Origin of the sequence: Pedobacter zeaxanthinifaciens, from assembly GCF_003313335.1 — a bacterium.
Taxonomy (GTDB): Bacteria; Bacteroidota; Bacteroidia; order Sphingobacteriales; family Sphingobacteriaceae; genus Pedobacter; species Pedobacter zeaxanthinifaciens.
Genome location: NZ_QMHP01000014.1, coordinates 1 through 97,414 on the forward strand (window position 1 = coordinate 1; position 97,414 = coordinate 97,414).

The 97,414-nt window shown below is 38.4% G+C and carries 93 protein-coding genes and 3 tRNA genes; 61 read left to right on the forward strand and 35 right to left on the reverse strand.

Annotation, left to right across the window (positions count from 1 at the left end):
• Nucleotides 1–85: 85 nt before the first annotated feature.
• Nucleotides 86–2,590, reverse strand: a complete 2,505-nt coding sequence (locus DUT68_RS16825) for a S9 family peptidase (protein WP_113639399.1) — start codon at nucleotides 2,588–2,590, stop codon at nucleotides 86–88.
• 197 nt (nucleotides 2,591–2,787) lie between these two features.
• Between DUT68_RS16825 and DUT68_RS16830 the strand changes: the two genes are divergently transcribed.
• A complete protein-coding gene (locus DUT68_RS16830; protein ID WP_113639400.1) occupies nucleotides 2,788–3,675 on the forward strand; it encodes a polysaccharide deacetylase family protein in 888 nt (295 codons plus the stop codon).
• A 7-nt stretch (nucleotides 3,676–3,682) separates the two neighbouring features.
• Nucleotides 3,683–4,540 (forward strand): polysaccharide deacetylase family protein, encoded by an 858-nt coding sequence (locus tag DUT68_RS16835; RefSeq protein WP_113639401.1) that lies wholly within the window; start codon nucleotides 3,683–3,685, stop codon nucleotides 4,538–4,540.
• Between the two features lie 43 nt (nucleotides 4,541–4,583).
• On the opposite strand, the gene DUT68_RS16840 is transcribed toward DUT68_RS16835, so the two are convergent.
• The 3 genes from DUT68_RS16840 to DUT68_RS16850 form a co-directional block, all read right to left on the reverse strand.
• Nucleotides 4,584–5,027 (reverse strand): 3-oxoacyl-ACP synthase, encoded by a 444-nt coding sequence (locus tag DUT68_RS16840; RefSeq protein ID WP_113639402.1) that lies wholly within the window; start codon nucleotides 5,025–5,027, stop codon nucleotides 4,584–4,586.
• Nucleotides 5,024–5,683, reverse strand: a complete 660-nt coding sequence (locus DUT68_RS16845; RefSeq protein WP_113639403.1) for a nitroreductase family protein — start codon at nucleotides 5,681–5,683, stop codon at nucleotides 5,024–5,026. The genes DUT68_RS16840 and DUT68_RS16845 overlap by 4 nt, the downstream gene beginning before the upstream one ends.
• Nucleotides 5,684–5,767: 84 nt before the next feature.
• Nucleotides 5,768–6,322 carry a hypothetical protein gene (locus DUT68_RS16850; protein ID WP_113639404.1) on the reverse strand — a complete coding sequence of 185 codons (555 nt, stop codon included), beginning with the start codon at nucleotides 6,320–6,322 and terminating at the stop codon, nucleotides 5,768–5,770.
• A gap of 256 nt (nucleotides 6,323–6,578) precedes the next feature.
• Between DUT68_RS16850 and DUT68_RS16855 the strand changes: the two genes are divergently transcribed.
• The 3 genes from DUT68_RS16855 (at nucleotide 6,579) to DUT68_RS16865 (ending at nucleotide 8,566) form a co-directional block, all read left to right on the forward strand.
• A complete protein-coding gene (locus DUT68_RS16855) occupies nucleotides 6,579–7,424 on the forward strand; it encodes a bifunctional helix-turn-helix domain-containing protein/methylated-DNA--[protein]-cysteine S-methyltransferase (protein WP_113639405.1) in 846 nt (281 codons plus the stop codon).
• A 115-nt stretch (nucleotides 7,425–7,539) separates the two neighbouring features.
• Nucleotides 7,540–7,887: a four helix bundle protein gene (locus DUT68_RS16860; RefSeq protein ID WP_113639406.1), complete on the forward strand. Its 348-nt coding sequence runs from the start codon at nucleotides 7,540–7,542 to the stop codon at nucleotides 7,885–7,887.
• A 67-nt stretch (nucleotides 7,888–7,954) separates the two neighbouring features.
• The gene (locus DUT68_RS16865; protein ID WP_113639407.1) at nucleotides 7,955–8,566 is read left to right on the forward strand and encodes an alpha-ketoglutarate-dependent dioxygenase AlkB family protein; all 612 of its coding nucleotides are present in this window, start codon (nucleotides 7,955–7,957) and stop codon (nucleotides 8,564–8,566) included.
• A gap of 83 nt (nucleotides 8,567–8,649) precedes the next feature.
• Here DUT68_RS16865 and DUT68_RS16870 read toward each other — a convergent pair whose 3' ends face one another.
• The gene (locus DUT68_RS16870) at nucleotides 8,650–9,960 is read right to left on the reverse strand and encodes a DEAD/DEAH box helicase (RefSeq protein WP_113639408.1); all 1,311 of its coding nucleotides are present in this window, start codon (nucleotides 9,958–9,960) and stop codon (nucleotides 8,650–8,652) included.
• Between the two features lie 164 nt (nucleotides 9,961–10,124).
• Here DUT68_RS16870 and DUT68_RS16875 point away from each other — a divergent pair, with 164 nt between their 5' ends.
• The 9 genes from DUT68_RS16875 (at nucleotide 10,125) to DUT68_RS16915 (ending at nucleotide 17,909) form a co-directional block, all read left to right on the forward strand.
• The gene (locus tag DUT68_RS16875; protein ID WP_113639409.1) at nucleotides 10,125–10,673 is read left to right on the forward strand and encodes an RNA polymerase sigma factor; all 549 of its coding nucleotides are present in this window, start codon (nucleotides 10,125–10,127) and stop codon (nucleotides 10,671–10,673) included.
• Between the two features lie 2 nt (nucleotides 10,674–10,675).
• Nucleotides 10,676–12,040: a hypothetical protein gene (locus DUT68_RS16880; protein ID WP_113639410.1), complete on the forward strand. Its 1,365-nt coding sequence runs from the start codon at nucleotides 10,676–10,678 to the stop codon at nucleotides 12,038–12,040.
• Nucleotides 12,037–12,450, forward strand: coding sequence for a hypothetical protein (locus DUT68_RS16885; protein WP_113639411.1), 414 nt, complete (start codon nucleotides 12,037–12,039; stop codon nucleotides 12,448–12,450). The genes DUT68_RS16880 and DUT68_RS16885 overlap by 4 nt, the downstream gene beginning before the upstream one ends.
• Nucleotides 12,451–12,627: 177 nt before the next feature.
• A complete protein-coding gene (locus DUT68_RS16890) occupies nucleotides 12,628–12,921 on the forward strand; it encodes a hypothetical protein (protein WP_113639412.1) in 294 nt (97 codons plus the stop codon).
• A gap of 104 nt (nucleotides 12,922–13,025) precedes the next feature.
• Complete coding sequence (locus DUT68_RS16895) at nucleotides 13,026–15,449, forward strand: S9 family peptidase (protein ID WP_113639413.1); 2,424 nt, start codon at nucleotides 13,026–13,028, stop codon at nucleotides 15,447–15,449.
• Between the two features lie 61 nt (nucleotides 15,450–15,510).
• Nucleotides 15,511–16,335, forward strand: coding sequence for a ThuA domain-containing protein (locus DUT68_RS16900; RefSeq protein WP_113639414.1), 825 nt, complete (start codon nucleotides 15,511–15,513; stop codon nucleotides 16,333–16,335).
• A gap of 38 nt (nucleotides 16,336–16,373) precedes the next feature.
• Nucleotides 16,374–16,835, forward strand: a complete 462-nt coding sequence (locus DUT68_RS16905) for a DinB family protein (protein WP_113639415.1) — start codon at nucleotides 16,374–16,376, stop codon at nucleotides 16,833–16,835.
• A gap of 3 nt (nucleotides 16,836–16,838) precedes the next feature.
• Nucleotides 16,839–17,636, forward strand: coding sequence for a tRNA pseudouridine synthase A (locus tag DUT68_RS16910; protein WP_113639416.1), 798 nt, complete (start codon nucleotides 16,839–16,841; stop codon nucleotides 17,634–17,636).
• 84 nt (nucleotides 17,637–17,720) lie between these two features.
• Nucleotides 17,721–17,909 carry a hypothetical protein gene (locus tag DUT68_RS16915; RefSeq protein ID WP_113639417.1) on the forward strand — a complete coding sequence of 63 codons (189 nt, stop codon included), beginning with the start codon at nucleotides 17,721–17,723 and terminating at the stop codon, nucleotides 17,907–17,909.
• A gap of 38 nt (nucleotides 17,910–17,947) precedes the next feature.
• Here DUT68_RS16915 and DUT68_RS16920 read toward each other — a convergent pair.
• Nucleotides 17,948–18,019 (reverse strand) — tRNA-Arg (locus tag DUT68_RS16920).
• Between the two features lie 201 nt (nucleotides 18,020–18,220).
• On the opposite strand from DUT68_RS16920, the gene mgtE reads away from it, so the two are divergent.
• Nucleotides 18,221–19,594, forward strand: coding sequence for a magnesium transporter (gene mgtE / locus DUT68_RS16925; RefSeq protein ID WP_113639418.1), 1,374 nt, complete (start codon nucleotides 18,221–18,223; stop codon nucleotides 19,592–19,594).
• Nucleotides 19,595–19,827: 233 nt separating this feature from the next.
• Entirely contained in the window at nucleotides 19,828–20,655 is an 828-nt protein-coding gene (locus tag DUT68_RS16930; RefSeq protein WP_113639419.1) for a CvfB family protein, read from the forward strand.
• Nucleotides 20,656–21,117: 462 nt separating this feature from the next.
• On the opposite strand, the gene DUT68_RS16935 is transcribed toward DUT68_RS16930, so the two are convergent.
• The 4 genes from DUT68_RS16935 to DUT68_RS16950 form a co-directional block, all read right to left on the reverse strand.
• Entirely contained in the window at nucleotides 21,118–22,284 is a 1,167-nt protein-coding gene (locus tag DUT68_RS16935; RefSeq protein WP_113639420.1) for an O-succinylhomoserine sulfhydrylase, read from the reverse strand.
• A 96-nt stretch (nucleotides 22,285–22,380) separates the two neighbouring features.
• Nucleotides 22,381–22,794, reverse strand: a complete 414-nt coding sequence (locus DUT68_RS16940) for an OsmC family protein (protein ID WP_113639421.1) — start codon at nucleotides 22,792–22,794, stop codon at nucleotides 22,381–22,383.
• A 67-nt stretch (nucleotides 22,795–22,861) separates the two neighbouring features.
• Nucleotides 22,862–23,665, reverse strand: coding sequence for a 4-(cytidine 5'-diphospho)-2-C-methyl-D-erythritol kinase (ispE, locus tag DUT68_RS16945; RefSeq protein WP_113639422.1), 804 nt, complete (start codon nucleotides 23,663–23,665; stop codon nucleotides 22,862–22,864).
• A gap of 276 nt (nucleotides 23,666–23,941) precedes the next feature.
• The gene (locus DUT68_RS16950) at nucleotides 23,942–24,532 is read right to left on the reverse strand and encodes a DUF1287 domain-containing protein (RefSeq protein ID WP_198659622.1); all 591 of its coding nucleotides are present in this window, start codon (nucleotides 24,530–24,532) and stop codon (nucleotides 23,942–23,944) included.
• A 229-nt stretch (nucleotides 24,533–24,761) separates the two neighbouring features.
• On the opposite strand from DUT68_RS16950, the gene DUT68_RS16955 reads away from it, so the two are divergent.
• The 6 genes from DUT68_RS16955 (at nucleotide 24,762) to DUT68_RS16980 (ending at nucleotide 32,035) form a co-directional block, all read left to right on the forward strand.
• Nucleotides 24,762–25,556 (forward strand): thymidylate synthase, encoded by a 795-nt coding sequence (locus tag DUT68_RS16955; protein ID WP_113639423.1) that lies wholly within the window; start codon nucleotides 24,762–24,764, stop codon nucleotides 25,554–25,556.
• An 83-nt stretch (nucleotides 25,557–25,639) separates the two neighbouring features.
• On the forward strand, nucleotides 25,640–26,128 hold the full coding sequence (locus DUT68_RS16960) for a dihydrofolate reductase (RefSeq protein WP_113639424.1): 489 nt from the start codon (nucleotides 25,640–25,642) through the stop codon (nucleotides 26,126–26,128).
• A gap of 183 nt (nucleotides 26,129–26,311) precedes the next feature.
• On the forward strand, nucleotides 26,312–29,269 hold the full coding sequence (gene secDF, locus DUT68_RS16965; RefSeq protein ID WP_113639425.1) for a protein translocase subunit SecDF: 2,958 nt from the start codon (nucleotides 26,312–26,314) through the stop codon (nucleotides 29,267–29,269).
• A 187-nt stretch (nucleotides 29,270–29,456) separates the two neighbouring features.
• Nucleotides 29,457–30,761 carry an NAD(P)/FAD-dependent oxidoreductase gene (locus DUT68_RS16970; protein ID WP_113639426.1) on the forward strand — a complete coding sequence of 435 codons (1,305 nt, stop codon included), beginning with the start codon at nucleotides 29,457–29,459 and terminating at the stop codon, nucleotides 30,759–30,761.
• Nucleotides 30,733–31,182 carry a methylglyoxal synthase gene (locus DUT68_RS16975; RefSeq protein ID WP_113639427.1) on the forward strand — a complete coding sequence of 150 codons (450 nt, stop codon included), beginning with the start codon at nucleotides 30,733–30,735 and terminating at the stop codon, nucleotides 31,180–31,182. The genes DUT68_RS16970 and DUT68_RS16975 overlap by 29 nt, the downstream gene beginning before the upstream one ends.
• A complete protein-coding gene (locus DUT68_RS16980) occupies nucleotides 31,157–32,035 on the forward strand; it encodes a hydroxymethylglutaryl-CoA lyase (protein ID WP_113639428.1) in 879 nt (292 codons plus the stop codon). Before DUT68_RS16975 ends, DUT68_RS16980 begins: the two co-directional genes overlap by 26 nt.
• On the opposite strand, the gene DUT68_RS16985 is transcribed toward DUT68_RS16980, so the two are convergent.
• Nucleotides 32,022–32,591: a Crp/Fnr family transcriptional regulator gene (locus DUT68_RS16985; protein ID WP_113639429.1), complete on the reverse strand. Its 570-nt coding sequence runs from the start codon at nucleotides 32,589–32,591 to the stop codon at nucleotides 32,022–32,024. The genes DUT68_RS16980 and DUT68_RS16985 overlap by 14 nt on opposite strands.
• A 71-nt stretch (nucleotides 32,592–32,662) precedes the next feature.
• On the opposite strand from DUT68_RS16985, the gene DUT68_RS16990 reads away from it, so the two are divergent.
• From DUT68_RS16990 to DUT68_RS17000, 3 genes are all read left to right on the forward strand, one after another.
• Nucleotides 32,663–33,349, forward strand: a complete 687-nt coding sequence (locus DUT68_RS16990) for an HAD family hydrolase (RefSeq protein WP_113639430.1) — start codon at nucleotides 32,663–32,665, stop codon at nucleotides 33,347–33,349.
• 54 nt (nucleotides 33,350–33,403) lie between these two features.
• Complete coding sequence (locus tag DUT68_RS16995) at nucleotides 33,404–34,024, forward strand: chloramphenicol acetyltransferase (RefSeq protein WP_113639431.1); 621 nt, start codon at nucleotides 33,404–33,406, stop codon at nucleotides 34,022–34,024.
• Nucleotides 34,025–34,120: 96 nt separating this feature from the next.
• A complete protein-coding gene (locus DUT68_RS17000) occupies nucleotides 34,121–35,044 on the forward strand; it encodes an NAD(P)/FAD-dependent oxidoreductase (protein WP_113639432.1) in 924 nt (307 codons plus the stop codon).
• 26 nt (nucleotides 35,045–35,070) lie between these two features.
• Here the strand turns inward: DUT68_RS17000 and DUT68_RS17005 are convergent, their stop codons facing one another.
• The 3 genes from DUT68_RS17005 to fbaA form a co-directional block, all read right to left on the reverse strand.
• A complete protein-coding gene (locus tag DUT68_RS17005) occupies nucleotides 35,071–35,553 on the reverse strand; it encodes a low affinity iron permease family protein (RefSeq protein WP_113639433.1) in 483 nt (160 codons plus the stop codon).
• A gap of 66 nt (nucleotides 35,554–35,619) precedes the next feature.
• A complete protein-coding gene (locus DUT68_RS17010) occupies nucleotides 35,620–36,513 on the reverse strand; it encodes a glucosamine inositolphosphorylceramide transferase family protein (protein ID WP_113639434.1) in 894 nt (297 codons plus the stop codon).
• Between the two features lie 201 nt (nucleotides 36,514–36,714).
• Nucleotides 36,715–37,794, reverse strand: coding sequence for a class II fructose-bisphosphate aldolase (gene fbaA / locus DUT68_RS17015; RefSeq protein ID WP_113639435.1), 1,080 nt, complete (start codon nucleotides 37,792–37,794; stop codon nucleotides 36,715–36,717).
• Between the two features lie 685 nt (nucleotides 37,795–38,479).
• Between fbaA and DUT68_RS17020 the strand changes: the two genes are divergently transcribed.
• The 5 genes from DUT68_RS17020 (at nucleotide 38,480) to DUT68_RS17045 (ending at nucleotide 43,342) form a co-directional block, all read left to right on the forward strand.
• The gene (locus DUT68_RS17020) at nucleotides 38,480–38,698 is read left to right on the forward strand and encodes a hypothetical protein (RefSeq protein ID WP_113639436.1); all 219 of its coding nucleotides are present in this window, start codon (nucleotides 38,480–38,482) and stop codon (nucleotides 38,696–38,698) included.
• A 164-nt stretch (nucleotides 38,699–38,862) separates the two neighbouring features.
• Nucleotides 38,863–39,708 (forward strand): acetyl-CoA carboxylase, carboxyltransferase subunit beta, encoded by an 846-nt coding sequence (gene accD / locus DUT68_RS17025; RefSeq protein ID WP_113639437.1) that lies wholly within the window; start codon nucleotides 38,863–38,865, stop codon nucleotides 39,706–39,708.
• 330 nt (nucleotides 39,709–40,038) lie between these two features.
• Nucleotides 40,039–41,229 (forward strand): ADP-forming succinate--CoA ligase subunit beta, encoded by a 1,191-nt coding sequence (gene sucC, locus DUT68_RS17030; RefSeq protein WP_113639438.1) that lies wholly within the window; start codon nucleotides 40,039–40,041, stop codon nucleotides 41,227–41,229.
• A gap of 125 nt (nucleotides 41,230–41,354) precedes the next feature.
• The gene (locus DUT68_RS17035) at nucleotides 41,355–41,984 is read left to right on the forward strand and encodes a class I SAM-dependent methyltransferase (RefSeq protein ID WP_113639439.1); all 630 of its coding nucleotides are present in this window, start codon (nucleotides 41,355–41,357) and stop codon (nucleotides 41,982–41,984) included.
• Between the two features lie 398 nt (nucleotides 41,985–42,382).
• Nucleotides 42,383–43,342 carry a sensor histidine kinase gene (locus DUT68_RS17045; protein ID WP_113639441.1) on the forward strand — a complete coding sequence of 320 codons (960 nt, stop codon included), beginning with the start codon at nucleotides 42,383–42,385 and terminating at the stop codon, nucleotides 43,340–43,342.
• Here DUT68_RS17045 and DUT68_RS17050 read toward each other — a convergent pair.
• Nucleotides 43,312–44,667 carry a sensor histidine kinase gene (locus DUT68_RS17050; protein ID WP_113639442.1) on the reverse strand — a complete coding sequence of 452 codons (1,356 nt, stop codon included), beginning with the start codon at nucleotides 44,665–44,667 and terminating at the stop codon, nucleotides 43,312–43,314. The genes DUT68_RS17045 and DUT68_RS17050 overlap by 31 nt on opposite strands.
• Nucleotides 44,668–44,800: 133 nt before the next feature.
• On the opposite strand from DUT68_RS17050, the gene asnS reads away from it, so the two are divergent.
• Entirely contained in the window at nucleotides 44,801–46,237 is a 1,437-nt protein-coding gene (asnS, locus tag DUT68_RS17055; RefSeq protein WP_113639443.1) for an asparagine--tRNA ligase, read from the forward strand.
• Nucleotides 46,238–46,411: 174 nt separating this feature from the next.
• Here the strand turns inward: asnS and DUT68_RS17060 are convergent, their stop codons facing one another.
• Nucleotides 46,412–48,052 carry an FMN-binding glutamate synthase family protein gene (locus tag DUT68_RS17060; protein WP_113639444.1) on the reverse strand — a complete coding sequence of 547 codons (1,641 nt, stop codon included), beginning with the start codon at nucleotides 48,050–48,052 and terminating at the stop codon, nucleotides 46,412–46,414.
• Between the two features lie 97 nt (nucleotides 48,053–48,149).
• On the opposite strand from DUT68_RS17060, the gene DUT68_RS17065 reads away from it, so the two are divergent.
• The 5 genes from DUT68_RS17065 to DUT68_RS17085 all read left to right on the forward strand — a co-directional run bounded on the left by DUT68_RS17065 (nucleotide 48,150) and on the right by DUT68_RS17085 (nucleotide 54,540).
• Nucleotides 48,150–48,770 (forward strand): L-threonylcarbamoyladenylate synthase, encoded by a 621-nt coding sequence (locus DUT68_RS17065; protein WP_113639445.1) that lies wholly within the window; start codon nucleotides 48,150–48,152, stop codon nucleotides 48,768–48,770.
• A gap of 120 nt (nucleotides 48,771–48,890) precedes the next feature.
• The gene (locus DUT68_RS17070) at nucleotides 48,891–52,238 is read left to right on the forward strand and encodes an endonuclease/exonuclease/phosphatase family protein (RefSeq protein WP_157960909.1); all 3,348 of its coding nucleotides are present in this window, start codon (nucleotides 48,891–48,893) and stop codon (nucleotides 52,236–52,238) included.
• A 61-nt stretch (nucleotides 52,239–52,299) separates the two neighbouring features.
• Complete coding sequence (gene nhaA / locus DUT68_RS17075; RefSeq protein ID WP_113639447.1) at nucleotides 52,300–53,490, forward strand: Na+/H+ antiporter NhaA; 1,191 nt, start codon at nucleotides 52,300–52,302, stop codon at nucleotides 53,488–53,490.
• Nucleotides 53,465–54,004, forward strand: a complete 540-nt coding sequence (locus tag DUT68_RS17080; protein WP_113639448.1) for a GNAT family N-acetyltransferase — start codon at nucleotides 53,465–53,467, stop codon at nucleotides 54,002–54,004. Before nhaA ends, DUT68_RS17080 begins: the two co-directional genes overlap by 26 nt.
• Nucleotides 54,005–54,015: 11 nt before the next feature.
• A complete protein-coding gene (locus DUT68_RS17085) occupies nucleotides 54,016–54,540 on the forward strand; it encodes a hypothetical protein (RefSeq protein WP_113639449.1) in 525 nt (174 codons plus the stop codon).
• Nucleotides 54,541–54,558: 18 nt separating this feature from the next.
• Here DUT68_RS17085 and trpA read toward each other — a convergent pair whose 3' ends face one another.
• The 7 genes from trpA to recR form a co-directional block, all read right to left on the reverse strand.
• Nucleotides 54,559–55,329, reverse strand: a complete 771-nt coding sequence (trpA, locus tag DUT68_RS17090) for a tryptophan synthase subunit alpha (RefSeq protein ID WP_113639450.1) — start codon at nucleotides 55,327–55,329, stop codon at nucleotides 54,559–54,561.
• Nucleotides 55,330–55,423: 94 nt separating this feature from the next.
• Complete coding sequence (gene trpB, locus DUT68_RS17095) at nucleotides 55,424–56,605, reverse strand: tryptophan synthase subunit beta (protein WP_113639451.1); 1,182 nt, start codon at nucleotides 56,603–56,605, stop codon at nucleotides 55,424–55,426.
• 14 nt (nucleotides 56,606–56,619) lie between these two features.
• Nucleotides 56,620–57,273, reverse strand: coding sequence for a phosphoribosylanthranilate isomerase (locus DUT68_RS17100; protein ID WP_113639452.1), 654 nt, complete (start codon nucleotides 57,271–57,273; stop codon nucleotides 56,620–56,622).
• Between the two features lie 299 nt (nucleotides 57,274–57,572).
• Nucleotides 57,573–58,562: an anthranilate phosphoribosyltransferase gene (trpD, locus tag DUT68_RS17105; protein ID WP_113639453.1), complete on the reverse strand. Its 990-nt coding sequence runs from the start codon at nucleotides 58,560–58,562 to the stop codon at nucleotides 57,573–57,575.
• A gap of 185 nt (nucleotides 58,563–58,747) precedes the next feature.
• Complete coding sequence (locus DUT68_RS17110; RefSeq protein WP_113639454.1) at nucleotides 58,748–60,727, reverse strand: ATP-binding protein; 1,980 nt, start codon at nucleotides 60,725–60,727, stop codon at nucleotides 58,748–58,750.
• Complete coding sequence (locus DUT68_RS17115; protein ID WP_113639455.1) at nucleotides 60,727–61,542, reverse strand: SDR family oxidoreductase; 816 nt, start codon at nucleotides 61,540–61,542, stop codon at nucleotides 60,727–60,729. The genes DUT68_RS17110 and DUT68_RS17115 overlap by 1 nt, the downstream gene beginning before the upstream one ends.
• A 57-nt stretch (nucleotides 61,543–61,599) precedes the next feature.
• Nucleotides 61,600–62,217, reverse strand: coding sequence for a recombination mediator RecR (gene recR, locus DUT68_RS17120; RefSeq protein WP_113639456.1), 618 nt, complete (start codon nucleotides 62,215–62,217; stop codon nucleotides 61,600–61,602).
• A gap of 223 nt (nucleotides 62,218–62,440) precedes the next feature.
• Here recR and DUT68_RS17125 point away from each other — a divergent pair, with 223 nt between their 5' ends.
• The 3 genes from DUT68_RS17125 (at nucleotide 62,441) to DUT68_RS17135 (ending at nucleotide 65,370) form a co-directional block, all read left to right on the forward strand.
• On the forward strand, nucleotides 62,441–63,949 hold the full coding sequence (locus DUT68_RS17125; protein WP_113639457.1) for a sodium:solute symporter: 1,509 nt from the start codon (nucleotides 62,441–62,443) through the stop codon (nucleotides 63,947–63,949).
• A 16-nt stretch (nucleotides 63,950–63,965) separates the two neighbouring features.
• The gene (locus DUT68_RS17130; protein ID WP_113639458.1) at nucleotides 63,966–64,673 is read left to right on the forward strand and encodes an LOG family protein; all 708 of its coding nucleotides are present in this window, start codon (nucleotides 63,966–63,968) and stop codon (nucleotides 64,671–64,673) included.
• A gap of 202 nt (nucleotides 64,674–64,875) precedes the next feature.
• The gene (locus DUT68_RS17135; RefSeq protein ID WP_157960910.1) at nucleotides 64,876–65,370 is read left to right on the forward strand and encodes a hypothetical protein; all 495 of its coding nucleotides are present in this window, start codon (nucleotides 64,876–64,878) and stop codon (nucleotides 65,368–65,370) included.
• 1 nt (nucleotide 65,371) lies between these two features.
• On the opposite strand, the gene DUT68_RS17140 is transcribed toward DUT68_RS17135, so the two are convergent.
• Nucleotides 65,372–65,962: a DUF502 domain-containing protein gene (locus tag DUT68_RS17140; protein WP_113639460.1), complete on the reverse strand. Its 591-nt coding sequence runs from the start codon at nucleotides 65,960–65,962 to the stop codon at nucleotides 65,372–65,374.
• Between the two features lie 59 nt (nucleotides 65,963–66,021).
• Nucleotides 66,022–68,475, reverse strand: a complete 2,454-nt coding sequence (locus DUT68_RS17145) for a bifunctional UDP-N-acetylmuramoyl-tripeptide:D-alanyl-D-alanine ligase/alanine racemase (protein ID WP_113639461.1) — start codon at nucleotides 68,473–68,475, stop codon at nucleotides 66,022–66,024.
• A gap of 46 nt (nucleotides 68,476–68,521) precedes the next feature.
• On the opposite strand from DUT68_RS17145, the gene DUT68_RS17150 reads away from it, so the two are divergent.
• From DUT68_RS17150 to DUT68_RS17165, 4 genes are all read left to right on the forward strand, one after another.
• A complete protein-coding gene (locus DUT68_RS17150) occupies nucleotides 68,522–68,998 on the forward strand; it encodes a regulatory protein RecX (protein WP_113639489.1) in 477 nt (158 codons plus the stop codon).
• A 211-nt stretch (nucleotides 68,999–69,209) separates the two neighbouring features.
• Nucleotides 69,210–69,282: transfer RNA gene (locus DUT68_RS17155), tRNA-Gly, on the forward strand.
• 53 nt (nucleotides 69,283–69,335) lie between these two features.
• Nucleotides 69,336–69,420, forward strand: a tRNA-Leu gene (locus tag DUT68_RS17160).
• Nucleotides 69,421–69,650: 230 nt separating this feature from the next.
• Nucleotides 69,651–70,559: a hypothetical protein gene (locus tag DUT68_RS17165; protein ID WP_113639462.1), complete on the forward strand. Its 909-nt coding sequence runs from the start codon at nucleotides 69,651–69,653 to the stop codon at nucleotides 70,557–70,559.
• A 244-nt stretch (nucleotides 70,560–70,803) separates the two neighbouring features.
• Here DUT68_RS17165 and DUT68_RS17170 read toward each other — a convergent pair whose 3' ends face one another.
• A complete protein-coding gene (locus DUT68_RS17170) occupies nucleotides 70,804–71,688 on the reverse strand; it encodes a winged helix-turn-helix domain-containing protein (RefSeq protein ID WP_113639463.1) in 885 nt (294 codons plus the stop codon).
• 110 nt (nucleotides 71,689–71,798) lie between these two features.
• Here DUT68_RS17170 and DUT68_RS17175 point away from each other — a divergent pair, with 110 nt between their 5' ends.
• The 12 genes from DUT68_RS17175 to DUT68_RS17230 all read left to right on the forward strand — a co-directional run bounded on the left by DUT68_RS17175 (nucleotide 71,799) and on the right by DUT68_RS17230 (nucleotide 80,944).
• A complete protein-coding gene (locus tag DUT68_RS17175) occupies nucleotides 71,799–72,365 on the forward strand; it encodes a hypothetical protein (RefSeq protein ID WP_113639490.1) in 567 nt (188 codons plus the stop codon).
• Nucleotides 72,366–72,525: 160 nt separating this feature from the next.
• Nucleotides 72,526–73,086: a lipocalin family protein gene (locus DUT68_RS17180; protein ID WP_113639491.1), complete on the forward strand. Its 561-nt coding sequence runs from the start codon at nucleotides 72,526–72,528 to the stop codon at nucleotides 73,084–73,086.
• A 90-nt stretch (nucleotides 73,087–73,176) separates the two neighbouring features.
• A complete protein-coding gene (locus DUT68_RS17185; protein WP_113639464.1) occupies nucleotides 73,177–74,598 on the forward strand; it encodes an SDR family oxidoreductase in 1,422 nt (473 codons plus the stop codon).
• 56 nt (nucleotides 74,599–74,654) lie between these two features.
• Complete coding sequence (locus DUT68_RS17190; protein ID WP_113639465.1) at nucleotides 74,655–75,116, forward strand: DoxX family protein; 462 nt, start codon at nucleotides 74,655–74,657, stop codon at nucleotides 75,114–75,116.
• A gap of 66 nt (nucleotides 75,117–75,182) precedes the next feature.
• Nucleotides 75,183–75,587, forward strand: a complete 405-nt coding sequence (locus DUT68_RS17195) for a hypothetical protein (protein WP_113639466.1) — start codon at nucleotides 75,183–75,185, stop codon at nucleotides 75,585–75,587.
• Between the two features lie 195 nt (nucleotides 75,588–75,782).
• Nucleotides 75,783–76,580, forward strand: coding sequence for a sulfite exporter TauE/SafE family protein (locus tag DUT68_RS17200; RefSeq protein WP_113639467.1), 798 nt, complete (start codon nucleotides 75,783–75,785; stop codon nucleotides 76,578–76,580).
• Between the two features lie 84 nt (nucleotides 76,581–76,664).
• Entirely contained in the window at nucleotides 76,665–78,053 is a 1,389-nt protein-coding gene (locus tag DUT68_RS17205; protein WP_113639468.1) for an MBL fold metallo-hydrolase, read from the forward strand.
• Nucleotides 78,054–78,128: 75 nt separating this feature from the next.
• A complete protein-coding gene (locus DUT68_RS17210; protein WP_113639469.1) occupies nucleotides 78,129–78,722 on the forward strand; it encodes a methyltransferase domain-containing protein in 594 nt (197 codons plus the stop codon).
• Between the two features lie 63 nt (nucleotides 78,723–78,785).
• Entirely contained in the window at nucleotides 78,786–79,079 is a 294-nt protein-coding gene (trxA, locus tag DUT68_RS17215; RefSeq protein ID WP_113639470.1) for a thioredoxin, read from the forward strand.
• A 3-nt stretch (nucleotides 79,080–79,082) separates the two neighbouring features.
• Entirely contained in the window at nucleotides 79,083–79,796 is a 714-nt protein-coding gene (locus DUT68_RS17220) for a thioredoxin domain-containing protein (protein WP_113639471.1), read from the forward strand.
• An 80-nt stretch (nucleotides 79,797–79,876) separates the two neighbouring features.
• Nucleotides 79,877–80,440, forward strand: a complete 564-nt coding sequence (locus DUT68_RS17225) for a YeeE/YedE family protein (RefSeq protein WP_113639472.1) — start codon at nucleotides 79,877–79,879, stop codon at nucleotides 80,438–80,440.
• 9 nt (nucleotides 80,441–80,449) lie between these two features.
• Nucleotides 80,450–80,944 (forward strand): DUF6691 family protein, encoded by a 495-nt coding sequence (locus DUT68_RS17230; protein ID WP_113639473.1) that lies wholly within the window; start codon nucleotides 80,450–80,452, stop codon nucleotides 80,942–80,944.
• Nucleotides 80,945–80,946: 2 nt separating this feature from the next.
• Here the strand turns inward: DUT68_RS17230 and DUT68_RS17235 are convergent, their stop codons facing one another.
• The 3 genes from DUT68_RS17235 to DUT68_RS17245 are packed head-to-tail and all read right to left on the reverse strand — an operon-like array spanning nucleotide 80,947 to nucleotide 83,546.
• Nucleotides 80,947–81,681: a LytR/AlgR family response regulator transcription factor gene (locus DUT68_RS17235; protein WP_113639474.1), complete on the reverse strand. Its 735-nt coding sequence runs from the start codon at nucleotides 81,679–81,681 to the stop codon at nucleotides 80,947–80,949.
• Complete coding sequence (locus tag DUT68_RS17240) at nucleotides 81,659–82,720, reverse strand: sensor histidine kinase (RefSeq protein WP_237088368.1); 1,062 nt, start codon at nucleotides 82,718–82,720, stop codon at nucleotides 81,659–81,661. Before DUT68_RS17240 ends, DUT68_RS17235 begins: the two co-directional genes overlap by 23 nt.
• A gap of 31 nt (nucleotides 82,721–82,751) precedes the next feature.
• The gene (locus tag DUT68_RS17245; protein WP_113639475.1) at nucleotides 82,752–83,546 is read right to left on the reverse strand and encodes a LiaF transmembrane domain-containing protein; all 795 of its coding nucleotides are present in this window, start codon (nucleotides 83,544–83,546) and stop codon (nucleotides 82,752–82,754) included.
• Nucleotides 83,547–83,691: 145 nt separating this feature from the next.
• On the opposite strand from DUT68_RS17245, the gene DUT68_RS17250 reads away from it, so the two are divergent.
• Nucleotides 83,692–84,564, forward strand: coding sequence for a ChaN family lipoprotein (locus DUT68_RS17250; RefSeq protein ID WP_113639476.1), 873 nt, complete (start codon nucleotides 83,692–83,694; stop codon nucleotides 84,562–84,564).
• Nucleotides 84,565–84,634: 70 nt separating this feature from the next.
• Here the strand turns inward: DUT68_RS17250 and DUT68_RS17255 are convergent, their stop codons facing one another.
• Entirely contained in the window at nucleotides 84,635–86,638 is a 2,004-nt protein-coding gene (locus tag DUT68_RS17255; protein ID WP_214608409.1) for a TonB-dependent receptor, read from the reverse strand.
• A 59-nt stretch (nucleotides 86,639–86,697) separates the two neighbouring features.
• The gene (locus tag DUT68_RS17260; protein WP_113639478.1) at nucleotides 86,698–87,081 is read right to left on the reverse strand and encodes a YchJ family protein; all 384 of its coding nucleotides are present in this window, start codon (nucleotides 87,079–87,081) and stop codon (nucleotides 86,698–86,700) included.
• A 129-nt stretch (nucleotides 87,082–87,210) separates the two neighbouring features.
• Here DUT68_RS17260 and DUT68_RS17265 point away from each other — a divergent pair, with 129 nt between their 5' ends.
• A complete protein-coding gene (locus DUT68_RS17265; protein ID WP_113639479.1) occupies nucleotides 87,211–88,389 on the forward strand; it encodes a GAF domain-containing sensor histidine kinase in 1,179 nt (392 codons plus the stop codon).
• A gap of 157 nt (nucleotides 88,390–88,546) precedes the next feature.
• Nucleotides 88,547–88,921, forward strand: coding sequence for a hypothetical protein (locus DUT68_RS17270; protein ID WP_113639480.1), 375 nt, complete (start codon nucleotides 88,547–88,549; stop codon nucleotides 88,919–88,921).
• A 97-nt stretch (nucleotides 88,922–89,018) separates the two neighbouring features.
• Here DUT68_RS17270 and DUT68_RS17275 read toward each other — a convergent pair whose 3' ends face one another.
• The 4 genes from DUT68_RS17275 to DUT68_RS17290 form a co-directional block, all read right to left on the reverse strand.
• Nucleotides 89,019–89,372 (reverse strand): hypothetical protein, encoded by a 354-nt coding sequence (locus DUT68_RS17275; RefSeq protein WP_113639481.1) that lies wholly within the window; start codon nucleotides 89,370–89,372, stop codon nucleotides 89,019–89,021.
• 97 nt (nucleotides 89,373–89,469) lie between these two features.
• Nucleotides 89,470–89,616, reverse strand: coding sequence for a DUF2256 domain-containing protein (locus tag DUT68_RS17280; protein WP_113639482.1), 147 nt, complete (start codon nucleotides 89,614–89,616; stop codon nucleotides 89,470–89,472).
• Nucleotides 89,617–89,894: 278 nt separating this feature from the next.
• The gene (locus DUT68_RS17285; RefSeq protein ID WP_113639483.1) at nucleotides 89,895–92,852 is read right to left on the reverse strand and encodes a type III restriction-modification system endonuclease; all 2,958 of its coding nucleotides are present in this window, start codon (nucleotides 92,850–92,852) and stop codon (nucleotides 89,895–89,897) included.
• A gap of 6 nt (nucleotides 92,853–92,858) precedes the next feature.
• Nucleotides 92,859–94,913 carry a site-specific DNA-methyltransferase gene (locus DUT68_RS17290; RefSeq protein ID WP_113639484.1) on the reverse strand — a complete coding sequence of 685 codons (2,055 nt, stop codon included), beginning with the start codon at nucleotides 94,911–94,913 and terminating at the stop codon, nucleotides 92,859–92,861.
• Nucleotides 94,914–95,508: 595 nt separating this feature from the next.
• Between DUT68_RS17290 and DUT68_RS17295 the strand changes: the two genes are divergently transcribed.
• The 3 genes from DUT68_RS17295 to DUT68_RS17305 all read left to right on the forward strand — a co-directional run.
• Nucleotides 95,509–95,925 carry a hypothetical protein gene (locus DUT68_RS17295; protein WP_113639485.1) on the forward strand — a complete coding sequence of 139 codons (417 nt, stop codon included), beginning with the start codon at nucleotides 95,509–95,511 and terminating at the stop codon, nucleotides 95,923–95,925.
• An 89-nt stretch (nucleotides 95,926–96,014) separates the two neighbouring features.
• A complete protein-coding gene (locus tag DUT68_RS17300) occupies nucleotides 96,015–96,884 on the forward strand; it encodes an AAA family ATPase (RefSeq protein ID WP_113639486.1) in 870 nt (289 codons plus the stop codon).
• Nucleotides 96,871–97,414, forward strand: a 544-nt coding sequence (locus DUT68_RS17305; protein ID WP_113639487.1) for a DUF3871 family protein, incomplete at its 3' end; no start/stop codon positions are given. The genes DUT68_RS17300 and DUT68_RS17305, both read left to right, overlap by 14 nt.

Below are 97,414 nucleotides of genomic sequence, written 5' to 3' on the forward strand. Positions count from 1 at the left end.
CTACTCATAAAAATGCCCCCATTAAGTGTCTAACTTTTTGGGGGCAGTCCATAACACCATTGGGGATTTGTAAGAGTCATCAAATCTAATTCTTTCGTTCTATCTCTCTATCCATTTCCGTCATATTCACATTGGTGGATTGAGAAAAATCATCTAACAGGTAATTGTTAAAATAATCGGCTAAACGCCAAAACATGTATTCGGTCATATCGCCAAAACCGTGGCGCTGCCCAGGAACAATGATAAAATCGAAGCGTTTGCCCGCTTTAATTAACGCATTAGCCACTCTGATACTTCCCGCTGGGTGTACGTTATTGTCGATATCGCCATGCATTAATAACAAGTGACCTTTTAAGTTCTTCGCCAAATCAGGGTTCTTATCAATTGAATATTTGAAAGAAGTATCGCCTTTTAGGGAAACGATTTCCTTTACGCCATGATGCTTTTCGCTCCACCAACGGTTGTAAATGCTATTATCGTGGTTACCCGCAGCAGATACCGCTACTTTAAAGAAATCAGGGTATACCAACATTGCCGCCGTTGACATAAAACCACCACCAGAGTGCCCTGTGATTCCCACTTTATTGGCATCAATGTACGAATATCTATCAGCCAGCTGCTCAATGGTCGCTTTTTTATCTGCCAAACCATAATCACGCAAGTTGCCATAACCATAGGTGTGGTACCATTTTGACCTCGCAGGGTGACCTCCCCTATTACCTACCGTTACCACAATATAACCTAGCTGCGCCAAACGATCCATCCTATCCATGCTACGACCAAACGATTTGTTTACCGCCTCTGTTTGCGGACCAGGATATACGTACTCAATTACTGGATATTTTCTGTTTGGATCAAAGTTGAAGGGCTTGTACATTACGCCGTATAAATCGGTAACGCCGTCATCAGCCTTCACTTTAAAAGGTTCAGGAAATTTATAACCTGCCGCCATTAATAAGGATAAATCAGTAGTTTCCAACTCCATCACTTTGTTTCCGTTGTTATCGTAAAGTGTTGATTTTGGTACCGTATTCACTCTTGAATAGTTGTCTACAAAGTAACGACCGCCATCGTTCATGCTACTAGCATGGTCAAAATCGCCTGCGTTTAACAATTTTAAACCTGAACCATCGAAATTAACGCGGTATAAATGATAATAATAAGGATCCTCTTTAGCTTCCCTCCCGTTGGCGGTGAAATAAAGCACTCGAGCTTTCTCGTCAATATTCACAATATCTTCGCAATGGAAAGCACCTTTGGTAATCTGATTTTTCAACTTACCATTTTCGTCGAACAGGTAAAAATGTCCCCAACCATCACGCTCACTCCAATGGATCAATTCTTTTCCGCCGTTAACCAAGCCCGGGCGTTGTACTTCCACGTAGGTATTGAAACGCTCCTCAATTAAAGGTTTGATACTTCCGCTGGCTACATCAACCGCACAAACATCAATGCGTTTCAAATCACGGCTGGTACGGCCCATGTAAAACTTGCGATCATCGCCCAACCAAACTGCCGGACGGAATTCATTATCCCTATCTACATTTAAGGTTGGCTTGCTATACACGTTTAAGCTTTGATCTTTAAACGCTGATACATTTAATTTTTTGCCTGTTTTGGCTGCAAAATCAAATAACCAAATTTCATCTTGTGGTGCTTCGGCTTCGCCAGGCATTTGGTATTTGTAGGTTTCCAACGTTGGGCGACCAGCAGCAACACTATTGATTACCCACAAATCTTTCACCTTGCGGCTATCAGAACGTTGGATGACAAAATACTTGGAGTTTGGCGACCACAGCACAAAAGCCCTGCGACGTTTTTTATCGTTTTTAACTATTTCCTCATTATTTTCGCCACTGCCATCGCTCCCAAAAGCATAGTACTTTACGCCATCTTTAGTTAACTGATGTTCTACAATGGTGCTGTCATCTTCGTTTTTAAGCGCTTTTTGGTAATTGGCTTTATCCATCCAATACAAATTGTAGTTGCGGGTAAAAATAATCGCCGACGAATCTGGCGCTACGGCACCCCAATTTGGCTTAGTTTTGGCACGTTTAAAGTCTTTGATTTCGCTTAACTTTTGTGCAGCCAGTTCGTATTTGAACTTGAAAATTTTCTTCTGCATCGAGTCGGCTGCCTTCTTGTCTTTTCTGTCGGGCTTTACCTCGTCAATGGTACTTTTAATTTCGAAGGTGATGCTTTTCTCATCATCGCTAAACTTTAAATTTTCCAATGGCAAATGCTGTCCATCAAACGGATCACGAACGATCAAAGTAATTTCAGCAGCGAGTTTAGCTGGATCAAACAACATTTTTTTGCTTCTAGCACCGGGATCTACCAAGTACCAGTTTTTGCCGTTTGGCGTTTCATAATCATACCAAAATTGGTTGCTTTGCTTTAACCAATGCGGATCAACCGAAGTGGAATAAATCATTTTGCGAAGCTTGCTAGGCGAAAACCTTGCGGCCTGCTGATAATTTGCTTTTTGTGGCGCTTGTACAACTTCAGTAGTAGTAATGGTTTTGGTTTGTGCCATTACCGCAGCTCCCGAAATTAAGCTCAACAAAGAAAGAAAGTAAATTTTCTTCATTATAAATAGGTTAGTTAATTGTTGGATATTTAATGGAGCTAATTTAACTCAAAAAACATTTTGCCACATTGTTTTTTATGTAATAAATGAGTGATTGAGAGAAGATTTGGAGCAATGTAAAAGGATTCATTATTTTTTCAACAATGGCAGTAATGCTAAGGTTATTGTTTAGTTTTGCCATTCAATAATTTGCTACAATGAAACCTGTTTTTTTACCCCTAATAGCTTTAGCGCTAGCCCTAAATTTTGGCTGCCAATCTAAATCGCAACCTTCAAACGCCGCAGCAACCGATAGCACCGTTACTGATGGTACTGCCTTAGCTAACAACGAGGCACAGCCTACGCCAATTGACACTAAAAATATTAAAGTGGCAGATGCTAAGACCATTTTAGCTAGGCCCCAAGTGCCAATTTTATGCTATCACCAAGTGCGCAACTGGCGCTCAACCGATGGACAGATGGGTAAAGATTACACCGTAGAGATACAGAACTTTAAAGATCAAATGAAAATGTTGGCAGATAGCGGTTACCATACCATTTTGCCAGATCAATTGTATGCCTACCTTAACGAGGGTAAAGCACTTCCTAAAAAACCCATCATGTTAACTTTTGATGACACGGTTTTAGATCAGTACACGGTGGTAAATCCAACCTTGAAAAAGTATGGTTTCAAAGCGGCATATTTTATCATGACGGTTTCTATCGGCAAAAAAGGCAAGTTTGTGAATTATATGAGTGCTGAGCAAATCAAGGAACTTTCAGATGAAGGTAACACCATTGGAAGCCACACCTACGACCACAAAAACTTTAAAAAATACGCAGGTAAAGATTGGGAAGAACAGCTAGATAAGCCAACCAAAAAATTAGAAGAGATTACCGGAAAGAAAATTGAATATTTCGCTTATCCTTTTGGATTATGGAACAAAGAAGGTTTCCCGGAGTTGAAAAAAAGAGGATTTAAAATGGCTTTTGCTTTGGCAGATAAACGCGATGAAAACGATCCGTTGATGTGCGTAAGAAGGATTATTGCCAGCGGATTTTGGAGTCCTAAAACTTTACACAACAACATCGTAAGAAGTTTTTAATTATACCATGAAAAAGTTTTGTTTAGGGGCGTTAATTTGCCCCTTTATATTTTATGGCTGCCAACCTAGCTCAGGCGATACCAACAAAACGGCAGTACACATTGATAGCAGCGTAAAAACACCGAGCGTAAAAGATTCGGTGATCAAAGCCAATACTGCTGTTGAAATTATAGCTAAAAAGGAAGTTCCGGTACTTTGCTACCATCAAATTAGAGAATGGCTACCTAGTGATGGCAACAGAGCTAAAGATGACATTATTGCACCAACAAAATTTAAGGAGCACATAAAAATGCTAGCGGATAGTGGTTACCACTCGATTTTACCTGATCAGCTTTACGATTATTTGGTTTACAACAAGCCGTTGCCAAGCAGGCCCATCATGTTCACTTTTGATGATACCGATTTAGACCAATTTGAGGTGGCCTACCCTACACTAAAGCAATATGGTTTTAAGGCTGTTTATTTTATAATGACAGTTTCGATTGGTAAAAAAGGACGTATTTCCTATATGAATGCCCAACAAATCAAGGAACTCTCGGACAATGGAAATGTAATTGCAAGTCATACCTACGACCATAAAAACTTCGCCAAGTTTACGGAGGAAGACTGGAAAACACAGATTGATGAACCTACCAAAAAGCTAGAAAAAATTACCGGAAAAAAGGTGGAGTACTTTGCTTATCCGTATGGGGTTTACAAAGCTAGCTTGCTTCCAAAGTTGAAAGAGCATGGCTTTAAAGCGGCATTTATTCTCTCTACTAAAAGAGATGAAAATTATCCACTGTATACCATCAGAAGAATTATTGACCCGGGAAATTATACGGCAAGAAATTTAATGCACAGCATTAAGAAGAGTTTCAAGTAAGATTTGCTTGCGAACGATAACGTAGAAAATTTCATTAAACCAATCAGGAAATACTATCTATCTTATACTTTTTCCCGTTAAAGTCAAATGCCTCGCCTTTAGCTTTGCCAATCAGCAATTTTCCTATTGGTGAGGCAGCGGAAACCGCGAAGTAAGGTTGATTGTTCAGCGTAAGTTGCCCAGCACTGATGCTGATATAGAAGTTCCCATTATTGGTATACACCAAACTACCCGCCCTAACTTTTTCTGTTTCGGCAACATCCGCCAAGCTTAAAAGCACCGACTTTTGCTGTTGTGCATCTGCCAAAAGCTGTTTGTTCCTATTGATATCTTGTTGAGCCATTTCCCTACCGGTCTCAAATTTATCGCCAGCACTACTTTTGATATCGTCGTTACTGGCTTCTTGAGCTTGTTGCAAAGCTTCAGTTGCGTTGGCAATACGCTGATCAATAAACTTCAAGCAAAGTTCGTAGAGTTGATTTTTCAAACGGAACCTCCCTCTGCCCCCTCCAAACGAGGGGAATTAAGCTCTTTAACAAGAGTCTCCCCTTTGGGGAGATTTAGAGGGGCATCCATCCACTGCACTTTCTCACTCATCGGTGTGCGGTTAGCAGCTCGTGGTTGGGCATTGTGATAACCCATGTAAAACAGACCGTAACACTTTTCGTTTTCGGCCAAACCTAGGAAATTATCCAAATGAGCGATTAACGGTGGTGAGCTCCAATAAGCACCAATATGGAGCGCCTCGGCTGTTAGTGCCATATTTTGTACTGCACAGGCTACAGCGGCTATTTCTTCCCAAGCTGGCAACTTATCCTCATTAAACTGGATACAAATCGCTATAATAACATCTGCTTGCGTCGTTTTTTGAGCGAAACTATCGAACTTTTTCTGCAAAAATTTATCAGCAGGCACGGTTTGTTGGTAAATTTTACCTAGCTCCGCTCCTAACTTTGCCTTGGCACCATTCGCAATCACCTTAAAGCGCCAAGGCTGCGTTAATTTATGGGTTGGTGCATAGTTGGCACTCTCTAAAATTTCATCGATTAGCTCCCTAGGGATCTCCTTTTGAATATAACTTTCAGGAAATACGCTTCTTCTGCTTTTGATAATTTCTGATAAAATTTTTGCCTTTTCGTTCATAGCGCCAAAAGTAAGCTTTTAATTATTGCTTTATGTTTTGTACTTGTAAAATTGAGTTGATTAGTCCAAATGATGCCTTTAAGTTTACTTGGTTTTCAGCTGCTTCCTAATTTGCTTCACCTTTGCAAAAAATGCGATGCTTTCTTTATCCACCAAATACTCCATAGTCGCAATTAGCTCTTCTTTTACCCAAGGGTGTTTAGGACAAAAATTGGCTAATATATTTAAACAATGTGATTTGATCGCAACCGGCACATCATCGTCAATTAACCAAGCAAAAGTAGTTTCTACTAAATGAGTTGTATCGTAACTGACTAAAAAATCTTTCACCTGCTGTGGTGCATTTTTCTTGGTGAGCAATGCCAGTATTTTCCCGAAATGCCTGCGGGCAGAAAGGTTGTTTTGTAACGAAAAACGATCTGAAAAATAAGCTAGATATGGTACAAAATTGAGCGGATGATTTACGTAGATATTCTCTAAAATCCAAGCTGCCCTAAAGCCTATTTGCTCCTCTGGATGGAATGTAAGATCAATTACATCTTTAATGGCATTGGCCTGCGACGAGGCCAGCTCAGCCAACAAATGAACTTTGTTTTTTTGTAAGGTGTTTTTGATATCCGTTAATAGCTGCTCCTTCATTGTAACTTAAAATTAGCATTTTGCCTATAATAAATGCCTACCAAAGTTGAATTAACTTGGGAGTTGACTGCACTAGTTGGAGTTAAATAAACCCGATTGAACGGTTAGCCCGCATGCTAAGGTAGCGCTTGGGGCGGCTAAGAGTGAAAGCGGGGCTGAACTAGCCATTTACTGCTTGGCTTCATTTTCAAAACAAAGCAAGTTTCGGATTTTAAATTGCCCCGGTTTATTGGATATTTGCTTAAATTTAAGGCTGATGAATACGCAAGAAGAGCTGAATTATGCAAGAATTGCTAAGGCAATTGAGTATATAAAAACGCATTTTAAGGAGCAACCCAACCTGGACGATGTGGCGGAACAGGTAAATTTAAGTCCGTTTCATTTCCAGCGCTTGTTTACGGAATGGGCCGGAACCAGTCCGAAGAAATTTTTGCAATATGTGAGTGTAAATTATGCCAAACAACTGTTAACTACGCAAAAAGCTACCTTATTTGACACGGCTTTTGAAACGGGATTATCGGGCACTAGTCGACTACACGATTTATTTGTAAACATTGAAGGCATGACACCGGCAGAGTACAAGAATGGAGGTACCGAACTTGACATCAACTTTAACTTAAACACTACAAAATTTGGTAATCTGTTAACCGCTGCTACGCCCAAAGGAGTTTGCTACATGGCTTTTTATGAAGAGGAGTTGACTGCAATAGACTTACTTAAAGCGAAGTTTCCAAAGGCTAACTTCTATGCTAAAACAGATGATTTTCAGCGAAATGCGATGATGATATTTAGAGAAGACTGGAGTAACCTCCCTGAAATTAAACTACATTTAAAAGGAACCGATTTTCAATTGAAGGTATGGGAGACGCTGCTTAAAATTCCGATGGGAAGGTTGGCAACCTATGGCAAACTGGCGCATGAAATTGGCAACGTAAATGCATCGAGGGCAGTGGGAACAGCTATTGGAAGTAACCCGGTCGCTTTTTTGATTCCGTGCCACAGAGTGATACAAAGTAGTGGTAATTTTGGAGGTTACATGTGGGGCAATACACGCAAAACAGCGATTATTGGCTGGGAGCAGGCGGTGGTTAGTAAGGAGTGATTAGGGGTTAGGGGTCAGGAATCAGTGATCAGTGATCAGGAATCAGTGATCAGTACTTAGATATTGATATGCAGTAAGAAGATTATTTTTTAAGTTTGGAAATCAACATTAACCTATGGCTATAAAGTGTTTTGAAGATATTGTGGCTTGGCAAAAGGCGCAAGACTTTTCAGTATTTATTTACAAGAGTTTTGGAGATTTAAAAGATTGGGATTTTCGAAGTCAAATATGTCGGGCATCGGTTTCGATTTCTAACAATATTGCTGAAGGGTTTGACAGAGGTACAAAACCAGAATTTAAGCGATTTTTATATATCAGTTTGGCTTCGACAAGCGAAGTTAAATCAATGTTGTATTTAGCCAAAAGGTTAAATTATGTCGATGAGATCACTTTCATTACTTTGCTTTCTCAAGCACAGGAAATTTCAAAAATAACCAACGGACTTATCAAATCGATTGCCTGATACCTGACACCTGACCACTTAATACCTAACTACTAATCCCTGATCCCAAACCCCTGATCCCTAAAAAATGACCTTATTCACCGATATTCAAGACGCTTCAAAAAACTTACTGCCTAAAAACGGCATTGTGAATTACTATGGGAAAATTTTAGACCATCAATCAGCGGATTTTTATTACCAAAAGCTTTTGGACGAAATTGCTTGGGAGAACGATCAGGCAGTGATTTTTGGCAAATTGATTGTAACCAAACGTAAGGTGGCGTGGTACGGCGAAAAGCCCTTTCAATACACCTATTCCAACATCACTAAAACTGCACTACCTTGGACTGATGAACTACTGGCTTTAAAGGAGAAAATAGAAAAACTTTCAGGCGAAACTTTTAACTCATGCTTACTGAACTTATACCACAATGGCAATGAGGGCATGGCTTGGCACAGCGATGGCGAAAAAGATTTAAAAAAGGATGGCGCTATTGCTTCTTTAAGCTTTGGGGCCGAAAGAAAATTTGCTTTTAAGCACAAAGAAGATAAAACAACCGTTTCGCTTTTGTTGGAACATGGTAGTTTACTGATCATGAAAGGCACTACACAAACGCATTGGCTTCATAGGCTTCCGTCTACCAAATTGGTAAGCAAACCTAGGATCAATTTGACATTTAGAACTATTGTGGCAAGTTAATTCCTATACAGATTCGCCTTTGTAAAATCCAAAACACGCAAAATAGGCATTAAAATAAGTTGATACTCGAAAAACTGATCTATTTATCCATGCTTTTTTTGCTTGTTCATCCTAGCTTTTTCGCCGCTACTGTAGTTAGTCGTTTTTGCATTGCTTTCTTTTTTAGGCTGAAAAGCAGCATTTCTAAACGCTTCCTCTTCGGCTTGCTGCCGCTCTAATTCCTTTGCATTTTTAGTTTTAACCTTCGCCGTTTTGCTGGTATCTTCTACAAGCAAATCATCAGGCAAGTCAGCTTCCTCCATCTTCTGCCCTGTCGCTTGCTCTATCTTTCTTAATTCCGAAAGCTCCAAATCAGCGATAAAATTAAGTGCTACGAAATCTACATCCTCTTTCTTAAGCACTCGGTTAATGTACAACATCCTATCTTCCGGCAGCTCAAAGTGAAAAACAAAAGGAATGCCGCTCAAACTTGATTCCTCAAAATTTTCATTAGCCACAATGAGCACCCTAGCCTTTTCGTTCACCTTAAAAGCCTCTAAACTTTCAAAGCCAGCTTCATCAAAAAACAGCGGTTTATGAACAAATATATCTTCGGCCTTACCGTCGAACAAATCTTTAGATAGCGTTTGTGCCGTCAATCGAGTGTTCACAAAAACCACCACTTTATCAAAAACTTCCTTATCTGACAACAACAGATTAAGCAAGTTCAGTTTGGTACGAAAATTAGGAACATGGTAAACCAGCTGAGTATAAGTTTCTACTTTTTCAGCCAATACTTCATCAACCTCAATGGTTGCAGGCATAAACATAAAATCAGCAATCATTTTCTCAAGCCTTTCATGCATTACATCTGTAAATACCAAATGTTGACATTTTTGAATACTGTTGGCCAACTCATTAACAGGCAATTGCAATCCTTGCTTTACTAAGTCTGCGGCATCATCCAACACCAACATTTGTATTTTATTGGTATTAAGTCCAAGTTTCAGGTAAATTGCCCTGGCTCTGCTTGGAATAGCCACAATAATATCTACACCCGATGTAAGTTCTTCAACTTGTTCGTCAATAGGTTCATCAGCGTGAATGCCTACAATTTTAAACGTGCTATTTCTGTTTAGTTGATTAAAACAAGCTATTACTTCCAACACTTTCTCTTTGTTGGGCACTAAAATTAACGCTCTAGGAGCATCGCCTCCACCAGTTTTCAAGCGCATTAGGGTAGCCAATACGTAGGTGGTAGTTTTACCGCTTCCCTCCGGACCAATGGCAATAATGTCTTGTCCGCCTAAAATGCGTGACACGGTTTTCGACTGGATTTCCTTTGCTGATAAATGCCCCAAAGCACTCATTGCAGCTACCAAAGGTTTACTTAATTTTAATTGTTCTAACGACACCTTGTATTGATTATATGAACTGCAAATTTACAGAAATAAAAAAGAATGGGCTAAAACCATTATTTTTAAATTTTTTGTAGCGTTTTTAACGAAGCTATCGTATTAAGTTTCAAATGCCGATAGCTAGAGAACAGTTTAACGTTATTGAATTGAAAAGATAACGTATGTCAGATAACGAGAGCTTAAGTAAGCTCATTAATGCTTGTAAAAAAGGCGATTTGCGTCAACAGGAGCTACTGTACAAACAGTTCTATGGCTATGCTTTGGGCGTTTGCATCCGTTACCTTAACAACAAAGATGACGCGTTAGAAGCAGCCAATGATAGCTTTATTAAAGTTTTTAAGTCGATTGCAAGCTTTGACGAAGAGAATAACTTTAAACCTTGGTTTAGGCGCATTCTAATTAACACTTCGCTTGACTACCGCAGAAAAGCGATGCGATTTAGTGAAGCACTAGAATTAACCGACACCGTAGCTCAAACAACCCATAGTTGTGCCATCGATAAACTTAGCGCTCAGGATATTTTATCGCTTATGAAACACTTGAACGACATGCAGCGAGCAGTTTTTAACCTTTACGAAATTGACGGCTACTCTCATAAAGAAATAGGAAATATGCTTAACATCCCTGAAAGCTCATCAAGAACTTATTTAACTAGGGCCAAACAAGCATTACAACAATTATTAACCGCCCACTCCATTTATAGCAAATAGATATGAAAACGAGTGAAGAAGAATTGATACAACAAGTTAAATCCGTTTTTGAGGATTATAACGATGGCTTTGCCGACCATGGTTGGGCTGAGCTACGCAAAAAGTATCCTGAAAAAGAAAGTAAGCGACTCCCAATTTGGTGGCTTACAGGTGCGGCCGCTGCATTACTTATTGTGGTAGGATTGTACTTTAACGATACCTTTGAAAAACAACACATTAAATTGAAAGTGCATCAGGTTAAAGATCAAACGAAGAAAGATGCTGATGTGGTAAAACCTCAGCAAGAGGAAGCTTATGCCGAGTTAAAGCCAAACAAAAACAGCAACACAACTTCAAATCGTGGCATTGCTGGTTCAGGAAATAACACAGCTGGCATTAAAAACAGTAACACTACAGAGGCTGATATTGCTAAAAATTCAGCGTCGAAAAATATTGAAGTATTGCCCGCAACAGTAACTAAGGATGCTGCAGCTCAACATAAAGATCCGGTATCAGCAGTTAAAGCTACCAATGAACAAACTAGCCTTTTAGCTATCAATTCAACTACTCAAAATCCAGTTGTAGCCCAAAAAAGCGAAATAACAGCCACAGCCGACACTAAAGAAATCATCCCATCACCTGAAAAAAAATCAACTGAAGAATTTTTAAAGGAACAGAGTAAGTTACTTGCGAAAAGCGAAAAGAAAGTAGAAAAGAAAAATCAATCGAAAACTACATTTGATGTTTTTACCGGTACTTTTTTCAATTACCATGATAATAATGATGCTAAGCTAAGTGCCGGATTAGGGTTAAATGCGAATATCAAAGTTGCTAAAAATGTGGTGTTGAGTATAGGTGCAGGAGTTAGTCAAAATAAAGTGGGTTATGAGAACAAAGTTCCTGTTGAAGTAACACAATCCATGTTTGCTGCTAGGGATAATGCGTTGAGCTTGGCGCCAACCAATGCCACTTATTCGGCCACAGCAACTAATGATGTAAGCTTCAATGGCAGATTATTGAGTATTGATTTACCTTTGGCATTCAAATTTTTCCCCACCAAAAAACAGGATTTTTACATTTCCACGGGTATCAATTCAAGCACCTATCTATCGCAAAAATACACCTATAATTACAACGTAAGCAACTTTGGCGTACAAAACGGAGCGGCGCAAGCGCAACAACAAACTGAAGAAAGCAACTTAGGTGGATTCGATTTTGCAAATAATGCGATCATTGCAGTAGGTTTCAACCAAAACCTAGGTAAAAACATCCTGATTTTTGAACCCTATTATAAACCTGCATTAAATACGATGGGCAATAAAAACCTTCGAATAAGCTCGGCGGGAATCAATTTGAAGTTTAACTTTAACGGAAATACAAAGAAATGAAACAACTGATTTATTTAATATGCGTTATTGGAACGTTAACTGCAACATCATGCAAAAAAGACGATCCGTATAACATTTCAGGTGATTACCAATTGACGGAGGCAGCTACCATCACGGTTTCAAGACATAAGATGCCGGTCAAAATAGGCGTTTCCAATATTGCAAGTACGCTATGTCCGCCTAATGCACTTTGTATTGCGCAAGGTTTTGGCTCCGCTGACGTGGCCTTTAAAACTAACGATGGACAAACAACCGTTAAAGTTTGCAGTGGAATGTGCACCACAATACCAACCAAAGAAAAAGTAAATTTAAACGGCGTTAACTATGAAGTTACATTAACCGATGTCAAGCCAATTGGTTCAACCAATAAGTTTTCCGTCCTTATTTCGCTGAAAAAGCTATCCAATTAAAGCACTATTTAACCGTTTTAAGCGGATTTAAATGCCCACATAACGTATTGTTTATAACTCAAATACCTTTATAAATAGCTCAGATAAACATTTGTAGAAAACATTAGCATAATTTTTCCGTTACAACTAATAGCTATTTAAAGGTAGTCAAAGTTTTAACACCAGAAATTCAAACTGATGAGAAAGTTATTTTTCCTTTTTTTAACGTCTTCCATTATATTTTTATCTTCATGCTCTAAGGACTTTTTACAAGTGAATGCTATAGTTGAAAAAAACTGCACCGGTTCGTACTTGAAAATAGAGAACAAGTACTATTACGTTTGTAATCAATCCATAATTTCATCATATACAAGCGGACAAGCAATTAGTGTTTCTTACGAAGTGTTAGAGGGCTGTGCAGGCATGACAACCCCTGATTGCTATTTGAACTTCAATTACGAAAGCATCATCGAAATCAAGGAAATTATTTAGTGGGGCAAGCTTAATTAGCTTCGAAATCCAAAATTTTTGATACAAAAAGCTAATTTCATTTAGTATATGTAAGTTTATATCATCTTTAAACTTATCAACTGAAAATGAAAAAAGTTATACTCAATCTATTGCTAGTAGGTTTTGGAGGATATGCGTTTGCGCAGGATGCGGTTACGTACCAAACTCCACCGAAAATAATGGCAGATTTATTATTGGCTAAACCTACTCCGGGGGTAAGCATAGATAGCAAAGCAGAATGGATGCTGTTCAGCGATCGTAATCCGTACCCTTCTATTGAGGAATTGGCCATGCCCGAATATAAAATTGCTGGGATGCGTATTAATCCCAACAACTACTCGCCAAGCCGACAAACCTATGTGAATAACTTCAGTTTAAAAAACATTAAAACAGGCAAAACTAGCGCAATAACTGGCTTACCAGCGGTATTGTATGCTGGCAACATGCGTTGGAACCCTAGCGAAACTAAAATTGCCTTTACCCAAACTACTCAGGATAGGGTTGATTTATATGTAATTGATGTTGCTACCGCCAAAGCCACTAAAGTAAACAAACAACCTTTAAACGCCATTTTAGGTAGTGGATTAATGTGGGTAGATGATCAAACTTTGATTTACCAAGTGGCTACAAAACCAGCTTCGGCAGCTCCAAAACGCCCACTTGCTCCTAAAGGTCCAACTGTACAGGAAAATTTAGGTAAAGTTGCGCCAAGTGCTACCATTCAAGATTTGATCAAATCGCCGTATGATGAGCAACTTTTTGAGTTTTATGCAACTTCACAGTTGGTACAAAATAAAGGTGGCGTAGAAACTCCAATTGGTGGCCCTGCCATTTATAGCAGCGTAAGTTTATCTCCTGATAAAAATTACATGATGGTACGTACCATCAAGAAACCATTTTCTTACTTAGTGGCAGCCTACGGTTTTCCATCAACGGTAAAAATTATTGACAGAGCCGGAAAAACTGTTAAAGTTTTGGCTGAACTTCCTTCTACAGAGGTGCGCCCATCTGGTTATGATAACGTACAAAATGTACCCCGTAGCTTTGATTGGAGAGATGACGAAGCAGCGACTATTGTTTGGGCAAAGCCATTAGATAGTGGATTGATCAAGAAAAACGTGGAATTCCACGATGCAGTTTACGAACTAAAAGCTCCTTTCACTGGTGCTGAAAAAGAGCTTTTAAAAACAACAAATCGTTTTGCCGGCATCAGCTGGGGCAATGCCAATTTAGCATTGGTGAGAGAAATGTCCAGGATTAAGCAAACCAGTAAAGTAAGTAAACTCAACCCAAGCACTGGTGCTATGGAAATGCTTTACGAGCTGAATACTACCGATGCTTACAACAATCCGGGCACTCCCGTTACAGAAAAAAACAAATTCGGTCGCCAAGTAATTTTAACTACAGATAACGGTACTAAATTATTATTGAACAACACTACTGGCGCTTCTCCAAAGGGCGATTTGCCATTTATTGCGAAGTTTGATTTAAACACCAAAAAGAATGAAATTTTATGGCGTTGTCCTGAAGGAACTTTTGAAGTAGTAACCGATGTTTTGGATCCTCAAAAATTGGTGCTTCTAACGCGTAGAGAAAGTAAAACGGAGGTGCCGAATTACTTCGTTAAAAATTTAGTGCTACGCATAGCCGATAGACAAATTACCAACTTCGCCAATCCGTACACTGCTTTAGATGGTGTTACTAAACAGAAAATCACCTATAAACGTGCCGATGGAATTGATTTGACAGGAGACCTGTATCTGCCAAAAGGCTATAATAAAGATAAAGACGGACCACTTCCTACTTTAATTTGGGCTTATCCACGAGAATTTAACTCAGCAAGTGATGCCGCTCAAATTAGAGGGTCAGAAAATAAGTTCATCACCATTAGCTCAGGTGGACCAGTATTTTATGTAACGCAAGGTTATGCCGTTTTAGATAATGCCGAAATGCCAATTGTAGCTAAGGAAGGTAAACGCCCTAACGATTCTTTTGTAGAGCAATTAAAGTTAAACGCAGAAGCGGCAATTAATAAGCTTAGTGAAATGGGCGTTGGCGATAAAAACCGAATGGCCGTTGGTGGCCACAGCTACGGTGCTTTTATGACGGCAAATTTACTGGCGCACACCAATTTATTTAAAGCTGGAATTGCTCGCAGCGGCGCTTACAATAGAACGCTTACTCCTTTTGGCTTTCAAAATGAAGACCGTACCTACTGGCAGGCACCTCAACTTTATTATGAGATGAGCCCGTTCAGCTACGCAGATAAAATTAAGACACCTATTTTATTGATCCACGGTGAAATGGACGACAACCAAGGTACCTTCCCAATCAACAGCGAACGCTTATTTAACGCCATTAAAGGCCACGGAGGTACTACACGTTTTGTTTATTTACCTTATGAGGCGCATGGTTACCGTGCAAAAGAAAACATTTTACACATGCTTTGGGAAACCAATAAATGGCTAGATACTTACGTAAAAAACGCCAAACCTATGGCAAGTAAGTAATCAATAACTAATAGAAAGGGCAATGGAAACGTTGCCCTTTTTTAAAATCACAACTTTCACCATGTGTAAAAAACATACCATCTCCCTCCTATTAATTTGTTTAGCATTTTATGCTCAGGCGCAGAAAAGCAAATTTAGTGTGATTGCATTTTTTACAGGAAAAAATGACATGGCACACGTTTCTTTTGTGAAGGAAGCTAACCAATGGTTTCCAAAAATGGCCGAAAAATACCATTTCACTTATGATACAACGAGTAACTGGAGCAATTTAAACGCAACCTATTTAGCCAAATACCAAGTGGTTTTGTTTTTAGATACCCGACCAGAAAAACCAGAACAGCGCAGCGCTTTTGAAAATTACATGAAAAGTGGTGGTGCTTGGATGGGATTTCATTTTTCGGCTTTTGCGCTAAGTCCTTCATCATTTCCGCAAAATTGGGATTGGTACCACAATGAGTTTTTAGGTTCAGGGCAATACGGCAGCAATACCTGGCGACCAACATCCGCGGTGTTAAAAGTAAATGGAAAACATCCAGTAACTAACAAACTTCCTAAAACCTTTAAATCACAACCTAACGAATGGTACAGATGGGAAAAAGATCTACGCAAAAATCCGGATATCGCTATCCTGTTAAGCATAGATAGTACAAGTTTCCCTCTTGGAACGGGACCAAAAGCCCACGAAATTTGGAATAGTGGATTTTATCCTGTGGTTTGGAGCAACAAAAACTATAAAATGGTTTACGTTAACATGGGGCATAATGATATGGACTATGAACACAAATATGGTAAAGATGTGAAATCGCTTTCCCAAACCTTTGAAAACGATATCCAAAATCAAATGATCATTAACGCTTTGTTGTGGCTGGGTAAAGCTAAAAAATAACTCGCCCTGAAAGCATTAAGAAAAGTATATTTGCACCCATGGACAAAATATTTGAAGTAATAAGAGCTAATCGCAAGGCATTGTTGAGCTTGGTTGAAAATTTAACTACCGAGCAAATGAACAAAATCCCTACGGGTTTTAGCAATAATTTAGCATGGCAAATTGGTCATTTAGTAGTGAGCCAACAAGTGCTGTGCTATAAACTTTCTAATAATGACTTTGTAATCGATCCTAGCTTAATCGACAAATATAGAAATGGTTCTAAACCTGAAAGCTTCATCGGTAGTGAAGAAATTGCTCAAATCAAGGAATATCTACTAAGTACCATTGACCAACTGGAGCAAGATTTAGCGGAACAAAAATTTAACAACTACACCCCTTACACCATCAGTACCTACAAAGGTTATCGACTAGAAAAAATTGAGGATGCTATAAAGTTCATTGTTTCTCACGATGGCTTGCATTATGGCTGTAGTTTAATGATGAAAAAATTCGTTTAAACATTGCGATATTTTTTTCACATCGGTTACAACGGCCACACTTACGGCGGTTGGCAAAGGCATCCGAAGGCAAACAGTGTACAGGAAATTATTGAAACTGCCTTAAGTGGGATATTAAAAACACCCACTGGCATAGTAGGTTGTGGGCGTACAGATAGCAAGGTTCATGCAAGTCAGTATTTTTTTCACGTTGATATTGATCTGCCACTTCGCGACGATTTTATCTTCATCCTTAACAAAACACTGCCGCACAACATTGCCATTTTTGATGTGATTCCTATGGATGGAAAGCAACATGCCCGTTTTGATGCCGTACAGCGACAGTACGATTATTATTGGCATACCTACAAAAACCCTTTCTTGGGTCAGCTTAGTTCGTTTCATCAAATTGGCAAACTAGATTTGTTGGAAATGAAAAAAGCAGTGGCGCTACTACCAAAATATAAAGACTATAGGGCATTTTGTACCACTCCGGATAAAAACGAACATACCATCTGTAACGTAATGGATGCTAAATTGTATTGCGCTGCCAATGAAGAACATTTCCGTTTCCACATATCATCTAACCGCTTTTTAAGTAAAATGATTAGACTTTTAATGGGCAATATTTTACGGATTGGCTCCCATCAAATGAGCGTGGATGAGTTCGAGCATCATTTAATCTCCAAGGAAATACCTAGAGATTTCCACGCCGCTTCCGGAGTTGGCCTTTACCTGTCAAAAGTAACCTATCCCTACCTTAATTTAGCGGCTCGTACGGAGTTTAACAACTTCGCAAAGAGCAGTTGGATTGAAATTTAACGTCAGCTAACTAAAATTTTATTAGCTCTTGAAGAACCTTAAGTCCGTTTCTTTGTTGATTTACTACACCAAAATCTAAAGAAAATGAACATCACTGGCACAACAAAAGGTAACGATAAAGAAATAGACAAAGGGGATAAACCTTTGAACAGCGTAAAAAACGATATCGAAAAAGGGAAAATCAAACAGGTGAAATCCAAAAATCCTGCAAAACAACGTGAACAAAGTGAGCAGCCCGTTCACCCTATCAAAAAAGCCCCAAAAGATCAATAAATAGAAAAGCCTTGAACCATAAATCCAAGGCTTTTTTGTGCTCCCGACGAGATTCGAACTCATATCGATGGTACCGGAAACCATAATTCTATCCATTGAACTACGGGAGCAAACTATCCGGCAAATATAGTTATTCCTAGCGTTTGGCAAAGCGATTAGTTTAAACTTGAATGCACTCCTCGTTAAGCCATCGTTAAATTGATATGAAAACTCGTTAAACCCAAAGCTAATTTGTATTAAACGACCAAGTTTTAAAATAAAAACCGCAACTTTACACGCCCTACAGGATAAAACACGCAAAACCAACGCTTATGGAAGAACTGCAAGTAGAAGAAGTATTACATTTGTTGGAAAACGAAAATGATAGGCAACTAAAAGCCTACCTCAATGAGCTCAACATTTCTGATGTGGAAGAGCTGATTGATGAACTTCCTCAATATGCAGTTAAATTTATTGAAACGCTTTCCATAAAACGTGCGGTAAACGTATTCCGAATCCTTGATTTTCCAACACAGGAAAGAATCATTAAAAAACTACAAGCCAATAAGTTAGCTGAAATCATCAAGCAATTACCTCCCGATGATAGGACGGCACTGTTTGGCGAACTTACCGGCGATGCCGTTAAAAAATTATTGGTTTTACTTCCCGATAACGACCGAATAGAGGCACTTAATTTACTTGGTTACGCAGAGGATAGTGTTGGAAGGATGATGACTCCGGATTTCATCGCCGTAAAAACCGACTGGACTGTTAGCAGGGTCCTCAATCACATCCGTAGGTACGGCAAAAACTCCGAAACTATTGATGTAATTTACGTCATCGATAAGGATGGTGTACTGCTGGATGATATCAGGATCAGGGAAATTCTCCTTTCGGATCCCGAAGCAAAAATTGGTGAGCTAACCGATAATCGGCTGATTTCGTTGAATGTTACCGACCCGCAGGAGGAAGCAATTAACGTCTTCAAAATGAACAATCGCGTGGCTTTGCCAGTAGTGGACGATAAAAATATCCTTTTAGGCATTGTAACCGTGGATGACATTTTGTGGATTGCCCACGAAGAATATACCGAAGACATGCACAAAATGGGTGGTACCCAAGCACTTGACGAACCCTATCTGGACGTACCTGTTTTTGAACTCTACAAAAAACGGGTGGTTTGGCTAATTGTGCTGTTTTTTGGCGAGCTGCTCACCATCACCGCCATGTCCAACTTCGAAAGTCAAATTGCTAAAGTGGTTATTTTAGCCACCTTCATCCCGTTAATTATCTCAAGCGGTGGCAATAGCGGTTCGCAGGCTGCAACGCTCATTATTCAAGCTATGGCTCTTGGCGAGGTTACCATTAAAGATTGGTGGAATGTGATGAGAAGGGAAATTTTTTCAGGAATATTTTTAGGCACTACTTTATGTCTACTCAGTTTTTGCGTAATTGGTGCTTGGCATATTTTAATGCCCGGTTTTAGCGAACATTATGTGCTTATCGGTTTGGTGGTAGGCTGCTCGTTAATTGGTGTAGTACTTTGGGGCACGCTAATGGGTTCCATGTTGCCTTTACTCCTCAAGCGTTTAGGTGCCGATCCCGCTGCATCTTCTACCCCATTTGTAGCTACCCTCGTTGATGTAACCGGACTAATCATTTATTTTTCGTTCGCCTTATTGTTTTTACGCGGAGTGTTGTTATAATTTAGAAAAGCAATTTCCAAGCTATTTTTAACGTCATTCCTGCTTTCACTTTTAGTCCCGATGAATCGGGAGCTAAGCCGTTCAATCAGGTTTAATTGGCAAAAACCATGCTATAAACCTAAAATGCCCACCTATCTGGCAAGGCATCACGTAATCTACTTGCGCTACGTAATTCAGCATCTTTTAAAATCGCTATGCAATAAATAACTAACTTTGCATTTCAATTTCAACAAATGATAGCAATAGGTAAATACAATCAATTAAGAGTAGCAGCAAAAAACAGTCAGGGTTTAAGCTTAACTGATGGCACCACAGAAGTACTACTTCCAATTAATGAAGTAACGGATGATATCGCTTTAGGCGATGAAGTGGATGCTTTTGTTTACCTCAATAAAGATGGCAATACCATTGCAACCTTGAAAGAAGTATTTGCTACTGCTGATGAGTTTGCTTATTTGCAAGTGGTATCTGTTAATGATAGCGGTGCTTTTTTGGATATCGGTACAGATAAAGATATTTTCGTACCGACTAGGGATCAAAAGCGCCCCATGGAACTTGGCGAAAGCTATGTAGTTTATGTTTATCTAGATGAATTTTCGAATAAGCTGTTGGCCTCTTCCAAGGTAGATCAGTTTGTAGGAACTGATAACTACGAATTTGAAGAAGGCGACACGGTAGATTTACTCATTGTAGATAAATCTGACTTGGGATATAATGCCATCATCAATAATGAATTTATTGGTTTACTATACCATAACGAGGTATTTTCAACCGTTGAACCTGGACAGCGTACAACAGGATGGATCAAAACCATAAGAATTGATGGCAAAATAGATTTGACCTTGCAACCATCAGGTTTTGGCCACATTCTAGAAACTAAAGATTATATTTTAGAAGAACTAAAAGTAGTTGGCGAAATCAACTTAGGTGATAAGAGTTCTCCCGATGAAATATACAACCGATTTCAAGTAAGCAAAAGCGCATTTAAAAAAGCCATTGGCGGCTTATATAAGGAGCGTTTAATTACTCTTTCTGATTACCAGATTAAGTTGGTGAAATAGCAAACTGTTCATCAACGTTGTCGCTGCAAGTACAAAGCAATCTACTATGAAATTAGAAATAGCTTAGGATTGCTTCGTCCCTCGCAATGACGAAGCCTACATAAATTGGTGAAATAGCAAACTGGTCATTACACGTTGTTGCTGCAAGTACCAAGCAATCTATTGTGAAATTAGAAATAGCCTTAGATTGCTTCGTGCCTCGCAATGACGAAGCCTACATAAATTGGTGAAATAGCAAACTGGTCATTACACGTTGTTGCTGCAAGTACGAAGGAATCTATTGTGAAATTAGAGATAGCTTAGGATTGCTTCGTACCTCTCAATGACGAGGCCTGCAAAATAAAAAGGAGCAAATTTTAATTCGCTCCTTTTTTTTGCTTAATGCCAACTGAAAACTGTTAATTGAAAAACTGTTAACTGAAAACTGCTAACTGAAAACTGAAAACTGCTAACTGCCAACTGCTAACTGCCTAGCGCTTGCTCAATATCTTTCAAAATATCATCAATATGTTCTAAACCAATTGACAATCGGATAGAACCCTGTTCAATACCTACAATATTTCGTTCTTCTTCGGTAAGTTTACTGTGCGTACTTGTAGCAGGATGTGTTGCTATGGATCTAGTATCTGCTAAGTTTGCAGAAATAGAAAACATTTTCAAGCCATCCATAAATTTTCTAGCGCCATCTACGCCACCTTCAACCACAATCGTAACAATACCTCCACCTTGTTTCATTTGTTTTTTGGCAATTTCATGCTGTGGATGCGAAGCTAAGAAAGGATATTTTACCAACTTGATCTTAGGGTGTTTCTCCAAATATTCGGCCACTTTAAGGGCATTTTCACAATGGCGATCCATACGTACAGCCAAAGTTTCTAAGCTCTTTGATAAAATCCAAGCATTGAAAGGAGAAAGTGCCGGACCGCTGTGGCGAGCAAATGCTACCACTTCCGCAATCAACGCCTTGCTGCCTAAAATCATCCCTCCTAATGCACGCCCTTGTCCATCAATGTATTTCGTAGCTGAATGGATAGAGATATCAGCGCCTAATCTAATTGGTTGTTGTAAATAAGGTGTAGCAAAGCAATTATCTACCACCAACAAAGCATTGTGTTTTTTTGCTAATTCAGCTAAAAATGCTAAGTCAATAATATCAATACCCGGATTTGAAGGCGTTTCAACGAAAATGATTTTAGTATTTGATTTTATTAAAGCTTCCCAGTCCTGTGGCTTATCTAAATCTGCGTAATCAAACGTAACTCCCCACTTAGCAAATACATTGGTAAGCAATTGGTGAGTTGAGCCAAAAACTGAGCGACTAGAAACAATATGATCACCATTTTTTAGGAAAGCAGCAAAAGTGGTGAAAATTGCTGCCATACCTGTAGCCGTGGCAAACCCATCTTCAGCACCTTCCAATAACGCCATTTTCTCTATAAACTCCGAAGTATTTGGATTAGAATAACGGCTATACACATTACCTTCTTTTTCGTTGGCAAACAAAGCACGCATCTCTTCCGCGTCATCAAACTTATAACTAGAAGTTAAATAAATTGGTGCAGAGTGTTCCTTATGTAAACTTCTTTCGGTTTGAGTGCGTATAGCGATGGTTTCAAAATTTTCAGACATTGTAGTAATAGTATTGGATATAATGCCTCCCCCTACCCCTCCAAAGGAGGGGAGTTTAAATTATGCTCTCCTTCCCTTTGGGGAGGTTGGGTGGGGCTAATTTATGGTATATGTAAAATTTATAGTTGCTGATCTGCCTAAAATATTAGAAACAGAGCAGTATTTATCAAAGGTCATTTGCAAAGCACGCTCAACCTTAGCTACGCTTAATTCGCCAAATAAGTTGAATTGAATATCAATATTTTCGAAAATCGCTGGAGTTTCATCTTCTCTCCTTGTGGCTTTGATATTGATTTTGATGTCTTTTAAATCTTCCTTTTGCTTGGTAAGGATATTCACCATATCAATGCCGCTGCAACCGCCCAAGCCAACAAGCAGCGTTTCCATGGGTCTAAATCCCTTTCCAGTTCCGCCAATGGCAGGGTTGGCGTCTAGTTCTACCGAAAAACCACCACTATTTGTAGCTTTAAAATTAAATTTTCCGCTTTTGCGGATCAGGTTGATTTCCATTTCTGTAGTATTGAGTATTGGGATATGAGATGTGAGATCTTATGCCCTACATCTCATGCCTAATACCTCATAAATCGTAAAAAACTAAATTATCTTTTTCCAAGTCTGGCAATTTCACCTCATTTTCAAAAATTCCAAAAACAGATGATCCGCTTCCACTCATCAGTGCAAATTTAGCTCCTGCTTGGTAAAGCTTTGTCTTTATTTGTTCAATTTGTGGATATTGTTGGAACACTGATGGCTCGAAATCATTGAAAATATGAGCTTGCCAGTCTTGTAAGGGCAAATGTATCAAATCTTTTAAAGAAGTAGAAGGTTGCTTTACATTTACTTTGCTGTAAGCCTGCGCCGTAGAAACGTGTACGGGAGGTTTAACCAACACCAAGTAATATGCCGATAAATCAACGGATAACTCCTCAAATTCATCGCCTTTGGCAAAAGCATAAGTAGGTTTGTTTTTTACAAAAAATGCGCAATCAGCTCCAAGAGGCCTTACATAGGCTTCCATTTGTTCAACAGATAAGCCTAAATTAAATTTCTGGTTAACGAGTTTAACTAAAAAAGCAGCGTCCGAACTTCCACCTCCTAATCCAGCACCAACTGGTATATTTTTAAGCAACACAATTTGTTGGTTAGGCAGGTCAAAATCTTTCTGCAGAATTTTAAACGCCTTGATGCAGATATTATCACCAGCATCACCTGGAATATCAACGCCTTTAATCAACATCGAAGTTTCCTCCGCATCTATCAACTCTACCACGTCATTTATCCGGATGGGATAAAAAACAGTTTGCAAGTTATGATAGCCATCAGCACGTTTTTCTGTAAGGAATAAGCCCAGATTTATTTTTGCGTTTGCAAATGTTAACATCTTTTTGATTTTAGATTGTAGAAGTACGATTTTAGATTTAATTTAAACACAATGACACAAAAAGCACTAAGTTTTGAATTTTTGTGTCTATGGCAACGAAGATACGAAGAGCACTAAACTTTAAGTCCTATAAATCGTAAATCTAAATTCCTATTATTAAACATTAAGTCACGGAGAGCATTAAGGTTATTTTTTATGACTTATCGCCACTAATATAAAGAGCACTAAACTTTCAGACTTACAAATCGTAAATCTAAAATCGTAACTCGTAAATCACTATAACCTATAACTATAGTGTCCAATAATTTTCCAAACAAATAGCACATCTTCCATTACCTGACCCGAGCCTATATTATGTACAATCAAATAACGCTTACCGTCTCCTGATTTCCTGTCGACCACTAAACCTATATGTAATTGTCGGCCGTTTAAATCCCAACAAACAATATCTCCTGGCAGGTAGTCTTCCAATTTTTTTGTCATCGGTTTTACCTTACCCTTACGTTTAAAAAACACCATCAAGTTAGGCACACGCCTGTGATCAATATTTTTATCAGTAGTTTTCATGCCCCAATTGTTTGGATACAACCTGAAATTGGCCTTCATATCTTCATGTACTTCTTTCTGCAAGTCAATACCCAACTTCCGATAAGCTCTAATCACTACATCGGTGCAAACTCCCCTATCCGCTGGCACATCGCCATTAGGATACGCTATTCTAAAATAAGCAGGGTCGTAAACTACTTTATCTCTGGTTAAGGTAATGGTAGCATCAGAAAGCTTTTGAGGGGTTAACGATTGCGCAAAGCTTGCCGTAAAAAACAAACTGCTTAAAACAACAAAATGTACTATTTTTCTAAACATCATGGTTGAACAAATCTAGTTGATTTTGAAGATAAAATCTCGATTTTGATCATAGAATTCCAACAATCATCAACACTGTTGAAAAACATAAATACGAGGTTGAGTTTTAATAGCTAGATTTGTATTTTACATTTTAGGCATGTTATATTGGCCATCATTTGGAGCGTAGCGAAGAATCTATTTTTAATTGTTAGATCCTTCCTGCCGTTAGGATGAAAAAGCGTAGCGTTATATGAAACAGTATTTAGATTTGATGCAGCATGTGCTTGATAACGGCACACAAAAACACGATAGAACGGGAACAGGTACCATCAGCGTATTTGGTTATCAAATGCGTTTCAATTTGCAAGAGGGTTTCCCAATGGTGACCACTAAAAAACTGCACTTAAAATCTATCATCCACGAGTTGATTTGGTTTTTAAAAGGCGATACCAACATCAAGTATTTAAAAGACAATGGCGTTCGTATATGGGATGAATGGGCAGATGAGAATGGAAATTTAGGACCTGTGTACGGTTCGCAATGGCGCAGCTGGCCAACCCCAAATGGTGGCCATATTGACCAAATTACTCAAATCATCAACACCATTAAAAACAATCCGGACTCTAGGAGAATTATTGTTTCAGCTTGGAACGTTGCTGAAATTGAAAACATGGCGCTACCTCCATGCCATGCCTTTTTTCAGTTTTATGTAGCAGATGGCAAGTTAAGCTGTCAGTTATACCAACGCAGTGCAGATATTTTTCTAGGTGTACCTTTCAACATTGCGTCCTACGCTTTACTCACGATGATGGTTGCGCAAGTTTGCGGCTTAGAGGCTGGAGATTTCATTCATACCTTTGGCGATGCACATATTTACAACAACCATTTGGAGCAGGTAAAATTACAGTTGAGCAGAGATCCTAAACCATTGCCAACCATGAAAATCAATCCTGAGGTGAAAGATATCTTCGATTTCAAATTTGAAGATTTTGAATTGTTAAATTACGAAGCACATCCACATATTAAAGGTATAGTAGCGGTTTAAATTATATCGTCATTGCGAGGCACGAAGCAATCTTAAAGTGGAAGAGATTGCTTCGTGCCTCGCAATGACGCAACTCTGAAAGAATGCACCAAACCACCATCGTTGTCGCCATAGCAGAAAATAACGCCATTGGCAAAAACAACCAATTACTTTGGCACTTACCTGCCGATTTAAAACATTTTAAAAACATCACCTCTGGGCATGCCATCATTATGGGGCGTAAAACCTACGGTTCCATTGGAAAACCACTGCCAAACAGAAGAAACATCGTTATCACCAGACAAACAGACTTAAATTTGGATGGTGCGGAGGTGGTGAACTCTTTAGATGAAGCTTTGAAATTATGCCAAAATGAAGAGAAGGCATTCATTATTGGTGGTGCTGAGATTTACAGGCAAGCCATCTCGCTTTGCGATAAAATTGAATTGACCCGTGTGCACCAAGAATTTGACGCTGATGCTTTTTTTCCGGAATTGGACAACGAAACTTGGGTAGAAATATGGAAAGAAGATCATTTGCCCGACGAAAAAAACAAATTCGCTTATACTTTTTCAACTTTGGAGCGGCGTTAAGGGTGCCGCAAATAGATAAGATGAACTATGGGCACTGCAATTAAAATCATTTGTGCCCCTGTGGCTTAATATAATTTCCACATCCCAATAAAATTACATTTAGCAGTTCTATTATTTAAAAAAATAATTAGATTTGCCGACTTGTTAAAAAACAGCTTATTATAAAATAGATTTAAACAAACAATGCAAGGTAAAGGTTTTATAAAATTTATGGCGATACTTTTGGGTATTGTCTGTCTGTATTCACTTTCTTTCAACATCATTACTTACAACGTAGAGAAAAAGGCTAAGGAATTTGCAAAAGGCGATGAAGCTAAAGAAAAAGCATACTTAGACTCGATGGCTACCGAAAAGGTATATCCTCTTTTGGGCCTTACCTATCAGCAAGTAAAAGGCAAAGAAATCAATTTAGGTCTTGACCTTAAAGGTGGTATGAACGTTACCATGGAAATTTCTTTAGCGGAGTTGACTAAATCATTAGCCAACAATACTTCTGACGAGAATTTCAATAAAGCCTTATCAAATGCGCAAACGCAGATGAATGCCGGTGGAAAAGATTTCATCTCATTGTTTGTAAGCGAATACGAGAAACTTGTTCCAAACGGAAAGTTGGCTGATTTCTTCGCTAACCAAGATAACTCAGCACAGTTAAAAGCAACTGCAAGCAACTCTGAAGTTAAATCTTACTTAAGCAAAGAGGCTACTAGCGCCATCGACAGATCGTTCATCATCTTACGTAGCCGTATTGATGGTTTTGGTGTAGTAAGTCCTAACATGCAAAAACAAGAAGGTTCTAACAGGATCTTCATCGAGATGCCAGGTATTCAGGATAAAGAACGTGTTCGCAAATTATTACAAGGTTCTGCTGAATTACAATTTTGGCAAGTTTACCAATCGCAGGAAGTTTATCCTGTGTTGGATAACATCAATAAAACCCTTGCTTCAACTTTAAAAGATACTGTTGCTAAAGCAGCAGTTACTGATACTACTGCTAAAGGCGGTAAATTAGCTGGTTTAACAAAAGGTGCTGCAGCTAAACCTGCCGACACTTCTAAAGACGCCAAAGCTGCTGAAGCGGTAAAAAACAATCCTTTATTTGCAGTTTTAAATTTACCAGTTGGCATGGATGCTAACGGACAACAACAGTTTATCCCTGGTCCGGTAGTTGGTTTTGCACAACAAAAAGATACAGCTAGAGTAAACGCTTACTTGGCTAAGCCAGAAATCAAATCTTTAGTTCCAACTACCATGAGGTTCATGTGGGGATTAAAACCTAGAGCTGGTTCAAAAACTTTCGAACTTTATGCGATTAAAGTTACTTCATTGGATGGCCGTCCTGATTTAAGCGGTGATGCTGTAGCTAACGCTCGTGCTGGTTTCGATCAAAAGAACAATCCTGATGTAACCATGTTCATGACTAGTGAAGGTGCTGCAAAATGGAAAAAAATGACTGCTGAAGCTTCAGCAGATCCTAATAACAAAAAAGCAATTGCAATTGTATTAGATAACACAGTTTATTCCGCTCCTACCGTACAAAACGAAATTCCTAACGGTGTTTCTTCTATCACTGGCAGCTTCACTGCCGAAGACACTAAAGATTTAGCTAACGTATTGAAGGCTGGTAAGTTACCTGCTCCTGCTAAAATCGTTTCGGATTTCGTTGTAGGTCCTTCATTGGGTCAACAAGCTATTGACAGCGGTTTGTTATCTTTCGTATTAGCGTTCGTAGTAATTCTTGCTTTCATGGCATTTTACTACAATAAAGCTGGTTGGGTAGCTAACATCGCTCTGTTAATCAACGTATTCTTTATCATGGGAGTTTTAGCTGCATTTGGTGCGGTATTAACGCTTCCTGGTATTGCAGGTATCGTATTAACCATCGGTTTATCGGTTGATGCCAACATCCTGATTTTTGAACGTGTACGTGAAGAGTTGGCGCAAGGGAAATCAACTAATTTAGCGATAAGAGAAGGTTTTAAACATGCAATGTCTTCTATCCTAGATTCAAACATTACCGTATTCATCTTAGGTATTATCTTATTTGTATTCGGTTCTGGACCAGTACAAGGTTTTGCTACTACCTTGTGTGTAGGTATCGTTACTTCATTATTCGCAGCGGTATTAATTTCTCGTTTGATTTTCGAATCAATGATGGATAAAAAAGCTAACATCACTTTCGATAATAGTATGACTAGAAACGCATTCAAAAACTTAGCCTTCAACTTCGTTGGTCGCAGAAAGTTATATTATGTGATTTCAAGTGTAATTATCATTGCTGGTGTGGCCATGTACTTTAAAAATGGTGGTTTACACTTAGGTGTTGATTTTAAAGGTGGTAGAACTTACATGGTGAAGTTCGACAAACAAATGAACACTGAAGATGTTGCTAAGACTCTTTCTGCTAATTTTGAAGGCGAAGAGGCTTTGGTAAAAACCATTGGAACTGATAACTCATTAAAAATCACTACACCTTACCATATCACTGATCAAGCTGCTGATGCTGATAAAGTGGTAGAATCTGCTTTGCGTAAAGGCTTAGATGGTATGGGTGCAAAATATACCATTGAAAGTTCACAAAAAGTAACACCAACTATTGCAAGCGATATCATTACTAGCGCAGTTTACGCGGTATTGTTCTCTTGTTTAGTGATGTTTATTTACATCTTGGTACGTTTCAAAAAATGGCAATATGGTTTAGGTGCGGTAATCGCATTATTCCACGATGTGCTTTTAGTACTTTCTTTCTACACCATTTTAGATGGCGTGCTTCCTTTCCCTCTAGAGATTGGTCAAGATTTTATCGCAGCAATTTTAACGGTAATGGGTTACACCATGACTGAAACGGTAATCGTATTTGACCGTATCCGTGAGCGTTTAGAGCACACTGGTAAAGATGATGCTTACGGCGAAGAACGCAACAAGTTAATCAACTTTGCGTTGAACAGCACGTTAAGCCGTACCATCTTAACTTCATTGTCAGTATTCTTCGTATTGATCGTGATCTTTATTTTCGGTGGCGATAGCATCCGTGGTTTCATCTTCGCATTGTTAATTGGTCGTATCATTGGTACTTATTCATCATTATGTATCTCTACGCCAATCGTAATCGACTTATCAAACGACGATAAGGCTACTAAGTAGAACTTAAAAACCAAATTATAAATCAACAGGTCCCGGAGTTATTCGGGACCTTTGTTTTTTATACCATCTGGTAAACTCAACAGATTACAATTAAATAACGCAACTAAAACGAAACAACTAAATATCCAACAAAGCAATTCACTATATTTACCGCAAACCAAATGGGCCTTTACTTAGTTTATTTACTATGGAAAAGAGAAAGAAAATTGTAATTATTGGTGGCGGTTTTGGCGGCATTGAGCTGGCAAAAAAGCTGAAGCATCAAAATGTTGATATTGTTATTCTTGACAAACATAATTACCACACTTTTCAGCCCCTACTCTACCAAGTAGCAACGGGCGGCTTAGAAGCGGATTCCATTGCTTTTCCTATCCGAAAGATTTTCAAAGGTCAAAAAAACCTTAAGTTTAGAGTAACGGAAGTGAAAAAAGTTATTCCCGAACTTAACCGTTTAGAAACTACTATTGGCGAATGCGAGTACGATTATTTGGTAATCGCTACCGGATCAACCAGTAACTTTTTTGGCCAAACAGAGATTGCTCAAAATGCCATGCCGATGAAATCTATTCCGGAGGCACTTAACTTAAGGAGCTTAATTCTGCAAAACTTAGAAGCTGCCATTATTGCGCAAGATCCGGTTAAGGAAAACGAGCTGTTAAACTTCGTTGTAGTTGGTGGCGGACCAACCGGTGTAGAAACCGCCGGAGCTATTGCCGAACTTAAAAAGCATGTACTTAAAAATGATTATCCAGAACTGGATTTAAATAAAGTAAACATCTATCTAATTGAAGGTTCAGCAGAGCTACTTGGCGCCATGTCGGTACAGGCACAACAAAAATCAAAACAGTTTTTGGAAGAGCTTGGCGTAACCGTTTACACGGAAACTAGAGTACAAGGCTATGATGGGCAAACACTTTCTTTGGTTGATGGCAGAAAAATTGGCTCTGCAACTGTGATTTGGAGTGCAGGTGTAAAAGGCGTAGTGCTTGATGGCTTAAGTACCGAAGCAGTAGTACGCGGAAATAGGTTAAAAGTGAACGAAATCAACTTGGTGGAAGGTTACCAAAACGTTTTTGCCATTGGCGATGTAGCAGCTATGATTACACCACAAACCCCAAATGGTCACCCCGGCGTTGCACCAGCAGCCATCCAACAGGGTAAAAATCTGGCAAAAAACATCATTAACCTCATTGAAAATAAACCAACTACAGCTTTCAAATATTTTGATAAAGGTGCCATGGCTACTGTTGGAAGAAACAGAGCAGTAGTTGATATCAACAAAATAAGATTTCAAGGAATATTTGCTTGGTTTACTTGGATGTTTGTACATTTAATGACTTTAGTAGGCTTCAGAAATAAATTGGTGGTTTTTGTAAATTGGGTTTGGAGTTACTTTAGCTATGATAGAGGCACACGTTTAATCATCAGAACCTTTAAACCTTACAAAGAATACAAACGAATACATGACCCAGAAACAGCTTCAAGCGAATAAAACCATTGCCCTTGTGGCGCATGACCATAGGAAAGATGACTTAATTAAGTGGGCGACAGTCAATCGAGAAGCACTTAGCTCACATAACTTAGTAGCTACTGGAACCACTGGCAGGCTACTGGAAGAAAACTTACAGCTGCCCGTTAAAAAATTATTGAGCGGCCCGCTTGGTGGCGACCAACAAATTGGTGCCTTGATAGCGCAGAGTGAAATTGATGTACTCATTTTCTTTTGGGATCCGATGGAAGCACAACCGCATGACCCTGATGTAAAAGCGCTATTGCGTGTGGGCATTGTTTGGAATATCCCTATGGCTTGCGATGTAGCTACCGCCGATTTTTTAATATCATCGCCCTACATGAAAGGCACTTACACTGCAGCGCTTACCGATTACGATGAATACAAAAACAGAAAAGTCTAACCACATTAAGTTAATTGAATGCCCTCGTGATGCCATGCAGGGCTTGCATGATTTTGTGCCTACCAATTTGAAAGTGGCCTATCTCAATTTGTTGCTTCAAGTGGGCTTTGATACTTTGGATTTCGGAAGTTTTGTATCACCGAAAGCGATACCTCAAATGAGAGATACAGAGGAGGTTTTAGCGCAACTAGACCTAAGTAGCAATACGAAATTATTAGCCATTGTTGCTAATTTGAAAGGGGTTGAAAATGCGGTGAAACATAAAGAAATTAACTATTTAGGATTTCCATTTTCTATATCTGAAACCTTTCAACAGCGCAATACCAATTCAAGTATAGCACAATCACTAGTAACTGTTGAGCAAATGCTAGAAATTTGCGATAAGCATCAAAAAGAAGCCGTTATTTACCTATCTATGGGCTTTGGCAATCCTTACGGGGATGAGTGGAATACTGATATCATTTCACATTGGACTGAGGAGTTAGTAAAAAAGGGAGCAAAAATTATAGCCGTTGCTGATACCGTTGGCGTATCTACTCCTGAAAAAATCAAAACAATACTTCCTCCCCTAGTCAATGAATTTCCAAACGTTGAATTTGGTTTACACTTACACAGCACGCCACAGCAACGTTTAGAGAAAATTGCAGCAGCGTTTGAAGCAGGTTGCACCCGTATGGATAGCGCTTTAAAGGGTTACGGTGGCTGCCCTATGGCTGCAGATGATTTAACAGGAAACATTGCAACAGAAGACGTGATCGACTACCTAGCTACACAAGGTTTAAATCCTCACTTAAATACGGAAAAATGGCAAGAGGCGATGTTATTTTCAACGCATATTTTTAATGGTGGCTAAAGCCTTTCAACGCCCTGTTCAAACTTCTTAACGTAATACCCAAATAGGCAGCCATATCTTCTTTACTGAGTTGTAGTTGCTGCTTATCTCGTAATTCCAATAGTTTTGCCAAACCATGCTCCACGGTATAAAGTTGCTGAAATGAAGCCCTGCTAGAGGTATTCACCATGCGTTCGGCCAATTCCTTCAGCAACAACTTATTTAAACGCATATCCTTATCCATCAAGTCATTAAACAGTTTAATGGATATGCTATAAACTTCTAGCGTGGTCACCGCTGCTACGTTACATAAGCACGGCATTTCTCTAATCGCTTCTATCTCGCCTAATATTTCACCTTTGCCCAAAAATTCCAAGATATAATCTTTGCCGTTTTCTTCCGAGAAAAAACATTTCGCTATGCCTTCCTTAATGATATAAATTTGGTGTACACGTTCGCCTTGGGTTAAAAATTGGGCATCAACTGTCAATTGCTGCACTTTGATGTAACGGGTGTAAGCATCATCACTATACAACTCTTTGATGTAAGATAAAAACTCGTTATTGGTTCTTAACATGGAACTGGGGACATTTGTCCTTTTTTACTTCTAAAATTTAAGCCACTTTTGCAGCACAACAAAGATAAACGATGAAAAATCAAATCAAAACTATAGCATTTGATGCTGACGATACACTTTGGCAAAACGAAGAATATTTTAGGGAGGCAGAGCTGAAGTTTAGCGAACTCGTAGCTGCTAAAAATCCTGATCAAGTGATTCAATCGCTATTTGAAATTGAGATGAAAAACTTACCGATGTATGGTTACGGCATAAAGGGTTTCATGCTTTGTATGATAGAAACTTTACATCAACTTTATCCAGAAAACCTGAGTAGTAAACTAATTGAAGGAGCTTTTAAAATAGGGCATCAACTACTTCAAAAGCCGGTAATTTTATTGGATGGTATTGAAGAAACCCTTTCGCACTTGTTCGGCAAATACCGATTGGTGATGGCCACTAAAGGCGATTTATTAGATCAAGAAAGGAAACTGGAAAAATCCGGATTGGCAAAGTATTTCCATCATATCGAAATCATGAGCGATAAAAAGCCGGCGAACTACCAAAAACTGATTAAGCACCTGGATTGTAAACCTGAAAATTTTTTGATGGTTGGCAACTCATTAAAATCAGATATTTTACCGGTGCTTGCCATTAATGGTCTTGCTGTAGAAGTGCCTTACCATACCACTTGGCAACACGAAATACACGATGAACCTATTGATCATCCCAATTTCTATTCCGTACGCAGTATGGATCAAATCATCCATTTGTTGTAAAAGCTCCCAATTTCGGGATCAAAATTTTAGATTTTTTGAAAACTCCGACATAAAATGAAAAAAATTAACATAGACACTTGGAAGCGTAAAGATCATTTTCGATTTTTTAGTCAGTTTGAAGAGCCCTTTTTTGGCGTTGTGGTAAACATTGATTGTACTACTGCTTACGCTAAAGCAAAAAAATTAGGCCATTCATTTTTTTTGTATTACCTGTACAGGGCCATGAAGGCCGCTAACCAAATAGAGGAGTTTCGCTACCGCATTGAAGGTGAGGATATTATAATCCACGATCAAATTAACGTTTCTACCACCATCAACAGAAAAGATGATACTTTTGGTTTTGCCTACTTTGATTACCATACAAATGAAGAAATTTTTATAGCTAATGCAAAAAAAGCAATAGAAGAAGTTCAACAATCGGAAGGATTAAAGCTTGCACAGCCTGGTTCCTGCGATATGCATTTTTCTGCTATTCCATGGGTTGATTTTACTTCCTTATCACATGCTCGTAGCTTCAGCTTCCCCGACAGCTCTCCTAAAATATCAGTTGGCAAAATGATAGAGAAAGATGGCACCCAACAGTTTGCTGTTTCTGTACATATCCACCATGGTCTTGCCGATGGCCTACACGTGGGTAAATTTGTCTCTTTGTTTCAAGAACTGATGAACAAATAAATATTTGTCAGCGGTTTGAAATATTAATTGCAATATAATTGCAATAACAAAACTATGCTTAAATTCGTTTAGTTAATAACCGAAAAAGATATTGTTATGCAAAAAGAATACGATGTGATTATTATTGGAGGCAGTTACGCCGGACTTTCAGCCGCTTTGTCGCTGGCTAGAGCGCTGAAACAAGTATTGGTTATTGATGGCGGCAAGCCTTGTAATTGGCAAACACCGCACTCTCATAATTTTCTAACACAGGATGGTCAAAGTCCAAAAGCTATTAGCGATTTAGCGAAATCACAGGTATTGGCGTATGATAATGTAGCTCTGTTGGAGGATTTTGCGGTCAGCGGACGGCAAACTGATCATGGATTTGAAATAGTAACTGAAAAAAACAACGTATTTCATGCACAAAAATTGATTTTTGCTAATGGAATTAAAGATCAATTTCCAGATATCGTAGGTTTTGGCGAATGCTGGGGTATCAGCGTAATCCACTGCCCGTATTGCCATGGTTATGAGGTACGAAATCAAAAAACTGGTTTGCTGGGCAATGGCGAAGATGCTTTTGAATTTGCTAAACTGCTTTGGAACTGGACTAAAGAGCTTACCTTGTTCACCAATGGCAAATGTGCTTTAAACGGCGATCAAAAGCAGTCACTCACCGATAAGGGAATCCAAATCAACGAGCAAGAAATTGTAGAAATTGTACACGATAAAGGTAAAATAAAGCATTTAGTGTTTTCCGATGGCAGTGCCGAAAAATTGAATGCCCTGTATGCCAGAATTAAATTTGAACAGCACTGCGGTATTCCTCAACAATTGGGTTGCGAATTTACCGAGGCAGGATTAATCGCGTCAGATCATTTTCAGAAAACTACTGTTGAAGGTGTTTATGCCTGCGGCGACAATACCAGCATGATGCGATCCGTTGCCAATGCAGTATACAGCGGCAACATGGCGGGTGCAGCCGTAAGTAAAGAATTAATTGCTGCCGAAATTAAAAAAGAAGCACTACAAGATTAATTGAATAAATTGAGCTAAGTTATGCTTTAGTCTTCTTTTTCGGCATCTTTCATTAGCCTGTATACACCTTTCAGCTTACGTTGATGATTTTCTTTAGCTACATCAATGGAGTGTGAACAATGTATGTCTGTTTCTTCGTCGGCCATTTTTGCAAGCAATGCATAAAATTTGTGAAACTGGTCCAACTCCTCCTCGGTTAAGTCCTCAATGTCAACCATGCGGTTACTGGCCTTATCGTGTGATGCAATGAGCTCGTTTAATTTCAACTGAATGGCCTTGCTGTCTTTATTTTGGGATTTCTGTATCAAAAAAACCATTAAAAAAGTGATGATTGTAGTGCCGGTGTTAATTACCAACTGCCACGTTTCGGAGTAATTAAACAAAGGGCCAGTAACTGCCCAAATCAATACAATAGTCACTGCAATAATAAAAGCAGACGAACTTCCGGTAAATTTTGTAGCAGCATTCGCAAAACGCTCAAAAAAACCAACTTTTTTTCTTTCGCTCATAACATTTGTTTTTATTCAGAAATCAAAACTAATCATCAATAACTTGTTAAAGATAACGATATGACTTCAAAAGCGACGCCTTTTTACCAACACGTCAATTAGCGTAATTTCTTTGGTTTTATTGATGGTATGTGTAGCAAGTAAGTTCGGTTGCCAATGAGGAGGAAAATGGGAAATTCGTTCTTCTACATACTCATTTTCATTCAGCGTAATAATTTTATTGATTACCAAAGCCCAGCCATAACGCTCAGTGCAATCTTGAGACGGCCTGTATAAAACGCCATCTTCTTCAAAAATACTACCAGCGGGTCGGGCGCTACTCATATCCACAATCACCGGATTAGCGGCATGTGCCACCCAATTGTTAGAAAGCATATCTTCGCTATAAAAAATATGCAGGTTGGTGTTTATTTTTTCCTCCGTATTTGATTCTAGCAATGTAAACAACCAGTACTTCCCGTTATAATATTTTACTGTGGCATCAGCCGCGTTAACATTACGCATTAGGGTGGTTTGGTAAACCCATTTAAGCGGAAATTGCTCACAGTGGTATAAATCTATTGTTCTGTTGCCACTACTTTCGGGAATCATGTAATGAGTTCCCATTAATTCAAAAATAAAAGGATAAGATAAATGATAGGGTTGCTCTAAAATCTTCCGACTAGTTTGTTTTTGGCTATCAGGATTAAACTCAATCACCGAGATATACCCTTTTCCGTCTTTGTACTCTAGCTCTTCTATAAAGAAATAATAGTTGCCTTCTTTTTCTACAATAAATGGATCTGCCCAAAACCTGTCTTTTGGAGGGATAATTTTGCTGTAGTTTTTAAAGTTGGTGTCAAATACGCCTGCAGCGCCATTTTTAAACTGATATCTTAATTGCCATTGCTCAATATACAACAACTCGTATACGTGTTTTTTTACAGCATTTACAACGCTTTTAAAGGCAGATAGCAGCATTAGCACAAATTCAGTTTAATCAAAAATAACGGGCGTAAGTAATTGGCATATTCAAAACTACAATCTATAAAAAAGACCAATCAATCATTATTCGTTTTTTTTCTCTTCCCGAAGATAAACGAATTTGGCAAAAAACCATAAGCAAAAAAAAAGCTGCCACACTTTTAATGTGGCAGCTTTAAAAAAAATATTTGGTATCGATTATAATTTATCGTTTACGTTTACACAGTTCAAATCTTCAAAAGCAACTTTCAAACGAGCAACAAAAGCTTCTTCTGATTTACGTAACCAAACACGTGGATCATAGAATTTCTTGTTAGGCTTGTCATCACCCTCTGGATTACCAATTTGGCCTTGTAAGTAAGCTTCATTCTTTTTGTAGTAACCTAAAATACCGTCCCAAAATGCCCACTGCAAATCGGTATCAATATTCATTTTTATAGCACCGTATGAAATAGCTTCTCTAATTTCTTCTTGAGAAGAGCCTGAACCGCCGTGGAACACAAAATTGATTGGTTTTTCCGCAGTTAAGTTATATTTCTCTTTGATGTAATCTTGAGAATTTTTTAAGATAACAGGTTGCAATTTAACGTTACCTGGCTTGTAAACACCATGTACGTTACCAAAGGCAGCTGCTACTGTAAACTGATCACTTACTTTGCTCAATTCTTCGTAAGCATAAGCTACTTCACTAGGTTGTGTATATAATTTTGAGCTATCTACATCGCTATTGTCTACTCCATCTTCTTCTCCGCCGGTTACGCCCAACTCAATTTCGATGGTCATTCCAAGCTTGCTCATACGCTCCAAATATTTTGCTGAAATTTCTAAGTTTTCTTCAATTGGCTCCTCAGAAAGGTCTAACATGTGCGATGAAAACAAAGGTTTACCGGTTTCAGCGAAGAATTTCTCACCGTGATCCAACAAACCATCAATCCAAGGCAATAATTTTTTTGCAGCATGGTCGGTATGTAAAATTACAGGAACGCCATAATGCTCAGCCAATAAGTGTACGTGTTTAGCTGCCGAAACTGCACCTAATACACAAGCTTGTAAGTTATCGTTATTTAAGGTTTTACCAGCATAAAACTGTGCACCACCATTTGATAATTGAATAATTACTGGCGAATTTACCGCCTTTGCTGTTTCCATTACCGCATTAATCGTGTTGGTTCCTGTAACGTTTACTGCTGGAAGTGCAAATTGATGTTTTTTGGCCTGCTCAAACAATTCTTGTACTGCAGCACCATGGATTACGCCTTTGTAGCCTTTTAAACTCATTTTATATTTAGTTTTATTATGTTTCGAAGTTAGGAAAATTAATCTAACAACCGTTGATTAATCACAAATGTAATCAAAATTTACTTATTGTCAAAAGTACACTAAGGTCGATTTTGTTGGTTCATTTGTTCATTCGTTCAATAGTTCACTTTTGATTAATCGTTGAAACTGTTTAGTTGGTCGGTTATTTGGTTATTTGGTTAACTGGTTATTTGGTTAACTGGTTATTTTATTATTTAGTTATTTGATTGTTAAATGGAAAGCTATTTCTGTGTTCTAAACGTTACGCAGTCCCGCTTTTCGCTGCAATCTTTTTGTTTATTAGGAGCTGTCATCCTGAACGCTAGTGAAGGATCTGTTAAATTAGAGCAGTGCGCAACATAGATCCCTCGGAGCTCGGGATGACAAAACGCATAAAAACAAAGAGTATTTTCACTGCTATCGGGTTTGGAGTACTTTAACCTTTGCACAGCACTTGCATCTTAAACCCGACATTAGCGGATACCGGCCATGTGGTTAAGGCCAGCGTAGGGCTTTGGCTACGGCAGCGCAGTATGAGCGTTTGGCGGGACTGAACTTTAATAGCAGCAATGCAACTGCTTTTCTAAAACCAATAACTTAATCCCAACACCTAACCACTAATACCTGCAACCTGATATGCAAGACAGATCCCTCGGAGCTCGGGATGACAAAACGAATAAAAACAAAAAGTATTTTCACTGCTATCAGTTTTGGAGTACTTAAACCTTTGCACAGCACTTGCATTTTAAACCCGAAGTTAGCGGATACCGGCCATGTGGTTAAGGCCAGCATGGGCTTGGGGCGGGCAGCGCAGTATGAGCGTTTGGCGGGACTGAACTTAAATAGCAGCAATGCAACCGCTTTTCTAAAACTAATAACTTAATCCCAACACCTAACCCCTAATACCTAACCACTGATACCTGACCACTGATACCTGACCACTAATACCTGACCCCTGTTACCTACCCCCTAACACCTATCCACTAAAAACACTTTGCGTTAATTATTTTTTTCGTTTCTTTGTAGTCGCATTTTTAAAAAATACACATGTCTTGGTTTAGAAGAGAGAAAAAAGGAATCAGCACTAGTACCGAAGAGAAGAAAGAGGCGCCAGATGGTTTATGGAATAAATGTCCTAACTGTAAAAAAGCCCTTCACAGTGCCGACCTTCAAGAAAGCAAGTGGGTTTGTCAATACTGCAGCTACCACCTACGCGTAGGTTCAAAAGAATATTTCCACGTACTTTTTGATAATAATGAATTTACGGAGCTTGATGCTAATTTAACTTCGGGCGATCCGCTTCATTTTATAGACAGCAAGCCTTACACGGATAGAATTGTTGAAACCACCAAAAAAACGGGCCTTAAGGATGCCATTAGAGCTGCCTATGGCAAAATTGATGGTGAAGATATTGTGATTGCCTGTATGGACTTCAACTTTATTGGCGGTTCAATGGGCTCTGTAGTTGGCGAGAAAATTGCCCGTTCCATTGATTATAGCTTGAAAAAGAAAGTTCCTTTCCTGATGATTTCTAAATCAGGCGGTGCACGTATGATGGAAGCGGCATTTTCACTAATGCAGATGGCTAAAACATCAGCTAAGTTGGCCTTGTTGAGCCAAGCTAAAATTCCATACATTTCTTTACTTACAGACCCTACTACGGGTGGTGTTACTGCATCGTATGCGATGTTAGGCGATATCAATATTGCGGAACCCGGTGCATTAATTGGCTTTGCAGGACCAAGGGTAATTAAAGAAACCATTAAAAAAGATTTGCCAAAGGGTTTCCAAACTTCAGAATTTGTATTGGAGCATGGTTTCCTTGATTTCATTGTTGACCGCAGAGAAATGAAAGCTAAATTGGCTACTTTCTTGAAGATGATGAAGAAATAGGATTAGTTGTTAATGATTAATTGTTAATGGTTAATGATTAACGGTTACCTAGTTAATCGATAATATGAAAAGCAGGGTTGTGCAATAAATGCCAACCCTGCTTTTTTTGTTAACACTCAGATGTAGAAGTGCTGTAAACCATATTTTGAATGAAAAAAATGCACTTAAACCAAGTGTTAAACCGCCGATAAGAAGTTTTTATAAAACAGTTACATTTTAAATGAAATTACTATTGGCATAAAGCGTTTGAAATTGTAGATTTGGGCAAATTTTTAATCAGATGTACCGTAAGCTCCATTTGACGACTAAAAGAAAAAAAATCATAATCAAATGAATATCCACGAATACCAAGGTAAACAAATTCTAAAGAGTTTTGGCGTTGCTATACAAGAAGGCATTGTTGCTGATACAGTTGACCAAGCTGTTGAGGCCGCTAAACAAATGAAAACTGATTTTAACTCTGACTGGGTTGTGATTAAAGCGCAAATCCATGCTGGAGGCAGAGGAAAAGGTGGCGGTGTGAAGTTGGCCAAAAACTTAGATGAAGTGAAGCAAAGAGCTACGGATATTTTGGGAATGCAATTGATTACACCTCAAACAGGCCCAGAAGGTAAAAAAGTGAACAAAGTGTTAGTAGCACAAGATGTTTACTATCCAGGTCCTTCGGAAACTAAAGAATTTTACATGAGCGTACTTTTGGACCGTGCTGCTGGACGCAACATTATCATGTACAGTACTGAAGGTGGTATGGATATCGAAGAAGTAGCTGAGCATACGCCACATTTGATTTTCAAAGAAGAAGTTGATCCTAAAGTTGGTCTTCAAGGTTTCCAAGCTCGTAAAGTTGCCTTTAACCTAGGTTTAAGTGGTGCAGCTCATAAAGAAATGGTGAAGTTTGTTACTGCTTTATACAAAGCTTATGACCAAACCGACTCATCAATGTTTGAAATTAACCCGGTTTTAAAAACTAGTGATGATAAAATTATTGCTGTTGATGCTAAAGTAAACTTAGACGAGAATGCTTTGTATCGTCATGCTGATTACGCTGCAATGCGTGATGTAACGGAAGAAGATCCTACTGAAGTTGAAGCTGGAAAAAGTAACCTTAACTATGTGAAGCTAGATGGCAACGTTGGCTGTATGGTTAACGGCGCTGGTTTAGCAATGGCTACAATGGATATCATTAAAATTGCTGGCGGCGAGCCTGCTAACTTCCTTGATGTTGGTGGTACTGCTAATGCAACTACTGTAAAAGCGGCCTTCAACATTATTTTGCAAGATCCTAACGTAAAAGCGATTTTAATTAACATTTTTGGTGGCATTGTACGTTGCGACAGAGTAGCGCAAGGTGTAATTGATGCCTATAAAGAAATTGGCGATATCAGAGTTCCAATCATCGTACGTTTACAAGGAACTAACGCTGAAGAAGCTAAAAAATTAATTGATGAATCAGGATTGAAAGTTTACTCAGCAATTTTATTAAAAGAAGCAGCTGATTTAGTGACTAAAGTATTGGCTTAATCCAAAATTTAATATTATTATAAAAACCAGCTGAAATCAGCTGGTTTTTTTTTGCGAAATAGTTGGCATTATTTACCTTGAGCGTATTACAGTTTAAAACCAATAGTTTGATGTAGATTTAATTCATGAGCCAGTACAACGAAACATTTAATACTTGGAACAAGATTGCGAAAACATATGAAGAAAAGTTCATGCATTTGGATTTGTACAACGAAACTTACGATGTTTTCTGCGACGCTCTAACTGAAAAGCATGCCAAAATCCTGGAGGTTGGTTGTGGGCCGGGTAACATTACCAAGTATATACTTGATCGGCACGTTAATTTTAAGATTTTAGGAGTAGACATAGCTCCGAACATGATCGAACTGGCCAAGCAAAACAATCCCAAAGCTACTTTTGAAGTATGGGATGCGAGAGCAATTGGTCAGTTAACGACAAAATTTGATGGAGTTATCGCTGGCTTCTGTATTCCCTATTTATCTTTAAACGAAACTCGAAAGCTCATTTCAGATGCCTATCAATTACTTAACAAAGAGGGGCAGCTATATATTAGTTTCGTAGAAGGGCAACACACACAATCTGGTTTTAAAACGAACAGCTTTGGAGATAGCGTTTATTTCTATTATCACGAATTAGCAAACATCACGTACGAAATGGAGAGATTAGGTTTCCGAAAAGCTCAAATTTTCAAAGTTAATTTTGAAAGATCGGCCACAGAAATAGAAGAGCATACTATAATTGTTGCAAGCAAGTAAAAAAAGTTATCATTAATTTGATATAGGAAATAAAAAAAGCCAATCTAAAAATAGATCGGCTTATATAGGTTGTTTAGGTTTAGTTTAAATCTTTTTCTAAGTTCATTTGTTTTTATGAAAAAGCTCTGGCCATCCAACCAGAGCTTTAATCAAACCAAATATAAATGTACTTTTTTGTATGAACACAACAAATATATAGCTATTATTTTAATTTTAAAACAAAAAATGAATTTTTTTATAAAAATTTTAACAAAAATTAATTTTATCATATAAAAATTCAATACAAAACTTAAATAAGACAATAAATACGCAATAAAAAGATATAAATTATTAACAAAAGCCAATTTTTTATACAAAAACACAAAAATCATTCACTAAAAACTACATATTTTTACAAAATGAGTGAAAAATTATCAGAAAATCAGTTAAAATTTAAAATAAAACAATTATTTAAGCCTATCTTAATCATATTTAACATCAGTAAAGCAGAAATTCACATTACAGACGAAGATAAGCTAGTAGTTGTAATTGGCGATGAATTACAGTGGGATGCCGTTGATATGGAGCAGTTGCCACCAAACGAAATGCAATTATTAAAGCGTAAGGAGACGGGTATTGAGGCGCAAAAGACTTATGCAGCGGCAAAGCTAACAACCAATGATAGTTTAACAAGAGGCTATTTTTTCATCTCTAAAAGTGACGATAGCGAATTTTCTGAGAAAGATTTTACTTTGTTGAACTCTTTCCTCCAATTAATTAACGAAACAATTGACGATTATGAAGAGCAAGATAAATTAACTGACGTTTTTAATGATTTTGTACACAAATCGGTACATGATTTGAAAAACCCACTTACCTCTATTTTGCTGACAACAGAATTGTTAAAAAGAAAGAATGATGACCCTACCATCGTGATGAAATTTGCTGATAAATTGGAAAATGCTAGCAAACGATTATTCGAAAACTTGGATCACCTGAAAGCTGCATTCCCAACAGACGACAGGAGTTTCAAATTGGCTATTAATGAGGTGGATTTAAAAAAACTACTTAGTGAAGTAACTGCAAATCAAAATACAGCATTAGTTTTTAATGCGGAGAAAACAGTTATTTATGCAGATGCGAATAGGCTTAAGCAGGCCTTCGGGAATCTCATTTCCATTATTCCACAGCATTTAGAACAATCGATCATGGTAGAAACGGCTGCAGACGAAATAAAGATTAGCTTGAAGCATCATGGCCTACATCACCATAAACAAACCAAATTTTTGATAGCGAGAACACTGATAGAAATGCATAAAGGAAAAATCACCGACGGTGAAGATACTTATTATATTTCCCTTCCTTTAGCAACGCCATAGCGATTAAATGAAACTACAAAAGTACTTCCTTTCACAGCATCATTGGCCTCAAACCAGATTTTACCATCTTGCAGCTCAGTAAATTCTTTACATAACAGCAGTCCCAGCCCTACCCCCTTCTCGTTGTTGGTGCCGAAGGTTGATAAAGCCCTGAGTTTGAATAAACCTTGCTGCTCGTGTTCTGGCACACCGGTACCATCATCTTTTACTTTGATGAAGCAATTTTCATGGTTAACCTCCATTGATACTATTACATTGCCGCCATCAGGAGTAAATTTAATGGCATTATTCACCAAATTCCGCACTACAATTTGAAACATATTCAAATCAGCAGCGATAAACACCTGTTCCACTAAATCCAGTTTTAGGGTGATGTTTTTCCTACTGGCAATATTTCTTTCCAAATTCAATCCACGCTGCAATTCCTTCGCCACATCTACCGATACAATCTCAACCCTAGCGCCATCCATTTGTGATTTGGACCAAGCCAACACGTTAGATAACATTTCCGAGGTATCTCTGGTTGCTTGTAATAGTTTGTGTTTAATTTGATGATTTTCGAGCTCACTTAATTCTGTTTCGGCCAATACTTCTAAATAGCCAAGTATCGAACTCAAAGGCGACCTGATATCATGAGCAACAATAGAAAAGAGTTTCGCCTTTTCCGAATTCAGCTTCTCGAGCTCTTTGTTTTGTTGAAGGATACGAAAACTTTGAGCTTCAATTTCAGCGTTTTTCTGATTTACTACGTTTCGCTCTTTATCGTAACTATTTCTAATAAAACTGATGCTCAAACAAATCAACAATGCAGCCACGCCATAAGTAACGGCAAAATCTACAACTCTTGAAAGTTCGTCGGTATAAGCAGGCCTAATCACATCCGGCTGTAAATACTCGAAAGCAAGCACCCCGAAAACAGTAGTTATATTTAAGCTGATCCAAAAACCTAGTTCTTTTTTTGGAACTACCACAATGGTAACCAATAGAACCAAACAAAACAGTAACAAATTTGGACCGTAAATACCCGAATTAAGGAAATAATTGATTAAAAATGTAAAATTCGCCGCTATGCCTAAGCTACGTATAGCCAACCCTGTACTTCGCTTTATACGAGATAGGTAATAAAGGGAAGCCGCGAAAAAAGTTCCAAAACCGCACAAAATTGCCACATATTTTAAACCAATATAGTAGTTGAAAAAAATCTCGATGAAGAATGCGACTATTGCAATGGAACAAAACGTATTGAAAATTCTTTCTTCGAGTGAAAACTTATTTGGATTACCGATAATATGATTGGCACTTAGCCAAGAACGTAAACTCGCCACCTTTATTTAGAATAAGATTAAGCAAACATAATGATATTCGTTGGGAATTTAAGGAGCTAAGTTAATTTTAGCGATTAGATGCAGAAAGTGAATAGACAATTGTTTATTTTTGCGGCTTTTATAACTCATAGATATGATTAAAAGACAACAAATTAAGGACTTATTAAAATCGACAGATTTCAACACTGAAGTAACTGTAATGGGCTGGGTAAAAACCTTCCGTAATAATCAGTTTATTGCTTTAAACGATGGATCATGCATGGGCAATATCCAAGTGGTTGTTGATTTTAATAATACCGCCGAAGATTTGTTGAAAAGAATAACTACAGGAGCGGCTGTAAAGGTAGTTGGTACGCTGGTTGAATCATTGGGAAAAGGACAAACTGTAGAAATAAAAGCAACAACAGTTGAGATTTTAGGAGATAGCGACCCGGAGAAATTTCCGTTGCAACCTAAAAAACACAGTTTAGAGTTTTTGAGGGAAATTGCGCACTTGCGTTTCAGGACAAACACTTTTAACGCGGTGTTCAAAGTACGTCATGCCCTGGCTTTCGCTATTCATCAGTTTTACAACGAAAGAGGCTTCGTTTACATGCATACACCGGTAATTACCGCAAGTGATGCGGAAGGTGCTGGAGAGATGTTTAGGGTTACTACCTTGGATTTCGACAATCCGCCTCGCACCGAAGACGGAGCCGTTGATTTTAAAGAAGATTTCTTCGGAAAATCAACCAACTTAACAGTTTCAGGACAGCTAGAAGGTGAACTTGCAGCTATGGCATTTGGCCAGATTTACACTTTTGGACCAACTTTTAGAGCCGAAAACTCAAATACCACTCGCCACTTGGCTGAATTTTGGATGATTGAGCCAGAAGTTGCTTTTGCAGATTTAGAAAACAACATGCAGTTAGCTGAAGACATGATGAAGTATGTGATCAGCTATGCAAAAGAAAACTGCAAAGAAGAGTTGGAATTTTTGAACGGCAGATTGCTAGAGGAGGAAAAACAAAAACCACAAAACGAACGTAGCGAACTGAGCTTGCTAGAAAAACTTGATTTTTGCTTAGCTAACGATTTCCAACGCTTAACTTATACTGAAGCAATAGACATTTTAAAAGCCTCAAAGCCTAATCAGAAAAAACAATTTAAATATCTGATTGATAGCTGGGGTGCAGATTTACAGAGCGAACATGAGCGTTACCTTGTAGAGAAACACTTTAAACGTCCGGTTATTTTAACTGACTACCCTAAAGACATCAAATCATTTTACATGCGTTTAAATGATGATGGAAAAACGGTAGCTGCCATGGATATTTTATTTCCAGGAATTGGTGAAATGATTGGCGGTTCGCAGCGTGAGGAACGTATGGAGGTTTTAAAACAACGTATGGACGAGATGGGCGTACCTCAGGACGAACTTTGGTGGTATTTAGACACACGCCGTTTTGGCTCGGCGCCACATGCTGGTTTTGGCTTAGGTTTTGAACGTTTGGTACTATTTGTAACTGGAATGACCAACATTCGCGACGTAATTGCTTTCCCTCGTTTCCCTAACAGTGCAGAGTTTTAACGGCAAGCAGGCGATAAGGAGTAAGAACAAACTTATAAATACCTAACAGAAAAGTCCCGAAATTTTCGGGACTTTTCTGTTTACAGTTAACTTGACTATTATTTTTAGAAAATGTGTTTATCTAGCCCAACTTACCTTGACCGAACACAGTCACATTAGTTTTATCAAAAGCAATTACTCATGGTAAGGATTAGCGTTTTGATAATCTACTTCAGTAACTACGTAATCTGTAGGTAAGAAACTTTTAGCCGTACTTAAAGTCATGCCCAACTCGAAACGAGCTGGATATGGTGTTTTAAGCAATGAACCAGCAGGAATGTAAGGATAAGTTTCCCTATAGTTTTGGATAATGTTAGGACTTACTCTTCTATTGATGTAAGCTCTAGTAAGCTGATTTGGCTCTCTTAAACCCGCAGCCCCCAAAAGTTCAACGGCGCTAGCCACTGTAAGGTTATGGAAATTTTTAACACGTACTTTTTTATCTTCCACCACCAAGCCTTTCATTAAACTTGGATCTTGTGTAGCTACTCCCGTTGGACAAGTATTGCTGTTGCATTCCAAGGCTTGAATACAACCCAAAGCGAACATCATGCCCCTTGCTGCGTTACACATATCAGCACCTAAGGCAATATTTTTAACAATATCAAAACCTGTAGAAACTTTTCCAGAAGCGATAATTTTAATGTGTTTCTTCAAATCAAAACCCACCAACACATCGTAAACAAACGCCACCCCATCTCTTAAGGGCATACCTACCGAGTTTGAAAATTCCTGAGGTGCAGCACCTGTACCACCTTCTCCCCCATCAACGGTAATAAAATCTGGAATAATGCCAGTTTCAACTATCGCTTTACAAATGGCAATAAATTCGCTTTTACGACCAATGCACAACTTAAAGCCTACTGGCTTACCACCCGATAAATCTCTAAGTTTCTTAACGAATTGCATCAACTCAATTGGCGTACTAAAAGCTGAATGCGCTGGTGGAGATAACACATCTTTCCCTTCTTCCACTAAACGGATACGTGCTACTTCGGCAGTTACTTTTTTACCAGGTAGCATCCCTCCGTGCCCTGGTTTAGCACCTTGCGAAAGTTTAATTTCAACCATCTTCACCTGATCCGAATGGGCTCTTTCAGCAAAAGATTCTTCGTTGAACGTTCCATCCAAATTACGACAACCGAAATAACCAGTACCAATTTGCCAAATTAAATCTCCTCCCAATTCCCTATGATAATCGCTAATGCCACCCTCACCTGTATTATGTGCGAAATTGCCCAATTTAGCCCCACCATTAAGTGCCAACACTGCATTTTGACTCAAGGAACCAAAACTCATTGCAGAAATATTGTAAATACTTGATGAGTACGGCTGTTTGCAATCGGGACCACCTACTAAAATTCGAGGGTGCAGGTTTAAATCGTGGTGACTAATTGCCATGATGCTATGACTGAGCCACTCGTAACCATTGTCATATACATTAAGCTGCGTACCAAATGGAATGGTATCTAATTCCCTTTTTGCCCTTTGATAAATTAACGAACGATTTAAACGATTGTACGGTGTGCCGTTAGTATCGCTTTCTACGAAATATTGGTAAACTTTAGGCCTTAATTCTTCCATGAAGTACCTTAACCTTCCAACTACTGGATAATTACGTACAATACTTCTTTTTGGCTGAAACATATCATAAAAACCTAGTAAAACTACTGGTCCGGTGAAAAGAAAAGTCCACCACAAAAACGGATGGTACAAACCCAGCATAATGGTAAATGCAACCAAAAAAGCGGCAACAGCAACAAATGCTTTTCTCATATTTATACAATTAAGTTAAACGTTCGTTTTTTGCTAAAATAGCGATATAAAATACTAGTTTGAAACAACTACAGTATCAATTTGTTATTTTTACGAAATGCTTATCAAGATATATCCAGAAAATCCGAATCCGAAGGCGATAGACCAAGCTGTGGAAGTATTAAAAAAAGGGGGGCTAATTATTTACCCTACTGATACTGTATATGGTTTAGGCTGCGACATCACCAATCAAAAGGCAATAGAAAAAATTTGCAGAATTAGGGGAATAAAACCCGAAAAAGCTAACTTTTCATTCATCTGTTCAGATTTAAGGCATATTTCTGATTTTATCAAACCTATTGATACTACGGTTTTCAGGTTATTGAAAAAAGCACTTCCGGGTCCGTTTACGTTTATTTTTAATGCCAATAACAACGTTCCAAAGTTGTTAAGCTCCAATAAAAAAACGGTAGGTATCCGTGTTCCCGATAATGCTATAGCCCGTCAAATTGTTGAGGCGTTGGGAAATCCAATTATCTCAACTTCTATAAAAGATGACGATGAAGTAATAGAATATTCTACAGATCCAGAGTTGATTCACGAGAAATACGAAACTTTAGTTGATTTAGTAATTGACGGAGGTTTTGGTGGAAACGAAGCGTCAACCATTGTAGATTGCACAAGTGGAGATTTCGAAGTTATTCGTGAAGGAAAAGGGAATATTGAAGATTATCTTTAACAAATGACGCATTGTAGTTGTACGATTTTTCCTAAGCCTTAACGAGAGGTTAACAAAGTAGTAACAATAAACATATAAATTTGCTGCGTCCAAAATAATTTGGGCAGCAAAACTTATTATATGAAAAGATTTCTACTTTTTATTGGCTTTTTTAGCTTGTTGACCTTTAAGCTAACAGCCCAAATTGTATTAACCAATTCACCTTACCAGGAGAACTTCAACGGTTTAGGCAGTGGATTGCCAACTGGATTTAGTGTTTACTTCGGCGCTTCTTCATCGTCAATAGGAACCGCAGCAACTTATGTGTCTGCTCATACTGGGCGTACCAACACCACCGCTCGATTTAACAACTATGCGTCACTTAATTCTGGCACTGACATTTCTACCAATACAGATAGGGCCTTGGGGGTAAGACAGTCAAGTAGCACTGGCGATCCAGGTTCTTCATTTGTTGCGCAATTAGCTAACACCACCAATAAAAGCAATCTAAAGTTAAGCTTCAAGCTGCAATCGTTAGATGGAGCCTCACCTAGAATTGCAACTTGGCTAGTTGAATATGCCATTGGCGATGCCACGCCAAGTACTTTTACATCTATTGCGACAAGTCCTACCAGTATAACTACAGGCGGATCTACAACAAGCAATACGACTGTGAATGTCGATTTTGGAAGTGCCCTAGACAATATCAGCTCTAAAGTTTGGATCAGAATTGTAACATTAACTTCAACTACTGGAACAGGTAACCGACCGACTTCTGCCATTGATGATTTCAGTTTAACATTTGACGCCAGTGGGGCACCATCACCTATGATTGCCGCTAGTCCAACAATTGTAGCTTTTGGCAACCAAAACATCAACACTACTGCTACAGAAAAACCTTTAGCGCTAACTTACAGCAATTTAACTACAGATGATTTAGTACTAACTACCGCTGCACCTTTTAGCATCTCTAAAACTAGCAATGGTACTTACGGCACATCGCTCACTTATACCAATGCTGAACTTACAAGTCCTACCACACTTTATGTTAGATATACGCCTACCGCAGCTGGAATTTCAAACGGCAGCGTAACTATTTCTGGCGGCGGCTTAGCGAGCAACGCTACGGTAAGTTTAAGCGGTACAGGCATCGATCCAAACGCCACCTCATTTAACTTTGAAAGCTGCAGCACAAATGGTAGTTCAAGTTTATCTGACGGATTTTATCAATACAGTGTTATTGGTGCACAAACTTGGGGCTGTGCCACTACGTTTGGTCACAACAATAGCGACGCTTCAGGTGCATCAAACTCAGGTAATGGCTTGCAAATTAATGGATATTCAGGCGGAAACATCCAAAATGAAGACTGGTTAATTTCTCCATCATTCAATATCAGCAGCTACAATTATCCTTTGCTTTCATTTTGGAGTAGAAATAAATTTACAGGCCCTCAATTGAAGTTAATGATTAGCACCAATTACAGCGGTACAGGAGATCCTTACGCTTCGGGAGTTACCTGGACAGAAATTGATGGTAAATTCCCGGCAGGAAATACTGATGTGTGGACAAAATCCGAAAATATCGATTTATCTGCCTTCAAAACTAGTGGCAGTAACCTTTACATTGCCTTTGTATATACGTCTACCACTGTTGACGGTGCTCGTTGGAGTTTAGATGATTTTAACTTAGTTAATTCACCTGCCCCTGCACCAGCTGAAATTGCTACAAATCCGAGTTCACTAGAGTTTGGTTACCAAGCCAATGGAACTACTTCCACCGCTAAAACGGTAGTGGTTTCTTTTAGCAATTTAACTAATGACGCATCGTTGAATGTTACTGGCGATTTCAGCATCTCGTTGGATAATAATACTTACAGCCAGAGCTTAAACATCACTAGCCCTGGTACTGCCAACCAAACAGTATATGTTAAGTTTAGTCCCACAGCGGCCAACAGTAACCTGCAGGGCAACTTAACCATTGCAAGTACCGGTGCGGCTTCAAAAACAATTGCTTTAAGCGGCTCTACCTTGTCGTTCGACAATACGCTAGAAGTAGTTAACTGGAATATCGAATGGTTTGGACATACCGGCAATGGTCCTTCTGACGAAGCTAAGCAAAAAGCTAACGTGATTAAGGTAATGAAATCAATCAACGCAGATATTTACTGTTTGGGTGAGATTGTGAACACCGCTGCACTCGCAGATGTAGCGCAACAAATTGGTGTAGATGCTAATGAATATGGCTATTTTGTATCTACCTACGCCTCTTATGCGCAAAACACCTCTGATCCCGACTATGCAAATGCACAGAAATTAGCGTTCGTATATCGTAAATCTGTAATTTCTCCAATTGGTACACCTAGCGGACTACTTTACACTACAAATGAGAGCGATGCCGTATTTAACTACTGGGCTTCGGGGCGTTTCCCTTATGAAATGAAAGCTAATGTAACATTGAACGGCATAACCAAACAGGTAAACTTCATCATGATACACGCAAAAGCTGAAACTAGCAGCGGCTCATATGCTCGCCGAAAAAATGCGGCTATCGCTTTGAAAAGCTATTTAGATGCTAACGAAAGCACTGATAATTTTATCATTTTAGGCGATTACAATGATGATTTAGACGCTACCATTTCTACCGCTTCTGAGGCCGGAGCCGACTATCCAAAATCATCCTACCAAGTGTGGCTTGATGACAATGCTAAATATATCTCACCTACGTTACCGTTGAGTCAATCAGGTAAAAAATCCACTGTGAGTTATAACGATGTGATTGACCATGTAACTTTATCTAACGAGATGAACGATAATTACATCAGCGGATCAGCGCAAATTTTAACTTCGGTAACTGGAACAGTATCTCCTGATAATTATGGCTCAACAACTTCAGATCACTATCCTGTATTAACAAGATACAGCTTCACAAATAGTACCTTGCCAGTTAAGTTTGATGAATTTACCGCAAAACAAGAAGGCAGCAATGTGGTATTGAAATGGGCTACACAAACCGAAACTAACAATCAATATTTCACCGTTGAGCGTTCTAATGACGGCGCTACATTTGTTAAAGTGAAAGAAGTAACGGCCAAAGGTAACTCCAACCAAAAAATCAATTACAGTATCATTGATAACAATGTTAAAGCTGGCATAACTTATTACCGTTTGAAGCAAACAGATTTTGATGGAAAATTTAGCTACTACCCAGAATTAAGATCAGTAAATGTATTGGCAAATGATTCGAAACTATTGATCTACCCAAATCCAACAAAAGGCAAAGCTTTCATTAATTATAGCAGCAGTTCAACCAATATAGTAGTAAATGTTTTGAGTACAGATGGAAAAGTACTGTTAAAATTGAAAGGCAGTGTAAAATCAATTGAGCAGGAGTTAAATAACAAACTACATTACCTTAAACCTGGAACCTATGTTGTTCAGTTGACAGATAATGAAATTTTTGTAGCCAGCGAAAAACTGATTAAAGAATAAAAAGCGTAAAAAACAGCTTAAGCCTAGCCATCATTGGCTAGGCTTTTGTATTTTAGCGGTTATGAAAAAACGAATTAACCTAAGCATATTTAAAGCCTTTTTCAACTCCAAAAAATTGGGAAGTGTACTACTGCTCGTTTGCGTTGTTGCTTCTTTAATTATCGCCAATTCTGGGTATGCTGTAAGCTTCGCTGATTTTTTGGCCAAAACCATTGGTTTTAAAATTTCAGCCTTTCATTTAGACTATAGTATTGCTACTTGGATTAATGATGGATTGATGGCTATTTTTTTCTTGTTAGTTGGTTTAGAAATTAAACGCGAACTGATTGAAGGTGAACTTTCCTCTTTAAAAAAAGCGTCGTTACCGGTTTTAGCGGCAATTGGAGGAATGTTAGTACCAGCTTTAATTTATGCGTTGTTCAACAAAAATACAGTAACTGCAAACGGTTGGGGCATTCCCATGGCTACAGATATTGCCTTTGCCTTGGCGATAGTTGCGCTACTTGAAAAAAATGTACCGAGCTCATTAAAAATCTTTCTAGCGGCTTTAGCTATCGTAGATGATTTAGGTGCTATTTTAGTAATTGCGTTTTTTTATACAGAACAAATCCATTGGAATCAGCTTTTTATAGCGGCTGGAATTTTTGCTTTGCTGTTGGTGTTTAACTTCTTTAAGTTGAAAAACTTATTGCTTTATCTCATCCCTGGCGTATTTCTTTGGTATTTTGTGCATCATTCGGGCATACATGCTACCATTGCAGGCGTTTTACTTGCGTTTACCATCCCAACCAATGATACAGCTGAATTATCTCCATTGGAAAAACTAGAACATGCACTAACCCAACCAGTAGCTTTAGTTATTATGCCTGTTTTTGCGCTTGCCAACACTAATATCACTTTCGTAAACGGTATGGTTGAGGGGCTGGCATCGCCTTTAGGTTTAGGCATTATATTGGGTTTATTTTTAGGAAAAACGATTGGTATTACCTTAATGTCGTTTATAGCCGTTAAGTTGAAGCTGGCGAAATTACCAACAGGTGCCAACTGGAAGCATATCACCGGCATGGGCATGTTGGCAGGCATCGGTTTTACCATGTCCATTTTTATTGCCATGCTATCCTTTAACGATGCAGCGCACATTATCGAATCTAAATTTGCCATCCTTTGTGCTTCTGTGATTTCCGGAGTAATAGGTTATCTATTTTTAAAATCAGTATCGAAAAAACATGCTAAAACAGCCATTGGAAACTGAAAGGTTTTGGATTAGAGAGTTAAATGAGCAAGATGTAGATGGGATGTTTGAATTGGATAGTAATCCTAATGTGCATGCTTTTTTATGGAAAAATCCGATAAAAACAAAAGAAGAAGCGCTGCAAACAATCCGGTTTATCCAGCAACAATACATCGAACACGGAATTGGAAGATGGGCTATTATTGATAAGCAAACCAATGAATTTGTTGGCTGGACGGGCTTTAAGTTCATCACCACTCCTATTAATGGGCATGTTAATTTTTATGATGTAGGTTACAGATTGATAGAACGCTATTGGGAAAAAGGGGTAGCTACGGAAACCACAAGAGCGTGTTTAAGCTATGGGTGGGCGCACCTAAAATTAACCGAAGTATACGGAATGTGCCACATAGACAATTTGGCGTCTAAAAATGTACTTCAAAAGTGTGGTTTAAAGCTAATTGAAAAATTTATTTTAGATGAGATGCCCTGTTATTGGTTTAAAACCACCAAATTAGCAACTGCAAACTATTAATTATCAAACCTATGACCATCTCTCGCTCCGCCTCCATTGCCTTGGTTATTTTAGTTCCACTAACTTTAATTGTGGTGGCATCTGTGTTAGTATCCAAAAATATCGACAAAATAAAGTTTACTAAGCGCACTAAAAAAAGCAAAATTATTGAGCTTAAAAAAGATTCATTTTTTTCAGACAACAAACGCTTTAATGAAGTGATGATCGATTTTTATTCCATGTCTGATATGGCAAGGGGCATATTTCCAATTGACACTACCTTAGCTGGAAGAGAAAAATCAATGTCGGATATTAAAGATATTGGAATTTACTACTGGAATAGAAATTTGGAAGTATTAGATAGCGCAAAAAAATTTAGCGACAATATGGAAACTGAACGTAAAATTGCAGTTTACAGGGAATATTGCAAACTCAACATCAGTTGTTATGAATTGATTTACAAGGCCGTTGATCAGCATACTAAGGCTTATGACAATGAAATCAATAAAAAATTTGCTTTGATAGATGAGAAATCTAAAGAAATTAGGGGCGAATAACACCCCTTTATTTTTTGCTTAACCTTTAAATTGCACCATAAAGTTTTGGATGCTTTGATCCAGATTGTTTTGATCCAAAGCTTTTACAAATGCGCTCCCAATAATTGCCCCGCTAGCAAAGTTACACGCCGCTTGATAGGTTGCCTTATCTGAGATTCCAAAGCCAATCATCACTGGAGTTTGAAGATTCATTTTTGAAATGCGCTCAAAATAGGCGCTAGCACTACCAGAAACCGAAAGGTTACTTCCAGTGGTTGCAGAAGAAGAAACCAAGTAAATAAAGGCATTACTTAATCCATCAATTTTGCGAATACGCTCTTCGGAAGTCTGCGGCGTAACCAAAAAGATATTGCTTAGCCCATATTTCTCAAAAGTACTTCTGTACATCTCTTCGTATTCATACATTGGCAAATCAGGAATGATACATCCATCAACCCCTACCTCTTTACATTTTTCGCAAAACGATTCCACACCGTATTGCAGCATTACATTTACATACCCCATTAATAAAATTGGGATCTTCACTTGCTTTCTTAAATCTTTCAATTGATCAAAAAGTACACTTAGTGTCATACCGCTATCCAAAGCCTGTTTGCTGCTAGCCTGTATCACAGGACCATCGGCCACTGGATCGGAGTATGGGAAACCTATTTCCAGGAAATCGGCACCACATTTTTCTAAAGTTTCAGCTATTGTTAAGGTATCATTTAATTTTGGATAGCCCGCTGTATAATATATCGAAAGTAAACCTGTTGGCTTTTTTTCAAATAATTTTTGTAATCTGTTCATTTAAATAGTATTGCGTAATAAGTATTGCGATAAGCACAAGAAAATGCAATTAGTAAGCGTATTGAAATCAAATCTCAATGTGCCAATCTCAAATCTATAAATTAAAATACTTCATGTAAGTTTCCATGTCCTTATCCCCTCTACCAGAAAGGCAAATTACCACGTTTTCACCACCTTTGAACGTCATTTTCTCTAAGTAGGCTATAGCGTGTGCACTTTCTATGGCAGGGATAATTCCTTCGTATTGCGTTAACAACCTTCCTGCTAGTAAAGCTTCGTCATCGGTAATGCTAGCGTACAAACCCCTTCCCGTTTTGAACAAGTGTGCATGTTGAGGACCAATACCTGGATAGTCTAAGCCCGCCGATACCGAGTGGGGTTCCACTACCTGACCATCATCCGTTTGCATTAAAATACTCCTGCTTCCATGTAAAACACCTTCCTTGCCAAGGGTGGTTGTTGCTGCAGAAAAGCCGCTACTTACTCCTTTTCCTGCCGCCTCAATGGCAACAAGCTTCACACTTTCATCATTAATAAAATGATAGAACATCCCCATGGCGTTGCTGCCGCCACCCACGCAAGCCAAAACATAATCAGCAAGCTCGCTTCCTGTTTGTTCCTTCAATTGCTTTTTAGTTTCAAATGATATGATGGATTGGAATTGCGCCACCATATCAGGATAAGGATGCGGTCCTACTACCGAACCGATGATATAATGGGTGTCTACTGGATTATTGATCCAATCACGCATGGCTTCGTTGGTAGCATCTTTTAAGGTTTTACTACCGGAAGTTGCCGCTACAACCGTGGCGCCCAACATTTTCATACGGGCTACATTTGGTGCCTGACGTTTGATATCCACTTCGCCCATGTACACTACGCACTCCAAACCACGCAAGGCACAAACGGTAGCAGTTGCCACGCCATGTTGGCCAGCGCCAGTTTCGGCAATGATGCGCTTTTTACCTAATTTTTCGGCAAGTAAAATTTGACCAATGGTATTATTGATTTTATGCGCTCCAGTATGGTTCAAATCTTCTCTTTTCAAGAAAATGTTAGCCCCATATTTTTCTGAAAGTCGTTTTGCTAAGTACAAAGGCGATGGCCTGCCAACGTAATCTTTCAATAACGCTTTAAATTCGGCTTGAAAATGTTCGTCATCTATAATAGCTTGATATTTTTGTCTAAGCTCCTCTACGTTTGGATAAAGCATTTCGGGAATGTAAGCTCCTCCAAAATCTCCGTAATAACCTCTTTCGTCTACAAAATAATTCATATTTATTTTTATTTCTAATTGCTATTGGCTGGGGCCAACGGCAGTGAATTCAATTCTTTAAAAAACGTTTTCAATCGATCTACATCCTTCAACCCCGGCTCCAATTCAAACTTACTATTAACATCAACCGCATATAATCTTTCATCATTAATTTGCTTGATCTCGTTCGTATGGGCTAAATCGATTCCACCACTTAAAAAATAAGGCTTTTTCAAATGATAATTTTGTAGCAATCTCCAGTCGAAAACTTTTCCTGAGCCTCCGTGAGCTGCAGTTTGTGTATCAAACAAGAAATAAGCCACATGTGGTTGGTAACTTTCTAAGGTGGCAAAATCAAACTTTTCATGTATGCCAAATGCCTTAATCACTTCCACATTATAGTTATTCAACTCTTCGCAATACGAAACGCTTTCGCTGCCATGAAGTTGTACTGCTTTGAGCTGATGCTTTTTAATTAACGATTTTACCACTTCCAAATCCTCGTTCACGAATACGCCCGTTGTCTTAATTTCTGCCGGCACATACTTGATCAATTCGGCAGAAACATCGCTAATAAACCTCGGTGATTCACTGTAAAATATAAAACCCAAATAATCTGGATGTAAGTTGGCCACTTCAGCTACATTAGCTGCTTGCCGCATTCCACAAACTTTGATTTTTAATTTCATGTTACTTTTTTAAACCAGCTGACTTATTAAGTTGAGCTAAAGTGTTAAATCTAACTCACTATCTATTTTTAACCACCTAAGACACCTAAGTTTTGTTCCTACTTAGTTGAACTAAGGTGAGCTAAAGTGTTAAATCTAACTCACTATCTATTTTTAACCACCTAAGACACCTAAGCTCTTCTGCCCTACTTAGTTGAACTGAGGTGACTAAGGTGTTAAATCTATAATCTAACTAACTGTTTTTTAACCACTTAAGACACCTAAGTTTTTTGTCCTATCTAAGCTAGTATAGAACGCTACTAACCATTAATTAGATTTTTAAAACTGTTCAATGCCCTTTTGCTCATTAGTGATTCCTCTGCCTCGTAATAGCAATCTGCAAATGTTTTATCCTGTTTAATGGTTTGTATGGCTAAAGCAGCATTACACAATACCACGTTAGTTTGAGCATCGGTAGCGTTTCCTTCCAACACATCCATAAATATTTTCGCTGACGATTCAATAGTATCTCCACCTTGGATTTCGTTCTCATTCAACTCGGTGAAACCCAGATCACTTATTTTTACCAAGGCCTCCCCTTTTTTACTGAAAGTTTTAAAGTCGCAGGTTAGCGAAACCTCATCAAACCCATCAATGGCGTGTACTATACTGTAGTTCTTATCCGTTTGCTGATAGAGATAGGCATAAATCCTGGCCAATTCTAAACTAAACACGCCCACCATTTGATTTTTCGGCTTTGCCGGATTGCACATTGGACCAAGCATGTTAAAGAATGTTTTCACTCCTAATTCACGTCTGATTGGCGCCACAGTTTTCATTGCTGGGTGAAATAGCGGCGCATGGATGAAACAAATCCCTGCATCATCCAAACTTCTTTTGAGCTTGCCTTCATCATTGTTAAATTGATAGCCGAGGTACTCCATAACATTGCTTGAACCGCAGCCAGAAGAAACACCATAGTTGCCATGCTTAGCCACTTTATGTCCTGCGCCAGCCACCACAAAAGAAGCCAAAGTGGAAATGTTGAACGTATCTTTACCATCGCCTCCAGTGCCACACAAGTCAATCAACTCAAAATCCGAAAAATCTACTTTGAGGCACAGATCTAACATGGCATCTCTAAAGCCCTGCAACTCTTCCACGGTGATGTTGCGCATACCATAAGCAGTAATAAATGCCGCTATTTGCGAATTATTAAAAGTTCCGGAAGCAATATCTGTCAATATTTTTTGAGCTTCCTGTCTCGTAAATGTTTTGTTTTCAAAAAGATGATTTAGTATTTTCTTCATTACCGTATAACAAAAAAGGTTGCCTCATCAGCAACCTCTTCAAATTTTTATTTAAAAAATAAACGCACAAAAGGTTACATCACGCTATTGCGTTATGCCACCACCAATTTGTATTTACGTTTACTTGTACCATTCTGTAGGCAAATATGTGATTGTTTTTAATTAAATGCAACTAGTTTTTGTAATTATGTTGTCTTTTTTAAATAACCTTTCATGGTGAAGTAAAAAGTAGTTCCTTGTCCAACTCTACTTTCCACTTTTAATTTCCCTTCGTTAGCTAATACAAATTCCTTACAAATTACTAAGCCCAAACTTGTGCCCTCCTCTGATGAGGTACCTTTAGTGCCCATTGCAGAAAGTTCGAAGAGCTTGTCCAATCTTACGTCGCTAATTCCTACGCCAGTGTCGCTTAAAGCAAACTGAACGGTATCCTTATCAATTGCTTGCGCAGACAAACTAATTTTTCCATGCGTTTCAGTGAATTTGATGGCATTGGCTAACAAATTCCTAACGATAAAATCAAAATGGTCCGTATCTGCCTTGAGTACCAAATCATCGGAAACACTAACGTTAATTTCAATTTGCTTTTTATCTGCTGCTTCCCGTAACAATCCCAAATTTCGCTTAATGCTACTAGCCGGACTAAACTCCTGTACATGCAAGCGTACACCCTTGATTTGCATTTGCCCCCATTTAAGCAGCTTATCTAAAATTTCAAGACTGCTATTACAATGCGACAGCAACTTGGCAACCATCAACTTCTGCGTATTTTCATCAAGTTCGTTATCGCCAATTAGCTTTAAAATACTTATTGTTGATACCAATGGAGAACGAATATCATGCGCAATAATGGAGAAAAACTTATCCTTTACTTCGTTACTTTCTTCCAACTCTCGGTTAGCTTTGGTAAGCAGTTGATTAAGGTGCCGTGAACGCAAATAGTTAATTAGCGTAAATACCAGAACTACAAAAATGGTAATGGCAACCGAAAGAATGACGTTTTTAAGAATTTTCTGTTCCTTATTTTTCGTAGCAAGTTCATTTAGCTGCGCTTTAGATTTTTCGAGTTCATAAGCAGATTCCAAACTGAAAACTTGCTTCATCATATCTTTATAAAAAACCTGCTCCGCTAACGAGCTGCTCACTTCCTTCGCCTTTAACGCTTCGGCTAAATTTCCAGTTTGTTTATGTATGGCCGCTATCTTATCTAAAATGGTAATTTGTTGGCGATACATTTTATACTTTGAAACAATGGCCAAGGCCTGATTAAGATATTTTAGTGCCGTATCCGGCTGCTTTTTATCGTAAATACTAGCCAATTCTGTTAGTATGGCGTGCTCTCGTAATATGTTTTTGATTTGCCGAGAAAATGCCAAAGCATCCTTAAATGTTTTTTCAGCCCTTTTAACATCTCCTTTTAACTGGTAAGCACGTCCTAAAGTTTTCATCAAACTAATGCGCAAACCATTATATTCAATCCTATTACTTTTTGATAATCCGATTTTAACGTACTGAATGGCAGTGTCAAAATCCTTCATCTTATTATAAACCGCACCAAAATCATCGTACATGTTTAAAGTAAGGTTATTTAGCGGCAGTTGCTTTTCCAACTCACGTGCTAGTCGTAAGTTTTGCAGGGCATTTGGATAGTCATTAAGATCGTAATATGTTTCAGCAAGCACCACCCTAGCCTCCATGATACCCAGTTTATGCTTATTGTTTTCGCTCACTTTAAGGGCCTTCATGGCATATGCAAACGATTTGTCGTAATTTCCCTTTCTACGTTCTACCACAGCCAGCCTAATAAGCACCATCGCCAAACCCACTTGATCGTGTTGTTGCCTGTAAATCGCTTCGGCCTCCAAATATTTTTGTCGGGACTCGCGGTATCTCGCAAAATTATCATCAATCATTCCGTATTGGTTAAGCAATGCTGCCTTCCCTAACTGATCACCTTGCTTTTCAGCCACGGTTAAACCCAATTGTACGTAATGTGTTGCAGAATCGGGATCGAGATACCGAAAGTGCTTGATAATGTTGATGTAATCTTTGCTGTTACTTAGCTTTTTTTGAGTTTGAGCAAGTAGATGAACCGGAAAAAAGTAACTCAGCAATAAACTTCCAAACAAAACAAAAATTAACTTTTTGTAGTTGAAATGCCTCATTATTTAATTAATGGATTTTTTTCTTTAGTGAAAAGCTCAAATACTTTTTTATCAGCAAATGCTGGAAATAATTTATTAACCCAAACCGCCAATTTACCCTGACCAGTCATAATCAAAGTACGTTTACGCTGCACTATGCCATCGCAAATACGCTGCGCAACTTCTTCGGCGCTCATCATTTTTCCTTCTTCCATACTGGTTTCACCGTGGGCCTTTCCATCCTGTGATAATGCTGCCACCCTAATATTAGAGGTAGTAAAACCCGGACAAGCCACCATTACATGAACGCCAGTTTTAAGCAGTTCAGTACGTAACGACTCCATAAAACCATTCATCGCAAATTTTGATGAAGAATAGCCCGTACGCCCCGGCAAACCTCTGTAGCCTGCAATTGACGATACAGCTACCACACTTCCGTTGGTTTTTAAAATTTCTGGCAACGCGTACTTGGTGCAGTAAACTGTTCCCCAAAAATTCACGTCCATTAAGTTTTTAAGTACAGCTAAATCCAAATCTTTAAATAATGCCCGCATTGAAAGCCCAGCGTTATTGATCAGCACATCAATTTTACCAAAAGTTAGTGTAGCCTGATTAATCAAAGTTTTACAATCCTCCTCCACACTTACATCCGCCTGTACTGCAAGTGCCTTTATCTGATATTTCTGCTCCAGTTCGGCTGTAATTTCGCATAAAGTCACATATTGACGGGCACCTAAAACTAAATTAGCGCCCCGCTTTGCCAACTCTTCAGCCAATGCTTTACCAATACCTGAAGAAGCACCGGTAATTACAACAATTTTATCTCTCAAACTCATTTTCAAATTTCTTTATGGCGTTTAACGGTGATTTCATGGTGTTGAAGTTCCAAGAAGCTATTTCATTAAAGATGGTTCGTAAGGAACACGGGTAATGATTGATCGTCCCAAAGTTACTTCATCTGCATATTCCAGCTCTCCGCCAAAGGCAATTCCTCTTGCAATAGTGGTAATGGGGATATTGAATTCTTTTAATTTTTTATGGAGATAAAATAATGTAGTATCGCCCTCCATATTAGCGCTTAACGCCAAAATAACTTCTTTCACTTCGGTAGTTTTTACACGATCCACCAAACTTTCAATATTCAAATCTGATGGACCAACACCATCCATTGGAGAAATTAAACCTCCCAAAACGTGGTAAACTCCAAAATATTGATGCGTATTTTCAATGGCCATCACATCACGAGTATCTTCTACCACACAAATCACATCTTTCTCTCGTTTAAACGATGCACAAATACTGCACGTTGCTTGATCGGAAATGTTATGGCAAACTATGCAATGTTTGATGTCGTTTTTAAGTTTGATCAGCGTGTTTCCGAACTGCGCCACCTCAGCATGTTCTTTTCCCAACAAATGCAACACCAAACGTAAGGCCGTTTTTTGGCCAATGCCCGGCAACTTGCCAAATTCGTTCACTGCATCTTCAAGCAACTTGGAAGAAAAATTCATAATGCAAATTTATCAGTTATTTGCCACACATTCACAGATTATTTTATCTCTTGTTGACGATTACCGAGCATACATTCAACTGTTGCAAATCCAGTATCTAACAACGCATTGTTGTGCGTTCATGCAAATCAATTTTATTTTACTAACTTCTGCCGTTTTTAACCAAGTATTTTGCAAGTTTTAGCAAGTTTTTGCTACTTTTAGCAACTAATCAAATTATTATATGAGTTCAACAGTATTATTGTGTTTTTTAATTGGCTACTTTGCGGTGCTAATTGGTATCGCATTTGCAACGTCAAAAAACTCGTCGGACAATTCGACTTTCTTTTTGGCAAACAAAAATTCTAAATGGTATTTGGTGGCATTTGGGATGATTGGAACCGCATTATCAGGCGTAACTTTCATTTCAGTTCCTGGCGAGGTAGGTTCGGAAGGAGGAAATCAGTTTCAGTACTTTCAGTTTGTACTGGGCAATGCTGTTGGTTTTATCATCATTGCTACCGTTTTGCTCCCGCTATATTATCGGATGAATTTAACATCGATTTATAGTTATATTGAACAACGCCTGGGTTATTACAGCTACAAAACCGCTGCGTTTATTTTCTTGGTTAGCCGTACTTTGGGCTCGGCAACTAGGCTTTATTTGGTAGTAATTGTTTTACAGCGCTTTATTTTCGACTCTTATCATATTCCTTTTTGGGCAACCGTATTAATTTCACTGGGCCTCATTTGGTCGTACACCTTTAAAGGAGGTTTAAAAACCATCATCATTACTGATACGCTACAGACGTTTTTCCTAGTACTTTCGGTATTCTTAACCATTTATTTCATTTGCGATAGCTTGAGTTTAAGCATACCACAAGCTTTCGAAACTGTTAAAAGCAGCAGTTACTCAAAAATCTTTTTCTTTGAAGATTTCTTAACCAGCAAATTTTACTTCAGCAAACAGTTTATAGGCGGTATTTTCGTTACCATTGCCATGACTGGCTTAGACCAAGATTTAATGCAAAAAAACTTGAGTATGAAGACGATAGGTGAAGCGCAGACGAACATGTTCACTTTCACCGGTATCTTCGTGGTGTTAAATATATTCTTCTTAAGCGTTGGTGCTTTACTTTACATTTTCGCTACTAAAAATGGTGTCGAAATTCCATTAGACCATATTACCGGTAAGCCACGTACCGATTTGCTATTTCCTGAAATTGCTTTGAAGCACCTAAGCACGCTGCCGGCAATTGTATTTATGCTAGGTTTAACGGCAGCCACTTTTGCTACAACTGATAGTGCGCTAACCGCGTTAACCACATCATTTTGTGTGGATTTCTTAGGGATGAACAAGAAAGAAAATGCCGAAAAACCTAATGCAGTTAAAAAAAGACATCAGGTACACGTAGTGTTCTCGCTCATTATGTTCGCTGTAATTGTAGTGATTAACTCGCTTAATAGTTCATCGGTAGTTAGCCTGATTTTCTTAATTGCATCTTACACCTACGGACCACTTTTAGGTTTGTACTCGTTCGGACTGTTTGTAAAATCACGTGGTTTACACGACAAATTAGTACCAATCGTTTGTATCATTTCCCCTATTTTATGTTATTTATTGTCCACCAATTCGGCAAAACTATTAGGTGGATATATTTTTAGCGTCGAATTAATTTTAATCAACGGATTCATTACTTTTATGGGCTTATTGCTGATCAGCAAAAAAACAGATCAGCAAACTAGATTTTAACCATAATTAATAAAGTATGAATAGTGATGAGAAGATAAGAAGTGCTTTTGCCAACAAGGATTGGCAAGAAATTAAGACAACAGACAGCTGGCAGATTTTTAAGATCATGGCAGAGTTTGTTGATGGATTTGAAAAATTGGCAAAGATTGGCCCGTGTGTAAGTATATTTGGATCAGCGAGAACAGCGGAAACCAACCCTTACTATCAAATTGCGGTTGAATGTGGCAGGTTGCTTACAGAAAGAGGTTACGGTGTGATTACAGGCGGTGGCCCGGGTATCATGGAAGCAGGTAATAAAGGTGCTCACATGAACGGTGGTAAATCCGTGGGCTTAAATATCGACTTGCCGTTTGAGCAATTCCACAACAAATACATTGAGCCTAACCGATTATTAGAATTCGATTATTTCTTTGTGCGCAAAGTGATGTTCATGAAATACTCACAAGGTTTTATCGTATTACCTGGCGGTATGGGAACAATGGACGAACTATTTGAGGCTTTAACGCTAATTCAAACTGGTAAAATTGCTCGTTTCCCAATTGTTTTGGTGGGATCTGATTACTGGGGTGGATTGGTAGATTGGCTTAAAAATACAATGTTGGAAAAGGAACATAATATCCACGCTGAAGATTTAAACTTATTTAGGTTGGTTGATACAGCTGAGGAAGCCGCCGAACATATTTTCCGTTTCTACGATAAATACGTATTGAAACCAAACTTTTAATTAAGTTAAATTGTGGGCATGGCATAGCACACGATGAAAGAACCTGTTAGGCTTACTAGCAGGTTTTTTTATGACTAATCCTAGCGTTAAAAACATACATCAAACCAAATAGCTATAACGATGTTATGTAATTTTAAAGTCAATTGGCATTTCAAAAGCTAAAATGGCTGTAACTATCTACGGCTTACCACATCTAAAAAACATGGAAAAAGTAGTAAATTGGACAAAAGGCATCTTTGATAGCTCTTATCAGATTTTCTGTAACGGACAAATTTGCGGCAACCTGATGTTCGAAACATGGAACAACAACGCCCTGGGCATCATGTCGCAAAAAAACTACCATTTCAAATGCAATGGATGGTTTAACACTACCACCACCATTTACGATGATACCCATGCCGTTCTCGGAACCATTCAATTTAACTTTTGGCAGCTTAGGGCAGTGGCTAGTTTAAAAGATGCAACACCTCTTTCTTGGAACTACACCAATAGCTGGCTCAGTAAGTGGACTATTAGCAACTACCAAAACACCAACTTACAATACAAAGCTAATAGCGGCACAGGCACTGTGATAGGGCAAAATATTGATCACGAATTAGCGTTAATTGTTGGACTTTACATCAAGGAGTTTTTCGCCAGAATTTTAGTAGCCTTCATCATGTTTGTAGCCATTATGGTTATCGTAAGAGGAGTTTAACTTACAAATGGCTCACGCCTCCGCTCACCACCAATTTCATGGCATCAGCAGCGGTCATATTCAATGGCTTTATCTTCTCCTTTTTCACAATATAAACCTGTCCGGCAAAAGAATAAGAGAAAGGGAAATAAACAATTGCTTCGCCTGGCAAATCCAGTTTAGACAAATCGTTCTGTGTTAAAAAACCAATGCGTTTCATATCGCCTTCGGTTTCAACCAATACCGGATGATTAAATTTTTTCTCATCACCTACAAAAGCTTCGGTTAAATCCTTAATAGAAGTATAAATGAAATTAAAAAGTGGCAGTTTATTGAGCCAGCGCTGAAACCAATTGTACATTGGCTCAGTAACGAAATAGGTTACAAAAATTCCAGCTCCCAAAATAATCCCAACAACTAAAGCCAAGCCTAAACCAGGTATGTTTCTACTCTCTCCCGTTTTTGGATCTACCCCCAAAATACTATTGATATTTACCCAGCTATCTACCGTGGTAACCGCCCAAACCACAATGAAAACGCTCACCGCAATAGGCACTACAATCAACAATCCTCTAATAAGGTAGCTCAATAAGGCCTTTCCAATTCTATTCATAACGCAAAGCTATCATATCTGCATAAATTAGCCAAGAAACCATCTTGTTTAAAAATAACTTATTCGTAATAGTACACCCGCTTTACTCGTTGCGATACGTTAGTGAGTATTTCGTAAGGGATAGTGCCAATTTCCTTTGCCAAATCTGAAATGCTATGGTTATGATCAAAAACAATCACCTCATCGCCCACTTTCACCTCTAAACCAGTAACATCAAGCATACACATGTCCATACAAATAGCACCCACTGTGGGAGCAAGCTGTCCATCAACCAACATTTTACCTACACCATTGCCAAAAGCTCTGCTGTAGCCATCAGCATAACCAATTTTGACTGTGGCAATTTCACCTCCGTTAATCAAAACACCACGCCTACCATAACCCACTGTTTCTCCAGCCGCAATAGTTTTAATTTGCGTAATGGTAGTTTTCAAAGCAGCTACTGTTTGTAAGGTATTTTTTGGCAAAGCCGAATCAAACCCGTACAAGCCTATTCCCAAGCGCACCATATCAAATTGGTATGCCGACCAGCGGGTGATTCCCGATGTATTAAGCAAATGTCTGACCGGCTGATAACCTAAAGTTTTAACCAACTGCTGATACATCTGCTCATAGCTCGTTACTTGAGTTTGTGTAAAAGCATCATGTATGGGGTCATCACTGGCCACCAAATGGGTAAAAACAGTTACCACATTTAACCTTGTGTTATTGCTTAGCAACGTACATAGTTCGGATATTTGATGAGGCTCAAACCCCAAACGATGCATCCCGGTGTCGAGTTTCAAATGGATTGGAAACGGTTTATCTTCCGAAGGAATGAAGCGTAGTAATTGCTGCAACAACTCCAAACTGTAAACTTCAGGCTCAAGCTGGTAGCGGAACATGGCATCAAATGCAGAAGGCTCTGGACTCATCACCATAATAGGTAAGCTGATACCTGATTTACGCAGCGCAACACCTTCATCGGCATAAGCTACCGCCAAATAATCAACCTTGTGGTGTTGTAGCAAATTAGCAATTTCGAAGGTGCCACTGCCGTAGGAAAAGGCTTTAACCATTGCCATTGTTTTTACTTGAGCAACCAGTTTAGATTTATAGTATTGTAAATTAGCCTGCAAAGCATTGAGGTTAATTTCTAAAACGGTATCATGTATTTTTTGAGCCAGGCGCTTTACTATACGCTCAAAACCGAATTTACGAGCGCCTTTCACCAAAATGGTTTCTTTACTGAAATTTAGTTGTGCTACATGAGCTAAAAATTCCTCCGTATCGGAAAAGAAAGACTTTTCTATCTTAAACAACTCAGCATGTGCCGTGATATCATTCCCGATTCCAATAAGCCTATCAACCTTTTTTTGCTGAAGTAAGGATGCGATTTCTTGATAGAGTTCTTCAGCGGTTTTACCAGTTTCTTGCAAATCAGAAAGTATCAGGGTACGTTTTGGATGTTGATTTTGCTGATTTAAAAAATCCAATGCAATACTTAGGGAAGAAATATCGGCACTGTAACTATCATCGATGATAGAACATTGCTCTATGCCGTTCACCAATTGCAAACGCATGCCCACACGCTGAAGTGCAGCCAGACGTTCCGCAGCATCTTCAATAGCGTAGCCCATGACTAACAAAGTAGCCCAACAAATCACTGCATTTTCTATGGCAGCGGCATCGGTGAAATTAACCCTAGCTACAGCCGTTTCTCCATTAAAGCTTCCTTTAATCAGCGAGAAACCCGTATGGGAATCAACTTCTTTAATTTGCAGATCAGCAGGTTGAGTAAAGCTCCAAGTAAACTGTTCTGCACAAGGTAACTGCACATCTTCTACCAAATGATCTGGCGAATAAATCAATAAGGTTGCTCCACTAAAAAGCTGTAGTTTTTCAGCTAATTTTTGCCTTCTACTTTGAAATCCCTCATCATGCGCTTCCCTAATATTAGTTAACACCCCAATTTTAGGCGCAATTATTTGGGCAAGCTTTGACATTTCATCGGGTGCAGAAACGCCAGCTTCAAAAATTCCCAAGGTATCCTTTTCATCTATCTGCCAAACAGAAAGCGGCACACCAATTTGAGAGTTGTAGCTTTTTGGACTGCGTACAATTTGGAAATCAGCATTCAGCAGCTGATAAAGCCACTCTTTCACTATAGTTTTACCATTGCTTCCCGTAATCCCAATCACATCAAGTGCAAATTGGCTACGATGAAAAGTGGCTAGTTTTTGTAAAGCCTTTAAAGTATCGTCCACAACGATATAATTTGCTTCAGGATAATTTTGCCAGTTTACATCTTCAGAAACTAGGAAATTACGGATCCCATTTTGGTAGGCATGAGCAATAAATTGATGTCCATTGCGTTGCGCTTTAATGGCAAAAAACAAAGTCTGAGATGCCTCACCAAGAATTCTACTATCAATTGCCAGGTGTTTAATTACAGCATTTTTATCTACGCCAATACATTTACCGCCCGTAATTTCTGCAATGTTGTTGATGGTATATGTACGGTGTTTGATCATGAGGCTGCCTTGTTTCAGTTTTTTTTACGAATTTCAACAAATATTTATGAATTCGGAGAAAGAAAAAAAATACAATTACGATAAAAAGACAGCTTTGCACAAAGCGGCCAATTGGTGCGCCTATCAAGAGCGTTCGCAGCAGGAAGTAAGGGATAAACTTTACGAATGGCAAATGAAAACAGCGGAAGTGGAAGAGATTATTTCGAGTTTAATTGCCGAAAATTTTTTAAATGAAGAAAGATTCGCCTTTGCCTATGTATCTGGCAAGTTCAAAATTAAAAAATGGGGTAAAATAAAGATTAAGCAGGGATTAAAATTAAAACGCGTTCCGGAGCAGATGATTAAAAAAGCGCTAAACAGTATTGCTGATGATGATTATTTGGAAACGATACAACAGTTACTAGAAAAAAAGCAGCGAACGGAAAAAGAGAGCCACCCAATTAAACGTCAGTTTAAACTGCTCACGTACCTACACAGTAAAGGTTTTGAAAAAGATTTGGTGATGGGAATACTAAAAAAGTAATAAATTAACTAACAGAGATGCCAAAAAATAAGTCGGCAGTAATAATTGTGAAAATTTATAAATATGAAAAACAAGGACTTAGAAGATCTTGTTAAATTTTTATTAAATTTTTCTTGGCAGAAATAGATTTGTGCGTATATTTGCATCACCAAAACGGAACGAGATACTTAAAAAGCTCAAACGTTTTGAAAACATTGGAGAATGTTAACATGCGAAAGTAGCTCAGTTGGTAGAGCACAACCTTGCCAAGGTTGGGGTCGCGAGTTCGAATCTCGTCTTTCGCTCTAAATGCCTTCCTACCAGGAGGCATTTAATTTTAAAAAGCAATTATTTGCTTGCTGAAGTGGTGGAACTGGTAGACACGCAGGACTTAAAATCCTGTGCCCTCAACAGGCGTGCGGGTTCGATTCCCGCCTTCAGTACGAAAACCCTCTTTACGAATTGTAGAGAGGGTTTTTAGTTTTGGCAAATTTCAAAATTGCTTTAAGGTGTTTCTCGTATTCGTTTCCCATTGCCAAAATTCAACATCAACGTCTAGATTTTCTGTTTACTAGCGAATTATTCGCTAGGCTGCAAAAGCTATTTTGATGTTTGGCTAATCTTGATAATTGTTACTATTTTGTCGTTTATTAAATTAACACTTTTATAAGCAATGAATGATTTTATAGAATGGTTGTCTAAATATCTCGGGATAGAAAAAAATCCAACCGCTACCATCATAGTTTCGCTATCGGTGTTCGTGTTGGGTATAACTGTAAACGAAGTTTTAAAGGTGATTGGAAGATTTAGAGAAAGACGGGCAATCAGGGAGCTTGTGCGCAGGAATTACCTGATTTTCAAAAAGTATCTTTACGATCAGTCATCATCACTGAAACTGTATGGAAGCTTCATTACCTTGGAAGGCAGTGCTCCCAACTTTAGCCTATATGTCCGGCCTTGTTCGGCACTTGACAACTTCAAGGAAATTTCATACAGCAGCTCATTTAAAGCCTTTTTCACAGGCTTTGAAAACATCAGACTTAAAGGTAGGATCAAACGCATACAGGCTTTTGATAACCTATACAACAGTCTGTCAATTGTCAAAAGCGAACATGAAAAAATGTTTCCGATACTAGCGGGATTTCAAAAAGAAGATGCTACAATGACTTCTGCAACAAATTTAAGTATGAAAGAAGCTTTTGAAGCCGCAACTGATGTTTTCATTAACTTAAATAAAAAGCCATTGGACAACTATTTACAATCTTGGCTGAAAAGCAGAGACGAAATATTTCAGACCTACGCAAAGGTAAATCCTAATGATTTAATAGAGGCAAGAAAGTTCCTTACCGCAATACTGAAGTTCGATATGTTTAATGGAAAACCGATTGCTACCATCCTAACCGCTAAAGAATTTTGGCATTATCAACTTAAGTTACATTCAGCCATTGAAGATATCAATCGACTTGATATGTCAATAAAAATGACCAATTCGTACTGCAAAAGTATAAGTGAGAAATTTGAGCATATTGCAAAGGATTTAGAAACCTATTACAAAGCGCTTTTTAATCGTAAATTGGTATAGTTATCTATTCAATGTATTGTTAAAATAGTCGTAAATTATATAAGCCCTGGTACTGACACGACTTTACTAACTTTCAAGATTAATAAGAGTTAAATGCTATAAAAATTATAAACAACATTGGATATTCTTCTGTTTTCTTTATCAAAGTCCGTTCCAAGTCTTTAATTAGATAAAACTCTATATTTATATAGAAGCGCTACGGAATTCATACGTCCAACATTAAACTCAATCTTCCTCTACTCTCCTACACCGCAAGCTTATAACCTTTACCGCGTACCACCACAATATTGATATTTGGATCAGGTTCGAGTTTTTTTCTAAGTTTTGATATAAACATGTCCAAGCTGCGACCAACAATCACACCTTCGTCTTCCCATATTTCTTTCTGCAAGCGGTTTCGCTCTATCACCATGTTGGGAGAAGAAGCAAAAATAAGCAGTAGCCTAGTTTCAGTTGCGGTTAAGTCAGCCTGCTCACCGTTAATAGTTAGCTTACGGTTTTTCGCATCAAACAGCACTTTGCCTAATGTAAAAAGGGATGTATCCTCAACTTTAGCATTTGGTTTCCTGTTTTTAGCAGAACTGAAGAAAATTAAACCTACGAACGCTAACAAAGGTAATCCTCCCAACAGATACGTTTCTTTCTTTGCAATTACACTTTCCGATTTAAACTTAACGTTGATCATGTAGTTGGCCGAAGGCTGCTTTCTTCCATTGCATGAAATGATATCATCTTTCTTATTTTCGGCGATGGCAAAACCATAAATTACGTTGTTGGTACCATGTTTTAACACATTTACCACATAACTTTTTGACATCGGATCATTTGCCAAAGTTTTACTGGCAACATCCATCATGAGCTCTGGTTGAAAGCTAAATTGGTGCTCAAAACTGATTTGATATTCGTCGGTAGCAATTTTTTGAATTGGCAGCACCCTTGAAGTGCTATCACCTGATTGCAAAAGAATTTGATGTCCTACTCTCCGCAGCAGAACTTCCCTCCTAGCAAAATCAAAATCATCATTTCCCGATGAAGCCAAAGCAACACTCATAACAGCAACAAAAAACAATAACACTAGTGCAAAAGCGTATTTTCTGTTTGCAGAACTCAGATTTAGTCGATTAAACATTGTGTCAAGTTTTAATTTACAAAGTTTACATTTTTATTTACAAAGCAGATGATTGCGCTGCTACAATATCACTTTACTTTCGCTTTATCGATTCAATAAAACTTAAAAGTATGAAAAAAATCACTTATGCACTGATCCTACCATTGGTTGTGGTAGGCGGACTGGTATTCGCAAACATGGTAGTTAAAAATCATCCCGCCGAAAAGATCATTCGTAAACCTGCTTCGGCTTCGGAAAGAGAAGTGGAACTTAAAAGATGGAAAGCTAGTCCGGATGGAGTGAAGTATGAAAAATGGAAAGCATCGCCCAATGGCAAAAAAGTATTTTCAAGTGCTGCTAAAATTAGTAAGGAAGTAAAAAATTTCACCGATATGGAAGCTGTGGTCACTTCGCTTTCGTTACCCACAGGGTCAGCTTTAGGCTTTGGAATGATGGTGAAAATTAATGGCGAGGAGTTTATTCTTTGCTTCAGATCTAACGAACCGAACAAGAACTTTCTAATTTATAATGACGAATTTAAGCACTTATACGGCTTAAAGGTTAACGATAAAATCATGATTAGAAGCCGAAATATAATGCATGCACCTAAATATTCATATCCTATTTTATTTGGAGATTTGGTAAAATTTGACAACAAGGTCATCTATCAACACAAGTCAAGCGAAGATGGTTGCTAATTGCCATTACCGAAATATTTGGAGTTAATAATAATTATGCAAATCCCTTAATCTATCAGGTTAGGGGATTTGACTTTTTGGCGACATGCGGAGGGCAAACAATCGCCCATAAAGTATGTTTAACGACTGGCGCCATCAAATTAACAGATGGCAAAAAGTTATGCGAAACAAGATTATTTTACTGACAACAGCTGGCATAATCGCTACCTCGTTGTTCATGTCCTGCTCATCTATTCCTAAAAATGCAAAGCCAGTTACCGGTTTTCAACCTAAACGTTATCTTGGTAATTGGTACGAAATTGCAAGGTTCGACTACAGATTTGAGAAAAATCTTAGCAATGTGATGGCACAATATAGTTTTTTAGATAACGGCGATATCAAAGTGCTTAACAGCGGATTTGATACGAAAAAGAAAAAATGGAAGTCATCTACTGGAAGTGCAAAATTTACAAAATCAAGTGACGTTGCCGCGTTAAAAGTAAGCTTCTTCAAGCCTTTTTATGCCGGGTATAATGTCATTGCCATCGACGATAATTACCAATATGCCTTGGTTGCCGGACGTAATTTGAATTATTTATGGCTGCTATCGAGAGAGAAAACAATACCCGAAAAAGTGAAACAACAATTTTTGGGTTTGGCCAAAGAGATAGGTTATGATGTGAGCCAGCTGATTTGGGTTGAGCATGATATGGTTAGTCCTTATGCTTCAAACAGCAAATAGTGAAGTTTAAACAGAGCGAAACTAATGTTAGCAAAGGCCTTAGTACTGCGCATCTCTCGATAATTTCGTATTTTTAACCTTATACCCATCATGAAAATCTTACTTACTGGCGCTACTGGCTATATTGGCAAAAGATTGCTTCCTGTCCTTTTAGAAATGGGACATGAAGTTTGTTGTGTGGTAAGAGATGCAGCTCGACTGGATGTTAAAGATTACAAGAAACACAAGCTGGAGATTATAGAAGCAGATTTATTGCGGCCAGCTACGCTAAAAAAACTTCCAAACGACATTGATGCTGCTTATTATTTGGTGCACTCGATGAGTTCGAGCGGTGACTTTAGCAAAAGAGAACAAGCTTCGGCCAAAAATTTCACGCAATACATTAATCAAACTACGGCCAAGCAGTTGATTTACCTTTCTGGGATTGTAAACAACAGCGAATTGAGTAGGCATTTGGAAAGCCGCAAGGCTGTAGAAGATCAGCTGCGCCAAGCGCAATGCCCGGTAACCACGTTACGTGCTGGAATCATTATAGGTTCTGGCAGTGCTTCTTTTGAAATTATACGTGATATTGTGGAGAAACTTCCCATAATGGTTGCTCCCAAATGGCTTAAAACCAAGTGCCAGCCCATTGCCATCCGAAATGTAGTTCAGTTTTTAACTGGCGTGCTGGATAGAGAAGAAACTTTTGGCAGGCATTTCGACATTTATGGCCCAGATTTATTGAGTTATAAGCAAATGCTCCTACAATTTGCAGAGGTTAGGAAACTGAAGCGTACAATTATCATAGTGCCGGTTTTCACACCAAAGCTGTCTTCCTATTGGCTGTATTTCATGACATCAACCACATATGAACTTGCGAAAAATTTGGTAGACAGCATGAAAGTGGATGTAATTCCTGTGGAAAACGAGCTTCACAAGCTATTAAACATCACGCTAATTCCTTACAAAAAAGCCATTGCGATGGCCTTTGAAAAAATAGAGCAAAACTTAGTGCTTTCCAGCTGGAGCGATGCACCTTATAATCACATTTTTAGGAAAGGACTTTCGAGCCATATTGAGGTGCCAAAATTTGGGGTACTTACCGATAAACAAGCGATGAAGGCAGAAAATCCTGAACAGGCCTTGGATCGAATCTTTTCCATTGGCGGCAAAAATGGATGGTATTATGGCAATTGGTTGTGGGAATTCCGTGGTTTTTTAGACAGACTTTTTGGTGGCGTTGGTTTAAGGCGAGGTCGCAAAAATGCAACATCCGCATCTCCCGGCGATGCCCTTGATTTTTGGAGAGTGATCCTATCCTCTCCAACGCAAAAACGGCTTTTACTCTACGCTGAAATGAAGCTTCCCGGCGAAGCATGGCTAGAATTTTGCATGGACGATAAGGGCGTAGTAAAACAAACGGCAACATTTAGGCCTTTAGGTATTCCCGGCAGGCTATATTGGATTGCCATGTTGCCTTTTCACTACTTTATTTTTAGAGGTATGCTCAAAAAAATCACCGCTGGATAATTGATGGCACGCCAAAAAATCCATCAAAACTTTACGATTATTAAAATTATTGAGATATGGAGACAGTTCAAATAGCAAAGCCTAGCACTAATAAGTGGCAAAAAGCAGGACGTATTGTATTGGGCCTGTTTATGGTATTGGCGGGTATAGGACATCTTACTTTTCAACGAAAGGAATTTCAGGCTCAAGTGCCTAATTGGGTTCCGGTAGATAAAGATATTACTGTATTATTATCCGGCGTAGCCGAAATTATGTTAGGCTTAGCCTTAATTGCTTATGCCAAACAGCGTGCAAAAGTTGGAATTTTGTTAGCCTTGTTTTTCATCGCGGTATTTCCGGGAAATGTGGCCCAATACCTTAACCATAGAGATGCTTTTGGCTTAAATAGCGATAAAGCGAGGTTGGCGAGGTTATTTTTTCAGCCTGTTTTAATCATTTGGGCATTGTGGAGTTCAGGAGCATTTAGCTACTTAAAAAATCGAAAAAATCAGATCAATCAAACTGGCGATAGCCATTAACCCTCCGTTAACACTACATTAACCGTGAGTGCTAAAAAGTGCCTTTACCTTTGAAAAAAAAAACAAATGAAAAGGTATTTATTTATTTTAATGATGACATTAGGTAGCTGGGCTGCTTACGGTCAAACTACAAGCACCACTAAATCAGAGAAAACTGGTTTTTATGTACACGAAACGGACACCGAGTATCTGCTAAAGGCTAATTTCTCTACCGAACGGTCTAAGCGTTTCCTCGAAGTATTGAAAGCTCACTTGGGAAATCCGGCACAAGTTAATGAGAAAACAACATTTTGGGAAGGTGCTAATTACAGTGCCATGTTTACCAACGAAAGTTTTAAGGCTAGCTTGGACAAAGAGAAAGCAAGTTCGAAACAGCTGGCTTCTTTTAAAAAACTCACAGAGGAGCTTCAAGCTGCATTAGGTCAAGCAAAAACCCCGACACCTCCAACTCCACCCTCGCCCAATTGGTAACATGACAATAAACAAGGGCTGCCTAATAGTAAAATCGCATAATAGCTAACGTAAAAGTAGGCAGTCCTTCTTCATCATTTAAGTAATTAAAATCAGATAACTTGATTCTATCGGCAATACTAAAAACTGCTCTGTAACAAAAGTAGCTGTGGAGCTATTTCCATTCACTTAGCTTTGAACTCACAATTTAAAGCAATGGAAATTACAGGATATTCGGCTTCAATACTCATTGGCATTTCACTGGGCCTCATTGGCGGTGGTGGCAGCATTTTAACTGTACCAGTTCTAGTTTATCTCTTTGCGGTTGATACAGTATTGGCCACAACTTATTCACTCTTTATCGTAGGCTCAACTAGTTTAGTAGGCTCGTTTTCGTACTTCAAAAAAAGATGGATTGATATTCAAACTGCCATTTACTTTGGCATTCCATCCATCATTTCAGTGTTTTTAACACGTCATTACATTCTTCTTGCAATCCCCGAAAAAATCTTACAAATGGGCAGTTTTTCCTTAAGTAAATCTGTTTTACTGATGGTAATTTTTGCTGTGCTTATGATCTTCGCTTCTTACAGCATGATTAAAAAAGATACGGCTGCTACGAACCCTCAAAAAAACACCTCGTTAACTGCAGTAATTTTACAAGGCACCGTGGTTGGACTGGTTACGGGTTTAATTGGTGCTGGTGGTGGCTTTCTCATTATCCCTGCCTTAGTGAATTTCCTTAAGCTACCAATGAAAACTGCTATTGGCACTTCCTTGTTAATTATAGCGGTAAACTCTATTGCTGGCTTCGGATTTTCAATTGGACAAAATCATATCGAATGGAAATTTTTGCTCAGCGTTACCCTCATCGCCATCGTTGGGATCTTCATTGGAAGTTATCTTTCTACCAAAATAGAAGGCTATAAGCTAAAGCCTGCGTTCGGCTGGTTTGTACTGGTAATGGGTGTTTATATTTTATTTAAGGAAACCTTGATCAACCAGCTAATGTAACAAAAGTAGCTGTTCCATAAATTTAAACAGCCGAACTTTGACATATTAAATCTAACTTTTTAACATTTTAACACATAAAAAATCATGTTTTTTCAACACGTTTACGATAAAAGTTTAGCTCAAGCAAGCTATTTTATCGGTTGTCAAGCCAAAGGCGAAGCTATTGTGATAGATGCACAACGCGATATCGATGTGTATTTAAAAATAGCTGCTCAAAACAATCTAAAAATTACACACATTACCGAAACACATATCCACGCTGATTTCTTAGCTGGTTCGAGAGAATTGGCAGCAGTAACTGGAGCCAAATTATATCTATCTGATGAAGGTGGCGAAGATTGGCAATATCAGTTCAACCACATTGGTTTAAAGCATGGCGATGTAATTAGGGTGGGAAATCTCACTTTGGAAGTGCTGCATACACCAGGCCATACGCCCGAAAGCATCAGCTTTTTACTGACCGATCATCCGGCAAGCAGCGAACCTGTAATGATTTTCACCGGTGATTTCGTTTTTGTGGGCGACATTGGCAGGCCAGATTTATTAGAAAAAGCAGCTGGTATGTTGGGCACGCAGGAAAAGGGAGCCAAACAAATGTATCAATCGGTACAACGTTTTGCTTCGCTTGCCCCTTTCATTCAAGTTTGGCCGGGGCATGGCGCTGGCTCAGCCTGTGGCAAAGCCCTGGGCGCTGTACCAAGTACTACTGTAGGTTATGAGAAAATTAGAAATTGGGCATTCCAGTACGAAAATGACGAGATCGGATTTGTCAACGAATTGCTAGCCGGACAACCCGAACCTCCTAAATACTTTGCCATGATGAAACACTTGAACAAAGTGGATCGACCGTTGCTAGTTGAGGTGCCGCAACATCCCAAATTATCAAATGAAGCATTTAAAAAGGCTTATCATGATGGCATAAAGGTGATTGATACTCGAAATAAAGTGGATTTCGCCAAAGGGTTTTTACCTCACAGCATTAACATCCAACATAATAATAGCTTGGCAACTTGGGCAGGTTGGATATTAAACTATCGGGAGCAATTCATACTGGTTGCAAATGCGGAAGAAATGGAAGAAATTACCAGAAAGTTAATGCGCATTGGGCTAGACAATATTTATGGTTTTATTGAAGATGTAAATGATTTGGGTATCGAATTACTAACTGCTGACGTGATTGACTTGGAAAGTTTCAAATCTTACTTACACAGAGATGATGTGCAAATAGTAGATGTACGTAACCTGAGCGAATTCAAAAGTGGGCATATCAAAGGTGCTGAACACATTTTTGTAGGCACTTTGCAAGATAACTTGGATAGAATTAGTAAAGATAAACAGGTGGTGATCCATTGTCAAAGTGGCGACCGTGCTGCAATTGCTTATTCGCTTTTAAGGAGAAATGGCTTTGATAAGGTAAAGAACTATTCAGGTGGGATGAAAGAATGGTTAGCAAATGGCGAACCAACGGAGTAATCTTTTAGCGAAGTTGGCAGCTTACGAAATTTCAAACAGTAATTAGCGATATTTGTAACTACTCAATAAAACAACATGCAGGAAGCAAATCAACTGGATCAAGAGTTTTGGAACAAGCGTTGGGAAAACAACCAAACTGGCTGGGATATTGGCATGGCTTCACCGGCAATAACCGGTTATATGGAAACATATCCCAACAAAAATGCAGCAATTCTGATTCCAGGTTGTGGCAATGCTCACGAGGCTAGCTGGCTATTGCAAAATGGTTTTACCAATATCACCGTGATTGATATCGCTCCCAAAGCAGTTGAAATTTTAAAGGAAAGAAATGCCAATCAACCTGAAATTAACATCATCCTAGGCGATTTTTTCGATCATCAGGGCCAGTATGATTTATTGATAGAACAAACTTTCTTTTGTGCTATTTCTCCTAGCCTACGGCCAAATTATGTCGCAAAAGCGGCTTCTCTATTGAAGGGTGGCGGTAGCATCATTGGCCTATTATTTAGCATCGATTTTGAGAGAGAAGGGCCGCCTTTCGGGGGACAAAAAACGGCCTACCTTTCTCTTTTTGAGAAATACTTTACCATTAAAACGATGGAAGATTGTTATAACAGCATCAAGCCGAGAGCAAATACCGAACTCTTCATCAACCTAATAAAAGGATAGAAAAACGACACGATTAGCTTCTTCTCGCTGTATCTTTGTAAATTGAATTTAACACCATTGCGTATGACTTTTCAAGAAATTATCAATCAAGATAAACCCGTACTGATAGACTTTTTTGCCGAATGGTGCGGCCCTTGCAAAATGATGTCGCCAATGTTGGAAGACTTAAAAAAACGTGTAGGCGATAAGGCTAGCATCATCAAAATAGACGTCGATAAAAATCAACAAGCAGCGGCAGCTTATCGCGTTAGCGGTGTTCCAACATTAATTTTATTTAAAAAAGGACAAATCCGCTGGCGTCAATCAGGCGTAGTTCCTGTATCAGATTTAGAAAGATTGATCAACGAAAACCAATAATACATGTACAAAAGTTTCTTTTCCTTCGTCTGCTGCTTCTTGTTGCTGTGTGGCTGTAGCAATGCTCAAACTTCTCATCAGGCAAGCCAAATTAAAGCCACCACACTGGCATCAACTTTAAAAAACGAGCAAAATATACAACTGCTTGATGTTAGAACGCCAGCAGAATTTAGTAATGGACATGTTGCAGGCGCTGTAAATGCTAACATCAACAGCAAGGAATTTCAAACTAAAATTACCGCCCTAGATAAAAGCAAACCTGTATACGTGTATTGCTTAAGTGGCGGGCGAAGTAGCAATGCTGTTAAACAATTGCTTGCTTCTGGCTTTGAAAAAGTAGTTGAAATGCCAGGTGGAATAATGGAGTGGAGAGCAGCCAACTTACCTGAAGTTAAAAATACAGTTACTTCAAATGCAAAAACTATCAGCCTTTCGCAATATCAGGCCTTAGTTAAATCTGACAAATTGGTTTTGGTTGATTTTTATGCAGATTGGTGTGCCCCTTGTAAAGAAATGAAGCCTTATTTGGATAAAATTTCCAACGATATGGCCAACAAAGTAGTGGTGGTTAGAATTGATGCAGATGCAAACCCAGAGCTATGTAAAACGTTAAAAATAAATGCGTTACCAGTATTAAAGCTTTACAAAAACGAACAATTGATTTGGGAGAACCTAGGCTTCATTGAAGAAGCAGCAGTACGTAAAAAACTCAAATAAAATTTGCTTGTGTAACTAAAGTAGCTGAAACTTACTCCCAAACGCTCCAAATTTGCATTATTAAATATACACTGCAAAACATGTTAGATTTTTTAAGACAACCTTGGCCTTGGTATGTGGCCGGCCCGCTTATTGGCTTAACAGTACCAGCACTTTTGATTTTGGGCAACAAGTCATTTGGGATCAGCTCATCGTTAAGGCATATTTGCGCCGCCTGTTTACCTGCCAACATCCCGTTTTTTAAGTACGATTGGAAAAAAGAAATCTGGAACCTATTCTTCGTTTTCGGTATTTTATTAGGTGGAGCAATTGCAATTCATTTCCTTGCAAATCCACAGCCTATTCAGGTTAATCCAAAACTAGCTACAGAGTTGGCCGGGTATGGTATCACCAATTATAATGATTTAGTTCCCCAGGAAATTATGAATTGGCCTGCATTACTAACCTTAAAAGGCTTTTTGCTAATGGTAGTAGGTGGATTTTTAGTTGGTTTTGGCACCAGATATGCCGGCGGCTGCACTAGCGGACATGCTATTATGGGCTTGTCTAACCTGCAATGGCCATCTTTAATCGCTACCATTTGTTTTATGGTTGGTGGCTTTATCATGGCAAATTTAATTCTACCGCTTATCCTCAACCTTTAATTGATCATCATGCAACAACACCAAAATACAGATTTCGAAACCCGCTCATTGGATGCCATTTGCATTAATGAAAGTCAGTTGAGCCACAAATGGTATCACAATATCAAATACCTAATTGTAGGTGTGCTATTTGGCATTGTGTTCGTTAAATCAGAAGTAGTGAGCTGGTTCCGCATTCAAGAAATGTTCCGTTTACAATCGTTCCATATGTACGGTATCATCGGAAGTGCCATCGCAGTAGGCATGCTATCCATTTGGTTAATCAAAAAATTCAACATTAAAACCATTTACGGCGAAAAAATTGAGTTTCATGATAAAACCTTCAATAAAGGTCAAATTTTTGGCGGACTACTTTTTGGCTTAGGTTGGGCAATTACGGGTGCCTGCCCGGGACCACTGTTTGCGCAAATTGGCACAGGTGCTACGGTAATTATGGTAACCTTGCTAAGCGCAATTGCTGGAACTTGGGTTTATGGCTTGCTTAGAGATAAACTACCGCATTAAAATCAAATTCCCAAAGCTGCCTTTAATTTAACATAACCTGTTTTACTTACGGGCAGCCATATTCCTGATTTTAAAAGGACCACGTAATTATCTTTTTCTTTCAATTCTATTTTGGTTACTTCAGCCAAATTGATGATATATGAACGATGGATGCGAATGAACTGCGTTTGATCTAAAGTTTGCTCAAAGAAGCTCATCGTTTTGTTCTTTTGGAAATTACCTTCCGTAGTACTCAATTTAACGTAGTCGTCATCTGCTTCCAAATACTGAATGGCTTCTACCGGAATAATTTTTATTACGCCCGCATTTTTAACCACTACCCTATTGTTTTGCGCTGGCGACAGCGAAGCGGTTTCCAACAATTCCTGACTGTCATCGCCTTTGGCTAATTTAGTAGGTAATTTTTGCATGGCTTGTTCAAAGCGGGACTGCTCAATAGGTTTAAGCAAATAATCAACCGCATTTACTTCGAAGGCTTTGATGGCATACTCGTCAAAAGCTGTGGTAAAAATAACTGCTGGGCGCTTTTCTACCAGTTCAAGCATTTCAAAACCGCTAATTTTAGGCATCTGGATATCCAAAAAAATCAAATCAGGTTGATGCTGGGCTATTGCCTTTAAGCCCTCGAAACCATCACTACACTCGGCAACCACCTCAATAGTTGGAAAAGCTTTCAGGTAGTGCTTCACAATATCTCTGGCAAGGGCTTCATCATCAATTAGTATCGTTCTGATCATCTTTTTGTGGTATTTTAAGCGTAGTAATGTACAAATTATTGTCTTTAGATTCAGTTTGCAATAAACTGCTATCAGCAAAAAGCAAATATAAACGGCGGCGTATGGCCGATAAACCGAAGCCAGTACCTTTGGAAGCTTTCATTTCCGGATCATAAGGATTGCTCACGGTAATCACCAGCATGTTGTTTTCCAGTTTTACATCAACGGTAATGGTAATTGCTGTAGAAGTGTTGTACAGGCCAAACTTGATGGCGTTTTCTACAATTGGCTGCAGAAGTGTACCCGGTAAGCACAGCGATAAAGTATCTTCGGCAATGCTAACTGCCACGTTTAACCGGTGACTGAAACGTACTTTTTCAATATCTAAATACAACTGAATGTACTCCATTTCATCAGCTACGCTCACCCAAACTTCATCGTCTCGTTTTAGCGTACCACGTAAAAAGGCGGCCAGTTTGGTAATCATTGTGCCCGCTTCTGTTGGATTAACAATAGTTAGCGCATAAACAGAATTTAAACTATTGAACAAAAAGTGCGGCTGTAATTGGTGACGAAGTTTATTGAGCTCAGCTTCCTTGGCCAAATTCTGCGTAGCAAGCATCCTCTCCTGCATTTCCGATTGTTCGGCCAAACGATACCACAAAATATTGGTTAAGGCGCACCAGCCCAAGCAAACAAAGGCAATGGCTGTTTTAAAAACCAATGCCAATTCCAAAAATAAGAGGTAACTAGCATCAGTAGTAAACAAAAAACTCAGGCTATAAAAACTTGCAATTACAACAGCAGCAGTTACAGCCAAAGTCACTAAAAATATGTACGCTATCTTTTGATTTTTAGGTTGATAATAGGCCAGCATATTGCTGATTACGATACATCCTAATGCCAAACATAAATTGCTGATTACACTATCTGCAAGCGCTATTTGCCACGAATAATTGAAAAAGTAATACAGCACCGCAGCGCAAACAGCCTGCCAGCAAAGTAAAATTATGCCGGCAGTGTTTTTAATTGATGGTTTTGATAGTGGTGTGGTTGTCAAGGTGTTTAGTTTTTAGTTAGTGGAACTTTTACTAATAACTCTTAAACTCTACACCTCCCAGTAACACTACTCCTCTCACAATCACCTGCTTGGTTGGTTGCTCGGCAGTAGCGTAAATCGTTCTCTTGTCATCTACACCGCCTAAAATTGCAGTAACTTCCGATTTTATTTGCCACGTAGGTGGAACAACGATCTTGATGCCACCAAATATTGCAGTAACGTCGATAATAATTTGTCCATCGAAATCAGCTTGGGTAAGGTTAATATCGCCACCGCCAAAAACCGCAGTAACTTCGCCTCCTTTTAAATTCTTTGAATAAATTACTTGGTTGCTTCCGCCAAATACATTTACGGAACTGATGTAATCACTAGCGTTGAACTCGGCGTTATTATCGTTAATTTTCGAATCATCTGTTTCACCCAAAGGAGTTGTTTGATCAAATTCTTTATAACCTTGGTATTTTCTTTTCCAAGATTTTTTTCCAAAATGAGATGTGCTTTTTGGTTTAACGATTAAAAATAATCCCAAAGCCAACAACATGATAGGAAATGCCACATCTCCAATATTATATTGTCCTAAAGCCTCATCTAAAGTAAAATAAGAGCCAATTAAAACCATTACAAACCAGCCGCTATTTTTAAAATTACTGCGAGCTCCAACAAAGAGACCAATCACAATTAGCCATGTGCTCCAGCTAAATGTCCAACTTGGGATAAACAACCCAACGTTTCTTAATAATAAAAGCGACCCAATTGCTACGATAATTAAGCCTGCCCAAACTTTTCCTGAGCGATTAACCATTTCTTTATGATTTGTATTTTCCATTGCCTTGTGTTTTAATGATATGCTCAAAAGTATCTCTACAATGAAAATCACACAACACAAGACCGTTATTTGCTATCCAATTATCGGTAAAATGCATTAATTTATCGGTAAAAAATTTCGTTAATTTGAAAACAAACTTAAATCGATGAAAAAACTGATCATTTTTATCCTTGCCCTCTTGCCATTTTTAGCCAGTAGTCAGGATATTGATAAGCACTACAAAATATACGATGTTAAAAAGCAGAAATTAATTAGCATTGATGCAATTGCTGCCGATATGGCCAAAGCTGATGTATTATTTTTTGGCGAAGAACACAACGATTCCATAGGACATTACCTTGAAGCTAGCCTACTTAAAAAACTCGCTGCTAATTATCCTAATCAAGTGGCCCTCACTATGGAAATGTTTCACACTGATGTACAACCCATTATCAATGAATATCTACAAGGCATTATCAGCGAAAAGAATTTCATCAAAGAAGCCAGGGCATGGAATAACTACAAAGATTATAGGCCGATGATAGAGCTGGCTAAAGCACAAAAATTTGAAGTAATTGGCGCCAATGCTGCTGCCAGATATAGCAACGCTGTAACAAGAAGTGGCTTGCAAGTGTTGGCAGATTTGCCCGCTAGCTCGAAACAGTTTTTACCGCCACTGCCTATTGATACATTAACCGGGCGTTATTATGAAAAGTTCATCGATTTACTTGGTGGCCATGGCATGGGACCAATGAAAGTATATCAATCGCAAAATTTTTGGGACGCCACCATGGCTTGGTCTATTGCTAAGTTTGCGAAAGCCAATAAAGGAAAGAAAATATTCCAAGTAAACGGCAGATTCCATAGCGATGAGCGTTTAGGAACTTATGCACAGCTGCAAAAAATTGCGCCTAAATTGAAGGTGTTAAATATTGCTTGTTTTTCTGCTGATGATTTTGCTAATCCCAATTGGGAAAAACACCAAGCTTTGGGAGATTACGTGATACTAACCGATCCAACGGTGAAAAGGACTTTTTAGTTGAGTAGGTAAGCAAGTCGGAATCACCTGAACGAATGTAAATCTGTTTATTGCTTGCAAAACAACCCGGTTAGCGCTTTAACCACGAAAGCTTGAAGCCCAAATAAAAGCTACGACCAGGAGCCAAGTTGTAGTATCTGCCACCGAAGCCGTTGATGTCATTACCCAAACTGTAATTTTCATCCAAAATATTATCAGCGCCAGCAAAAAACTGAAAAGGCAAGCCTAATAATTGGCGTTGATAACCTAACTTCATTGAAAGCAGTTGAAAGGCATTTGCATAATCACTATTGGCATCATTTAAAGCAATTTTACTTTGATGATTCCACGTAATGAAACCAAAAAAGCCACTTTTATGCTTTAAATCCAGGGCTAAGGCAAGACTGTTAGTAGGTACACCCGGCAATCGATTTCCCGAAAAATCCTGATCAAGTTGCACAAAATCTACATATTTAAAATAATGCCAAGTGTAAGCACCCTGGATGCCAATAGATAACGGCTTTTTATTTCCCATTAACTGATAAAAGGCACTAGTTTCAAACCCTTGCTGCCTAGTTTTTCCAGCATTTATAAAATAATTTGCACCAGCCGCATCCCTACGGGTAACAATAGCATTGCCCAACAATTGATGGAAATAACTCGCTTCCAAAAACAAGCGTTCTTTAAGCAACTTCCACCTCATCCCAGGTTCCAAGTTCCAGCCTTTCTCTGCTTGTAAAGCCAAATTATAGCTGTTATTATCGGCAAAAATTTCGCTACTTGCCGGCGGCGAAAATCCTTTAGCTACATTGAAATATGCAGAAAAATTAGGGCTTGTTTGATAAAGTGCTGAAAATCTCGGCTGTAATTGAGCATTGAAATCTTTCTCCGCCTGTACAGGAGCCGTAGCAGTCCTTAAGAAATTCAAACTTAAGCTATTTATACTGGCTCCAGCCGTAAAAATCCATCGGCTTACTTTCCAATTCAATTGCGTAAATGCTAACCACTGCCATAAATCTAATTGGTCATCGGTGAGCTGGATACCCTGTTGCCCCTGCAAATTACGATAGGTTTTGGAAGTAAAATTCCCTCGTTGCAGCTCTCCCCCGGTTTGTAAAGTAACATCCCCTTTGATGAATAAAAAAGTGGTTCGAGCGCCCCAATGTGGCTCTTTTTTGAGTTCAATATTTTGTATGGCTGGATTTTCAGTACTGTTATAAAAACCGTAAATACTTGTGCTATTGCTCCAATTTTTGGCAAACGCATAGCGATGAGTTAAACCCAAAAATAGGGCCTCCTGCTCAATACTTGCATTCGCTACCTCTGCCCCTTGTGTAGCACCAACGCTTGGTCGGGCCTGTTTTGGGTTAGCTAAATATTCCTTTAACGTGAGCGCTCCGGGTGTTTGGTAGTTTAAGTTGCTATAAATGAGATTCAGAGATAAGCTTGCCTGATGAAACGTATTGATTTTACTTTGATATGCCGCTACCCGGCGTTGCATGGCGGTGTGTGTCCTATAACCATCCGAACGATTTTCTTCGTAAACAACCCGATGCTTAGGCAATTGGGCAATAAAATGATAGTTTGCACTGCCAAAACTCCCTAAGTTAGTCCCTATTTCGAATGCTGTTTTGCCGGTAACAACAGCTGGCTCGAAGAGGATAACGCCACCCGTACCGGCGCCATACAAACTACTTCCCGGTCCTTTAATAACTTCCACCCCGCCTATCTGCTGTAAAGCAAGCATATTTAACATGGTATTGCCACCGGGAGCCGTAAACGGAATTTCATCGTAATACACTTTTACGTTGCGTACACCATACGGACTACGCACAGCACTTCCTCTAATATTAAATCGGTAACTTCCTGGCGAGCGCTCTTCCATCCTTACCCCTGCGGTAGTGTTTACTGCCTGCAAAATGCTTGCACCGCTAAAACGCTGTAATTGGGCTGTACCGATTTTATTGATTGCCGCAGCGGTAGACATTAAACTTTTACTACTATAAGCACTAATTACAACACTGTCCAATGAAACTTTGCCTAAGCTATCAACCTCTTGCGCTTTTAATTGAGATGAAATACAGGTTAAAAGCATAAAGCAAAAAATGATGCGCATATGCTTGATAACAAAGTTGATCATCAATTGTTGCTTGTTCAGTTGAAATAATCGCCAGAAAAATAATACCAACGACCATCTTCTTTTTTAAAAGTAGACCGCTCGTGATGTACATACTTAGCTAATCCTTTTTGATAATGAGCTTTAAATTCTACCACTTTTTTATCTGCATGTACAATTTCCAAATCAATCCAATGGTTAGCTTTTGCCCATTGTTCCATCGCTGTTTTATCGTACAAATTTCTTTTAGTTGGATGTGTAGTTTCCCACAAATAATCAATCAAATGCAGGGCATAGGCGCAATATCTAGATCTCATTAGCTGTTCGGCCGTTTGTGGAACAGCAGTATTTTGATGATAGCTTTGGCAGCAATTATCATAGGTTTTGCCTGATGAGCAAGCACAAATCAAATTCGACGTCATGTCCGCAAATTATCAAAAGAACATTTAGTAAAGAAATCTATACTCCTAAAAGTTGTTAATTGTTGTGCTAATTTTATATTTGTGTGATCCAAATACGCATCGTTTTTATTTATTCTGTACGCATTTGCTATGTCCAAAAATGAATTAGAAAGATTATCGAGTCTTTTCGACCTCGATTTAGATTATACGAACTTACACGATAGTTTTAAAGATCTAACCTTACTTGCCGCCAAAATAACTGGAACACAGATCTCATTGATATCATTTATTGATGCGTATACGCAATGGATCATCTCAAGATTTGGACTAGAAATGAACTATCTCAACCTAGAAAATACCGTTTGTCAGTATATTTTAGATGAAGATGATCATTTGGAGATAGAAGATTTATCGAAAGATGCCCGTTTCTTCGATCAATCCTTTATAAGAGAACCCATGCAGTTGCGCTATTATATGGGCATTCCGCTTAAATCTAGTAATGGTTACAACATTGGATCGCTTTGCGTAATGGACAGAAACCATCAAAAACTTAGCGATGAAAAGATTGAACAGCTTAAGGTAATTGCCCGACAAATCATCGACAGGATCAATGATGCGAACATGATTAAGTCGTTGGAGAAGAAGCTTAACGTACAAACTGATGCCTACAATAAAGTGGCACACGATATTAGAGGACCAATTGCCGGAATTGTAGGTTTAGCAGAAATGATTGCTTCCGACGAAGAAAACTACCCTAACATGGAGCTATTGCAAATTGTAGATATGATGGGAAAAAGTGGCCAATCGGTACTGGAATTAGCCGACGAAATCCTAAAAAATGCACAGGCTAATGTGCCGATGCCCTCTGAAATGTTCAATCTAAATATCTTTAAGGAAAAGTTAGAAACGCTCTACAAATCGCAGGCATTTAATAAAAACATCGACTTAACTATTGCAGCTAACAATGCCATGGCAAATGTGCAAATCAAGAAAGACAAGCTTATGCAAATTGCCGGTAATTTGATTTCAAATGCCATTAAATTTACTCCTAAAGGTGGTGCTATTAAGATTTCATTGGATTTAATGGTGGAAACCGATAGGAAAACTTTGCTTTTAGAAGTGAAGGATACTGGTTTGGGACTCAGCGAAAGCACAATTGCAGAAATTTTAAATCAGGGCACCAAAAGTACCAGCGGCACTACAGGCGAACAAGGGTATGGCCTAGGACTTCCGTCGGTAATGAAATTATTGGATAATTTGGGCGGTCAAATGAGCATTCAATCTGATTTAGGCAAAGGCAGCACTTTCAAAGTTCGAGTACAAGTGTAACTTCCTTTTTTCAAGTTGTTTATCAATTTTTATTGTTTTTATCCCTCAGTGCGGCAACTACGCATTGCGGCTGGGTGAAATACGTATTGCCCAAAAAAGAGAAAACCAAGTTCGAAACTGGCTGTTATCTCTCCTGAACATTTAAAAATTAGACATCATGAAAAAACATTTTAAATTTTTAGCATTCTTACTAATTATACCATTAGCATTTGTAGCATGTAGTAAAGATGACGATCCGGCAGATAACGACGTATTTGTGGGAACTTACAACGGAACGATTAGCTACAACAACGGTAGCACTTCTATTAGAACTGAGACCGGTAAAGTGACTGTGGTAAAAACTGGAAACAACTACGATTTCAAATTTTCTGATGGAATTCCAGATTTGAATGGCGTACAGTTCCAAAAAAATGAAAACGAAGCTATTTCTATTGGCAGTGATGAAAGTAAGTACATTAAAATTACCGCTGGCACTTTAAAAATTGCGTACTTGAACAATAACGCTACTTGGACTGCAGATTGTAAGCGATAAGCAGCGCCATTAAAAAAACAAAGGGTTATATCAAAGCTTAACGTTGCCACCAATAATTTGGAGCATTGTTAATCATAGCTTTAAGATAGCCCTTTTATTATTTTGCTAACTTTAACTGTTTTGGATCATTAACTACAATTTGCAGCTTTTCTTTATACAGGGTTACTGTTCCTGTAATGCAAATGCGCTGATGTTCGAAAATCTCCACTGGCTCTTTTTCAAACTTTGCTCTATCGGCTTTGAAAACAACTACCGTGAGTAACTCTTTAGGAAACTTGCCTCCTAAATTCATTAAGCTTAGGTTATCCATAGCACGGGCACTATACACCGAATCGCAAATAGTAACTTGCTTACCAACGTGATTTACAGCATCTTTAATGGATATGGTAGTTTGAGTACGACCCGCTACCGCAAATAAACCAAAAGCAAAAAACAACAAAAATTTCTTCATAAAGTGAAGATAGCGATTACAACTAAAAGCTATAGAATTAGTGTTGATTTTTATTTGTATTACTTCAACTCTTACTGACTAGCTGAAGGTCAACCGCTCAGCTTTTATCTTTATTTGATTGACATCTTTTACTGCAATACACTACATTTTCCCAGTCTCTCTCCCACTTCTTTCTCCAGCTAAACGGTCGTTGGCATACTGGGCAAATTTTTGATGGTAAGTTTTGCTTTTTAACGGATTTCATTAAGGGGGTGGAGGTTGATGGTTATTTTCCGATACAGAAAGTAAAAAACCACTAATTATCAATTAATTAACATAAAAAAATATCTATTTAGACATCATTTTTAAAGACATCAAATGAAACTAAATAATACACTAAGCAGATTTTAACCATGTTGAAAAAAAAAATATTTAATTAGAGCATTGGAAATAATTTTAGAGAAATTAATATGATGAGAAATTTCGGCTTTTGCAACCTTTACTCATGCAATAAAGAAATTTTAAAATAAAGCTTGAATAACACTATGTGCTAATAACTTCATCAATAATTTGTTTAATTTTGTTATTTTTTAACTGCTCTTTAAACTCTACTTTGTAACCATCTATAGTCAGTTGATTAAAAAAGGTTTTTGCACTGTTAATTTTGGCTTGCTCTATTACTCGTAGTGTACTCTGATCCTCTACATCTTTAGTTTCAACGATTACATTCAGAATCTTATCTCCATTGGCTTTTTTTACTACATACATAAAGTCAGGACTGTATGATTGGCCAGTAATGGTAGGTATGGCTATACTATTTTTTGGAATTTTACCGTACACAATAATTTCTTGAATATCTCCTGCTAAAATATTCTCTTTCTCTAGCGGAGAGTCAAAAGCATATACATCATATAGGTATTTATCACTTGGTGTACCTTCTATTAACTTTGTGCCTATGATGCCTTGAGTTATTTCTGATTTTACTGTGCCATCAGCATAGGTTAAAGTAGTTGCTTTTAAAGGTAAGTTTGCTTTTGAGTAGCTAAATCTACCATTGAGCTTTTCTACTTTCCAGTCGCTAAATTGTTTAACAAAGTTAGATGCACTGTATTCGTTAAACTTTTCAGGTGTTAAGGTGTTGTTTTCTGAATAGATAACCAATGCATTATGAAGTAATTGTATTGATAAATTGGTCTGGCGGTTAATGCGTTTCAGAAACTCACTATATTTCAACGGCTTGTTTACCTTAAACTGTACACCTGAGCCCTCATTGAGCGTGGCAACTGACCCTGTTGTATTTAACTCCGAACGAGAACTTGCAATATACATATCGGCAAATACACCTTGTTGGCACAGATTAACCACTTCGTTCAGTAAAAAGTTATCCTCTTCTACTTTTTCATAATGTAAGATATACTTGCTGTTTATTTTTTGCCACAATGTTTTAAGCTCGTCAAAAACGGCTTTCCTTACTGTAATTTTTTGCTCTTTCTTTTTGTTTCTATCTTCAATTTTACCCTGCTGCAAACCAACTGTAAACTCTGGATATTCATTAAAGAAGGCTACACTGTTTTCAGTTTTGATGTTTTTGTTTCTGTCAATGAATTTCTTGGTCAATAATTCTACAAACAAATCATCAGCATCCATGTTTCTTTTTTGAGCAATATCAGCAATTTGCTCATCGGTAATCACAAAGCCTTTAGGTAGGTCTGCATTTATCTCACTGATTAGTTTTTCAGCGAAGTCGGCATCTGTAAAGTCGATGATATAATTGAGTTTAAACTCTTCATTAGAAATCCGATTACCAAATTCATCTACAGGCAAACGTAATCCACGACCCACCTCTTGTATTTTGCTATTCTCGCTTCCGCTACTTCGTAGTTTGGCAATGGTAAATACGTTTGGATTATCCCAGCCCTCTTTCAATGTCCATTTAGAGAAAAGAAATCTACGGGTATTATAGCCGCCCTCTTTGTTTTTGATGGAAAGCAGTTTTTTCTTTTCGAATAAAATCTCTTGTACTTCCTGTGCTATGGCATCATCAGAGCTACTGTTATCTTGTGAGAAATAACCCGCATGGGAAGCGTTTAGGTCTGCTTTAGTAGCTTGCAAATACGCTTTGTACTCTTTTTCCTGCTCGTTTAGTTCGGGAAGAATAGTATCTATTTTTTCGGCAAGTAAGCGTTCAAAAGTTTCTTTTAGATAAGGTTGTTTTTCTTGGGCTTCGGTAGTTCTGTACGAGTAAATGTCATCTATAAAAAACAAAGCCAGTGTTTTAACCTTGTTGTTTCTACTAAAATTGGCTCTTTCAGTATTGAAATGACGCTCCAAAGCTAGGCGTATCATGCTTTCTTGGTATGATGACGAGTAAATATCGGTACTGAATTCTTCGCCTGTAGATTTGGTTTGCCCGTTAGATAGTTCAATCGTGCTATTGGTGATGGCATCAATTACAATACCGTCTAAGTCGCTAGCTACAAGCCCTAAACTATCACCTTTTTTAAGCTCAAATGTTTTAGTGGGATCGTCTTTTTTTATGAGTTGTAAATGAACCGCCAGCTTACTTTGTATTCTTGTAATTTTTATTTTTTCTTGCTTTTGAGAAATCGGCTCAAAATGTTCTTTGGCTATGCCTTTTATCAGATTAAGATTAAAAGCCTGAAACGAGTTTAAGTCGTACAAGAGGTTTTGGTAGTCTTTGCGTTTTACTTTGGCTTTTCCTTTGCCTATTTCTATATCTGGAAATGTAGCACCAAAACGAATAATAGCCTGCGGGCAGATGTTTTTCTCAATAAACTCATACGCTTTTTGTGACTTATTGAAGCGGTGTGGTTCGTCTATTATTACAAAAGGTTGAGTAGCTTTTATGCCTTCTACGGGCTTGTAAAAACCTTCTACACCATAGTCGTAAGTATCTGTAAGTAATTTAGATGTACCACCCAAAAGGCTCATATTGGTGAGCAAAACGTATATTTTATTGGTGTTTTGGCTACTGCCTGCCACAAACTCACGTATTACACTGGGAAAAAAGTTTTTCCCTTTTTTCTTTTTGGTAGCTTCTAGCACCAACACGTCCAGTTCAGTACGGTAGCCACACTGATCTTTAAAATGGCGGGTGGTGTAACCGTCTTGCATAAACTGTTTTGCACCTGCTTTTATGGCAAGCGTAGGCACAGCTACGATAAACTTATTAATGCCGTAACGTTTGTGCAGTTCAAACATAGCCGCTGTGTACACGTACGTTTTACCTGTACCTGTTTCCATCTTAATATCAAGATTAAGATAGCTGCCTATTTCGTTGAGCGACTTAAACTCATGGGGTACGTCAGTTTCTTTTTGCACCTTTGCTATTTGGGTCATAATAGCAGGGCGGTCTAGAACCAATGTAGGGTTTTGGTAGTAGAACGTATTTTTCTCTATCAACTCGGGTGTAAACACATCGGCTATGGCTTGATACGCTTTTACCTGATGGGGCAAATCATTTTTAAGAATAATCTCCATAGCTACTTAGTATCTTACGTGAAAGTTGATTTTTAAATTCTTCTCACTATCGTTTAAAATACGGAGATTTTTATCTACCATTTCGCTGATACTCCAGTCAGGGAAACTATAGCCAAATAGCACCAAGTTTTCGGGATTAAAACTGCCCTCGCTATCGTATTTGCTCAATAGAGCTTTCATGCTATCGAGCGTGAAGTTGGGATCTATTAGGTACAAATGTTTTTGGCAATAATAGGCCGTATAATCTGCTAAACCTATGCTTTCTGCTGGGGCACTCAATCCATAACCATCGGCATTGAGCCAAGTGGCCAATATGGTAGGTTTACCAAAATCTTCCAGAATAGTGGTATCTGCCAGTAATGCCACTTTGTCAAAACTATCCAGTTTGTCTAGGGTGTTTTGGTTGGGTTCTACCAGCGTAAAATGCTTGAAACCTAAATCTAACTCTGTAGTGCTTTCTTCTTTAAATAAATCTGCTTCGGTGGCTTTGCGTTTCTTTTCCTGTACTTCTTTTATTTTAGCTGCGGCACGTTTTATACGCTCAATGCCTATATAGTCTAAGGTTTTGGGTAGGCCTTGCTCTGTCAAAAAATCAAACGCTGCTTTTTGAGACGGATTATTTGCACTGATTACCTCAGGCAGCTGCAGCGATATAAATTTTCTGTTACCGCCATCTTCTGCATTGAGTTGCATCACAGCATGAGCAGTAGTTGCTGAACCTGAGAAGAAGTCGAGCACAACGCTATTTTCATCTCTTACGCTAGCAACTAATTTTTTAATTAGCTTTGAAGGTTTTGGATTACTGAATATACCAATCTTTGACATCAATAAACGTAATTCTTCTTCCGCATCTTCATTAGAACCCCATCCATCTTCATGAAGATTATCAATATTAAAATTAGCATATTTCAATTCTCTATTTTTACCTTCTCTAAGAAGTAGATCCTTCAAGGTTTTACTTCTTGGCTCATCAACAATTCTTCTTACATACAAATCTTGTGTAATGTAAATGTTGCTGTCTTTTGAAAACAGGTCCATATTCTCTTGTGTATATCGCCAATTGCCCTCAATAACAACATCATCAACTAAAATCTGATTTTCAATTTTCAAATCAGTATGCAAAACTATACTCATGGTAGTATCCGAAATCTCGCTACCTGCTTTGAGATAAAAATTGGGTTCTCTGTATTTACTTTTTGTTCCTTTTCTAATTATTCTATTTTCTCTTTTATTGGAAGAATTTATGCATGGATAAGTTTCTATATCAGTTTTTATTTCAGCAATAAGACCATTGAACTCAATTTTGTTCTTTGAAAAAGTTAAAATTGATTCTTTAATATTTGTTAAACTGTTTGACAAGAATGTGCCTTTCTTTTTTTTCTCCCAAACCAAATCTCCAACAAAATTCTCCTCACCAAACACATCGTCGCAAAGGAGTTTGAGGTTAGCTTGTTCATTGTCGTCAATAGAAATAAAAATAACGCCATCGTCTGTCAGTACATCTCTAGCAAGTAGTAGGCGGCAATACATAAACATGAGCCAAGCCGAGTGAGAAGAAGAACCACGGCGGGTGAGGTCAAGTATACGTTGGGCTTCGTCTTCGCTTATGCTCAGTTTTTCTTGCAGGTTTTCTAGTGTATAGTTAAAATTATCTTGGTACACAAAGCCGTCAGAGCCTGTATTGTAAGGTGGGTCTATGTATATGCATTTTATGCTTTTGCTGTAGCTTTTTAGCAGGTGCTTAAGTCCGTCAAGATTATCGCCACTAATGTAAATGTTTTGGCTGTTGGCGTTTTCGGGTAGGTTGTTATGCTCGGTGTTGGGTTGTATCACCGTGGTTGTATCTGTACTTGCCATTAGCTTGGCATAGCTTTTCCCTAAAAACTTTAATTCATAACCTTCATTAACAACGTCTGTCTTCTCACTTATTTCGGTCTTAAATTTTTCTATATCAAAACTACCATCTGACTTAAAACAAGAAGGAAAATGTTCACGTAAAGCTACTAATTGTTTATCATTCACATTTCTATTTTCGTTTTGCGCTAATATATCTTGTATCATTTATTGAAGATTAATCCGTTAACCAAAAAGATAATCCCTATTCACAGTCATGGTTTTTTATTTAAACCACTTGTCAAGGCATAAATTCTAGTTAATGCAATAATAACTAATTATAAACAGTTAAAAAATTCATTTCTATTAAACCCTATGAGATTAAAGTTATAAATCTTTCAATAAAATTGAGCTTGCAGGATTAGACGAGGTTACAACCCACCAGCATGCTACCTATTTCTTATTAAAATCATTCTTTAAAATATATCCTTTAGTAATAACATATCAACTTTTATTCGCTTATCTACAATATAGTTATCACTATAATACGCCCACTCTTCAGACACTTACTATCATTTAAAGTTCTAAGAACTGACTTAAAATGCCAACTAATATCACAAGAGGTAGCACATAATATTATATCTCAAAATTTTTAAGGGTACTTAATATCCAATTATCTGTAAAAAACTCCCCGGGCACCACCCCACTCCAAACAGCCCCTACCGGATTTTGGCAAGCAACCCCCCGCCTCGAACTAGAGTGTGGGTAATTAACAAATCCAATTACATTAAAAAAAACGTGGCGACGTAGTACGTAAAACTTTATGAACAGAGCTGAAAGCAATGCTGCACTAACTGCGGCAGAAAAAGCAGGTTTCAAACCTATCAGAACAGGAATTGGTGTTCCCGATGGCAAGTATCATTTCGCAACTCCTGATAATCTCGACATCTTCTTGGTTAAGGAAATTTCTTCAGCAAAGGGAAACTTTGCGTTGACCTTTGTAGCAGGCACGCTCAAAGGTGCGGAGGATAACAACAAACACATTTCTAAAACTTTTGGTATCGGAAGTAGTGATGCTCAAATGATGGTCACAGTCGAGCATTTCAACAACATTGAGCCAAATCAGCTATACTCAATTGAGATTGCCAACGGAAGGGCAAAGAGCCTATCATTGTTCAATGCGAACATTGTTAACTCTTCGGAGGTAGTAACAAAATCTAAACAAAAAGTAGTAGCGTGATAAGGAGGGAACATCCCTCTTTATTTTTTTAAACGAACTACCGAAAACCTGCGTTCGGCAGGTTTTATTACATATTAAAAACATAATTTATGAATTTAAGAAAAGCCGAAAGGCATCAAGCTCGTATACGTATGGGTTTACAAGGTCCTTCAGGTTCGGGCAAAACAATGGGTGCATTACTTATAGCGTTCGGACTTACGGGGGATTGGTCTAAAGTTGCAGTTATAGATACGGAAAACAATAGCGCAGATTTATACGCCCATTTAGGCAATTATTATGTATTGAGCTTAAATGCACCATTTTCACCCGAAAGATATATTGAAGCTGTAGGGGTTTGTGAGGCTTCTGGCATTGAGGTAATCATAATTGATAGTATCTCACACGAATGGGAAGGTTCGGGCGGCATATTGGAAACACATAGTAATATGGCGGGCAATAGTTTTACCAACTGGGCTAAATTAACACCTAGACATAACCAATTTATCAATGTCATGCTATCTTCCAAATGCCATATCATCGGTACGATCAGAAGTAAGCAAGACTACGTGCTAACAGAGAAAAACGGGAAAATGGTTCCAGAAAAAGTTGGTCTAAAGGGTGTACAGCGTGAGGGGATGGATTACGAGCTTACCCTTGTCCTTGAAATAGACATCAAACAAAATGCTTCTGCAACTAAAGATAGAACCGGACTGTTCATGAACAAACCAGAGTTTCGTATAAGTTCGGTCATAGGAGAAAAAATCCTATCCTGGTGCAGCAATGGAGTAGATGCCACTACTGTACAGAAGCTCATTACCAAAAGTAAGGATGTAAAAACCTTACGTGAAATATTCAACTCCTATCCAGAATTTCAAGTCCTCCTCAACGAAGATTTTCAAACAAAGAAAAAACAATTGATAGGAACGAAATCAGAAGAAACCAATTTCATTAGAAAAACAGTTAAAAATGAAGAAAGCTAAATTGAAACCACAGACCGTCAATACCGACATAGCTGTAATAGAGCCTATAGTTGAAAATGGCTTACAAATATCATCCGACAAACCGTTTATAATTTCGAATACATCGTTCTGTGAACTTACAGAGATGAAGGAAAAGCATATTATCCCCGTTTTCGTTAAGGACAATGAACCTGCTATAAACCATACCGATTTTATAGAGGTAACAGAGGAAGTAGTTCGAACATTCTATCGCGGAGAAAAGATCCTTTCCCCAAATATTAGGGTAAGCCATCCTATCAAGGGCAGAATACCCGAAGCCCGTAGTAAACAAGCCAAGGATTTGACCGAACAAGAGAAAACCATATACTATGAAAGAATGGCTTTTATTATAGACATACCATCCGTAATGGCTGACGTTTCGGGAAATATGCTTACCCTTACTATAGGTGGTGTAAAAGCCTACAACCTAGATAACCTTTACAATAGAAAAGGTGTTGATGTGTGTATTTCGGAAATACTATCCATCCCTGTACGTTCCAAACTGTTCAGTA

Coding starts and splice junctions, on each gene's coding strand:
- DUT68_RS17300 (WP_113639486.1), top strand. CDS start 96,015: ATGAATTTAAGAAAAGCCGAAAGGCATCAAGCTCGTATACGTATGGGT.
- DUT68_RS17260 (WP_113639478.1), bottom strand. CDS start 87,081: ATGACGTCGAATTTGATTTGTGCTTGCTCATCAGGCAAAACCTATGAT.
- ispE (WP_113639422.1), bottom strand. CDS start 23,665: ATGTTAACATTTGCAAACGCAAAAATAAATCTGGGCTTATTCCTTACA.
- trpD (WP_113639453.1), bottom strand. CDS start 58,562: ATGAAGAAAATACTAAATCATCTTTTTGAAAACAAAACATTTACGAGA.
- asnS (WP_113639443.1), top strand. CDS start 44,801: ATGATTAAAAGACAACAAATTAAGGACTTATTAAAATCGACAGATTTC.
- DUT68_RS17130 (WP_113639458.1), top strand. CDS start 63,966: ATGAATAGTGATGAGAAGATAAGAAGTGCTTTTGCCAACAAGGATTGG.
- DUT68_RS17020 (WP_113639436.1), top strand. CDS start 38,480: ATGACAAAACGAATAAAAACAAAAAGTATTTTCACTGCTATCAGTTTT.
- DUT68_RS16875 (WP_113639409.1), top strand. CDS start 10,125: ATGTCAGATAACGAGAGCTTAAGTAAGCTCATTAATGCTTGTAAAAAA.
- DUT68_RS16905 (WP_113639415.1), top strand. CDS start 16,374: ATGGACAAAATATTTGAAGTAATAAGAGCTAATCGCAAGGCATTGTTG.
- DUT68_RS17275 (WP_113639481.1), bottom strand. CDS start 89,372: ATGAAGAAATTTTTGTTGTTTTTTGCTTTTGGTTTATTTGCGGTAGCG.
- DUT68_RS16900 (WP_113639414.1), top strand. CDS start 15,511: ATGTGTAAAAAACATACCATCTCCCTCCTATTAATTTGTTTAGCATTT.
- DUT68_RS17245 (WP_113639475.1), bottom strand. CDS start 83,546: ATGGAAAATACAAATCATAAAGAAATGGTTAATCGCTCAGGAAAAGTT.
- DUT68_RS16845 (WP_113639403.1), bottom strand. CDS start 5,683: ATGAACGAAAAGGCAAAAATTTTATCAGAAATTATCAAAAGCAGAAGA.
- DUT68_RS16855 (WP_113639405.1), top strand. CDS start 6,579: ATGAATACGCAAGAAGAGCTGAATTATGCAAGAATTGCTAAGGCAATT.
- DUT68_RS17170 (WP_113639463.1), bottom strand. CDS start 71,688: ATGTTTAATCGACTAAATCTGAGTTCTGCAAACAGAAAATACGCTTTT.
- DUT68_RS17185 (WP_113639464.1), top strand. CDS start 73,177: ATGAAAATCTTACTTACTGGCGCTACTGGCTATATTGGCAAAAGATTG.
- DUT68_RS16880 (WP_113639410.1), top strand. CDS start 10,676: ATGAAAACGAGTGAAGAAGAATTGATACAACAAGTTAAATCCGTTTTT.
- DUT68_RS16930 (WP_113639419.1), top strand. CDS start 19,828: ATGATAGCAATAGGTAAATACAATCAATTAAGAGTAGCAGCAAAAAAC.
- DUT68_RS17060 (WP_113639444.1), bottom strand. CDS start 48,052: ATGAGAAAAGCATTTGTTGCTGTTGCCGCTTTTTTGGTTGCATTTACC.
- DUT68_RS16985 (WP_113639429.1), bottom strand. CDS start 32,591: ATGTTAAGAACCAATAACGAGTTTTTATCTTACATCAAAGAGTTGTAT.
- DUT68_RS17195 (WP_113639466.1), top strand. CDS start 75,183: ATGAAAAGGTATTTATTTATTTTAATGATGACATTAGGTAGCTGGGCT.
- recR (WP_113639456.1), bottom strand. CDS start 62,217: ATGAATTTTTCTTCCAAGTTGCTTGAAGATGCAGTGAACGAATTTGGC.
- DUT68_RS17250 (WP_113639476.1), top strand. CDS start 83,692: ATGAAAAAACTGATCATTTTTATCCTTGCCCTCTTGCCATTTTTAGCC.
- DUT68_RS17270 (WP_113639480.1), top strand. CDS start 88,547: ATGAAAAAACATTTTAAATTTTTAGCATTCTTACTAATTATACCATTA.
- DUT68_RS17065 (WP_113639445.1), top strand. CDS start 48,150: ATGCTTATCAAGATATATCCAGAAAATCCGAATCCGAAGGCGATAGAC.
- DUT68_RS16935 (WP_113639420.1), bottom strand. CDS start 22,284: ATGTCTGAAAATTTTGAAACCATCGCTATACGCACTCAAACCGAAAGA.
- DUT68_RS16830 (WP_113639400.1), top strand. CDS start 2,788: ATGAAACCTGTTTTTTTACCCCTAATAGCTTTAGCGCTAGCCCTAAAT.
- DUT68_RS17140 (WP_113639460.1), bottom strand. CDS start 65,962: ATGAATAGAATTGGAAAGGCCTTATTGAGCTACCTTATTAGAGGATTG.
- DUT68_RS16990 (WP_113639430.1), top strand. CDS start 32,663: ATGAAAAATCAAATCAAAACTATAGCATTTGATGCTGACGATACACTT.
- DUT68_RS17175 (WP_113639490.1), top strand. CDS start 71,799: ATGAAAAAAATCACTTATGCACTGATCCTACCATTGGTTGTGGTAGGC.
- DUT68_RS17125 (WP_113639457.1), top strand. CDS start 62,441: ATGAGTTCAACAGTATTATTGTGTTTTTTAATTGGCTACTTTGCGGTG.
- sucC (WP_113639438.1), top strand. CDS start 40,039: ATGAATATCCACGAATACCAAGGTAAACAAATTCTAAAGAGTTTTGGC.
- DUT68_RS17180 (WP_113639491.1), top strand. CDS start 72,526: ATGCGAAACAAGATTATTTTACTGACAACAGCTGGCATAATCGCTACC.
- DUT68_RS17000 (WP_113639432.1), top strand. CDS start 34,121: ATGCAAAAAGAATACGATGTGATTATTATTGGAGGCAGTTACGCCGGA.
- DUT68_RS16835 (WP_113639401.1), top strand. CDS start 3,683: ATGAAAAAGTTTTGTTTAGGGGCGTTAATTTGCCCCTTTATATTTTAT.
- DUT68_RS16825 (WP_113639399.1), bottom strand. CDS start 2,590: ATGAAGAAAATTTACTTTCTTTCTTTGTTGAGCTTAATTTCGGGAGCT.
- accD (WP_113639437.1), top strand. CDS start 38,863: ATGTCTTGGTTTAGAAGAGAGAAAAAAGGAATCAGCACTAGTACCGAA.
- DUT68_RS17235 (WP_113639474.1), bottom strand. CDS start 81,681: ATGATCAGAACGATACTAATTGATGATGAAGCCCTTGCCAGAGATATT.
- nhaA (WP_113639447.1), top strand. CDS start 52,300: ATGAAAAAACGAATTAACCTAAGCATATTTAAAGCCTTTTTCAACTCC.
- DUT68_RS16915 (WP_113639417.1), top strand. CDS start 17,721: ATGAACATCACTGGCACAACAAAAGGTAACGATAAAGAAATAGACAAA.
- DUT68_RS16865 (WP_113639407.1), top strand. CDS start 7,955: ATGACCTTATTCACCGATATTCAAGACGCTTCAAAAAACTTACTGCCT.
- DUT68_RS17100 (WP_113639452.1), bottom strand. CDS start 57,273: ATGAAATTAAAAATCAAAGTTTGTGGAATGCGGCAAGCAGCTAATGTA.
- DUT68_RS17110 (WP_113639454.1), bottom strand. CDS start 60,727: ATGAGGCATTTCAACTACAAAAAGTTAATTTTTGTTTTGTTTGGAAGT.
- DUT68_RS17005 (WP_113639433.1), bottom strand. CDS start 35,553: ATGAGCGAAAGAAAAAAAGTTGGTTTTTTTGAGCGTTTTGCGAATGCT.
- DUT68_RS17165 (WP_113639462.1), top strand. CDS start 69,651: ATGAATGATTTTATAGAATGGTTGTCTAAATATCTCGGGATAGAAAAA.
- DUT68_RS17220 (WP_113639471.1), top strand. CDS start 79,083: ATGTACAAAAGTTTCTTTTCCTTCGTCTGCTGCTTCTTGTTGCTGTGT.
- DUT68_RS17010 (WP_113639434.1), bottom strand. CDS start 36,513: ATGCTGCTATCTGCCTTTAAAAGCGTTGTAAATGCTGTAAAAAAACAC.
- DUT68_RS17035 (WP_113639439.1), top strand. CDS start 41,355: ATGAGCCAGTACAACGAAACATTTAATACTTGGAACAAGATTGCGAAA.
- DUT68_RS17145 (WP_113639461.1), bottom strand. CDS start 68,475: ATGATCAAACACCGTACATATACCATCAACAACATTGCAGAAATTACG.
- DUT68_RS17230 (WP_113639473.1), top strand. CDS start 80,450: ATGCAACAACACCAAAATACAGATTTCGAAACCCGCTCATTGGATGCC.
- DUT68_RS17150 (WP_113639489.1), top strand. CDS start 68,522: ATGAATTCGGAGAAAGAAAAAAAATACAATTACGATAAAAAGACAGCT.
- DUT68_RS17295 (WP_113639485.1), top strand. CDS start 95,509: ATGAACAGAGCTGAAAGCAATGCTGCACTAACTGCGGCAGAAAAAGCA.
- trxA (WP_113639470.1), top strand. CDS start 78,786: ATGACTTTTCAAGAAATTATCAATCAAGATAAACCCGTACTGATAGAC.
- DUT68_RS17225 (WP_113639472.1), top strand. CDS start 79,877: ATGTTAGATTTTTTAAGACAACCTTGGCCTTGGTATGTGGCCGGCCCG.
- DUT68_RS17135 (WP_157960910.1), top strand. CDS start 64,876: ATGGAAAAAGTAGTAAATTGGACAAAAGGCATCTTTGATAGCTCTTAT.
- DUT68_RS16980 (WP_113639428.1), top strand. CDS start 31,157: ATGAATACAAAAACAGAAAAGTCTAACCACATTAAGTTAATTGAATGC.
- DUT68_RS17115 (WP_113639455.1), bottom strand. CDS start 61,542: ATGAGTTTGAGAGATAAAATTGTTGTAATTACCGGTGCTTCTTCAGGT.
- trpA (WP_113639450.1), bottom strand. CDS start 55,329: ATGAACAGATTACAAAAATTATTTGAAAAAAAGCCAACAGGTTTACTT.
- DUT68_RS17205 (WP_113639468.1), top strand. CDS start 76,665: ATGTTTTTTCAACACGTTTACGATAAAAGTTTAGCTCAAGCAAGCTAT.
- DUT68_RS16850 (WP_113639404.1), bottom strand. CDS start 6,322: ATGAAGGAGCAGCTATTAACGGATATCAAAAACACCTTACAAAAAAAC.
- DUT68_RS16995 (WP_113639431.1), top strand. CDS start 33,404: ATGAAAAAAATTAACATAGACACTTGGAAGCGTAAAGATCATTTTCGA.
- DUT68_RS17190 (WP_113639465.1), top strand. CDS start 74,655: ATGGAGACAGTTCAAATAGCAAAGCCTAGCACTAATAAGTGGCAAAAA.
- DUT68_RS16970 (WP_113639426.1), top strand. CDS start 29,457: ATGGAAAAGAGAAAGAAAATTGTAATTATTGGTGGCGGTTTTGGCGGC.
- DUT68_RS16950 (WP_198659622.1), bottom strand. CDS start 24,532: ATGATGTTTAGAAAAATAGTACATTTTGTTGTTTTAAGCAGTTTGTTT.
- DUT68_RS16895 (WP_113639413.1), top strand. CDS start 13,026: ATGAAAAAAGTTATACTCAATCTATTGCTAGTAGGTTTTGGAGGATAT.
- secDF (WP_113639425.1), top strand. CDS start 26,312: ATGCAAGGTAAAGGTTTTATAAAATTTATGGCGATACTTTTGGGTATT.
- DUT68_RS16860 (WP_113639406.1), top strand. CDS start 7,540: ATGGCTATAAAGTGTTTTGAAGATATTGTGGCTTGGCAAAAGGCGCAA.
- DUT68_RS16975 (WP_113639427.1), top strand. CDS start 30,733: ATGACCCAGAAACAGCTTCAAGCGAATAAAACCATTGCCCTTGTGGCG.
- DUT68_RS17070 (WP_157960909.1), top strand. CDS start 48,891: ATGAAAAGATTTCTACTTTTTATTGGCTTTTTTAGCTTGTTGACCTTT.
- DUT68_RS16940 (WP_113639421.1), bottom strand. CDS start 22,794: ATGGAAATCAACCTGATCCGCAAAAGCGGAAAATTTAATTTTAAAGCT.
- DUT68_RS17200 (WP_113639467.1), top strand. CDS start 75,783: ATGGAAATTACAGGATATTCGGCTTCAATACTCATTGGCATTTCACTG.
- DUT68_RS17255 (WP_214608409.1), bottom strand. CDS start 86,638: ATGCTTTTAACCTGTATTTCATCTCAATTAAAAGCGCAAGAGGTTGAT.
- DUT68_RS17085 (WP_113639449.1), top strand. CDS start 54,016: ATGACCATCTCTCGCTCCGCCTCCATTGCCTTGGTTATTTTAGTTCCA.
- trpB (WP_113639451.1), bottom strand. CDS start 56,605: ATGAATTATTTTGTAGACGAAAGAGGTTATTACGGAGATTTTGGAGGA.
- mgtE (WP_113639418.1), top strand. CDS start 18,221: ATGGAAGAACTGCAAGTAGAAGAAGTATTACATTTGTTGGAAAACGAA.
- DUT68_RS17290 (WP_113639484.1), bottom strand. CDS start 94,913: ATGATACAAGATATATTAGCGCAAAACGAAAATAGAAATGTGAATGAT.
- DUT68_RS16885 (WP_113639411.1), top strand. CDS start 12,037: ATGAAACAACTGATTTATTTAATATGCGTTATTGGAACGTTAACTGCA.
- DUT68_RS17265 (WP_113639479.1), top strand. CDS start 87,211: ATGTCCAAAAATGAATTAGAAAGATTATCGAGTCTTTTCGACCTCGAT.
- DUT68_RS16960 (WP_113639424.1), top strand. CDS start 25,640: ATGCACCAAACCACCATCGTTGTCGCCATAGCAGAAAATAACGCCATT.
- DUT68_RS17285 (WP_113639483.1), bottom strand. CDS start 92,852: ATGGAGATTATTCTTAAAAATGATTTGCCCCATCAGGTAAAAGCGTAT.
- DUT68_RS17080 (WP_113639448.1), top strand. CDS start 53,465: ATGCTAAAACAGCCATTGGAAACTGAAAGGTTTTGGATTAGAGAGTTA.
- fbaA (WP_113639435.1), bottom strand. CDS start 37,794: ATGAGTTTAAAAGGCTACAAAGGCGTAATCCATGGTGCTGCAGTACAA.
- DUT68_RS17280 (WP_113639482.1), bottom strand. CDS start 89,616: ATGAAATCCGTTAAAAAGCAAAACTTACCATCAAAAATTTGCCCAGTA.
- DUT68_RS16955 (WP_113639423.1), top strand. CDS start 24,762: ATGAAACAGTATTTAGATTTGATGCAGCATGTGCTTGATAACGGCACA.
- DUT68_RS17210 (WP_113639469.1), top strand. CDS start 78,129: ATGCAGGAAGCAAATCAACTGGATCAAGAGTTTTGGAACAAGCGTTGG.
- DUT68_RS17045 (WP_113639441.1), top strand. CDS start 42,383: ATGAGTGAAAAATTATCAGAAAATCAGTTAAAATTTAAAATAAAACAA.
- DUT68_RS16890 (WP_113639412.1), top strand. CDS start 12,628: ATGAGAAAGTTATTTTTCCTTTTTTTAACGTCTTCCATTATATTTTTA.